Genomic DNA, 113853 nt, shown 5'->3' with positions numbered 1-113853 from the left:
GACATTGTCGCCGAAGCGGGCGCGGAGCTGGTAGCGCGTCGAACCGTTCGGCAAGGGGCCTGCGAACAGGCCGGCGTCATGGATCTTGGCCAGCGGCGCCGTCTCGCCATGCTCGCCGATCGCCTCGACATTGCTGGCGTCAGGCAGGAAGGCGCGCACGACGTTGCGACCCCCCTCGGCGTGGAGGCCGAGATAGTGGAACGGATCGGAATGGCGGCCCTCGATGATGGCGTAGGCCTCGGCGGGCAGTTTGGTCATACAACCTCGTGCGGCTGTTGGGCCAGGAGTCTCAACAGGCCAGTCAGTGGGACGCGGAGCCAATCCGGCCGGTTGGCCAGCTCATACTCGATCTCGTAGAAGGCTTTCTCAAGCAGGAAAAAGTTGAGCAGGCGGTCGGCCGCCCTGGCCTCAGTGGGCCACAGCCGCTGGCCGGCCACGGTCTCGCGATAGGCCGCCAGCAGGGTATCAGCGGCCTGGTCGCGCCATTCCGCCAAAGCGAGGCTCAGCCTGCCGCTCTCGTCGGGGGCGACCTTGAGCGCCCGTTCCAATGCGGCAGTCGCGGCATAGTCGATCGAGCGGATCAGGCCGGCGACGTCGCGGGCCGCCGGCGCCTTGCGCCGTCGCTCGGCGATGGTGCGGCCGGGCCCGCCGTCGAAATCGATGATGAAGACATCGTCCTTGACCACCAGCAACTGGCCGAGATGCAAGTCGCCGTGATGGCGGATGCTGAGCCCGTCGGTCTCGCGCGGCAGCAGCGCCTTGAGCCGCTCCGGCAGCAGGTCGTGCTGAGCCTGCAACTGATCGGCCAGCAGCCGGTCGGCCTCTTTCAGGGAGCCGCGCCGCTGCCTCAGCGTATCGAACACGCGTTCGGCGCGCGCCATGATCTCGTCGCTCCAGCGCTGCAGGTCCTCGGGCCTGGTCGGTTCCGGTGCGAAGTCCGGCAGGTCCCGGTTGCTGGCGAGCGCGATGTGCAGCTCGGCGAGACGCTTTCCGCTGTGCGACAGGTGGCGCAGATAGGTGGCGTGATCGCCGTTCTCCTCCGGGTGTTCGCTCGCCGCCAGCAGGCGCTGCCGCTCGACGAGGCGGTCGAGGTGCGAGGCGCCGACATTCCAGAGGTCGCCCTGGTTGACCACCATGGCGTGCAGCACTGCGATCGCGCTGCGATTGTCGCCCTCCACCAGTTCCGATGTGCCGAGCAATGCCGGTGTGTTGGCGAAATTGACCACTTCGGTGAGGAAGCGGCCCATCTCGATCTCCGGATTGATGCCGACCTCCAGCTTCCGGTAGATCTTGGTGACATACTCGTTGTCGACCAGCGCGGTCGAATGCGGCTGATCGTTCTCGAAGACACGGATCCGCTCCGGCTGCCGCACCGGGCGGTCGGAGAAGCGGCTGGTCGGCCGGAATTCGAGCTTCAGGCCCTGCTCGCCCTCGTCGACGGTGAGGTTCTCCCGCAAGTTTCGCAGGAACAGGCCGGTGAAGATCTGGTCGGTGGAGACATCGAGCAGCGTGCCCTCGCGCGCGCCCTGGCGGACCGCGGCAAAGGCGCGCGGGTTGTAACGCTCGCGATCGAAGCGCACCCATTCGATCTGCATCGGCAGCACGTAGCGGCTGGTGTTGCCGCGCTCCGTGGTTTCGAAGAAGATCAACCACGGTCGGTTGTCGCCGATGTCGCAGAACGGGATCGCGGACACCAGCGTCGGCTGGATCGCCTTCGCGGAATGCTCCGGGTACCAGCGCGTGCGGGCGAGATGGCCGGGCAGCACGTCGTGCTCGAACACGCCGCGCTCCCGCGCCAGCGACGTCCAGGTCGAACCGAGCGGCACCACCAGCGTCTCGAACTCCGGCACCGCCCGCGGCTTCACCGGCTCGGACTTGTCGCGCTCCTGCAGCTGGAACCAGTAGAAGCCGTAAGGCGCCAGCGTGATCATGTAGGGCAGCTCGCCGATCGCCGGGAAGCGCGTGCGTCCGAGCATCTCGAGCGGAATGCGGTCCTTGAAGGCGGAGAGGTCGAGCTCGGTTGCCTGCGCCGAGCGCGACAGATTGGCGACGCACAGGATCGCCTCGCCCTGGTACTGCCTGACATAGGCGAGCACCGAGCGGTTCTCCGGGCGGATGAAGGTCATGGTGCCGCGCCCGAAGGCAAGCGTCGACTTGCGCACCGCGATCAGCCGCTTGGTCGCCGACAGCAGCGACGACAGGCTGCGCGACTGCGCCTCGACATTGACGGATTCGTAGCCGTAGACCGGATCCATGATCATCGGCGCGTAGAGCCGTGCGGGGTCGGCGCGCGAGAAGCCGCCGTTGCGGTCCGGCGACCACTGCATCGGCGTCCGCACGCCGTTGCGGTCGCCGAGATAGATGTTGTCGCCCATGCCGATCTCGTCGCCGTAATAGATGATCGGCGTACCGGGGAACGACAGCAACAGCGAATTCATCAGCTCGATCTTGCGCCGATCATTGTCCATCAGCGGCGCAAGGCGGCGGCGGATGCCGACATTGATGCGGGCGCGCGGGTCGTTGGCGTAGGTCGACCACAGATAGTCGCGCTCGACGTCGGTGACCATCTCAAGCGTCAGCTCGTCGTGGTTGCGCAGGAACAGCGCCCACTGGGCGGCTGCCGGAATGTCGGGCGTCTGCCTGAGGATGTCAGTGATCGGAAAGCGGTCTTCCTGCGCGATCGCCATGTAGATGCGCGGCATCAGCGGGAAGTGATAGGCCATGTGACATTCGTCGCCATGGCCGAAATATGCCTGCACGTCCTCCGGCCATTGATTGGCCTCGGCCAGCAGGATCTTGCCCTTGGCATAGGCGTCGAGCTCCTGGCGCAGCCGCTTGATGATGGCATGCGTCTCCGGCAGGTTCTCGTTGTTGGTGCCGTCGCGCTCGCACAGATAGGGAATGGCGTCGAGCCGGAAGCCGTCGACGCCGGTGTCGAGCCAGCGCTTCATCACCTGCACGATGGCGCGCACCACGCGCGGATTGTCGAAATTCAGGTCCGGCTGGTGCGAGAAGAAGCGGTGCCAGTAGAACTGGCCGGCTTCCGGATCCCAGGTCCAGTTCGACTTTTCCGTATCGGTGAAGATGATGCGGGTATCGAGGTATTTCTGGTCGGTGTCGCTCCAGACATACCAGCTGCGCGCGCTCGAATTCGGCGGGCTGCGGCGCGCGCGCTTGAACCAGGCATGCTGGTCCGAGGTGTGGTTGACGACGAGCTCGGTGATAACGCGCAGGCCGCGCCGCTTGGCCTCCTGGATGAAGCGCTTGAAGTCCTTCATCGTCCCGAAATCGGGATTGATGTCGCCATAATCGCCGATGTCGTAGCCGTCGTCGCGGCCCGGCGAGGGATAGAACGGCAGCAGCCATAGCGCGGTGACGCCGAGCTCCTGCAGATAGCCCAGCTTCTCCGTCAGGCCTGTGAAGTCGCCGATGCCGTCATTGTTGCTGTCGGCGAACGCCTTGACGTGCAGCTGGTAGATGATCGCGTCCTTGTACCACAGCTGGTCCGCGGTCTCGGTCGCGACCTTCTCCTGGGTACTGACGGAGGAGAATACGTTCATAGCGGCTCCTTCAGGCGACACAGCGCAACAGCAACGCGGGATCGCGCGCAGGATCCAGACGCAGGCGGATGCCGCCCCATTCGAGCGCATGACGCGCGCCGGTGACAAGGTCTTCCACGGCCGTGACGGGGCGGCGGGCATCGCCGCGGCCGACCACGACGTCGCCGAGCGGAAGCCAGACGTCGCGCGGCTCGGCCGACAGCGCAACCGCGGCCGCGATCACATTGCCCTGATCGGCCGCCTCCTTGACGAAGCCGATCACGCCGCCGTCATCGATATTGATAAAGCGCAGATCGGCGAATTGTTGCAGGGCCGGATTGCCGCGCCTGATCTGGTTGAGGACCGCGACATAGGGCTTGATGTTCCCGGCCTGATCCCAGTCGCGAACCCTGATCTCGTATTTCTCGGCGTTGAGATATTCCTCGCGGCCGGGCACCGGCATGTGCTCGAGCAGTTCGAATCCGCTATAGATGCCGTAGCTGCTTGAAAGCGTCGCGGCCAGCGCGAGACGCGACTTGAACATCCAGGATTCGCCGCTTTGCAGGTGGAAGGGCAGGATGTCAGGTGTGTTGACGAAGAAATTCGGCCGAAAGAAGTCGCGATCGGGATAGGATATCAACTCGCCGAGATACGCTTCGAGCTCGGAGCGCTGCGTGCGCCAGGTGAAGTAGGTATAGGACTGCGTGAAGCCGAGCTTGGCGAGGCCCTTCATCAGCTTCGGCCGCGCGAAGGCTTCCGAGAGGAACAGCACGTCCGGATCGCGGTCCTGCACCTCGCGGATCAGCCATTCCCAGAATGCCAGCGGTTTGGTGTGCGGATTGTCGACCCGGAAGATCTTGACGCCCTGTTCGACCCAGAACAGCACGACGTTGCGCAGCGCGCGCCACAGCGCGGCGGCGTCCTCCGATCCGAAATCCGGATTGACCACATCGTCCCAGCGCTGTGGCGGATGTTCGGCCGCGTGCATCGATCCGTCCGGGCGTCGCTTGAACCACTCCGGATGCTCGGTCAGCCACGGATGATCGGGCGAGCATTGCACGGCGAAATCGAGCGCGACCTCGAGGCCTTGGGCCTGGCATGCTGCCACGAGCGCGCGGAAGTCGTCGAGCGTGCCGAGCTCCGGATGCACGGCGTCGTGACCGCCCTCGGCCGCGCCGATCGCATAGGGGCTGCCGGGATCGCCTGGCTGCGCGATGGCGGCATTGTTGCGGCCCTTGCGGTGGGTCCGCCCGATCGGATGGATCGGCGCCAGCAGCACGACGTCGAAGCCCATCGCCGCGATATCGGGCAGCCTCGCGATGCAGTCGTCGAAGGTCGCGTGCACGCCCGGCGTCTTGCCCTGGCTGCGCGGAAACAACTGATACCAGGCGCCGCTGCGCGCCAGCGGTCGGTCCGCGGTGAGCGGATAGAGCTGCGATCGCACCAGGTCGCGGCGAAACTGGCTGCCGGCCATTGCCTCACGCAATTCGGGTGCGAGCAGCGCGCCCGGCTCGCCGGTCTGCAGAAAGATCTCGCACTGCCTGATGATAATCGCGGCTGCGGCAGGTCCCCCGGCTTGCGCCCGGGTCAGCATGCCCGCGCCTTCGACGGCATCGAGCGTGTGGTCGCCGCCGTCGCGCTGCTTCTGCTCGAAGCGATGCCGCCAGCTGGCGAACTCGTCGGTCCAGGCCTCGATCGCGAAGCTGTAGCGGCCGGGCCGGTCAGGCACGAAGGTGCCGCCCCAGCGGTCGTCGCTGTGCAGCGTCATCGGCGCGTGCTGCCATTCGCCGTCGCCCTCATGCCGCCACACCAATGCCGCTGCGATCACATCATGTCCGTCACGGTAGATATCGGCCCATACCTCGACAGGTTCGCCTGCGATGCGCTTGACCGCAAAGCGGCCGCCATCAACCGACGGATAGACATCGGTAATATGAAAAGTGCCGTTGGCACTCTCGACAGGTCGGGCGGTTTTGTTCACGGTGATGCCGCCATTGAATAGGCAAATGAAGTCCCGGCGCCGGGAAGGAGGCACGCCAGACCCATATAGAAAGCCGCTCGCCGGGCAATGGTTCCCGGTGGGAACGCCGGATAGGGTAGAGCGTTGAACATCAACTATCCCTTTCCCGTATCTGTACAATTTAGCAACGATCCCAATACCGTTGCGAGCAGGCAGCGTGCCGAATGGACCTTTACGCCAAAGCCCAGACCCTGGGAATCCAGACCGAGTATATCGATGGGAGCGGTCACCGCCGTGTGACAACCCCGGAGGCGCTGACGGCGATCCTCGCGGCGCTGCCACCCCAGACGCCGCGGCGGATCGTCGCCGATCCCGTGGTCGTCAGAGGCGGCCAGGGCGCGCGAGGTGGCGGCCAGACGCAGCTCGCCGAGGCGGCCCAGCTTCCGGTGCAGTGGAAGCTCACCAGCGGCACCATGGTGCTCGCGCAGGGCGAGGCGCATGAGCGGAGTATAACGTGGCCGTCCGGCCTGCCCGAGGGCGTGCACCGGTTGCAGCTCAAGGACGCATCGGGCAGCGAGGAGCTGCCGTTTCTGGTGGCGCCGGACGGTGCATTCGGCGGCGCGTTCGAGCGCTGCTGGGTGATCGCGGTCCAGCTCTATGGCGTGCGGTCCGCGCGCAACTGGGGCATCGGCGACTTCACCGATCTGCAGGGCCTGCTCGAATTCGCCCACCGGCTCGGCGCCGACGGCATCGGGCTCAATCCGCTGCACGCGCTGTTCGACGATCGGCCCGGCGATTGCAGTCCATACTCGCCGAACAGCCGGCTGTTCCTCAATGCGCTCTATATCGACGTCGCGAAGATTCCCGAATTCCACGTCGATGCCGAGACGCAGGCCGCGCTGGCGCAGCTGCGCAGCCGCGACATGGTCGACTATGTCGGTGCCGCGGCGCTGAAATGGCCGGCGCTGCGTGCCGCCTTCGCGGCCTTCAAGGCCAATCCCGGCCTCGGCCGCTGGCAGGAATTCGAAGCCTATCGCAAGGAGCAGGGCGTGCTGCTGTCGCGCTTCGCCTGCTTCGAGGTGATGCGGCACAAACTCAACACGCCGTGGTGGGAATGGCCGGACGAGTGGCGGCAGCCCAATGATGCGGCGTGCACGAAATTGCGCCGGGCGCGCGACACGGCCGCCGAGGTCGAGTTCGTCGAATTCGTGCAATGGACCGCGGACCGGCAGCTCGGCGCCTGCCAGGCGCTCGCGCACAAGCTTGGCATGCGGGTCGGGCTTTATCTCGACGTTGCCGTCGGCGTGCAATCGGATGGCTTCGACGCCTGGAATGAGCAGACCGCGATCTCGCGTCACCTCGGCGTCGGTGCGCCGCCGGACCCGCTCAACACCGCGGGTCAGGACTGGGGGCTCGCCGGCTTCAACGCCGCGGGCCTCGAGCAGCGTTCGTTCGAGCCGTTCCGGCAGATGCTGCGCGCCTCGATGCATCATGCCGGCGCGATCAGGCTCGATCACGCCTTCGGGCTGAAGCGGCTCTATCTGGTGCCGCGCGGCTTCGGCCCGGCCAACGGGGCCTACGTGCTGATGCCGTTCGAGGCATTGCTGGCGGCGACCGCGCAGGAGAGCACAGCGAACCGTTGCGTCGTGATCGGCGAGGATCTCGGCACCGTGCCTCCGGGATTCCGCGAGCAGATGAACGGCTGGGGCATCTGGTCGTATCTGGTGATGATGTTCGAGACCGATGATCAGGGCGTGTTCCGCAACGCCGACTACTATCTGCCGGACGCGCTGGTGACGTTCAACACCCACGACCTGTCGACCTATGCCGGCTGGCGTTCGTTCAGCGACCTCAAGACCAAGCGCGCGCTCGGGATCGATCCCGGCGAGACCGACCAGGGGCGCTGGGATGCGCTCGGCCATCTCGACGACGTGCTGCGCCGTCACGACATCCACCACAATGATTTCTATTCGGTGGTGAGCTTCATGGCACGGACGCGGTCGCGGATGATGGCGGTCTCGATGGAGGATTTGCTCGGTATTGTCGAGCAGCCGAACATCCCCGGCACCGTCTACGAGCATCCGAACTGGAAACGGCGGCTGCCGGTCTCGATCGAGCATCTCGCATCGGCGATCGACATCGACGCGCTCAAGCGTGCAACCCGCGAGCGGTCGCCCGCCTGACAACGCGGAGCATGGCGCGTGGCCTCTCGCATCGAAGACTATGGACTGATCGGGGACTGCGAGACCGCAGCATTGGTCGGCCGCGACGGCTCGATCGACTGGCTGTGCTGGCCGGCGTTCGATTCCGACGCCTGCTTCGCGGCGCTGCTCGGCACGTCGCAGAATGGCCGCTGGCTGCTGGCGCCCATCGGTGAGATCAGGCAGACCTCCCGCCGCTACTGGGACGACACGCTGATCCTGGAGACGCGGTTCGAGGCCGAAGGCGGCGTGGTCGCGTTGATCGACTTCATGCCGCCGCGCGGCAACGCCTCCGACGTGGTCCGCCTGGTTCGCGGCATCAGCGGCCGCGTCAAGATGCACATGGAGCTGGTGATCCGCTTCGGCTTCGGGGCCGATGTCCCCTGGGTGAAGAAGAACCCGGACGGCGAGGGGCTGCTGGCGATCTGCGGCCAGGACATGACCGTGCTGCGCACGCCGGTCAAGACATCGGGCAAGGACCTGACCACGATCGCCGATTTCGAGATCGGCGAGGGCGACACCGTGCCGTTCGTCCTGACCTACGGTGCGTCGTATCAGCCGGTGCCGCAGCCGATCGATCCCGAGACCGCGCTGAAGGATACCGAGCAATACTGGAAAGAGTGGTGCAGCCGTTCGACCTATGACGGCAGCTATCAGCGTGGCCTCGTGATGCGCTCGCTGATCACGCTGAAGGCGCTGACCTTCAGGCCGACCGGCGGCATCGTCGCGGCACCGACCACGTCATTGCCGGAAAAGCTCGGCGGCGCGCGCAACTGGGACTACCGGTTCTGCTGGCTGCGCGACGCCGCCTTCACGCTGCTGGCGCTGATGAATTCGGGCTATACCGAGGAGGCGGCCGCCTGGCACAACTGGCTGCTGCGGGCCGCGGCCGGCGCGCCGGCGAACATGCAGATCATGTACGGCATCCTGGGGCAGCGGCGCCTGTTGGAATGGGAGGCCGGCTGGCTGTCCGGCTATGAAGGGGCGCAGCCGGTTCGTCTCGGCAATGCCGCGCATGCGCAGCTGCAGCTCGACGTCTATGGCGAGCTGATCGACGCCTTCCACCAGTCCCGCATGGCCAGGCTGAAACTCGATGACGAGAGCTGGTCGCTCGAATGCACCGTCGTCAGTCATCTCGCCGATGTCTGGGACCAGCCCGATCACGGCATCTGGGAGCGCCGCGGCACGCCCAGACACTACGTGTTCTCCAAGGTGATGTGCTGGGTCGCCTTCGACCGGGCCATCAAGAGCGCAGAGCGGTTTGGCTTCAAGGGGCCGCTGGTCAAATGGCGGGTGCTGCGCGAGGCGATCCATCGCGACGTCTGCCGGCAGGGCTTCGATCCTGGTCTCAACAGCTTCGTCGAGAGCTACGGGTCAAAGCTGCTCGACGCCAGCCTGCTGCTATTGCCGTCGGTCGGCTTCCTGCCGCCGTCCGATCCGCGCATCCGCGGCACGATCGCGGCGGTCGAGCGGCACATGATGCGCGACGGATTCGTGCTGCGGCACGATCCGCGCGAGGTGTCCGACGAAATCCAGCCGATCGAGGGCGCGTTTTTGGCCTGCAGCCTGTGGCTCGCCGACGCGCATGTGCTGGCAGGAGATCTCGACAAGGCGCAAACCATGTTCGACCGCGTCGTCGCGGTCGCCAACGATCTCGGGCTGCTGGCGGAGGAGTTCGATTCCGGTGCCGGCCGGCAGACCGGCAACTTTCCGCAGGCGCTGACCCACATCGCGCTGATCAACACCGCGCACAATCTCAGCGCCGCCAGGGCCGACGCCGAGAAGCCGGCGGTGCAGCGGTCGACCTGACCGCGGCCTAGCGGCCCATCGTCAGCACGACATCCATCGCGCGCGCGAAACCGTCGTGTTCGTTGGTTTCGGTGACATGCGTGGCGCGCGCCTTCACATCATCGCTGGCATTGCCCATCGCGAACGAGACGCCGCTTCGGGCGAACATCGGCAGATCGTTCTGCATGTCGCCGATCGTGGCGACATTCTCGAGCGGCACGCCGAGGCGCTTTGCGATGCCGTCGACGAAGGTGCCCTTGTCGTGGCCGGGCGGCGTGACGTCGAGATAGTAGGTCTGCGAGCGCACCGCGGTCGCGTCATGACCGACCATCTGCTGCATCTCCGCCTCGCAGCGCTGCAGCAGGGGCGCATCCGAGCTCGCACCGACGATCTTGCAGGCCTGGTCGAGATAGGGCGTGAAATCGTCGACGATGGTCGGGTCATGCTTGATCGCGCGCTTTTCATGCGCGTTGTACTCGCCGTCGGGATTGCGGGTCAGCCAGCGGTCGTTGGTGAACAGCCAGATATCGATGCTGCGCTCGCGGAGCAGGTCGATGCAGCGCTTGGCCACAGCCGAGGGGATCAAATGCTGCTCGAGCGGCGTCAATTGCGGATCGACGATCGAAGAGCCGTTGAAGGCGCCGATCGGCAGCGTGATCTCGAGCGGCGCGACCAGGAAGCCCATTCCGATGGTCGGCCGGCTGGAGACGATGGTGAAGCCGATGCCGGCCTCGTGCAGCCTGCGCACCGCCGTCAGGGCGCCGTCGGTCAAGGTCTTGTCCTTGGTGAGCAGCGTGCCGTCGACATCGGATATGACAAGGGCGATGCGGGTCATGGGTGGTCCAGCTTCAGTTGATTGACGATGTCTTCGACGATGGTGTCGATCGAACGGTCGATCGCAACCGTGATCGGGCGTTCGTCGGGCGTCGGCGGCTCCAGCGTCCTGAACTGGCTGGCGAGCAGCCCCGGCGGCATGAAATGATCCTTGCGTGCGGCCAGCCGCATCGCGATCAACTCCTGCGTGCCGTCGAGGAAGACGATGCGGATGTCGTCGCGGCCGTGCACCAGGATGTCGCGATAGGCGCGCTTCAGCGCGGAGCAGGCGATGACGGCGCGTTGGCGAACGCCGCAGGTGCGGTCGATCTCATTAGCGATCGCGCGCAGCCAGGGCCAGCGATCCTCGTCGGTGAGCGGCTGGCCGGAATGCATCTTCGCGACATTGCTCGGCGGGTGAAAACTGTCGCCGTCCTCGAAGCGCCAGCCGATCCTGATCGCGAGGCGGTCGGCGATGGTGCTCTTGCCAGAGCCGGAGACGCCCATCACGACCAGTGCGCAGGGGTTTTGCCCGTCACCCAAGAAAGTCACCCAAAAAGATCATCCAGGAAAGTCCTCCGGCAAAGCAGCCTGATCGATCAGCCAGACGGTTTCGCCTAGCGATCGCGCGCGGTTTGCCGGCAGGTTCTCGCCTGCGAACAGGCGCGTCAAGATCGCGCGCTTGCTTTCGCCCGCGACCTCGAACAGCATCTCGTGGCAGGAGGCGAGGGCTGGCAGGGTCAGGGAGACTCGCGGCACGAACGGCTCGACATTCGCCTTGGGCACCCCGACCACCCAGCGCCGGGTTTCTTCGACCGCGGGATAGCCCGGAAACAGCGAGGCGGTGTGGCCATCGGGCCCGATGCCCATCAGCACGAGGTCGAACAGCGGCCGCTTCGGATCGAGCTGTTCGGCGCCGTAGAAGGCCATCAGCTCGTTCTCGTACAGCGCCGCGCTGACGTCGGGATCCCTGAGATCGGCGGTGTCGGTTGCGATCGGGTGGACATTCGCAGCCGGGGCGCAGCGGTCGAGGAAGGCCTGGCGCGCCATGCTCATATTGTGCAGCTTGTCCTTGCGCGGTACCAGGCGCTCGTCGCCGATGAACCAGTCGATGCGGTCCCACGGAATTCTTCGGCGATAGTCCGGCGTCGCCAGCAGCTGGTAGAGCGCCTTGGGGCTGGAGCCCCCGGTGAGGCAGACCGCGATCCGGCCGCTGTTCTGGTCGAACCTTGCGATCACCCGCTCGGCAGCCGTCTGCGCCAGTGCCACCGGATCGGCAACGGTGATGATCTTGCGCGCGCCGCTCGCGGTCATGGTCAGCCCAGCTTCCGCCAGCTGCGGCCATCGCGCGTCAGCAGCGCATTGGCAGCCTCCGGGCCTTCGCTGCCGGCCTTGTAGGGTTGCAGGCCGCGCCCGCCGGCAGTCTTCCAGGCGTCGAGGAAGGGCTGCACCGCCTGCCATCCGGCCTCGACGCTGTCGGCGCGCTGGAACAGCAGATTGTCGCCGATCATGCAGTCATAGATCAGCGTCTCGTAGCCGGTCGACGGCTCGGCCTTGAAGTAGTCCTTGTAGCGGAACTTCATCTCGACGCCGTCGATGTTGATGGCCGGGCCAGGCACCTTGGTGTTGAATTGCAGCTCGATGCCTTCGGTCGGCTCGGTGGAGATGACCAGGTAGTTCTGCGACAGGCGGTCGACCGCGGTATCGCGGAACATCGCGAACGGCGCCTGCTTGAACTTGATCGCGATCTCGGTACGTTTGCTGGTCAGCGCCTTGCCGGTGCGCAGGTAGAACGGCACGCCGGCCCAGCGCCAATTGTCGATGGTCAGCTTCAGCGCAGCATAGGTCTCGGTCGAGCTGTCGGGCCTGACATCGGGCGTCTTCAGATAGTCCTCGACCGCGGTGTCGCCGATCCGGCCGCCGCGATACTGGCCGCGCACCGAGTTGGACAGCGCCTCCTGCTCGCTCTGGATCTGGATCGCACTCAGCACCTCGGCCTTCTCCGAGCGCACCGCATGGGCGTCGAACCGCGCCGGCGGCTCCATCGTCACCAGCGACAGCAGCTGGAACAGATGGTTCGGCACCATGTCGCGCAGCGCGCCGGTGGCATCGTAGAAGCTGCCGCGATGGCCGACGCCGAGCTTCTCGTCGACGGTGATCTGGATGTGGTCGATGTGATTGCGATTCCAGATCGGTTCGAACATGCCGTTGGCAAAGCGCAGCACCAGGATGTTCTGGACCGTTTCCTTGCCGAGATAATGATCGATCCGGTAGATCTGGTGCTCATCCATCAGCTTCAGCAGCGCGGCATTCAGCGCCCTGGCCGACGCCAGATCGGTGCCGAACGGCTTTTCGATGATCAGCCGCCGCCAGGCGCCGTTCTCCTCCAGCATGCCGGTGCGACCGAGCTGCTCGCTGATCGGCAGGAAGGCGCTCGGCGGGGTCGCCAGATAGAACAGCCGGTTGCCGCCGGTGCCGCGCGCCGTCTCGAGCTTGTCGAGCCGTTCGTTCATGGCATCGAACGAAGCGGGATCGCGCGGATCGGCCTCGATCGCGGTGACGCATTCGAACAGCCGCTTCGCGATCGCCTCGTCGACGGGGCGGGTGGCGTACTTGCGCAGCCCCTGCAACAGGCTGTCGGTCAGCTGCTCGCTCGACATGCCCTTGCGGACGATGCCGACGACGCAGAATTTCTCCGGCAGCAGGTTGCCGGCAGCGAGATTGTAGAGCGCCGGGACCACCAGGCGGTGCGTCAGATCACCGGTGGCGCCGAAGATTATGAAGGAGCAAGGATCGGGTTTCTTCTGCACGTGACCTTCCGCGGTTATCTTCTGGACGCGTTTTCTTCACGCGAACCGGTGCCCACTTCGCTCGAAAACGCTTTGAGTCAAGCCTTCTTCGGCGGCTCCTTGTGGCCGCCGAAGCCTGCGCGCATCGCCGACAGGATCTTCTCGGCGAAGGTGTGATCCTTGCGCGAGCGGAAGCGGGTGTAGAGGGCGGCGGTCAGCACCTCGGCCGGCACCGCCTCGTCGACCGCGGCATTGACGGTCCAGCGGCCTTCGCCGGAATCCTCGACAAAGCCGGAGTAGTTGTCGAGCGTATGGTTCTGCGCCAGCGCCGAGGCGGTGAGGTCGAGCAGCCAGGACGGGATCACGCTGCCGCGCCGCCAGACTTCCGCGATGTCGGCGATGTCGAGATCGAAGCGATGCTCCGCCGGGAGCGCCTCGATATTGGCGTTCTTCAGGATGTCGAAGCCTTCGGCATAGGCCTGCATCAGGCCGTATTCGATGCCGTTGTGGATCATCTTAACGAAATGCCCGGCGCCAACAGGACCGGCATGGATGTAGCCCTGCTCGATGCGGGGATCTCGGCCGTCGCGGCCGGAGGTGCGCGGGATGTCGCCGATGCCGGGCGCCAGCGTCTTGAAGATCGGATCGAGCCGGTCGACGACGGGCTTGTCGCCGCCGATCATCATGCAGTAGCCGCGCTCGATGCCCCAGATGCCGCCGCTGGTGCCGACATCGACATAATGCAGCCCGCGCTCCCGGAGCGCCTTGCCGCGGCGGACGTCGTCCTGCCAGAAGGTGTTGCCGCCGTCGATGATGACGTCGCCGGGCTGCATCAGCTTCGACAGCGCCTCGATGGTGGCTTCGGTGATTTTGCCGGCCGGCAGCATCACCCAGGCGGTGCGCGGCGCCTCCAGCTTGAGGACGAAATCCTCCAGCGACGAGGAGCCGGTGGCGTTGTCGGCGACGAGTGCCGCGACAGCCTTCGGATCCTTGTCATAGACCACGGTGGTGTGGCCGTTGCTCATCAGGCGGCGGACGATGTTGCCGCCCATCCGCCCGAGGCCGATCATGCCGAGTTGCATCCCTCGCCTCCGTCAGTTCAGTGCAGCCGAGATCGCCGCATCGAGTGCCGCAAGCCCGGAGGTGAGATCGCCCTTGAGATGCACGCGCAGCGCCCGTCGGCCGCGCTCGGTGAGCACGTCGAAATCGCCGCGCGCCTGCGCCGCCTTGATCACCCCGAAGCTCGCCTTCTGGCCGGGCACCGCCAGGTCCTTGCTGTCGTCGGTCGTGACTTGCAGGAACACGCCGCTGTCGGGCCCGCCCTTGTAGGCCTGTCCGGTCGAATGCAGGAAGCGCGGGCCGAATTCGGCACAGGTCGCAAGGTGTTTCGCGTCCCGCACCTTCAGCCGCATCGCCTGCATGGCGTCGATGGTGTCGCCGTCGCGCTCGATATAGGCGAGCAGGGCGACATAGTCGCCGCGGCCGGAGCGCGAGAGATGCGCCTTGATCCAGGAATTAAGATCGCCATTGGCGCCGGCCTTGTGCAGCTCCTCGGCGTTCTGCGCGTCGGTGTAGAGCTCGACTCCATCCGCCGACACCACCGGCTGCTCGGCCGGCAGCGATCCGGTCTTCTCGAACGCCGCCGTCAGCTCGCGCGTCTTGATCTTGGCGGCCTCGACGTCGGGCTGGTTGAACGGGTTGATGCCGAGGATCGAGCCTGCCACCGCGGTCGCAATCTCGAAGCGGAAGAACTCCTGGCCGATATGGTCGATCGATTTCATCACGATCCGAACCACGGGATGGCCGGCGGCCTCGAGCGCGGCGAGCTTGGCCTCATGCGCGGCGTCGTGCTCACCCTCGGTGCGCAGGTCGATGAAGAAGCGGTCGCTGCCGTAGACCGCGGCGTCGCCGATCGTCTCGCCCTCGATCGGGATCAGGCCCTTGCCGTCCTTGCCGGTCGATTCCGCGATCAGCTGCTCGGCCCAGGCGCCGAAATCGGCGATCTCGGGCGAGGCGAAGATCGTCACCTTGTCGCGGCCTTCGAGCCCGGCGATGCCCATCGCCAGCCCGAGTCGGACGCCCGGGTTTTCTTGCGGCGGCACGTCGGCGCCGCAGGAGCGCACCATGGCGAGCGTATGGCCGAGCAGGCTGCGGATGTCGATGCCCGCGGCCGCGGCCGGAACCAGGCCGAACGGCGACAGCACGGAATAGCGGCCGCCGATCGCGGGGTCGCCGTAGAAGATGCGGGCAAAGCCCTGCTTGATCGCGACCTTCTGCAGCGACGAGCCGGGATCGGTCACCGCGATGAAGCGGTGGCCGGCCTTGTCCTTGCCGATCGCCTTGGCGACCCGGTCGAAGAAATAGTCCTTCATCACGTTCGGCTCGGTGGTGCCGCCGGATTTGGAGGAGACGATGAACAGCGTCCTGGCGATGTCGACATACTCCTCCATCGCGCGCACCTGCGCCGGATCGGTGGAATCGAGCACGTGCAGCCGCGGGAAGCCGGACTTGTGCGGGAAGGTCTGCGCCAGCACCTCTGGCCCGAGGCTCGAGCCGCCCATGCCGAGCACGACGGCGTCGGTGAAGTTCTGGTCCTTTACGCGCGCTGCGAAGTCCTCGTAGTCGCCGACGTCGGTGGAGGCGGCGCTGGTCAGCCAGCCCAGCCATTTGTCCTCGTCGTCGCCGGTCCAGACCGACTTGTCCTTGTGCCAGAGCCTGCGGATCCTGGCCGAGGCGCGCCAGTCCTCGGTGCTCTTCTCGACTGCCTTCTCGATGCCGGCGCCGAGTGCCAGCTCCTGATGGTCGATGCCGCCGCCGAGCGAAGTCGCACGCTTGTGGGCGACCGCGCCGTACAGCTTGTCGGCCGCGTCGGCGAACAGCTTGACGCCGTCCTTGACCAGCTCCTCGGTGATCGCATCGAGCGAGATGCCGGACTTCTCCAGCTCCTCCAGCACGTGGCGGGCGTCCTCGACATTCTCCTCGAGGCTGTCGCGGACCTTGCCGTGGTCGCGGAAGGCGTCGAGCGTCGCCGGCGGCACGGTGTTGACGGTGTCGGGGCCGATCAGCTCCTCGACATAGAGCACGTCGCTGTAGTCCTTGTTCTTGGTGCCGGTCGAGGCCCACAGCAGCCGCTGCGGCTTTGCGCCCTTGGCCGTGAGCTTGTCCCAGCGCGGACCGGAGAACAGCCGCTTGTAGTCCTGGTAGGCGAGCTTTGCATTGGCGATCGCGACCTTGCCCTTCAGGGCGGCGAGCCGCTCCTTCTCGGACGGGTCGTTGGCGCGCGCGATCTTCTCGTCGAGCTGCTTATCGACGGCCGAGTCGATACGGCTGACGAAGAAGCTGGCGACGCTTGCGACGTGGGAGGGATCGCCGCCCTTGGCGACGTATTTCTCGAGGCCCTTGAGATAGGCTTCGGCGACCTGGCGATAGACCTTCTGCGAGAACAGCAGCGTGATGTTGATGCTGATGCCTTCGCCGATCAGGTACTCGATCGCCGGCAGGCCCTCCGGCGTCGCCGGCACCTTGACCATCAGGTTCTTGCGATGGACGTCCTTCCAGAGCCGCTCGGCCTCCACGATCGTGCCCTTGGTGTCCATCGCCAGATAGGGCGACACTTCGAGGCTCACGAAGCCGTCGCCGCCATGGCTCTGGTCGTAGACCGGGCGCAGCACGTCGGCGGCATGTTGGATATCCACGACGGCAAGATGTTCGAACAGGTCGGCGACCGAGCGGTCGCCCTTCTTGAGGGCCTGGCCGATCGCCCCGTCATACTCGTCCGAGCTCCCGATCGCCTTCTCGAAGATCGAGGGGTTGGACGTCACGCCTTTGACGCCGTCGGTCTCGATCAGCCGCTGCAGGTCGCCTTTGGCGACGAAGCCGCGGGCAAGGAAGTCCAGCCAGACGGCCTGGCGGTGATTTTCGAGTGCTTTGACGGGGTTCATGGGTGCCTGTTCTCGTTCGATCGAGGGTCGATTTTTGGGTTCCCGGGCAGCTTTCGGGGGTGGAGGGGGATTGTCAACATGGCTGGGGGCCCGGGGCGGACTATCAGCATTCCAAAGGGATAACGCCATTCACAACAGTTCGATCCCCTCGGACGCGGGTACGAGCAGACCCCGATCTCGGCACATTTTTATGACGCGTTGCGGAGCGCGGCCGCGCGGTCAGGGCCGCAGGTAGAGGTAGCCCTGGGATTGCAACTCGGCGAGCCGGACCACGCCACCGCGCTCGGCGGCGACGAAGCCGGGGAGCAGGTCGGCGAGGGTGATGTTCTGCGATTTCATGGTGTTGCCGCAGGCGGCGAGCTCGATGCCAGCCTTGCCGAACTGCCCGACATGCTTTGACAGGTCGGGATTGGCGGCCGCCGAATGAAACGCCTTCAGCGCCTGGCCGTGCACCACGAGCGCGATCGTCACGTTGCCGGGGCCGCCGACGCCGTCGAGATGGTTCTGGATGTTGCCGACTACGAAATTGACCTTGTCGAGATCGGTAAGGTGATAGGCCACCTTCAGCTTGCGAGGCGATGCCTCGGTGGCGGCGTTCGCCCGTGACGCTGTCAAGGCGGCGCCGATCGCCGAGAGCGTGCCCCACAGGATGCGGCGTCGGTGCATGGCGTCCCTCGCGTATTCGTTCTCGACCGGAGCGAGCCTATCACTTGTGGCGGAGCGCAGCGAGTTCCTTGCGGTCGGTCACGAGTTCGGCGCATTCGCTTGGCTCCGCCCGATCGACGCGGAAGATCTTGTCGTCGGCGCCGGCAAGCAGCTCTTCGCTCGCCTCAACGTCGGGCTTGTTGCGATTCCACATCCTGATGCTGGCGAGGCGTGCGATCGCGGACTTATCGTCCTTCGACAACGCCACGCTGATACCGCCGCCCTCGCAGTCTACGCCGCATTCGAAGCGGATTTCGTTCCCGGATTGGGTCGCGATCGCGTGGTTGCAGTAGCCGCTGGAGTCGAAATTGCCGGGGCGGTGGCGGTAGGTGACGCCGAGCCGGAACGAGTAGTTGGTGGTCTTGTCCTCCGGCGCATCCTCGGCGGCGACGAGCAGCTTCATCGCGCCGACCTTCTGCTTCGGATGCTGCGCCAGATGATTTGCATCGTATCGCCGCACGAAGCAGGCATAGGCCTTCGCGCCGGGCGGGCCCGCGAACATCCTGTTGTCGAAGGCGGCCGCCTTGGCCTTGTCGACGTCCTCCTGCGCCTGAACGGTTAACGACGCGTCGGCGCAGGCTGCGGCGGCGAGTGCGACAACGAGAAACGTCTGCTTCATGACCGCCTCGGGAATAGCCCGCGCCTTCAAGGTGTCATCTTTACAGCGCGGCAAATGGTGCCGCGTGGAACTGCGCGGGCTCGTTGCCTTAGTCGCGGCGACAAGGAGGCACGTTCAACCTCGTCTGACAGTTTGTTCATGCGAGTCTGTGACGTGCGCATCTTGACGCCAAGGCAGGACGGTCACACCTTTTCAGGGAGTCCAACGTTCATCGCCGGACGGGGAAGTTGCCCCGGTCGGATGTCCGCTTCGGAGGCCTGGGCCCCGGTAAACCACGGATGTGGCGAGGGGGTTACAGGCACCAAAAACAAGGGGATATTGATGAACCATTAAGCTTCCTGCCTGTTGATAAGGCAGAGGCTGCACGCGCCGTGCATTGCCGAAGTGAGTCGGTCGAGTGTCCAATGGACCCAGCGTGCCGACGCTGATTCGATCCTAGGACGCTCTGGTTACGACTCGTGTCAGTCGTGCGGCGATACATATCGTGGAGAGAGGGATCATGTACAACGATTCTTTGTTCAACGCCTTCGCAAGGTCGTTTGAAGCGCGAAGCCAGACCGACATGTCGATGGCCGAGTATTTGGAGTCGTGTCGAAGTGATCCGATGCGATACGCCAATGCGGCCGAGCGGTTATTAGCGGCAATCGGTGAGCCCCAGATGATCGACACGGCCAAGGACCCACGCCTTGGCCGTATCTTTTTGAACCGTACGATCAGGTCGTATCCGGCCTTCGCCGGCTTCTTCGGCATGGAGGACACGATCGAGCGCCTGGTCGGCTTCTTCCGCCACGCCGCGCAGGGCCTCGAGGAGCGCAAGCAGATCCTCTACCTGCTCGGACCGGTCGGCGGCGGCAAGTCGTCGCTCGCCGAGCGCATCAAGGCGCTGATGGAAATCCATCCGATCTACGTGCTGAAGGCAGGTGACGAGCTGTCGCCGGTGTTCGAGAGCCCGCTCGGGCTGTTCGACCCCGAGCAGCTCGGACCGATGATCGAGGAGAAGTACGGCATTCCGCGCCGCCGGCTGAGCGGGCTGATGTCGCCCTGGGCCTACAAGCGGCTCGAGGCCTTCGGCGGCGACATCTCGCAATTCCGCGTCGCGCGTATCCAGCCCTCCCGGCTGCGCCAGATCGCGGTCGCCAAGACCGAGCCCGGTGACGAGAACAACCAGGACATCTCCTCGCTGGTCGGCAAGGTCGACATCCGCAAACTCGAGACCTACGCCCAGAACGACCCCGACGCCTACAGCTATTCCGGCGGCCTCAACCGCGCCAACCAGGGCGTGCTCGAGTTCGTCGAAATGTTCAAGGCGCCGATCAAGATGCTGCACCCGCTGCTGACGGCGACGCAGGAGGGCAACTACATCGGCACCGAGAACATCGGTGCGATCCCGTTCACCGGCATCATCCTCGCGCACTCCAATGAGGCCGAGTGGCAGAGCTTCAAGACCAACAAGAACAACGAGGCCTTCATCGACCGCATCTGCGTCATCAAGGTGCCGTACTGCCTGCGGGTCACCGAGGAGCAGAAGATCTACGAGAAGCTGATCCAGACCTCCGAGCTTGCCGCCGCGCCGTGCGCGCCGGCTACGCTGGAAACTCTGGCCCGTTTCTCGGTGATGTCGCGGCTGCGCAAGCACGAGAACTCGACGCTGTTCGGCAAGATGCGGGTCTATGACGGCGAGAGCCTGAAGGAATCCGATCCCAAGGCGCGCAGCGTGCAGGAGTACAAGGACGCAGCCGGCGTCGACGAAGGCATGGACGGCGTCTCCACCCGCTTCGCCTTCAAGGTGCTGGCCTCGACCTTCAATCACGACACCACCGAGGTCGGTGCCGATGCGGTGCATCTGATGTATGTGCTGGAGATGGCGATCCGCCGCGAGCAGCTGCCTGACGAGACCGAGAAGCGCTATCTCGAATTCATCAAGGCCGACCTCGCGCCACGCTATGCCGAGTTCATCGGCAACGAGATCCAGAAGGCCTATCTGGAATCCTATTCCGACTACGGCCAGAACCTGTTCGACCGCTATGTCGACTATGCCGACGCCTGGATCGAAGATCAGGACTTCAAGGATCCCGACACCGGCCAGCTGATGAATCGTGAGCTGCTGAACCAGGAGCTCACAAAGATCGAGAAGCCGGCCGGCATTGCCAACCCGAAGGATTTCCGCAACGAGGTCGTCAAGTTCTCGTTGCGTTCGCGGGCGCACAATAACGGCAAGAACCCGAGCTGGACCTCATACGAAAAGGTTCGCGACGTGATCGAGAAGCGGATATTCTCGCAGGTCGAGGATCTGCTTCCGGTCATCTCGTTCGGCTCCAAGAAGGACGGCGAGACCGAGAAGAAGCACGGCGAGTTCGTCGAGCGGATGGTGGAGCGCGGTTACACCGAGCGCCAGGTCCGCCGGCTCGTCGAGTGGTACATGCGGGTGAAGCAGGCCGGCTAGTGCACGATCCGGAAAGCCGGCAGCGGCTTTCCGTCTCGTCTCGTTCCGTCCAATAAGAATGCGATGCGACTGTCATGATCGCATCCGGTGTGAGGCAGATGCAACGTGGTCATGCATATCGTCGATCGGCGGCTGAATCCAGGTAGCAAGAGCCTGGAGAACCGCCAGCGCTTCCTGCGGCGCGCCAAGGCGCTGGTGCAGGGGGCCGTCAAGAAGTCGTCACAGGACCGGGACATCAAGGATGTCCTGGAGGGCGGCGAGGTGACCATCCCGCTGGACGGCATGGATGAGCCGCGGTTCCGGCGCGAGGGCGGCACGCGTGACATGGTGCTGCCGGGCAACAAGAAATTCGTCGAAGGCGATTGGCTGCAGCGCCCGAACCAGAGCGGTGCCAAGGGCTCCGGCGCGGGCGAAGGCGACAGCGAGGATGCCTTCCGCTTCGTGCTGAGTCGCGAGGAGTTCGTCGACCTCTTCCTCGACGACCTCGAATTGCCTGATCTTGCCAAGCGCAAGCTCGCGGAAACCGAGAGCGAGGGCATCCGGCGCGCGGGGTATGCGACCTCCGGCTCGCCCGCCAATATCTCGGTCAGCCGCACGGTGAGCCGGGCGCTGGCGCGACGTGTGGCGCTGCGCCGGCCGCGCAAGGACGAAATCGAGGCGCTGGAAGCGGAGCTTGCAGAGTGTGATGACGAGACGCGCCGCCGCGAACTGCTCACGCTGCTCGAAGCGTTGAAGGCCAAGGTCAAGCGGATCCCGTTCATCGATCCGATCGACATCCGCTATCGCCGCTTTGAGACGGTGCCGAAGCCGGTGGCGCAGGCCGTGATGTTCTGCCTGATGGACGTCTCGGGCTCGATGTCCGAGCACATGAAGGATCTGGCGAAGCGGTTCTACATGCTGCTCTACGTCTTCCTGAAGCGGCGCTACAAGCATGTCGAGATCGTGTTCATCCGGCACACCGACCGCGCCGAGGAGGTGGACGAGGATACGTTCTTCCATGGGCCGGCGTCCGGCGGCACGCTGGTGTCGAGCGCGCTGGTTGCGATGCACGACATCGTTCGAACCCGCTTCCGTCCCGCCGACTGGAACATCTACGCCGCGCAGGCCTCGGACGGCGACAACATGACCTCCGACAGCGGGGTAACCGGGCATCTCCTGACCGACAAGATACTGCCGGTCTGCCAGTTCTTCGCTTATCTCGAGGTTGGCGAGGCCGCCAACTACACCTTCGACATGCCGGACTCCTCGCTCTGGACGCTCTATGAGCGGCTGCGCAACGAGGGCCAGCCGCTGTCGATGCGCAAGGTGAGCGAGCGCGGCGAGATCTTCCCGGTGTTCCAGGACCTGTTCAAGCGCCGCACCAGTCAGGAAAGGGTATAGTTTAATGGGGTCTTCCGGCGAACTGCTGTTCGATGGCGCCGACTGGGATTTCCCGACGCTGCAGCGAATTCACGACGCCTGCGAGCAGATCGCGCGCAAGGAGCTCGGGCTCGACGTCTATCCCAACCAGATCGAGGTGATCACCGCCGAGCAGATGCTCGACGCTTATTCGTCGGTCGGGATGCCGCTGTTCTACAAGCACTGGTCGTTCGGCAAGCAGTTCGCCTTCCAGGAAGCGTCCTATCGCAAGGGCCTTATGGGCCTCGCCTATGAGATCGTGATCAACTCTTCGCCGTGCATCTCCTATTTGATGGAGGAGAACACCGCGACGATGCAGACGCTGGTGATCGCGCATGCGGCGTTCGGGCACAATCACTTCTTCAAGAACAACTATCTGTTCAAGCAGTGGACCGATGCCGACGGCATCCTCGACTACCTGGAATTCGCCAAGGGCTACATCGCGGTCTGTGAGGATCGCCACGGCCGCGAGACGGTGGAGCGGACGCTCGATGCCGCGCATGCACTGATGTCACACGGCGTCGACCGCTATCCCGGCAAGAAGACGCTCGACCTGCGTGCCGAGGAAAAGCGCGCCGGCGAGCGCCGGCAGCACGAGGAGTCCGTGTTCAACGATCTGTGGCGAACGGTGCCGAACACCAAGGCCAAGAGCAAGGCGACGCTCTCCGCCGAGCGGCGCCGCGCGCTGCTCGGACTGCCGCAGGAGAATATCCTCTATTTCCTCGAGAAGACCGCGCCACGCCTGGCGGGCTGGCAGCGCGAACTCATTCGCATCGTGCGTCACATCGCGCAGTACTTCTACCCGCAGGGCCAGACCAAGGTGATGAACGAGGGCACCGCGACCTACGTCCATTACCGCATCATGAGCCGGCTGCATCAGCAGGGACGGATCACCGACGGCAATTTCCTCGAATTCCTGCAGTCGCACACCAATGTGGTGTTTCAGCCCGAGTTCGACGATCGCCGCTATTCGGGCTTCAATCCATACGCGCTCGGCTTTGCCATGATGCAGGACATCGAGCGGATCGTGAAGACTCCGGAGGACGAGGACCGCGACTGGTTCCCCGACATTGCCGGCAAGGGCGACGTCGAGGGCGTGCTGCGCGACATCTGGAGCAACTACCGCGACGAGAGCTTCATCAACCAGTTCCTCTCCCCGGCGCTGATCCGGCGCTTCCGCATGTTCCATCTGCACGACGATCCTGCCGAAAGCCAGGGCATCAAGGTCGATGCGATCCATGACGAGCGCGGCTACCGCCGGGTGCGCCGCGAGCTGGCCCGGCAATACGACGTCGGTTTCGTCGACGCCAATATCGAGGTCATGGATGTCGATCTCGACGGCGATCGCCGCCTGATGCTGCGGCACACCACCGTGAAGGGTGCGCAGCTCAACGAGACCGATACGCGGCGCGTGCTGCAGCATCTCGCCGATCTGTGGTCTTACGACGTGGCCCTCACCGAACTCGACGGTACCGACAAGGTGCTGAAGGAATACGTCGTCAGCCCGCGCGCGGCTGCGGTCGCTGCCTGAGGATAACGTTCTCGCTGACATCAGCGCGGCGTACCCGCCGCGCGGAAGGCGAGTCTTGCATGATGAACCTTCGTGTCCATCGAAGGCCCGCATCGCGAACATCCCGGCAACATTCCAGATTTTGAATCGCATCATGTTCCACGCGCGAACGTGATTGCCGGCGTGCGGAAATCTCATTGATGTCCTCTTGGTGATTGCCTGCGCGGGCGCGATTGATAAGGTGCGCCGCGTCAAGAAAACCAAGAAAAGGATACGCTCTTGTCAACTCGCTCTCGTCTCGCGGGCTTTCTCGCCCTTACCACCCTGACGGCATCATCGATTCCGCCGTCCATCGCAGCAGATTCCGCAATCAAGATCGGAAACACCGCGCCCTATAGCGGCCCGGCGTCCGCCTACGGCACGATCGCGCGCGCCGAGGCCGCGTATTTCCAGATGCTCAACGACCAGGGCGGCATCACTGGCCGCAAGATCGAGTTCGAGAGTCTCGACGACGCCTATTCGCCATCGAAGACCGTCGAGCAGACCCGCAAGCTGGTCGAGCAGGACGAGGTGCTGGCGATCTTCAGCGCGGTCGGCACGGCGCCCAACATCTCCGTGCAGAAATATCTGAACATCAAGCACGTGCCGCAGCTGTTCGTATCGTCCGGCGCGACGCGCTGGAACGATCCGAAGCAGTTCCCATGGACGGTCGGTTTCAACCCCACCTACGAGCTCGAGGGCCGGCTCTATGCAAAGTACATCCTGAAGACCAAGCCGGACGCGAAGATCGCCGTCATCACGCCGAACGAAGACGCCGGCAAGGACTATCTCAGGGGCTTCAAGGACGGGCTCGGCGAGCATGTCGGCCAGATCGTCGCGGAGACCACGTACCTGACATCAGATCCGACCATCGATTCCCAGATGGTGACGATGCGGGAGTCCGGTGCCGACGTGTTCTTCGCCGAAGCGACGCCGAAATTCGCGGCGCAAGCGCTGCGCAAGGCGGCGAGCATGGGCTGGAAGCCGCTCACCATCCTGCCGACCGTCTCCAATTCGGTCTCTGCGGTGCTCGAGCCGGCCGGGCTCGAGAACGTCATCGGCGTGGTGACCGGGCTCTATCTGAAGGATCCGACCGACCCGCGCTGGGCCGACGATCCGGCGCAGAAGGAGTTTTCGGCCTGGATGAAGAAGTATCAGCCCAATGCGAGCCCGGGCGATCTCTTCAACGTGCAGGGCTACACGGTCGCGCAGGTGATGGCGGCGGTGCTGAAGAACTGCAACGGCGACTACAGCCGCGACAACATCATCAAGCAGGCGACCAACCTGAAAGCGCTGGAACTGCCGATGTTGCTGCCGGGCATCAAGGTGCAGACCGAGCCCGACAATGTGACGCCGATCCGCCAGATCCAGATGGCGCGGTTCGACGGCAAGTCCTGGGCGCTGTTCGGCGACGTCCTGAGCGACAAGTAGCCGGATGAACGCAAACCGGGCCTTCCGGCTGACTTCGGAAGGCCCGGTCCGAGACCATGCGTCAGTTCAACGCAAAGGTTTCGACTGGGCACATTTCGAGCCGTTGCCGAAATGCGATCTTAACGTGTGGCGGGTAAGTGTCGACAACCGGAGCCTTTGGTTGTCGAGAACGCGGTCCGAACATGCGGCCCGGCCAAGACCTTCCTGACGTCGAAATCGGCATTTCCTATTGGAAAACGCTCGGCCTGCTGGTCGCCAGTGCCGCGCTCTGGCTGATGACCTCAGCCGCCTTGTTCGGTTGGTTGCCATTCGAGGCGCCTGCGAACGCCTCCGCTGCTGCAGGCTATTGCGGCTTCATGCTCTTCGGGCTTTGCACCTGCATGTTTACCTCGCAGTTGCTGTCGCCCAACAGGACCGTCCTTGTCATCAGCCGCTACGGCATCCGCGACCTGCGAGCGACGTCGTTCAATCTCATCGCCTGGCAATCCGTTGAAGCCATCGATACCTGGCGGTCTCGCAGCTCGACGTACTTGGTGCTGAAACTGACACCGGCGGCGAAGGATCGGTTCGCTGCGGCAAGCTTGTTGCAGGCGGCGATGGCCGCGAACAAAATACTCGGACTGGACGGAATCCCGATCCGCGCGAGCATGCTCACGGTCAGCCCCGGCGAGTTGCTTGATATCTGCAAGACTTATCTCGCTGCGGCCCGCGGCAGCGAGATAGGACCGGCCGGGTTTCCGTCAGCGCAGGCTGGCGTTGATCTTGTCGAGCACGGCTGAGCCGGGGCAGAGCGCCTTCTCGTCCATCGTGTTGAGTGGCGTCTCCACGGTGTCGAGATGGGTGTGCAGGTCCTCGGCGTCGGGATCGACGTAAAGCAGCCCGGTGACGATCTGGCCCTTGGCGGCGTGCTTTTGCAGGAAGGTCTGGGCTCCGAGCCGATCGTGCGGATCGTAATCGGCGTCGAGCTTGCGCAGCGCGAGCCGCGTGCCGTCATGCTGCTCGACCACCTGCACAGTGCCGGGCGCATAGTCGACGCTGATCGGCTCGCGGCCGACCAGCACGTCGAGCCGGTTCACCGCGTCATTGTGCTCGCGGACATAGTCGAAGCTCTTGGTCGAGCCGGCGTGGTTGTTGAAGGCGATGCAGGGGCTGATCACGTCGATGAACGACGCGCCCTTGTGGCGGATCGCAGCGGCAATCAAGGGAACCAATTGCGTCTTGTCGCCGGAGAAGCTGCGCGCCACGAAGGTGGCCCCTAGCTGCAGCGCGATCGCGACCAGGTCGATCGCATTGTCGGTGTTGGTGACGCCCTTCTTGGACTTCGAGCCGCGGTCGGCGGTGGCCGAGAACTGGCCCTTGGTCAGACCGTACACGCCGTTGTTCTCGACGATGTAGGTCATGTTGACGGCGCGCCGGATCGAATGCGCGAACTGACCGAAGCCGATCGAGGCGCTGTCGCCGTCGCCGGAGACGCCGAGATAGATCAGGTCGCGGTTGGCGAGGTTGGCGCCGGTCAGCACCGACGGCATGCGGCCGTGCACGGAGTTGAAGCCGTGCGAATTGCCGAGGAAATAGTCCGGCGTCTTCGACGAGCAGCCGATGCCGGAAATCTTCGCCACCCGGTGCGGCTCGATCGAGAGCTCGTAGCAGGCTTCGATGATCGAGGCGGTGATCGAATCGTGGCCGCAGCCGGCGCACAGGGTCGAGATCTTCCCCTCGTAGTCGCGATGAGTATAGCCCAGCTCGTTCTTCTTCAGGCCGGGATGATGAAACTTCGGCTTTGCAATGTAGGTCATGTCACGGCCTTGCGGAGTGGGGTCACCTTGAGATGATCCTGGTGGTCGGCGATCGCGTTGGCGATGAAGCGCGCGGTGATCGGCGTGCCGTCATAGTGCAGGATCGGCACCAGCCGCACCGGGTCGATACCGTTCTCGTTGACGATCAGCTGACGGAGCTGCGCGTCGCGGTTCTGCTCGACCACGTAGACGAAGTCGTGATCGGCGATGAAGCTCGCCACGCTGGAGTGGAACGGGAAGGCGCGGATGCGCATGCGGTCGAGCTGATGGCCGCGCGCCTCGAGGATTCCGATCGCCTCGTCCATCGCGGGCGAGGTCGAGCCGAAATACAGCACGCCGTATTTGGTCGGCTTCGCCGCGTTGGCCTGCAGCGGCCGCGGCACCATGTCCTGCGCGGTCTCGAACTTGCGCACCAGGCGCTGCATGTTGTCGGCGTAAACGGCGCCTTCCTCGGAATAACGCGCGTAGCGGTCGCGCGAGGTGCCGCGGGTGAAGTAGGAGCCCTTGGTCGGATGCGTGCCGGGATAGGTGCGATAGGGGATGCCGTCGCCGTCGACGTCGAGATATCGGCCGAAGTCGCGGCCTTCCTCGAGCATCTCCGCCGTCATCACCTTGCCGCGGTCGTATTGCTTGGCATCGTCCCACTTCAGTGGACGGCACAGCCGGTGGTTCATCCCGATGTCGAGATCGAGCATCAGGAAGATCGTGGTCTGCAGCCGCTCGGCGAGATCGAAGGCGGCGGCGGCGAACTCGAACGCTTCCGCGGGATCTTCCGGGAACAGCAGCACGTGCTTGGTGTCGCCGTGCGAGGCATAGGCGCAGGCGATCACGTCGCATTGCTGGGTGCGGGTCGGCATGCCGGTCGAGGGACCGGCGCGCTGGATGTTCATGATCACGGCCGGGATCTCGGCGAAGTAGGACAGGCCGATGAACTCGGTCATCAGCGAGATGCCCGGACCCGAAGTCGCGGTGAAGGCCCGCGCGCCGTTCCAGGACGCGCCGATCACGATGCCGATCGAGGCGAGCTCGTCCTCGCCCTGCACGATGGCGTATTTCGCCTTGCCGGTCTCGGGATCGTGACGGTACTTCTTGCAGTGGCTGGTGAAGGCTTCCGCCACCGACGATGACGGCGTGATCGGATACCAGGCGCACACGGTGGCGCCGCCATAGACGGCGCCGAGCGCAGCGGCGCTGTTGCCTTCCACGAAGATGCGGTCGCCGACCTTGTCGGACTTCTTCACCCGGAGCCCGATCGGGCATTTCAGGTTCTGCAGCGCCCAGTCGCGGCCGAGATGCAGCGCATGGACGTTGGAGGAGAGCAGCTTCTCCTTGCCCTTGTATTGCTCGCCGATCAGCTGTTCGACGACCTTGGGATCGAGATCGAGCAGCGCGCAGAGCGCGCCGAGATAGATGATGTTCTTGAACAGCTGGCGCTGCCTGGGATCGGTGTAGGTCGAGTTGGTGATCGCGGTCAGCGGCACGCCGATCACCGTGATGTCCTCGCGGAATTTCGACGTCGGCATCGGCTTGGTCGAATCGTAGAACAGGTAGCCGCCGGGCTCGATCGAGGCGACGTCCTTGTCCCAGGTCTGCGGGTTCATCGCCACCATCATGTCGACGCCGCCGCGGGCGCCGAGATGGCCGTCCTCGGTGACGCGCACCTCATACCAGGTGGGCAGGCCCTGGATGTTGGAGGGGAAGATGTTGCGTGGCGACACCGGCACGCCGTGACGCAGGATCGAACGCGCGAACAGTTCGTTGGCGGAGGCCGAGCCCGAACCGTTGACGTTGGCGAAGCGGACGACGAAGTCGTTTACGCTGCTGATCGGGCTTTGGACTGACATGTTGATCCCGCTTGAACCATATCGATAAGGTACTTCTGCATGTCCCAGGCGCCGGTCGGGCAGCGCTCGGCACACAGGCCGCAATGCAGGCAGACGTCTTCGTCCTTCACCATGACGCGACCGGTCTTCAGGTCGCCGGAGACGTAGAGCGCCTGGTCGTGATGCGGCGAGGGCGCCTTCAGGCGCTGCCGTACGTCATCCTCTTCACCGTTCTCGGTGAAGGTGATGCAGTCCATCGGACAGATGTCGACGCAAGCGTCGCATTCGATGCAGAGCGGCGCGGAGAACACCGTCTGCACGTCGCAGTTCAGGCAGCGCTCCGCCTCGCCGAGCGCGAGCTTGAGGTCGTAGCCGAGCTCGACCTCGGCGCGGATGTCCTTCAGCGCGATCACCTTGTCGCGATGCGGTACCTTGAAGCGCTTGTCGGTGGAGATGTCGTTGTCGTAGCTCCACTCGTGGATGCCCATCTTCTGCGAGGAGACGTGCACCTCGGGCAGCGGACGCTCGTTGATGTCCTCGCCTGACAGCATCCGGTGGATGGACAGCGCGGCATCATGGCCGTGAGCCACCGCCCAGATGATGTTCTTCGGCCCGAACGCCGCGTCGCCGCCGAAGAACACCTTCGGATTGGTCGAGACGAACGTCTTGGGGTCGACCTTCGGCATGTGCCACTTGTCGAATTCGATGCCGCAATCGGCCTCGATCCACGGGAACGCATTCTCCTGGCCGACCGCAACGAGCACATCGTCGCAGGACACGGTCTCGTCAGGCTCGCCCGAGGGCACCAGATTACGCCGGCCCTTGGCATCGTACTCGGCCTTCACCTTCTGGAAGGTGACGCCGATCAGCTTGCCGGCCACATGCTTGAATGCCACCGGCACCATGTAGTTGAGGATCGGGATGTCCTCATGCAGGGCGTCTTCCTTCTCCCACGGCGAGGCCTTCATTTCCTCGAAGCCGGAGCGGACGATCACCTTGACGCTCTCGCCGCCGAGGCGGCGCGCGGTACGGCAGCAATCCATCGCGGTGTTGCCGCCGCCGAGCACGATGACGCGGCGGCCGATCTTTTCGACATGGCCGAACGACACGTTGGACAGCCACTCGATACCGATATGGATGTTGGCGGCGGCCTCCTTGCGGCCGGGAATGTCGAGCTCGCGGCCGCGCGGCGCGCCGCTTCCGACAAAGATCGCGTCATAGTTCTCGGAGAGCAGCTGCTTCAGGCTGTCGATGCGCTGGCCGCCTTTGAACTCGACGCCGAGGTTGAGGACGTAGTCGGTCTCCTCGTCGATCACGCTGTCGGGCAGGCGGAATTTTGGAATCTGGCTGCGCATCATGCCGCCGGCCTTGGGATCGCCGTCGAACACGGTGCAATGATAGCCGAGCGGCGCGAGATCGCGCGCCACCGCCAGCGAAGCGGGGCCGCCGCCGACCAGCGCGATGCGCTTGCCGTTCTTCGGGCCGGGTTTCGGCAGGCGGTGCTTGATGTCGTCCTTGAAGTCGGCGGCGACGCGCTTCAGGCGGCAGATCGCGACCGGCGTTTCCTCGACCCGGCCGCGGCGGCATGCTGGCTCGCAGGGTCGGTCACAGGTGCGCCCGAGAATCCCGGGGAACACGTTGGACTTCCAATTGATCATGTAGGCGTCGCTGTAACGCCCCTCAGCAATCAACCGGATGTACTCGGGAACGGGGGTGTGTGCGGGGCAAGCCCATTGGCAATCGACTACTTTATGAAAGTAATCCGGCGCCGAGATATCAGTCGGTTTCATTCCTACCTTTGACCCGCGCGAAAATGCCTACCCGCGCGGCCTTATCGTTGACGACGAACGCTCACGTGGCGTTGTTCTGGTTTTTGAATTGGATCATAGGCTTATCTTATTAGAGCCGTTCCAGAGAAGGCAAAGGCTAAATTGTCCGATCATCAGCTTTCGCGCGGCTGATGCGCGTGTAGCGTTAATCTCGATTGCGTTATGTGGCGGTGCAGCATTATCCGCACCGCATACCGCTCGTGTTTGAGCATGATCTCCGCGCAAGCACTGCGCGCGATCGCTTCATCCGCGCGGAAGATCGCTCTTCGTAACATCCCACAACAGCCGGTAGACGCCGCTGGTGACCACCAGCGGCTTCAAGGCTGCGTTGCCGGTGATGCTTGCCGCGGCTGCAGGCACCGCGCCGATATCGGTGGCGTCGATCAGGACGAACCAGTCGCCGGCACCAGGATCGGCTTTCCCGGCGTCCGGCGTCAGCGGCTTCGACAGCACAGGGTCATTCTCGAGCAGATGCATCGAAATGATGCCGTCGCGCGCGGCTGGATCAAGCTGCTCCCGCAATGCAGCGCGGAGTTTGTCCGCGCCGTCGGCCGGCGGGCGCAGGCGGATGATGCCGAGCGCTGCGCCGCGGCCGACGCCGCGGCTGATGGTGATGCGCGCGACCCCGCGGATCATGTTCTGGAAGCGCGCGATGTTGGCCTTCGACCAGTCGGTCTGGTTGGCGAGCGCCTTGCGGTAGACGGGGCTTTCGAGCACGTCGAAGGTCGCGGTCGAGTAGAGGCTGAGATATTTCGGCTTGCCGTCATGGGCGACGTAGCGGCGGGCCTCCAGGAAGCCGTCGATCGCGACTCGTTCCTCGAGATGCTCGCGATCGTACCAGCGGTTGAATTCAGCTTCGTGTAAGCTGTCGATATCCATCGAGGTCAGCAGCATGCCTTGTCCGGCGATCGGCATCGAGTGTTCCTTTTTTGCCTGTTTTATCTGCGTAATATCGCCTGATCGCGCGCGCCCGGGAAGCCGCTTCCGGGGTGCCCGCGACCGTGCAGACCAAGGATTGCCACAATTGCCGCAATCCTGTTCAGCGCGCATTCACGGAAGTAGCCTTTCCATCCGTAACGCCAACTCCTGAGAAGAAAAGGGACGACCACTATGACGCGCATTCTGTGGGCATTGATCGTCGGTCTGGTGTCGCTCTCGTCGCTTCCCGTCCATGCGCAGGATCAGGAAAAACGCCTCGCGCTAGTGGTCGGCAACGGCGCCTATCAGGCCGGTGCGTTGCAGACCGCCGCAAACGATGCCGGCCTGATCGCGCAGACATTGCAGGCCGCCGGCTTCGATGTGGTCGGGGCGCGCGATCTCGACGGCGAGACGCTGCGCAAATCGTTCCGCGATTTCATCCAGAAGGTGCAGGATGCGGGGCCCAATGCGGTGGCCTTCGTCTATCTTGCCGGCTACGGCGTGCAGCTGACCGGCGAGAACTACTTCGTGCCGGTCGACGCCAAGATCGCCCGCGACACCGACATCCCGGTCGAGGCGATTCGCCTCTCCGACTACAGCCATCAGCTCTCGGCATTGCCGATCAAGGCCGGCGTCATCGTGCTCGATGCGGCGCGCAGCAATCCCTTCGCCAAGGACGGCCAGCCGCTGGCCGGCGGCCTTGCGCTGGTCGATCCCGACCCCAAGATGCTGATCGCCTTCAATTCGGCGCCCGGCACCGTCGCCCCTGACGGTGCGCCGCCTTACGGGCCCTATGCGCAGGCGCTGGCGGAAATGATTCGCGCCGGCGGCCTGACCCTGCCGGAGGTGTTCGACCGCGTTCGCCTGCGCGTCAACGAGATGACCAAGGGCGCCGAGATCCCGTGGAATGCCCAGAAGGTCGACGCGCCCTTCATGTTCTTCGAGCGCAAGCCGGACGCGCCGCCGCAGCAGGTCGATGCCGGACTGCGCACCAAGCCGATCCGCGATTTCCCGGCGCAGGACGCCTATGCCGCGGCGCTGGAGCGCGACACGCTGCAAGGCTACGAGGATTATCTGCAGGCCTATCCGACCGATCCGCTGGCCAAGCGCGTGCGCGCGATCGTGGCGGCACGGCGCGAGGCCATCACCTGGCGGCGCACCTACAACGCCGACACGCCTGATGCGTATTGGTCGTATCTGCGGCGTTATCCGCGCGGGCCGCATGCCTACGACGCCCGGCGCCGGCTGGCCTATCTGTCGGCCGCGCTGGAGCCGCCGCCGCAATTCGCAGCGATCGACTACGACGTGCCGCCGCCGCCGCCCGACGAGATCGTCTATGTCGATCGTCCGGTGCTGTACTACAGCGATCCGGTGTTCGCCTTCGCACCGCCTCCGCCGCCGCCGATCTTCTTCCTGCCGCCGCCGCCGCCGGACTTCGTCGTGCTGCCGCCGCCGCCGCCGCCGATCGGCCTGTTCGTGCTGCCGACGCCGTTCTTCGTGGCGATGCCGGCCTATGTCGCCGCACCGGCCTACGTCGTGCCGCCGCAGAACAACATCGTGTTCAACAACATCCACAACACGACGGTCATCAACACGGTGATCAACAATCCCAACCCGACGCCGGCGCAGCTCCATGCAGCCGGGGTCACGGCGGCAATGGGCGGCGCACCGGTCACGGCGGCACCGCAGCTGCCGGCCGCGGCGATGCAGCGCGCCAATCTGACGCCGGCCGGCGTCACGCCGGCACAAGGCGCGGCCATGGGAGCGCCCGGCGCTGCGCCGAACGCGGCCGCCGCGCCGAACGCGATGGGTGCGCACACTCTGCCGGGCGCCAAGAATGGACCGCCGCTGCCGCAGTCGGCGACCGCGCCGGCCAATCCCGCGCAGCAGCACGGTGCCGTGCAGCCGGGCACCGTGCAACCGGGCGCCGCGCAGCCGGGTGCAAAGCCGAACGCGGTGACGCCAGGCAAGCCGGCGACAGCCATGGCGCCTGCCAACGCGCAGCCGGCTCCGCCGACCAAGCCCGGCGCCGCCCCCACGACCAACGCGCCGGCCGCGCCCGGGACCGCCGGCAAGCCGGGCGCGCAACCGCTCTCGCATGCCGCGACCGCGCCGACCACGAACGTGAAGCCCGCGGCGGCGCCGTCGCCCGGGAGCCGCACGCCGCCGGCACGGCAGACGCCGGCTATGCGTTCGGCACCCGCGCATGCCGCGGTGTCGCCTCCGCCGGTCTCGCGGCCCGCGCCGGCGCGGGTCGCAGCTCCGCCCCGCCCGGCTCCGCCGCCCCGCGCCGCCGCCGTTGCGCCGCATCCGGCGCCGGCTCCGCGCGCCGCCCCGCCGCCGCCACCACGGCCGGCCGTGCAGGCGCAACGCGCAGCACCGCCGCCGCGAATGGCCGCGCCGCCGCCGAGACCCGCCGCAGCAGCACCCCGCGCCGCCGCGCCGGCATGTCCTCCCGGCAAGTGCAAACACTGAGGGCATGACACCATGAACCGGGCAGGTCAGCCTTCATGAGCATCACGGCCACACTCGGATCGCGGACAGTGGCGAAACTGATGATCGGCACGATCGCGGGGCTGGTGATTTTCCACCAGCCGGCGCGGGCGGCCGAACTGGCGGCGCAGGACATCGCGCTGCTCGACCGCCTGACCTGGGGTGTCAGCGCCTCGAGCGCAGCGCATCTGCGCGAGGTCGGCACCGAACGCTGGCTGCAGGAGCAACTGCATCCGGCCAACGCCGCATTGCCGGCCGCCGTGCAGAAGCAGATCGAGGCGATGCCGGACGTGCATCGCTTCCCGTTCGACATCGCCGCCTCGTTCGACCAGCAGGGCAAATCCGCCAACCAGGTCGCCGATCCGGAGCAGAAGAAGGCGGCGCAACAGGTCTATCAGCAAGCTATGAACGACCGCGCCAGGCAGGCCGCGGCCCGCACCATCCTGCACGCGCTCTATGCGCCGGATCAATTGCGCGAACGCCTGACCTGGTTCTGGTTCAACCACTTCAATGTCCACCAGTACAAGGCCAACATCCGCGTGCTGGTCGGCGACTACGAGGATCGCGCGATCCGCGCCAACGCGCTCGGCAAATTCCGCAACCTGCTGTCGGCGACGCTGCATCATCCCGTGATGTTGCGTTACCTCGACAATGCCGACAACGCCGCCGGCCACCTCAACGAGAACTACGCCCGCGAGATCATGGAGCTGCACACCATGGGCGTCGGCTCCGGCTACACCCAGGCCGATGTCGAGGCGCTGGCGCGGATCCTCACCGGCGTCGGCATCGACTTCAAGCCGGAGGATCCGAAGCTGAAGCCCGAGCAGCAATCCCAGCTGGTCCGCGAGGGCGCCTTCGAGTTCAATCCGGCGCGCCACGATTTCGGCGACAAGACCTTCCTCGGCCATCAGATCAAGGGCCGCGGCCTCGCCGAGGTCGACGAGGCTCTCGACATCCTGTGCCGTCATCCCGCGACCGCTACGCACATCGCAAAGCAGCTTGCGACCTATTTCGTGTCCGACAATCCGCCGGCCGCACTGGTGCAGCAGATGGCGCAGACCTTCCAGAAGACCGACGGCGATATCGCGGCCGTGATGTCGACGCTGGTTCATGCGCCGGAATTCGCCGCCAGCCTGAAGGGCGGCGCCAAGTTCAAGGACCCGATGCTCTACGTGATGTCGTCGGTGCGGCTCGCCTATGACAGCAAGGTCGTCCTCAACACGCTGCCGATCCAGGGCTGGCTCAACCGCCTGTCCGAGGGCCTGTTCAATCACGAGACGCCCGACGGCTATTCGATGCTTTCGGCGGCCTGGAACGGTCCCGGGCAGATGATGCTGCGTTTCGAGATCGCGCGCGCGATCGGCTCGGGATCGGCCGGGCTGTTCAAGCCGAACGAGCCCAACGCGGTCGACCAGCCGGCGTTTCCGCTGGTCATGAATGGACTCTATTTTAGCAACATCCGGCAGACGCTGAGCCCGACCACGCTCGCCGCGCTCGACCAGGCCGTCTCGCCGCAGGACTGGAACACGCTGTTTCTGTCGTCCCCCGAGTTCATGCACTGAAAGGGAGGTTCGCCAATGGACCGCCGCGAACTGATCAAGGCCTTCGCCGCTTCCGCCTCGCTCACCCTTGCCGGCCGGGTCTGGGCGGCGCCCGCGACCGACGCGCGCCTGCTCGTGGTGTTCTTGCGCGGCGCCTACGACGCCGCCAATGTGGTGGTGCCGGTCGGCAGCGAGTTCTATTACGCCTCGCGCCCGACGCTCGCGGTCGCGCGGCCCGACGCCGGCAATCCGAATGCGGCGCTGGCGCTCGACGCCGGATGGGGGCTGCATCCGGCGCTGCGCGATTCGATCTATCCGTTGTGGGCCAAGCGCGAGATCGCGTTCGTCCCGTTTGCCGGCACCAGCGACGATCTCTCGCGCAGCCATTTCGAAACCCAGGACACGATCGAACTCGGGCAGGCGGTCGGCGGCAGCCGCGACTACCGCTCCGGCTTCATGAGCCGGCTGGCGACCGAATTGACGCGGGTGAAGCCGATCTCCTTCACCGATCAATTGCCGCTGATCTTCCGCGGCCAGAACCAGATCCCGAACATCGGCATCGCCAGCGTCAGCAAGCCCGGCGTCGACGACCGGCAGGCCCGGCTGATCCGGGAGATGTACGCGAAGGGCGATCTCGCCAATTCGGTGTCGGAAGGCTTTCGGGTCCGCGACGACGTCTACAAATCGGTCTCCGAGGAGATGATGGCGGCCAATCGCGGTGCCGTGTCGCCGCGCGGCTTTGAATTATCGGCGCGGCGGATCGGCCGCCTGATGCGCGAGCAGTTCAACCTCGGCTTCGTCGACGTCGGCGGCTGGGACACCCACGTCAACCAGGGCGCGGCGACCGGCTATCTCGCCGACCGGCTCGGCGAACTCGGCAGGGGCCTCGCCGGCTTCTCCGAAGAGATCGGCCCGGCGATGTGGCGCGACACCGTCGTGGTCGTGATCTCCGAATTCGGCCGCACCTTCCGCGAGAACGGCGACCGCGGCACCGATCATGGCCACGGCAGCGTCTACTGGGTGATGGGTGGCGGCATCAACGGCGGCCGCATGGCCGGCGAGCAGGTCCAGGTCGCGCAGGCGACGCTGTTCCAGAACCGCGATTTCCCTGTTCTGACCGACTACAAGGCGTTCTTCGCCGGCCTGATCCAGCACGTCTACGGCCTGCAGCAGGCGAGCCTCGAGCGCATCTTCACCGGCATCAAGCCGAAGGACCTGAACCTGGTTTGAAGGCGCACTGCCAAAATATCGAAAACAACCCCATGCAAAGTAGCCGTCAGTTGCCGATGTTCGACCCGGCAACTTGACACGTCGGGCAACTCAGCGGTATTTTTCCATTATTCCGAAAATCGTGCAATGGCAGGCCGCCTGACCGGCGAGCAAATCCAGATCGCGCCAGAACCGCGACTATTCGGTGCTGACCGATTGCCCGGCGTTCTTCGCCGTCAGCACGTCTTCTCGAACAGCGGTCGCTGGGAGTATCCGTCCCCAACTTCAATTCATCGTCCCTGCGCCGATCCTCGACCGGGACGCGTTACGATGATACACAATGGCACAACCGCAGGCCGCAATCCGATGCCTGCACATTTGACGGTTCAGTGAATTTGCTGAAGGCAGGAAAGATTTTTCTCTTGGTGTCAGGTTGGATCGCGACGCTATTCGTCGGGGTTCTCGACCTGCCTCAAAAAATACATTCGTTCTTCGAGGCATTTCCGAATGCCAAGGAAGATGTTGCAACTTGGTGGAATCTCAATACCGAATTTACCGGCTCATGGACAAACGAGGGCGATATAACCTCAACAGGCGATGTGATGCCAGTTGCGCTGAGAATGCGCGTTTACGGTGGCAGAGTGGACGGCGAGATATGGTCCAACGGTTTGAGTGACGCAATTCATCCCGTCATTCTCTTAGGCGGCGACCTCCGTCAGGGCAGACTCGACGCTTACGCTTTCGACTTCATAGGTGGGAAGGAGGTTGTTTATGCGACGTTCAAGATCGAGAAAAAGGGCGACAATCTGTTTCTGAAAACACTCGAACAGCCGGTCCAGCTGTTTCCGACGGAAGCTGAGCTTTTTGCTAACCCAGATGCTTTGAAGGAGAAGCCACTCACCAATTTCGACTTGATTCAGAAGATGCTCAAATCGCCGAAGAAAAATTGATGCATGCCGCTCGTCGTGGAGAGGATCATGGGTGCAAAGCTGGGCGGAGCCGGGCGGCCACGGGAGCTGGCGAGACTGTTCGAGGTGTGACGGCGGGCGTTCGATGCTCACGACGCGGCGGCAAACGATAGCGCCCGAAGGGCGATAGATGCGCTAGTCGCAGGTCGGGAGCCGCCGATTTCGGGAGTGCAATTCATTTCTCCTCGGCGCCGTGATCGACGATAAATCGTGCTCGCTGCAGCAGCTCGTCGAACGTTACGATCTCGGGACGCCATGTATTCCGACGATAAAGCTCAAAAGATCGAAACTTGGGTACGTTCACCCCGTTGTTTGTCTGAAACTCTCCGAGCGAGCCGACTACGAGGCATGATCGGGGCTCAATATTGAACAAGACCTCGCCGGTCGGGTCGCCCATATCATCGCGCGGTAGCAGTCGCTGACCAATAGACTCGACAGCAGCGTGAACAGTCGCCTGTATCTGGGACACGCCGCTCGCAAGCTCTGTCGATGGTGGCCAAGCGTCTGGTCGATATGAGCTCGGACCCAACAGGGCGGTATCGTGCCTCTTAATTTCGACAAAGCACAATGAATTGACGATCCCTCGCGTCTTCATAAGCGCATCGGACCGCTTACCAGCTCCGGTAAGGTCGCGGCCACGCACGATCTGCTCCAGCTTTCCTTCATCCAATTTTGACAAGAATTGGTACGAAAGCCCGTACCCAAATATCCAAGTGTTCGCCTCGAAGAACTTTTGCCAAACGTCTTCTGGTTTGCATTGGAGTCGGCTCCTCTCACTGGCGAAGAAGTCCGGGACATTTAGCAAGTTCTCGAAATAGCGCAGTTGTTTCCGGCGATAGCCAACTGCGATGAGATCGCGGGTTACCTCCTCTTGCTGCGCCAGCTCCAAGAATAACTCCGAATTCTCTTTGAAAATGCGTCGAGCCTGGCCTTGATCGAGGATAATCTCTCGCAACACTTCATCCGGAAGGTGGATCTTGGCCGCATCATCGAGCGGCACCGTCTTTACGCCTGCGATGAAATTGATAAGCGTCTCGATCTCATTACCTACGAATGAAAAATACTGTCTGTCTTGCGGTCCTGTCTTTAGGTATCGCTGGATGGTGAGAGTTCGAATAGATCGATCATCCTCCAGAAAAGTGGCCTTAATCTCGTAGCGGCCACCCGGCGTCCGTCGAAGTGTCACCTCGTCCTTGATGCGCGCGAACGTTAACCCCGGCTGACCATCTATGATATGCGATGCGATGCGCATCTTCTCGCCGGTGAATCCTCCGGTGAAGCGTCGACCTATGATGGTCTTGTCTGTTCTTCGTTGGAAGAACATCTCTCTGTCATCGTAATCGTCGGCCACAATGCGCCACCCAATGCAAAGGAGGTATTAGCCGGTTGAAAATGCGAGGCAGCAAATTATGCCGCAGCCGCCTTTACGGCAGCGGCCGCAGCACCTGCAGATACGCGTGAAGCGAAATCCTTTCGAGCGTCTGATATGGCTTGCAGAAGCGGTTCAAATCCAGCGAAATTTATCTTAGCACGTTCCGGTTTCACGATTTGCGTCGCGAAATCAAATTTCGAGTACCACTTGCTGAGATCCTTCTGTTTCCCGGTTCTATCGAACGCCCTGCCGTTGATAGTTCTTGTAAGAAGGACGGCCTCGAAGAGATCCTCGATCGCAGCTGCCACCCCGGCCTTCGGTATTGGCACAACGTAGAGGTTGTCAAATACGTGGTAAAATGGGTCCATCCCGCCCACTGGCTTTCCGAGTATACCCGCCAAGTGTCTGAATAACCCGTTTGATCCCGAGTCGTTGTCGACCACCATGAATACAGGCTGCGTCGGGCCGTGCTTGAAGGATGACGCTCGCGCTCGATAGGAGCCCAACAGCTTGTTGAGCTCTCCGGTGCCTCCGGATAAATCCTGAAACGTCGCCGACGTGTCGGTGTAGTAGAAAAAGTCGATGTTCAGTCCCGCCTTTGGGTCAGGATGGATGAACTGAGGAAACTTCGCGCTCAGCGCGCCGATGGCGCATCGGAGATAAATATTATCCGTTTTACCTTCGCAAATTATTCGCGGACGCGTCAGCCCATAGAAGGCTCTGTAGTCCAGAAACTGTCGATACAATTGGTAGAAGCTTTTCTGCTCTAGCTTCCAGTCAACGGTCTTGAGACGGCGGATGTGGTATATAAAGCTCATTGTACCTTCCAAGGCCGCATCCGACAGCGCCGTCTTGTCGTGATCCGAATAGCAAAAGCCATGTTGAAACAGGTGGTGACATTTTGCTCGGGCAGCCTTGTAGTATTCGTTTCGAACGTTGACCTTCTTGTTAACAATCAACCCAGTTGCATCTTGGCGGGAATCTCTCCGCTGCATCCGTGTCTTGTCATGATTGAGCTTAAAGCCAGATCGATACACGTATCGGATGAGGCTATCTCCCGGCACCCAAGCGCTGGTGTTGCCTGATACGAGCCGCGCGATCGAAGGCGGGAACTCCTTCTCATTTGTAGAGAATGTCAGGTCGTCGACGTAGCGGGTGTACGTGCAGTTTGCATTGCGCGCGATCCTGTTCAGATGAATGTCAAGGACGTGTGCGATCAGATTTGAAATGACCGGCGAGCACGGACTGCCTTGCGGTAGCTGATTATTGTGGCAGGCTATTTGCGCAATTATGGTAGCCACCTTGGGCTCGAGCGCGAAGTTTCGATCTCTCGTGAGAAATCCCAACACTCTTCCAAAATTGATGGAAGGAAAAAAGTCCTTTAGGTCGGCATTGAAGACGTAACGCTTGTTGCGGTGCGCGGCAGCATTCGTCACGATCGAATACCCACGCTTGAACCCATGCGAGAGCCTGCACTGACTCTTCGAACGACTGCCTTCGAGCTCGATGTGAATATCCAAAAGTAACTTGGCGAGCTTGGTCTGGATCACTTTCAGATAGTTCTTCGGAGCCGTGATAATTCTGCGTCCGCCGCCTCTCTTGGGAATTGTGAAGCTTTCGTACTTCTGATCTTCCGTCAGCCAATAAAGAGCGTAAGAAAGACCATGGGGTTGGACACCTATGACGCGCGCCAGTTGCGGCAGCGTCTTGGCGCCTCTCAGTTGCGAGAGCTTCGTCATGAGAGAATAGCCGGCCTGCGGATACTCGTACGCCAGATGTGTCGTCCGATCATAGCGATCTGCAAGGAGCGCGCATTACCCGTGGCATTCATATCAACTGTCGCGAAGCACAACAGAAAAATCTATCCGCAAGCCGTAGTTGCAGTTGACCAAGGGCCTCGCGTGTAAGCAAGTTCAAGAGTCAGTTATCAACAGGAGCAGAAAGTATACCTGCGGCCAATAGTCATAACCGGTTCATAGCGACGACGTTCAACAGCGAGCTATTGCCAGGCGCGGCCTGATTCATCCTAGCAAGGAGTGCAGCCCAACGCCTGCTACATAGAACACCGCCGCCTGAACGGTATTGATGATGGAAATTCGAACAAGGTAAGCTAGGGGGCCGCCGGTTGCGACTTGCATTGGGCGCGTTCCGAAATACATCAAATTCCAGATTGCCAATGCGCCGCCAATGAGGACCACTGTGTACAGTGGCCATCCTTTATAACCGCCGTAGGCAGCAAACCCGACTACAATAACCAACAACTTTTGCACGTGTAGCTTCCGGTCAAAAATATCCAGCGTGCACACCTGCACGCCAGGCCGCCCACGAGAGCACGCCAATCATTATTGCCTTGGTTATCACGAGGCTCTTTATTCCAGAGTTGAAGAAGTCGACTGGGAGGTTCGCCTCGATGCGTTTGCGCAGATACCAATCGGGATCGATAATGGCTCTCAAAGCTCCCCCCGCGTGATTGATGATTCCAATTGCACTGATCCAAAAGGAGAGCTTGTACTCGCCGATCACCGAGAAGAATCCAGCAGCTCCCAAGAAAAAATAATCGGTTACGTGGGTCATTCGAGCTCTCGGAGTTCAGGATGAGGGTGGTGAGCTCCTCACCCAAACATCGCCCGTAAAGAACGAGACGAGGGTACGCAGTCCCGGCGCGGTGACTGATGGCCTTTACTACGCCTTCGCCGCCAAATCGGCGATCGCCTTCATCACGGCGTTGCGGATGCCGGGATCGTAGAGGATGTGGCCGGCGCCATCGATGATGCGGACCTCGCTGTCCGGCCAGCGCGCGGCGAGCGCGTGCGATGTGGCGGGCGGGCACAAGAGATCGTAGCGGCCTTGCACGACGATGCCGGGAATGCCTTTGAGCCTGCCGGCCTCGTCCATCAGCTGGTGCGGACGCATGAAGCAATCGTTGGCGAAGTAGTGCGCCTCCATGAACGGCGTCGAGGGCAGGGCGCCTGATGCCTTGAGATCGAGCCGGGTCTGCTTCGGCGTGTGCTCCGACAACGTACGCTCGGTGTCGTGCCAGGCGCGCGCGGCCGGCGCGTGCACGGCGGCATCGGGATCGAGGATGCGGCGGTAGTAGGCCGCAAGCGGGGCTGCGCGCTCGTTCTCGGGCAGGAAGCTGAGAAAATCCTCGGAGAGGCCGGGATAGAAGCGCGGCAGGACACGCAGGAACACGTCTTCCAGCTCCTCGGCGGTGCCGAGAAACGTCGCGCGCAGCACCAGCCCGCTGACCCTGTCAGGATGGGCTTGCGCATAGGCCAGCGCCAGCGTCGCGCCCCAGGAGCCGCCGACCACCATCCACCGCGCGAAGCCGAAGCGTTCGCGGATCTTCTCCAGGTCGGCGATCAGATGCTGCGTCGTGTTGTGGTTGCGGCTGCCCTTCGGCCGGCTGCGGCCGCAACCGCGCTGGTCGAACAGCACGGCGTGAAAGCGCTCGGGATCGAACAGCCGGCGATGGTCGGGCTGGCAGCCGCTGCCGGGGCCGCCATGCAGATAAACCGCGGGGATGCCACCCTCGCACCCGACGCTCTCGACATGGAGCTCGTGGCCATCGCCGACATCGAGCCATTCCGATGTCAGCGGAGCAAACGGATCGGCGCGCCGCGCGGCCTTGCCGGCATCGGCATCAGGCGCCATGAGGTTTGTCCTGGTGTCCGTCCGCCTCCAGCGTGCCGCCGGCGAAGTTGCGGTAGAGGAAGCGGTTCTGCGTGCCGGCGGATTCCTGCTCGGCCTGCTTGAAGATCTCCTCATGCCGCGGCGATAGCGCGCAGGCCGGGTCGGTGTTGCCGGCATCGCCGGTCAGCGCAAAGGCCTGGCAGCGGCAGCCGCCGAAATCGTCTTCGCGGAATTCGCAGCTCTTGCACGGCTCCGGCATCCAGCCGGTGCCGCGATAGCGGTTGAAGGCCTCCGAGTTCTGCCAGATCCAGGCGATCGAGCGGTTTGAGCGCACCGACTCGAATTCCAGCCCGGTGATACTCTCGGCGGCGTGGCACGGCAGCACCTTGCCGGCCGGCGAGATGTTGAAGAACTGGCGGCCCCAACCGCCCATGCACTTCTTCGGCCGCAGCGCGTAGTAGTCCGGCACCACATAGTCGATCGCGAGCGTGCCCTTCAGGCGCACCTGGGCTTCCTCGACGATCCGGCTGGTCTCCTCGATCTGCTCGATGGTCGGCATCAGCGCGGCGCGGTTCTTCAGCGCCCAGCCGTAATACTGCACATTGGCGACTTCGAGCCGGTCGGCGTCGAGGTCGACCGCCATCTGGATGATGTCGGACAGCTGATGCAGGTTCTGCCGGTGCATCACCGCATTCACCGTGAGCGGCATGTCGAGCTCGCGGGTCCATTTCGCGACTTCGAGCTTCTTGCGATGCGCATCCTTCAGGCCGGCAACGCGATCGGCAACCATGGGCTCGTTGCCCTGGAAGCTGATCTGCACATGGCTGAGGCCGGCATCGGCCAGTGCCGACAGTCTGTCCCTGGTCAGCAGCACCGCCGAGGTGATCAGGTTGGAATACAGCCCGACATCGCTCGCGTGCTGCACCAGCTCGACGATGTCCTTGCGCGCGGTCGGCTCGCCGCCGGAGAAATGAACCTGCAGCACGCCGAGCTCGGCAAGCTCGCTCAGCACCCTCTTCCATTCCTCTGTCGTGAGCTCGGTCGAGCCGCGGTCGAGCTCGACCGGGTTCGAGCAATACGGACATTGCAGCGGACAGCGGTGGGTGATCTCGAGCAGCACCGCGAGCGGAATGCCGTAGGTCTCGGCCGCCGAGCGCGTCTGCTCGAGCACCGCGAGCCCGTCGGTCGGGCCTGCCGTCGTCGTCTTGTTGCCGGCGAGCGTGTCACTCATGCTGTGCTCTCGCGCGCTTCGGTGAGAAAGCCCTTGTCGGCCAGGTCCTGCAGCATTGCGATCACGTCGGTCGCGATCGCCTCGCGTGGTGCGGCGTATTTTTCGGCGAGCTGGTCCACCATCTGGGCGACGCTGCGCGCGCCGTCGCAGAGCTGCAGCACCTCGACCGCGATCTCATCCGGCGCCAGCACGCGCTCCGGCGCCAGGATCACCCAGACCTGCCGCGTCTCGTCGAATTTCAGCTTGGTGTGCCGCGGCAGTTTCGGCCGGCTGGTCTCGCTGACGCTGATGTTGCGGCTGGCCATTGCAGTTCTCTAGCTGGTCTTCGGCACGAAGGCGCCGGGCGGAATGTGGCCTTCGACATAGGCGTGATAAAGCGCGTCGAGCTGGACCCACAGCACGTTGGTCTTGAAGATCAGTGCGTTGCAGACCGCCTCGCGCTCGGCGGGCGTCTTGGCGTGCTGCTTGACGTAGTCGAGCGCGAAGCCGGCGTCGCGCGGCGCCTGGGTCAGGCGGCGGCTGAAATAACTCATGATGTCGGGATTGACGAAGTCGTAGTGCTTCAGCATCCCCGAGATGCGCTCCTCGTGCAGGTTCGGCGCGAACAATTCGGTGAGCGAGGAGGCGATCGCCTCCAGCGGCGTGCGGTCGCGGCAGAAATGCACATAGGCTTCCACGGCAAAGCGCGTCGCCGGCAGGATGCCTTCGGTGGACTCGACATAGGCGGAGTCGAGGCCGAGGCCTTCGGTCAGCTTCAGCCAGCGCTCGATGCCGCCCTCATTGCCGAGATCGCCGTCATGGTCCTCGATGCGATGGCGCCACTCGACCCGCGTCATGCGATCGCGGAAGCGTGTCATCACCATCGCGTCCTTCAGCGGGATCGTGCTCTGGTAGTAATAGCGGTTCAGCGCCCAGGCCTGGACCTGGCCCTTGTTGAGCTTGCCGCCATGCAGCAGGCGGTGGAACGGGTGCAGGCTGTGATAGCGCGTTGCGCCGATCGTGCGCAGCGTCGCCTCCATCGCCTCGGCGCTGTCGAGCGTGATGCCCTTGCCGATCGAGAGCGCGGTCATTCCAGAGGTAGGCACGACATTCACAGCACGATCTCCGTTCCGTCGGCGGGAATCTGCCAACCCGCCTGTTCGGCCGCCTTGCGTTCGGCCGAAGTCCCAAGCAGCGCCGGGTTGGAGTTGTTGATATGCAAAAACACTTTTCGTCCGATGTCGAGCCCGGCGAGGCTTTCGATCGCGCCCTGATCGCCCGACATCGCGATATGTCCCATGCCCTGGCCGGTCTTGTTGCCAAGACCCGCCGCGATCAGCTCGTCGTCGCGCCACACCGTGCCGTCGAAGAACACCAGGGGCGCGCCCTTGAGCCGTGATTTCAAATCGTCGGTCACCCGGGCGCAGGCGGCCAGGAAGTAGAAGTATTTGCCGCTGCGCTTGTCCGCAATACGCAGGCCGAGCGTATCGCCGACGCCGTCGGCGCCCGCCGGATGCGCCTTGCCCTCGAGATACCAGGCGCCCTTGCCGGGAACCTCGAACGGCAGCACCTCGAGCCCCGACGGCGATCCGTCGGGCAGGGCCGGCTCGAACGCCTCGTCGACCGCGATCGGCCGGCGGGCGACGTTCTTTTCGCTGAGCACGTTGAAGATGCTGTTCGCGCGCAGGATCGCCAGCACCCGCTCATGCGCGTAGATCGCAAACGGCGAGCCCTCGCGCATCGACAGCAGCCCGGCGACGGCATCGATCTCGCCATTGGTGAGGATGACGCCGGCGATCGGGCTATGACGCAAGGCGCCGTGCTTCGGATGCAGCTGCGGCGTCGCGATCAGCTGCTGACGCAGATCCGGCGAGGCGTTGACCAGGAACCAGTGCGCGCCATCGCCGCTGACGGCGATCGAGGCTTGCGTGCTCTGCAATTCGGGATGGTCGCTTCGCGCCGTCCTGCAGACGGCACAGCCGCAGTTCCACTGCGGAACGCCGCCACCCGCCGCGGCACCCAGGACGACGACACGAAGCATGATCCGTCCCCTGGAGACGTTAACTCGGACCCATCAACTCGGCCCAACAACTGGACCCAGAAACGTTACGAGGTGGACCCCGGCTTAGAACACACCCCCATGCTCGGGAGCGCGTTACGCCCGGATGTCCACCTGCGCTAAAACGCTAAACGTGTATAGGGCGCTGCCGCTTACTTGCGGGTGGCGCACATATACATGTTGATTTCCATGCCGACCGACACTTCGACGATCTTCGGTGCTTTCCAGGCCATTAGGCTCTCCTTGTTGCAACCGGACGAACTTTCCGCCCTGCAGTTAAACTACTGCGGTTCGAAAAGTTCGCCACTTAAATTTTTGGCAAGCTCCCCTGCGGAGGCGCATGCTGCACTGCGGAAAGCAAATCCGACCCACTCACAAATTTGTGCGCGCATTTCCCGTCAAAACCCGGTGCGATCAGACCTTTTTCCTGTTGTCCGCCACACGGTGAATGGTGATCTTGGACTAAGAGACAGGGGCCACGCGGTCCTCCAAAGGTCCTGATGACGATTCTGTGCTTCCCGGTGACGGGAGCGACTAACCGAGCCGAGTTCTGCCGATGCCACGCTATTTCTTCAATACCCGTATCGGCGACGAGCTGATCTCCGACCCCGATGGTGAGATCCTGCGGGATCCGGATCGTGCGTGGGAGATGGCGCGGGCGATGATTCGCGAACTTCTCAAGACCGAGGGCGCCGACGGCGCGCTGCTCAGCGCGGTCATCGAGGTGACCGACGACGAGGGCGAGATCGTGCTGGAGTTTCCATTCACCGAGGCGATTCTCGATCGCCCGGACCACTCGTTGACGAGGCACTGAGAGAGACAGGCACAGAGACACGCCGGCGCGTGGCCACAACCATGCGTTGGCCGATGTCAGCATGTTTCCGATTGCAATTGTCCGGACAAATTCGCAAGACTATGAACGGAAAGCCTGATAGCGCCGGTCGACCTCAATGGCGCAATGAACAAACGGCTTCCACCCAGGGGAGATCATCATGAAAAAACACTCGTTCGCACCGCGCAGCCTGCTGCTCGCGGGGGCCATGCTGGGAGCGTTGACGCTCTCCGCTGCGGCGCAACAGCCGGCGGCGGCGCCGGCTGCAGGTGCTGCACCGGCCGCCCAGCCGCTGCCGCCGGGCTCGCCCATGATCGGGCGTCCGGACAATGAAGCCGCTGCCAAACTCGCGCCGGTGGCACCGCCGCCGCTGCCGTCCGCGCCGGACAAGCTGCCGCTCGCCAAGCTCAAGGTGCCGGCCGGCTTCAATGTCGAGGTCTATGCCGCCGGCATGGCCAATGCGCGCTCGCTGGCGCTCGGCGACAAGGGCACCGTGTTCGTCGGCAGCCGGCTCGTCGACAAGGTCTATGCGATCGTCAACAAGGACGGCAAACGTTCGGTCAAGGTGATCGCCTCCGGCCTCTACCGTCCGAACGGCGTCGCCTTCAAGGACGGCACGCTCTACATCGCCGAGCTGTCGAAGGTCTCCAAGATCGACAAGATCGAGGACAATCTGGACAATCCGCCGAAGCCGACCGTCATCTACGACAAGCTGCCGAAGGACGAGGCGCATGGCTGGAAGTTCATCGCCATCGGCCCCGACAACAAGCTCTATGTTCCGGTCGGCCAACCCGGCAACAACGTGCTGCATGACGCCGATCACGGCCAGATCCGCCGCATGAATCTCGACGGCTCCGGCGCCGAGGTCTACGCGCTCGGCGTGCGCAACTCGGTCGGCTTCGACTGGAATCCCGAGACCAAGCAGATGTACTTCACCGACAACGGCCGCGACTGGCTGTCGGAGACGGTGCCGGAAGATGAACTCAACCGCGTCACCAAGGCGGGCGAGGATTTCGGCGCGCCGTTCTGCTACCAGGGCAACATCATCGACCAGGAGCTCGGCTGGGGCAAGAACTGCAAGGACTACACCGCGCCGGTCGGCCTGATGGGGCCGCATACCGCCTCGCTCGGCATGCGCTTCTACACCGGCAGCATGTTCCCGAAGACCTACAAGAACGCGATCTTCGTCGCGCGTCACGGCTCCTGGAACAAGTCGCAGAAGCAGGGCGGTGACGTCGTCGTCGTCAAGCTGAACAAGGACGGCACCGTGAAGTCGGTCGAGCCGTTCATGACCGGCTTCCTCGAGGACAACAAGTATGTCGGCCGCCCGGTCGACGTGATGCTGCTGAAGGATGGCTCGCTGCTGGTCTCCGACGACTGGAACGGCGCGGTCTATCGCATCAGCTACGGCAAGCCGAAGGTCGCCAACCAGTAAGCTGAAACCAGGGATCGGGGGCAGCGCGTGCTGCCCCCGATTTTCTTTTTGAACTGCATGCAAGGATGGACCGATGCGTAGGCTCGCAATCGCCGCGGCGCTGGCCGCTCTCAGCTTCTCCGCCAACGCCGAGACCATCCAGGAACGCACGGTCGCGTGCTTTGCCTGCCATGGCGAGCACGGCACGTCGGAAACCGAGAACACGCCGTCGCTCGGCGGCCAGCAGGCGCCCTATGCGCTGATCCAGCTCTTCATGTTTCGCGAGAAGCTTAGGGTATTCGACCCGATGAACGAGATGGCGAAGTCGATGACCGACGACGATCTGCGCACTTTCTCGGACTTCATCGCCACCTTGCCGAAGCCTGCGCCGCCCACGGAGGCCGGCGATCCGGCGCGGATGGCGCGCGGCCAGGCGCTGGTGCAGCAGAACCGCTGCAACACCTGCCACAACACCGATTTTTCCGGCAAGGACAACGTCCCCCGCATCGCCAACCAGCGCGAGGACTATCTCGCCAAGACGCTGGCCGAATACAAGGACAACAGCCGCCACGGCTACGACGCCACCATGGCCGACGTGATGCAGACGGTCACCAAGGAGCAGATCGGCGACCTTGCCTATTACATCGCGCATGTCCGCTGAAACATCGGGCGGCGGACGTCTGGTCTTGGCCTTCGTGCGGCGCTAAAACGCCTGCGTCATACGGAGTGTCTCATGCAGGATCTTTGGCGTCTGTCGGCGGCTGAACTCGCCTCCCTCATCAAAACCAAGAAGGTATCGGCGAAGGAGGCGGCCGAGGCCGGGCTCGCCCGGCTCGACGCGGTCAACCCCAAGATCAACGCGGTGGTCGATCACCGGCCGGACGACGTGCTGGCACAGGCAGCGTCGATCGATGCGGCCATTGCACGCGGTGGGGCGGTCGGGCCGCTGGCCGGCGTGCCAATCACCATCAAGGTCAATGTCGACCAGGAGGGCTACGCCACCACCAACGGGCTGAAGGCGCAGCGCGACCTCATCGCCAGGGTGGACAACCCGGTCGTCGCCAATCTGCGTAAGGCCGGCGCGGTGCTGCTCGGCCGCACCAATTGTCCGGCGGTGTCCTATCGCTGGTTCACCACCAACCTCATTCACGGCGACACCAAGAACCCGCGCGATCCCGGCATCACGCCGGGCGGCTCGTCGGGCGGCGCGGGCTCCGCGGTCGCCGCCGGCATCGGCCACATCGCGCATGGCACCGATATCGCGGGCTCGGTCCGTTATCCGGCCTATGCCTGCGGCGTGCACGGCCTGCGGCCGAGCATGGGCCGCATCCCCGCCTTCAACGCGGCGTTGCCGGAGCGTCCGATCGGCCCGCAGATCAGCGCGGTGTCGGGCCCGCTGGCGCGCACCGTCAACGATCTGCGCATCTCGCTCGCGGCAATGTCGGCGCCGGACTATCGCGATCCCTGGTACGCGCCGGTGCCGCTCGAGGGGCCGCCGCGCGAGAAGCGCGTTGCGATGTGCCTCAATCCCGATGGCCTCAATCCGGTGCCGGAAGTGGTCGCCGCGGTGGCCGACGCCGGCAGGCGCTTGCGCGACGCCGGCTGGATCGTCGAGGAGATCGCCGATACGCCGTCCCTGCGCGAGGCGGCGGAGATCCAGACCCGGCTCTGGCTCGGCGACGGCTATGAAGCCCAGCTTGCGTTCGCGGAACGCGAGGGCGATCCCGGCGCATTGGCCTGCCTGCGCGGCGTTCGCTCAAAAGTGCATCCGTTCGACCTGTCGCAGGCGCTGACCCGCCGCGCGACCCTGACGCGCGAATGGTTCGCCTTCCTCGACAAATATCCGGTGCTGCTGATGCCGGTGTCCGGCGAGCTGCCGTTCCCCGATCATCTCGACCGCAAGGACGAGGCCTCGTTCGCGCGGGTCTGGCACGCGCAGCTGCCGCAGATCGCGATCCCGTTCATGGGTCTTCCCGGGCTGGTCGTCTCCACGGGGCTCGTCGGGCGGATTCCGGTCGGCGTGCAACTGGTGGCTGCGCGTTACCGTGAAGATCTCTGTCTTGCCGCGGGTGAGGCGGTCGAGGCCGGCGGCACGCCGTCGGCTGCGATCGATCCGGTGAGCTGAAGATGCCGACGGTCTACGATTTCACCGCCAAATCGCTCGCCGGCGAGGACATGCCGCTGCGGGAGTTCGAGGGGCAGGTGCTGCTGATCGTGAACACCGCGAGCGCCTGCGGTTTCACGCCGCAATACAAGGGCCTGCAGGAGCTGCACGCCGGATTGTCGCCGCGCGGCTTTGCCGTGCTCGGCTTTCCCTGCAACCAGTTCGGCGCGCAGGAGCCGGGCGATGCGAAGCAGATCGCCGCGTTCTGCGAGACCAACTACGCCGTGACGTTTCCGATGTTCGCCAAGATCGACGTCAATGGCTCAGCTGCGCATCCATTGTACGAACACCTGAAACGTGAGAAGTCGGGCCTGCTCGGGCCGGCGATCAAATGGAACTTCACCAAGTTTCTGGTCGATCGCGCCGGCAAGGTCGTGGCGCGGCATGCGCCGACCGCCCGGCCCGAAGGATTGAAGAAGGAAATCGAGGCGCTGCTATGAGCGACGACACCAACGACCAATTTCCCGACCGCCTTTCGGTCGATCCGAACAGCCCGTACTACAACGCGGAGATTCTTTCGCGCGACGTCGGCATCCGCTTCAAGGGCGCCGAGAAGACCAATGTCGAGGAGTACTGCATCAGCGAGGGCTGGGTGCGGGTCACCGCGGGGAATGCCAAGGACCGTTACGGCAATCCGCTGACCATCAAGGTGCACGGGCCGGTCGAGCCGTATTTCCGGGATAAGAAGTAACCACCGTCATTCCGGGGCACGCGAAGCGTGAACCCGCAATCTCGAGATTCCGGGTTCGATGCTTTGCATCGCCCCGGAATGACGCGCCTAGCAACTCTGAAAGCAGCACCATGTCCGTCCGCATCGTCGACGTCCGCGAGGTGACGAAGCCGATCTCCTCGCCGATCCGCAACGCCTATATCGACTTCACCAAGATGACCACGAGCCTGGTTGCCGTGGTCACCGATGTGGTGCGCGACGGCCGACGGGTGGTCGGCTACGGCTTCAATTCCAACGGCCGTTACGGGCAGGGCGGTCTGATCCGCGAGCGCTTTGCGCCGCGGCTGCTCGAGGCCGATCCGAAATCGCTGCTCGACGCTGATGGCGCCAACCTCGATCCGGACAAGGTCTGGTCGACGCTGATGTCGAACGAGAAGCCGGGCGGCCATGGCGAGCGTTCGGTTGCGGTCGGCACCATCGACATGGCGGTGTGGGACGCGGTGGCCAAGATCGCCGGCAAGCCGCTGTTCCGGCTGCTTGCCGAGCGCCATCGTTTGACCGCCAATCCGCGCGTGTTCGTCTACGCCGCCGGCGGCTACTACTATCCGGGCAAGGACCTCGGCGCATTGCGCAAGGAGATGCGCGGCTATCTCGACCGCGGCTACAACGTCGTGAAGATGAAGATCGGCGGCGCGCCGCTCACTGAGGACCGCGAGCGCATCGAGGCGGTGCTGAAGGAAATCGGCAGCAGCGCGCAGCTTGCGGTCGACGCCAACGGCCGCTTCGATCTGGAGACCGCGATCGCCTATGCCAAGATGCTGCGGGAGTATCCGCTGTTCTGGTACGAGGAGGCCGGCGATCCGCTCGATTATGCGTTGCAGGCCGCGCTGGCCGAGTTCTATCCCGGCGCGATGGCGACCGGCGAGAACCTGTTCAGCCACCAGGATGCACGCAACCTGATCCGCTACGGCGGCATGCGGCCGGACCGCGACTGGCTGCAATTCGACTGCGCGCTGTCCTACGGGCTCTGCGAATATCAGCGCACGCTCGCGGTGCTGAAGACCCATGGCTGGTCGCCGAGCCGCTGCATCCCGCATGGCGGCCACCAGATGTCGCTCAACATCGCGGCCGGCCTCGGCCTCGGCGGCAATGAGAGCTATCCCGACCTGTTCCAGCCCTATGGCGGCTTCCCGGACGGCGTGCGCGTCGAGGGCGGCCATATCGTGATGCCCGACCTTCCCGGCATCGGCTTCGAGGGCAAGTCCGACCTCTATGCGGAAATGAAGGCGCTGGCGGCGTAGGCGGTGCCATCCGGCAGGCTCGCGTTCGCCTGCGAAATAACTTGAGCGTCGCTCAAAATAATATTGAACGTTGCTCACGTTCCGATATACTCATACGGGAGAGGCGCCTTCCGCGGATCCCCGGGGAGGCGCCCGAACCGGCAATGAGGATCACCGCATGCCATATTCAGCGAAGAATCTCCGGGACGCCGCCGATGCCGGGGTGATCAGCGCCGCTGATCTGGACCGGCTGCTGGCCTTCCTGGCAAGCCATGACGGGCCGGGCGCGGCCGGTGATGCAGGCCCGGCGGCCAGGTTCGATGCCGCCCATGTGCTCTGGTACGCCGGCGCGCTGATCGTGATCGGCGCCATGGGCCTGTTCTCGACCCTGGCGTTCACCCAGATGGGCGGACGGGCGCTGACGGCTTGCGCGGTCGCCTACGCCACCGCGTTCGCCGTCGCCGGTCACCATCTCTGGTACGGCAAGGATCTGCGGGTTCCCGGCGGCTTGCTGATTGCGATCGCGGTCTCGATGGCGCCGCTTGCGGTCTATGGCATCCAGGACGAGCTTGGCTGGTGGGGCAAGTTCGGCAAGCCCGGAACCGTGCAGGACTTCTACGTCTGGGTGAAGGGCAGCTGGATCTTCATGGAGATCGCGACCGTCGTCGCCGGAATCGTCGCGCTGCGCTATTTCCGCTTCGCCTTCATCGTCGCGATCATCGCGTTCGCGCTGTGGTTCATGTCGATGGATCTGGCGCCGTGGTTCAGCGGCACGAACTACGCCGACTTCGAGACGCGGCGCCGGGTGTCGGTGTGGTTCGGATTGGCCGTGCTCGCGGTGGCCTGGATCGTCGACTATCGCAGCCGCAATGGTGACTTTGCGTTCTGGCTGCACCTGTTCGGCCTGATGGCGTTCTGGGGCGGCATCACCGCGTCCGAAGGGTCCACCGAACTCTCGAAGGCGGTCTATTGCCTGCTCAACGTCGGTCTGGTCGCGATTGCGGTGATCCTGATGCGGCGCGCCTATGCGGTGTTCGGGGCGTTCGGCATCTGCATCTATCTCGGACATCTCGCCGACGTCGTCTTCAAGGACTCGCTGTGGTTTCCGTTCTCGCTGTCGCTGATCGGAATTGCCGTGATCGCCGCAGGCCTCGTCTACCATCGCAACGAGCCTGCGATCTCCGCCTGGCTCGAGGCGCATCTGCCGGCGGGGCTGCGGCCGCGGTCCGCCACCGCGTGACGCGGCTGCGCATCGAGAGGTCGCTTTAGAACCGGTACAATCTGGAATTCCTACAAGAAGCGCGGCGCGCGAGCGCCGCTCTTCGTTTCCCGGCGCAAATCCGGAAGCCGACAGAAACCATTTGCATCCTTGACTTTTCCAACCTGGCGCGCGCTTCGCGCAACGCCTGCGCGCTTTCGTCGCGACTTTATTCCGGCCTCACGGAAAAATTTTCTCAAGTCCGTCGTCTGGACGCACCGCGCCTCACCTCTCTAGAGGACAGCGCATCGCCTTCACGCAAGGCGACAGTTGTTTGGGGACGACGTCATGACATCAGGATCACAGGCCCGCGGCCGCGCTGTTTTGATTGCGAAGCTGTCGCTGCTCACGGCGAGTTATCTCGCACTGAGCGTTCCGCTCGTGTCTTCCGCCGCGCAGGCACAATCGACGCCCTCGCAAGCCGGCGCCTCGACGCTGCCGCCGGTGACCATCACCCCGCCGGCCGCGCAACGCCGCCGCAGCGCGCCATCGACATCGCGCAGCACGACGGCCGCGCGCGGCCGCCGCACCCAGACGGCGCGGCGGATCGAGCCTGCGGCCGCGGCAACACCGTTCACGGAATCGCAGGATGCCCGCACCGGTACATCGGGCTATTTCGCCAACAGCACATCGGTTGCGACCAGGACCAACACCGCCATCGTCAACATCCCGCAATCGCTCAACGTCGTGACGCGGGAGCAGATCCGCGACCAGAACTACCAGGGCGTCACCGACGTCACCCGCTACGTTCCCGGCGTTGCCGTGCACCAGGGCGAGGGCAATCGCGATGAGCTCGTGATCCGCGGCGTCGATTCCAGCGCCAATTTCTTCGTCAACGGCTTCCGCGACGACGTGCAGTATTTCCGCGACACGTACAATGCCCAGAGCATCGAGGTGCTGAAGGGCCCGAGCGCGCTGACCTTCGGCCGCGGCGCCGGCGGCGGGCTGCTCAACCGCACACTCAAGGAGGCCGACGGCAACCGCGTCTACGAGGCGACGGCGCAGACCGGGTCATGGGGCGATCGCCGCGTCACCCTCGATGCCGGACAGGCCATCAACGAGAACGTCGCAGCAAGGCTCAACGTGTTCTACGAGGGCGCCGACGCCTTCCGCGATTTCAATCACCTTCAGCGCTACGGCATCAACCCGACGGTGACGCTGAAGCCCGACGACAACACCAAGATCAAGCTAAGCTACGAGTACTTCCACGACGAACGTACCGCCGACCGCGGCAATCCCTCGCAGGGCGTGCCGGGCGGCGCAACCCGCTTCAACCCGACCGCGCCGTTCGCGCCGAACGGCGACTTCTCGACCTTCTTCGACAGCCCGCGCCTGAATACCGCGCAGGCGACGGTGCAGACCGGCATGGCCATCATCGAGCACGATTTCGAGAACGGGCTGACGGTGCGCAACGGCACCATCGCCGCCGACTACCAGAAGTTCTACCAGAACATCTATCCGACCGGCGGCGCGCTCGCGGGCGCGGTCAACCCGGCGGACACCGCGGTCAATCTCGGCGCCTATCAGCACACGACCAACCGCGACAACGTCTTCAACCAGACCGATTTCACCTACAAGACCTGGACCGGTCCGTTGTTCCACACCGTCGGCTTCGGCACCGAATTCGGCCGCCAGAGCGGCGTCGACATCCGCAACACCGGCGTGTTCCCGAACGGCACCAACACCATCGTGCAGAACCCGTTCGCGCCGACCTATTTCGGTGCGGTGACGTTCCTTCACCATTTCACCGGCACCAATACCGACGGCGTCACCACGCCGGACTCGAACAGCCGCTACGCGCTGAACATCCAGTCCGGCTATGTCAGGGACACTATCGAAATTTCGCGCGCGGTGCAGATCATCGCCGGCGCGCGGTTCGACCGCTTCGACATGTCGGCGACCGACATGAACACCAACACCAATCGCGGCCGCGTCGACAATCTGGTGTCGCCGCAGGCCGCCCTGATCATCAAGCCGATCGAGCAGATGTCGGTCTACACCGCCTACAGCATCTCCTATCTGCCGGCCTCCGGCGACCAGTTCAGCTCGCTGACCGACGGCACGCTGATCCTGCAGCCGCAGCGCTTCGAGAATGTCGAGCTCGGCATGAAGTGGAATGTCAATCCGAAGCTGTTGTTCTCGACCGCCGTCTACAATCTGAACCGCACCAACCAGCCGATCCCCGACGGCAACAATCCCGGCTTCTTCTTCCCCTCGGGCAGCACATTGACCCGCGGCGTCGAGGCGAGCCTGACCGGCCATGTCACCGAGCAGTGGCAGTCGTCGCTGGCCTATGCTTATACGGATGCGAAGATCACCGGCGCCACTTCGCCGACCGTGGTGCCCGGCAACCGGGTCCAGCTCGTGCCGTACAATCAGTTTGCCTGGTGGAACAAGTATCAGTTCACGCCGATGTGGGCGGCCGCGCTCGGCGTGATCTATTTCGGCGATTCCTTCGCCTCGTCCGACGACACCGTGCGGCTGCCGAGCTTCGTCCGCTTCGATGCGGCGGTCTATGCCAAGATCGACGAGACCTGGACCGCCCAGCTCAATGTCGAGAACATCTTCGACAAGGGCTATTGGGCCTCCGCCGACGGCAACAACAACATCTCACCGGGGCAGGGGCGGACGGTAAGGCTGACGGCGCGGGCGAGGTTTTAGGCGCCGGCCATGATGAATGCGGGGATGACGGCGTGAGAATTGTAGCGAGCAGCTTCCCCACGCCGTCGTCCTGGCGAAAGCCAGGACCCATAACCACCGAATTCGATTGAGAGTGAAATAGTGGCCCCAGCGTCGCACAACAACATGCAGTCGGGGTAATGGGTCCTGGCTTTCGCCAGGACGACGCTGAATACATTCACATTCTCTCAGGATGACGGTGTTGGAACGCGCTCCCTGTCGTCGTTGCAATGACGCGGAGAGAGTGTCGGCCCGTCACCCCAGCCGCATATCCAGCAGCCGGCGGCCTTCGCCCTTCAGCAGCTTCTTCACCGCGCTCGAGGCGATTACCTCGCCGGTGTTGGCATAGGCCTCATGGTTCTTCTCGATGTCGTCGAGGCGGTAGAGGTAGTTGACCATCACGCCGGCGGATTCGCGCAGGCCCTTGGGCGAGAGATCGCCGAGCCAGTTGATCCGCTCCAGCCGCGCGCCGTTGCCGAGATGGAAGCGCGCAACCGAATCGATCTGCCGTCCCTTCGGCGTGCGTGCCTTCAGGAAGTAGTACGCGGCGAGCGGCTCCAGCACGGCGCGCAGCTGCGCGGCAAGTTCGGCGTTCTCGAACCAGTCGGGCTTGCCGAGGCTTTCCAGGAGCTGACGGTCCTCTTCGGTGAGCGGCACGTCATCGGCCTGCTTGATCCACTGCATGAAGCCCGGCACCGGCGACAGCGTCACGAAATTGTCGAGCTTGGGCAATTCGCGGCGCAGTTCCTCGACCACCTGCTTGATCAGGAAGCTGCCGAACGAGATGCCGCCGAGCCCGCGCTGGGTATTCGAGATCGAATAAAACACCGCGGTGCGGGCCTTCTCGACCGGCACCGGCTCGCGCTCTTCGGCGAGCAGCGGAGCGATCGCGCCCGGAATGGCTTCGGTCAGCGCGACCTCGACGAAGATCAGCGGCTCGTCGGCCAGCGCCGGATGGAAGAACGCGTAGCAGCGGCGATCCACCGGATCGATGCGGCGGCGCAGATCGTCCCAGTCGCGGATCTCGTGCACGGCCTCATAGCGGATGATCTTCTCCAGAATATTGGCCGGCGACGACCAGTCTATCCTGCGCAGCACGAGGAATCCCCTGTTGAACCAGGATGAGAGCAGATGCACCACGTCGCGATCGAGCGCGGCGAGGTCCTTGTTGCCCTTCATCAATGAAAGCAGATCCGAGCGGATCGACACCAGCTCGCCGGTGCCGCCCGGCGCGCGATTGAGCCGGCGGATCAATTCCTGGCGGCGCGGCTCGGAGGCGAAATGCAGGTCGCTGGCGTCGTCGCCATTGGCTTTGGCGCGCCAGCTCTCGATCGCCTGCGCCAGCCTGGCGTGATCGGGGCCGAAATCGCGGGCCAGCGTCTGGAAGAACGACAGGCGGCCGGCGGCATCGAGGTGATGGTAGCGGTCGAGCACTTCGCGCGCCATCGCGGTGCCGGAGGCCTCGCCGCGGCCGGACAGCAGCGCCTCGCACAATTCCAGCAGTTCGGACGCATCCTGCTTGTCGTCGGCCGGGCTGGCGCGGCCGAGCAGGACGCGGCCGCGTTCGGAAATTGTCGAAAGCAGATCGGAGAAGAAGGCGTTGGCCATGGGCAGTTCGTATCCAGCGGGTCGTATTCAGTGAAGCCGGACCTTATACGGGATTTAAGGTCGGGAGGACTGCAGTCAAGCGGATGGATCGTACGGAAATATGTCGCAGGGCGACAGCGGTATAATTCGTCGCCGATGACCAATCGGGTTCACGTTTTCTCCGCGAACGCGGTCGGTGTCTTGCCGGTGACCTGGCGGAACGCATGGGAAAATGCCGGCACGCTGGCATAACCGAGGTCGGAGGCGACCTGTTTGACCGAAACGTTGGCGCTGGTCGACAGGCGTTCGATCGCGGCCGCGATGCGGGCGCGCTGGCACCAGCTCTTGAAGGACAGTTGCGTCTCCGCCGAGAACAGGCGCGAGAGTGTCCGCGCCGAGGTGCCGACCGTGCGCGCCAGCGCATCGATTTCGTGGTCCTTGGTCGGATCGGCCAGCACGATGTCGGCGGCGCGGCGGCAGCGCGGCTCCTGCGGCAGCGGGATGAAGGTCGCGGAGTCCTCGGCCTGGTGCAGTTCCAGCATCACGAGCCTGATCAGCAACTCGGTGCGCTCGCGTCCGCATGCGGCGTCGAACAGCGCAAGGATCGCCTGGTGCACCAGCGGCGACACCCGCACCACGAATTCATGGTCGAGGCTGTCGCTGCGCTTCTCGCGTGCGAGCCAGGCCCGGTCGAAATACAGCGTGCGCATCTCGATATCGGCAAGCACGTCGATCGCGTGCGGCAGCAGGGCAGGGACCCACACCGCGCGGTCCGGCGGCACCAGCCAGCGGCCCTTCGGCGTCGTCACCTGCATGGTGCCGCTCGCGGCATAGACCAGTTGCGCCTCGCGGTGCATGTGCGGGTCGAGGCGGACGCCCTTTTGGTAGCTGCGCGCGACCATGTGCACGCCATCGCCGGTGACGCGCCGGTCCTTGTGGAGGGCTCTTATTGGCGGCTCAGCGATAGTCATTGGCGACATCCCGTCAGGACAAGCACCTATAACCTATTTTCGAGCAATTGAAGAATCGCGCGAGAGACGTGCCTCATGAGCAGCCCAACGAATAGCCCAAGGAACAATCCAAGCCGGGTGATCAGCTTCGTCAACGCCGGCCATTTCATCGACCACTATGCGATGCTGATTTTCGCCGCCGCCGTCATCATCATGGGCCCGGCGCTCGGCATGGCCTATTCGGAGCTGCTGCCCTATGCGACGCCGGGCTTCATCGCCTTCGGCGCCGGCTCGCTGGTCACGGGCTGGCTCGGCGATCGCTGGAGCCGCCGCCACATGATGGTGATCTTCTTCGTCGGCATCGGCCTGTCGATGATCTCGGTCGGTTTCGTGCAGACGCCGCTGCAGCTTGGCGCGGCGCTGCTGGCGATCGGTATCTTCGCCTCGATCTACCATCCGGTCGGCACCGCGATGATCGTGTCCTATGCCGAGAAGCTCGGCGCCCAGATGGGGATCAACGGCGTCTGGGGCAATCTCGGGGTTGCCTCGTCGGCGCTGGTCACCGGCGTGATCGGCCAGTATCTCGGCTGGCGCTGGGCCTTCATCGTGCCGGGCACGGTCACCGTGCTGGTCGGCATCGCCTTTGCGATGACGGTGGTGCATGAGGACCGCAAGGGCTCGAGGCAGGCCGCGGCGCAGGTGCGCGTCGCCAAGGAAGACATGTGGCGGGTGGTGCTGTCGCTCTTGATCGTGGTGATCGCGATCTCGACCACGTTCAACGCGGTGACGGTGGCGCTGCCGAAGCTGTTCGCGGAGCGGCTCGCCGATCTGACCAGGAGCCCGGCGCTGCTCGGCGTGATCGCGGCGGGGGTCTATGTGTTCGGCGCAATGACGCAGTACACAATCGGCAAGTTGCTCGACCGATATTCGCTGAAGACGGTGGCGCTGCCGCTGTCGTTCCTGCTGGCGCCGTTCCTTTATCTGGCGGCGAGCCTGTCCGACCTGCCGCTGATCGTGGTCTCGATCGGCATCGTGATGGGTGCGTTCGGCCAGGTCACGGTGAACGATGCAATGGTCGGCAAGTACACGACAGAGGAATGGCGCTCGCGTGCCTATGCGGTCCGCTACTTCGTCGGCTTCACGGCGGCGGGCGCCTCCGTCGGCCTGGTGGCCTGGCTGTACGACCAGGGCGGCTTCTCGATGATGCTGCGCGCGTTCGCGGCACTGTGCCTCCTGGCGATTGCGGCCGCGATCATCCTGCCCCGCGAGATCCGGACGCCCGCCGCGCAGGTGAACTGACGCGGTCGGTTTGCCGCGGCATTTCCGCCTGAAATGAGCCCCAAGCGCCCGACCGGATGGGCGCTTTTCGCGCATCGCACAATTGTATCCCCAAACTTTGTCCGGACCCGGCGGTGTGATACGCTCCACGAGGGCCTTCGGGCCGAAGGCGCCGGTTGCGCCGATCACTGCCATTTGTGGTTTGTGGAGCAGCCGAAGCCATGGGCGAAATTCGCGACTTCAGATCCGGCAAGCCGGGCAAGCCACCGCCCGGCGAAGCGATGCCGCGCCGCCTTGCCGCGATCGTTGCGGGCGATATCGCCGGCTATAGCCGGCTGATGCAGCTCGATGAAGAGGGCACCCACAACCGCGTCAAGCGGCTCGAGCGCGATCTGGTCGAGCCCACCATTGCCGAGCACCACGGCAAGCTGGTCAAGACCACCGGCGACGGCTTCATCGCGATGTTCGACAGTCCGGTCGAGGCCGTCCGTTGCAGCATCGTGATTCAGCAAAACATGATCGGCCGCAATGCGGCGATCGCGAGAGACCGCTGGATAGAGTACCGGATCGGCGTCAATCTCGGCGACGTCATCATCGAGGCCGACGATATCTTTGGCGACGGCGTCAATGTGGCCTCGCGTCTGGAAGGGATAGCAGCGCCCGGTGAAGTCTTCATCTCCGGCGGCATCTACGAGCAGATCAAGCACAAGATGGTCTGCGGATACGAATCGCTCGGCGACAAGAAGGTCAAGAACATCACCGATCCGGTCCGGGTTTATCGCGTGCTGCCGGACGCCGCTGCGTACCAGAGGACGCGCCGGCGCCGTGAGTCCATCCTGCTTACGCTGCTCGGATTGGCGATCGCGATCATCGCCGCCGGTGCGCTTTGGTACATGCTCGCGCAGCCGCGCGGCAAGCTGTCCGAGGTGGCGCGGGCGCCTTCGGCTCCCCCGGCGGCTCAGCAGCCGGCACCGAGCCCGGCACCAGCGCAAACCGCAAGTCCGGCCCCAAGCATAGCGCCGACACAGCAGACGTCACCACAGGCTGCACCGTCAACAAGTCCTGCGGCGTCCGTGCCGGAGCCCGAAACGATTGCGCTTCAAGGCGGCAGCTTCTCGATGGGGAGCAATGACGACCCTTCGGAACGGCCGATCCGCAGGGTGACGGTCAAGTCCTTCGCCATGGGCAAATATCCGGTCACCGTGCGGGAATGGAATGCCTGCGCGGCGGCCAAGGCGTGCGGTTTCACCGCCACCGGCAAGGACGACGTTCCGGTCACCAATGTGAGCTGGAGCGACGCGAAACAGTATGTGGCATGGCTGGCCGAGCGCACCGGCAAGGCCTACCGACTGCCCAACGAAGCCGAATGGGAATATGCGGCGCGCGGCGGCACGCAATCGAAATACTGGTGGGGTGACCAGATGCAACCGGGCAACGCCGGCTGCAAGGACTGCGGCGGCGACAGCGCAGCCGAACAGCCGGTAAAGGTCGGCAGCTTCAAGGCCAATCCGTTCGGCCTTTACGACATGGGCGGCGGGGTCGATCAGTGGGTCGAGGATTGCTGGCACAGGAACTATCAGGGCGCCCCCGCCGACGGTGCGGTGTGGTCCGGCGGCGACTGCACCTCCCATGTCATTCGTTCCGGCTCCTGGAAGAATGACGCGCGCTATGTCCGTCCGGCCAACCGCGACAACTACGACACCAATGTCCGCTACCCGACCCACGGTTTCCGGGTCGCGCTGTCTCCCTGAGCAGTCGCCAGGTTTGGAGGGACTATGAAAAGTGCAGGCTTGATCATCCTCGCTGCGGCACTAGCGCTCGCGGTCCCGGCCAACGCGCAAAACAAACCGGCGGGGAAAGACACCAAGCTGTATTTCATCTGGCCGCACGACGGAGCCAGGCTCAAGAGCCCGTTCGCGTGCCGCTTCGGGCTGCGCAACATGGGCGTCACCCATGCCGGCGACGAATTTCCGAACAGTGGCCATCACCATCTGCTGATCGATGTGGACGAGCCGCTCAATCCGAATGAGCCGATTCCGTCGGACAAGTCTCACCAGCACTTCGGTGCGGGCCAGACCGAGACGCAGCTCGATCTGGCGCCCGGCAAGCATACCTTGCAGCTGGTGCTGGGCGACGCCAAGCACTATCCATTCAATCCGCCGGTCGTCTCCGAGAAGATCACCATCCGGGTCAAATAGGCCGATACGGATAGCTCCCTTGCGCGAACCGCCGCTTGCGCAACGCGGCCTCGTGCGGTTTGTTGCGCGCCGCCGGGCGCAAGACCCGGCGTGGAGGGCGTCTGATGTTGTCTCGACTGCTGCGTCTGGCCGGCCTCGTTCTGGGAGTGATTGTCATGGCCGTATCCGCCAACGCCGACGCCTTGAAGGATCAGATCGCGCCGACCGGAAAGCTCCGGGTCGCGATTGCGATCAGCCCGGCGGGCGGCGCATTCTGGTCGACCAAAACCGCGAACGGCTATGCCGGCGTTCCCGTCGATCTCGGCCGCGAGATGGCGGCGCAGCTCGGCGTTCCCGTCGAATACGTCGTGCACCAGAATTCCGGGCAGATCACCGACGCTGCGGCGAAAAACACCTGGGATGTCACCTTCCTGCCGAGGGATCCCGAGCGCGAAACGAAGATGACGTTCGGGCCGATCTACGAGGTCGCCGACGCCACCTACATCGTGAGACCAGGCTCGAAGATCACGAATTTCGCCAGCCTCGACCAGGATGGCGTCAAGGTCGCCGCCGTCAACAACACCACGACCATGCGTGGCGCGATCGCGCATCTCAAGCATGCCAAGGTCACGGGTTATCAGACCTATGACGAGATCTTTCATCTCCTGGAGAACGGCGAGGTGGACGCCTTCGCACTGTCGCGCGACCAGCTCATGGCGATGGCGAAGAAGATTCCGGGCACGTGCGTGCTGGACGAGACCTTCAAGCAGACCGTGACTGCGGTCGCGGTGCCGCTCGATCATGCGCTCGCGGCTGCCTTCGTCACCAAATTCATGACGGAGGCGATCGCCAACGGCACGCTGCGCAAGGCTTACGACAATAACGGCCTGAAGGACGCGCCGGTCCGTACCGAGGTAAAGTAGACCGCACCGGCCGCGCGGCGACGTTCGCTCCGCGGCCCCTGCCGGCCACGCGTCGGCCTGGGCGACATCTGTGCAAGCTGCATAAATCGGCGCCACCACACCGGCCGGTTCCGGCGGCGGTCATCTAAGTAATTGTATTAAAATGATTTTCTTTCCCGACGCCAACGTCTCCAGTTGGCATATCCATTGCTTTTGATTGCATCAGTCAACGACGACTGCCGTCCTCCGGATCGCCGAAGCCAATGCAGGCCGAGGTGAGGGGATCAAGGCGCCCCGCTCGGGCGCCGCGAGCAATCGTTGCACCCCCTAACTCCCCCGGACGGACGAGCAATTCAATCAACCCGCGTCGCTTCCGGCAGGCAGCCGGCGCGGCCGAATTGCGCAAGGGGAATTTACGAATGGCTTATCTCGCACCGTCCGAATTCGTCACCAAGATGGTGGACGCCGGCGAATCCAAGATCTTCATGTCGACGCGCGATACCGTGATCCGCGCCTACATGGCCGGTGCGATCCTGGCGCTGGCGGCCTGGTTTGCCGTGACGATCAACGTCAACACGGGCCAGCCGCTCGTCGGCGCCTTGCTGTTTCCGGTCGGCTTCGTGATGCTCTATCTGCTGGGCTTCGACCTGCTGACGGGCGTGTTCGTGCTGTCGCCGCTGGCGCTGCTCGACAAGCGCCCCGGCGTCACGCTCGGCGGCGTGCTGCGCAACTGGGGCCTCGTCTTCATCGGCAACTTCGCGGGCGCGCTGACGGTGGCGTTCATGATGGCATTCGTGACGACCTTCGGCTTCACGCAGGAGCCCGACAAGGTCGGCATGACCATCGGAAACGTCGGCGAGGCGCGAACGCTGGGCTACGCGGCGCACGGCGCGGCCGGCATGGCCACGCTCTTCATCCGCGGCATGCTCTGCAACTGGATGGTTTCAACCGGCGTCGTCGGTGCCATGATCTCGACGACGGTGCCCGGAAAGGTCATCGCGATGTGGATGCCGATCCTGGTGTTCTTCTACATGGTGTTCGAGCATTCGGTCGTGAACATGTTCCTGTTCCCGTCGGGACTGATGCTGCATGCCAAGTTCTCGATCATGGATTACCTGATCTGGAACGAGATCCCGACCGTGCTGGGCAACCTCGCCGGCGGCCTCGCCTTCACCGGGCTCACGCTCTACACGACGCATGTGAAGACGGCGCCGAAGCGCCAGCGCCTCGCGGCTTGATCCTGGCCTGCTTATGGGGCTCTCCTGTCACGGAGGGCCCCATTCGCATTGGGACGGTCGATGCCGCGCGCGCTGACAATATCGGTCGGGCAATTCTCTGATCAGGGCCGCAAGGACACCAATCAGGATTTCCACGGCGTCTTGATCCCCGACGAGCCGCTGCTCGGCCTGAAGGGCATCGCCGTGGTGCTTGCCGACGGCATCTCCTCGAGCAGCGTCAGCCGGATCGCGGCGGAGTCCGCGGTCAAGAGCTTCCTGACCGACTACTACTGCACCTCGGAATCCTGGTCGGTGAAGACCTCGGCGCAGCGGGTGCTGGAGGCGACCAATTCCTGGCTGCATGCGCAGACGCGGCGCAGCCAGAACCCCTACGACAAGGACAAGGGTTACGTCTGCACGCTGAGCGCGCTGGTGATCCGCTCGACCACGGCGCATCTGTTCCATGTCGGCGACTCCAGGATCTACCGCGTCGCGGGCAACAGCCTCGAGCAGTTGACCAACGACCATCGCGTCGTGCTGTCGTCGCAGCAGAGCTATCTCGGCCGCGCGCTCGGCGTGAACCCGCAGCTCGAGATCGACTACCAGAATCTCCGGCTGGAGCGCGGCGACACTTTCCTGCTGGTGACCGACGGCATCTACGAGCACGTCCCCGCGCGACAGCTGGCGAAGACGATCAGGGATGGCGGTGCCGATCTCGATGCCGCCGCGAAGTCGATCGTCGCACAGGCCTATGAGAATGGCAGCCCGGACAATCTCACCGCGCAGATCATCCGGATCGACGAATTGCCCGACGGCGACGCCAGCGAGGTGTTCGGTCAGCCCACCGAGCTGCCGCTGCCGCCGCTGCTCGATGCACGGATGCTGTTCGACGGCTACCGCATCGTCCGCGAGCTGCATGCCTCGCACCGCAGCCACATCTATCTCGCGGTCGACGAGGAGAGCGGCACCACGGTCACGATCAAGATCCCCTCGATCGACCTGCGCGACGATGGGGCCTATCTGAAACGCTTCATGCTGGAGGAGTGGGTCGCCCGGCGGATCGACAGCCCGCATGTGCTGAAGCCGTTTCTGCCGCAGCGCAAGCGCAACTTCCTCTATGTCGCGATGGAGTATATCGACGGCCAGACCCTGACGCAGTTGATGATCGACAATCCCGCGCCGTCGCTCGAGACGGTGCGCGACATCACCGAGCAGATCGCAAAGGGGCTGCGCGCGTTCCACCGCAAGGAGATGCTGCACCAGGACGTCAGGCCCGACAACATCATGATCGACCGGACCGGCACGGTGAAGATCATCGACTTCGGCTCGACGCGAATCTCCGGCGTCGCCGAGGCGATGCCGGCGGGCGTCGAGGATATCCTTGGCACCCAGCAATACACCGCGCCGGAGTATTTCCTGGGCGAGGGCGGCACCGCGCGCTCGGACCTGTTCTCGCTCGGCGTCGTCACCTATCAGATGCTGACGGGACGCTTGCCCTTTGGTGCGCAGATCGCGCGCGCCCGCACCCGATCCGACTTCAACCGGCTGGTCTATCGTCCGGCGGCGCATGGCGGCCGCGACATCCCGAGCTGGGTCGACGGTACGCTGGAGCGCGCCGTGCACGTCAATCCGCTGAAGCGCTACGACAGCTTCTCCGAGTTCCTGTTCGACCTGCGCAATCCCAACGCAAGATATCTGACGACGTCATCGACGCCGCTGATCGAGCGCAACCCGGTGCTGTTCTGGAAGTCGACCACGCTGCTGCTGGCGCTGGTCGTGGTGCTGCTGCTCGCCTACGGCGCGCATCACCTTCGCTAGCGGCGCCAAATCCGCCAACCTTTCCCTGTCATTCTGACGTAAAGGCTTCGCCTTTGTCGCTGGAGGTGCGAGCGGCGCCACGTACTCCACGGTCGTCCCGGCGAAGGCCGGAACCCATACGCCGCGGCGGATGTCGTAGGCAAGACTCGTCGTTCCATCGGCGCGCAGCAATCGCCATCGGTGGTTATGGGTCCCGGCCTTCGCCGGGACGACTTGAGGAGAGGGAGGTGGCCGCACCTAATGCGTCGCGCCGGCGGCAATCGGATCCAGCCCGCTCTTGACCAGCGCGTCGTGCGCATCCGGCGAGGCGAGGAAGCTGATCAGCGCCTTGCCAGCCTCGGGCTCCTTCGAGACGGTTGCGATGCCGGCGGAGAACACCGTGATCTTCTGCAACGGCTCCGGCAGCGGGCCGACGATGTCGATGCCGGCAACCGGCTTCAGCTCCGAGATCTGCTGCAGGCCGATCTCGGCCTCGCCTTTGGCGACGATCTCGCCGACCGGGGTCGCCGGGATCATCCGCGCCTTGTCCTTCATCTGGTCGGCGATGCCGAGCTTGCCGAACATCTCGGTCGAGACATAGACGCCGCTGGCGCTGTCGGAATAGGCGACCGATTTTGCTGCCAGCAGCGCCTGCTTGACGGTGTCGGCCGAGCCGATGTCCGGCTTTGGCGCGCCTGATTTCACCGCAATGCCGATCGGCGACTTCACGAGGTCGACGCGGCTGTCCGCCACCACCTTGCCCTGCTTGATCAGGTCGCCGAGCGCATAGCCGACCATGATCAGCACGTCGGCCGGCTCGCCGCGCGCCAGCCGCACCGGAATGGCGTTGGTCGTGGTGCCCATCGACGGCCCGAAGGCGGTCACCACCTTGTGCCCGGTCTTGCGCTCGAACTCCGGCACCAGCGCCTTGTAGGCCGCGGTCAGCCCGCCCGAGATCATGACGTGGACTTCGGCGGCGGATGCGGCTGACGTGAGGGCGAGGGCGCCGATGACGGCGAGCGTGAGGGTGCGGAAGGGGGCGCGCATGGAGTTTCTCCCTGGACGATTCTTGGGAAACAGGTCGTCGTGGCCGGGAGACTACTGCGCGAGGGGAGGCGTGGCTAGGGTTGCGCTGCCGTCATTGCGAGCGGAGCGAAGCAATCCATTGCTCCACATACGCGGAACGATGGATTGCTTCGTCGCTTGGCTCCTCGCAATGACGAAGGAGGAGCGTCCTCACGAATTCACATGCACGAAGTCGCGCAGCAGCGGGTAGATCTCGTTGTTCCAGCGCTTGCCGGAGAACACGCCGTAGTGGCCGACGCCGGCCTGCATGTGGTGCACCTTGCGATAGGTGCGCACGCCGGTGCAGAGGTCCTGGGCGGCAAGCGTCTGCCCGATTGAGCAGATGTCGTCCTTCTCGCCCTCCACCGTCATCAGGCCCATGCGCCGGATCGCCGCCGGATTCACCGGGCGGCCGCGATGCATCAGCATGCCCTGCGGCAGCAGATGCTCCTGAAACACATCGCGCACCGTCTCGATGTAGAATTCCGCCGGCAGATCCATCACGGCGAAATACTCGTCGTAGAAGGTCTTGATCAACTCGGCCTTGGCGGTCTCGCCCTTGGCGAGATGGTCGGCGAGGTCGATGTGCTGCTTGATGTGACGCTCCAGGTTCATCGAGACGAACGCCGTCAGCTGCACGAAGCCGGGATAGACCTGACGCAGCGCGCCCTTGCACTGCATCGGCACGTAGTTGATCAGATTGTCCTCGAACCATTTGATCGGCTTGCTCTTGGCGAACTCGTTCACCTTGGTCGGCTGGATCCGCGTGTCGATCGGTCCGGCCATCAGGGTCAGCGACGCCGGCCGTGCCGGATGATTGTCTTCGGACATGATCGCGGCGGCCGCCAGCGCCGACACCGAAGGCTGGCAGATCGCCACCATATGCGCGCGCGGGCCGAGCTGGCCGAGGAAGTCGATCAGATGGTCGGTGTAATCCTCGAGCCCGAACCGGCCCTCCTTGCGCGGGATGTCGCGCGGATTGTGCCAGTCGGTGATGTAGACGTCGTGGTCCTGCAGCAGCGTCTTCACGGTGCCGCGCAGCAGCGTGGCGAAATGTCCGGACATCGGCGCCACCAGCAGGAGCCGCGGCTGCTCCGGGCCGTCCACCTTCCTGAAATGCAGCAGCGAGCCGAACGGCGTCGCATAGGCGACCTCCTCGGTCACCTGGTATTCCCTGTTGCCGGAGGACACGCTGCCGATGGCGTAGTCGGGACGGGCGTAGGTCAGGGTGGAGCGCGAGATCAGCTCGAGCGCCGCCGCGAGCCGGCCGTACACCCGGTCGGTGGCGCCCTGCGGCACCAGATTGAGGTATTTCAGCGCCGCTGCAGCCCCGGCCCGCCATGGCGCCGTGAGGTCCATGTGGTTCTGATAGGCCTGGTACATCATTGACATCATACGCATCCGCCCCTGGCCCCGATGGCTATGCAATATCGACGCCAGAGAGGGGGCGGGCTGCCCGGCAAATTGGCACGTGGCTTGCTGCAAAAATGAACGGCCCCGGGGCGCGGCGGCTTGGACCGGCGCGCCGCCCGGGAGTAAGGACGCGTTCAGGGCGTGAGGAGCGGGCATGGCGAAAGCGACACTCACCATCAGCAGCAAGAATTATTCGTCCTGGTCGCTGCGCGGCTGGCTGCTGGCGAAATTCGCCGGGCTGGAATTCGAGGAGGTGGTCACCGCGCCCGATGACCCCACGGCGCGGGCCGAGCTGCTGCTGCTGTCGTCGTCGATCCTGGTGCCCTGCCTGCGCCACGAGGGCGCGACCGTCTGGGATACGCTGGCGATCGGCGAGTATCTCAACGAGATCATGCCGCATGCCGGGCTGCTGCCGGCGGACCGGATCCAGCGCGCGCATTGCCGCTCGATCTCGGGCGAGATCCATTCCGGCTTCACCACGCTGCGCTCGTCGCTGCCGGTCAACCTCAAGGGGCATTTTCCCGGCTTCAAGATCTGGTCGCGGGCGCAGGCCGATATCGACCGTGTCTGCACCATCTGGCGCGATTGCCTCGGCCTGTCAGGCGGCCCGTTCCTGTTCGGCGAACGCCGCACCATGGCGGACGCGATGTATGCCCCCGTCGTGACCCGCTTCATGACCTATGACGTGAAGCTCGACCCCGTGCTCGCGGCGTATGCCAGCACCATCATGGCGATGCCGGAAATGCAGGAATGGATCGAGGCCGCGAAGGCCGAGCCTGCCGACGTCGAGGAGCTCGAGGTCGAATATTAGGCAGTGTGCGCCGGGGCCTGCCGGCGTCGGCGGCTCAAGCTCCAGGCAAGCCTTGCTCAATGGACGTGCCGTCGCCGCCTAGCATCGGCGCCGCGCGGCGATCGGGCGCAGCCCGCGCCGAACACAAATTCACGCCTTGCTCCAGATGCTTCCGGTGCGATGGCTGTGTCCGGCGAGGCCGATCGCCGCAGCACAATCGGGCTGGCAAGGATTTCGCATAGCAACAAGCGAGCTGTGACCGCGACGATGCGACGCTGCCGAAAATTTGGACGCTGAGCCCGCGCCGCGATCTCGCGAACACGAGAACCGTGGAGGCTTGAAATGAACCAGCACGCCATCGTCAGCAAATTCTCCCACGTCAAACCCGGTGACACCGAGTTCAAGGGCGGAGGTCTGCGCGACTTCTTCCTGTATCGCGATCTCGGCATCGCCGATGCCACCGGCGGGCAGGTGATCTGCCATCTGGTCAAGGCCAATCCCGACCTGCCGCCGGAAGAGGGCACCGGCTGGCACAAGCATCTGTGCGATTTTCAGATCGTCATCATGACCAAGGGTTGGGCGCGCTTCATGTACGAGGACACGGAGACGCTGGTCGAGGCCGGCGACGTGATCCATCAGCGGCCCGGCATCACCCACTATCTGTTCGATTACTCGAAGGACATGGAATACCTCGAGATCGTCAGCCCCGCCGATTTCAAGACCGTGGATGTGCCGCCGGCAACCGAGACCGTGCCGCCGGTGACGCCGTGGAAATGATCACGAGGAGGGACCGCAAATGTCGTCCGCCGAGGAATTAACCTTTGTCGTCGGCCGCTGGCTGCGGCCGATCGTCATGCTTCTGTATGTGGTGCACCGGATCGGGCTGATGACCACATCTAGCCGTGAACAACGGAGTACGTCGCTCGATCAGTGATTCGGACGCGGTTCGTTCCATCCGCGTTCCAAATCTTAAAACGCCCCGCATGCGCGTCGCGTTTTGAAACAGCGCGCGCCAATGCGCGCCTCAGGCCATGCCCGCCTGCTTCACGCGCGGCATGCGCCAGGCAATGACATTGACCTCCAGCGGGCCACCGGTCGTGTCGTTGCGCCACTGGCCGTCGATGAAGCGGCAGGCGAACGGTAGCTGATACGTTCCGCTGTGATCCTCACAAAGCACTTCCACGCGTTGTTCCGGCGAAGGTTCGCCATTGCCGTCGAATTGCGCCAGCCGTTTTTCGCGCGTAGCCATACGATCTGTCTCCACTGCCCAAGGTCGAGCCAAAAGGGGTCGAACCAAACAAGTTCCGAAGGCCCCCGTCCCCACGAGTAGTCCCCGTAATGGGTGAAGCACACCGCTCGAATGCGGTTTCAGTGTGGTATGTCTGCCCCGCTTTCAGCGTCGCGAGCACAAATCTGTGAATGACGCATGTGATTGGGGGATGCCGATGATCGCGCGTTTCGTTGTTGCCTTGCTGGTGCCGCTTGCACTCGGCGTCGTCGGAACCGCGCATGCGCAGGACGTTCCCGGTATCGAGATCTGCACCGTTGAAAAGACGATGGAGCGGCGCACCAGCTGCCTGCAGAGCAACGTCGATTTCCTGCAGAAGACGATCGGCAAGCTCACGTCGGATCATCAGCAGAAGCTCGACGCCGCCAACCGGCAGATCGAAAGCCTGAAGGTTTCAGTTACGGGCTTGCAGAAGCTCGTCACCGATTTGCAGGCGGCGCAGGTCAAGCTGGCCGAAGACCTGAAGAAGAAAGCCGACGCGCCGCCGGCGAAGGATGCGACGCCGGCTGCGAAGGACGGGACGAAGTAGAAGAATTCTATCCGCGACCTCGCTTCACCTCTCCCGCGAGCGGGAGAGGGCGCGCACCATTGTCGTGGCTCGCAGCGTACATCTCACGCCACCCGGTACCTCTCCATCACATCGCGATCCGGCTCGTAGCCGAGTCCGGGGCCCTGAGGCACGGCGACATGGCCACGGGCGTCGACGGCGATGCGGTCGCCCCACAGGCAGGCGGGGCGCTTCATGAAGAACACTTCGATCAGGCCTTCGTCGCGGATCGCCATCAGATGCAGCGTGGCGAGGAAGCCCGGCCCGAAATACGGCGAGTGCGGAATCACCTGGACGCCGAACTCGTCGGCGAGCACGGCGCAGCGCAAAAATTCCGTGACGCCACCGACCTTGATCACCGACGGCTGCGCGTGACTGACCGCGCCAGCCGTCATCATCTGGCGGAATTGATGCACGGTGCAGGCGTTCTCGCCGGCCGCGATATCGAGCCGGCCTTCTCTGCGCACTTCCGCGAGCGTTGCAAAATCCTCCGGCGGCCAGATCGGCTCCTCCAGGAACATCGGCGCGGCCTGCTTGCAGTCGCGGGCGAACTGGATCGCCGCCGGGCCATCCAGCGGGCAGTTCATGTCGACCATCAGCGGCACGCCGGGGCCGATCGCTTCGCGCGCCGCAGTGACGGCGGGCACGGTGGTCTCGTGCAGCTTGATCGCGGCGTAACCGAGCTTGATCGCCTTCTTGCATTCGGCGGCGATGTGCGCGGGATTGCCGATCCGCATCAGGCTGGCATAGGCCGGAATCGTGCTGCGCTTGGCGCCGCCGATCAATTGATGCAGCGGCACGCCCTTCACCTTGCCGGCGAGATCCCACAGCGCGATGTCGAGCGCCGAAATCGCAAACATCGTGATGCCGTAGCGGCCGAACAGATGCAGATTGCGCTGGATCTGCTCCATCGCGGCGGGAATGCTGGCCGCATCCGGCACCTCGAGCCCGCGCGCCTGCGGCGCGATCATCTCGGCCACCGCCGCACAACTCGTCTTCGGGCAGACATAGGCGAAGGCATCGCCCCAGCCGGTCAGGCCTGCGTCGGTCGAAACCTCGACCAGCACCATGTCGAGCGCCGAGATCGCGGACGCGCCCTGGCGGAAGCTCGCAGGGCCGGCATCATAGGGAATGCGGATGTGGTGGGCGCGGACGTCGGTGATCTTCATTGTTGTTGTCCTTCCGATCGCAGGATGCAGCTGGAGCTCGTGGTCGGACACTCTAACGCAAGTACGGCGAGCTTGCGTGCGGCTTCGCTTCGGCTCGCCTGGTTCCGGCCGTTCCCAGTCTTGCTTGTAAGAATTTTGTGCGTGAATCGTGTCGAAGACGTGGATGCCCGGCGCAGGCCGGGCATCGTGAAGCCCAAAGTTGTGGAGGAAACCTCTAGCTGCTCTTCTCGCCGCTCATGACGGGGCCGAACCGCTCCCAGCTCTCGCCCTTGAAGCGCATCATCTGCAACTGCTCGATCGGTGCATAGTCGTCCGGCCCGGTCTTGATCTTGGTGCCGGGCAGATAGATACCGATCTCGAAGTTGAGGCTGGCCGCCTGCTTCATCAGGTTCTCGCGGGTGAGATTGTCGCCGCATTGCCGCAACACCTGCTCCAGCCCCTTGGCGACGCCGTAACCGAACACGGTCGAGGCATCGTTCTGGTCGCCCTCGGGATACCACTTGGTCATGAAGGCGCGCCACTCGTTCATGGCCGGATCGTTCTTCCACTCGTGATCCGCGGGATCCTTCAGATACTGGGTCGACAGGATGTCCTGGCTCGCCTCATAGCCGGCCGGCTTCATCACGCCGCCGATCGAGACCGAGACGTTGGTCAGGAACTGGACCGGATGCCAATCCAGCTCAGCGGCCTTCTTGATCGCCTGCGCCGCGAACTTCGGGGTTGCGATGTTGACGAAGATGTCGGGGTTGGCGCCCTTGATCTGTACGATCTGCGAATCCACCGTCGGTGACGTGGTCTCGTAGGAGGATTCAACGACGATCAGCTTCTTGGCCGCATCGCCGAGCCCCTCGTGCAGGCCGATCAGATAGTCCTTGCCGAAATCGTCGTTCTGGTAGAGCACGCCGATGGTCTTGCCGGGATATTTCTGCAGGATGTACTTGGCATAGATGCGCGCCTCGACCTGGTAGCTCGGCTGCCAGCCCATGGTCCATGGAAAATTCTTCGGATCGTTCCACTTGGCGGCGCCGGTGGAGACGAACAGCTGCGGCACCTTCTTCGCGTTCATGTATTTCTGGATCGCGGTGTTGCCCGGCGTACCCAGTGGATTGAAGATCAACAGCACCTCGTCGCTCTCGACCAGCTTGCGAGCCTGCTCGACCATCTTCGGCGGGCTGTAGCCGTCGTCGTAGGAGACGAAGTTGACCTTGCGGCCGTTGATGCCACCCTCGCTGTTGAGCTTGTTGAAATAGGCCGCTTCCGTCTTGCCGATCGTGGCGTAGGCGGATGCCGGGCCCGAATAGGGCATGATGTTGCCGACCTTGATCTCGGTGTCGGTCGCACCCGGATCGTATTTCTTCTGGGCGTTGGCGGCGCCGGCGACGGCGATCGTCAAAAGCCCCGCAAGCGCCGCAGACTTGACGCAGTTGACATAGCTCAGGCGGTGGTGATGCATCATTGTCCTCCCTGACATGCTGGCCGCGGCTCGTGCAGTCTTGATTTTCGGGCAGCTTGGTGAGCCGTCGGATCGATGCAACTGCGAGTATGCACGATTGCAGCGCTGTTGCCAGCGACGGCTTTGCGGTAAAATTTCGCAGAGCGGAACCACGGTTTCGCCGCCACGCAGCAAGGACTGTCAAACGCCGCGCGCCGCAGCCATGCATGATGCCCGAGCTTTGCAAGGAAGGCCGTCGTCCATGAATCCAGCCCAGAAGGCGCTCTGGTACATCGAAAGCCACCTGCGCACGTCGCTGACGCTGGATGATATTGCTGTTGTCGCCGGGGTCTCGCGCTTCCATCTGGTGCGCGCGTTCGCGGAGGCGACCGGGTTTTCGGTGATGCGCTACGTGCGGGCCCGGCGGTTGAGCGAGGCTGCGCGCGAACTCGCGGCCGGTGCGCCTGACATTCTCACGCTGGCGCTCGATGCGGATTACGGCTCCCACGAGGCATTCACCCGTGCGTTCCGCGACCATTTCGGCGTCACGCCGGAGACGGTGCGCGCGACGACGTGCCTGACCAAGCTCAAGCTCCAGGAGCCGATCACCATGATCTCGACCGCTCTCGATCACATCGATCCGCCGCGTATCGCGACCGGCAAGGCCTTTCTGGTCGCCGGGGTCGGCGAGCGCTACAACCACGCCAATGACAGCACGGCCGGTATTCCGAACCAGTGGCACGGCTTCCACCAGCAATGCGCGCATATTCCCCGCCAGGTCGGTGACGTTGCCTATGGCGTCTGCTGCAATGGCGACGATGCCGGCAATTTCGACTACATCGCAGGTGTCGAGGTCGCCGATTTCTCCGACCTGCCGCGCGAGTTCGCGCGGGTCCGGATCCCGGCGCAGAAATACGTGGTGTTCACCCACGCCGACCACATCTCGACCATCCGCCGCACCGTCAACACGATCTGGAACAGGTGGCTGCCGCAATCGGGCATGAAGGTCGCCGACGCGCCGAACTTCGAGCGCTACGACGACAAGTTCGACAAGAACAGCGGTCACGGCGGGCTCGAGATCTGGGTGCCGGTCGAGGAGTAGCGGCCGGTGTGGTGGTTGCGCGGGAGGCGAGACTTGCGGGAGATCTTTCAGATGAACGTCGACAGATACGAAAAGCCGGTTGCCATGAGCGATCCGGGGCGTCACGCCGCTCTATTCGATGGTTTGCCGCGCGGCGCCGGCGCGCTTGCGACGACGGTGCAGGGTCTGCTGATCCATCAGCACATCGCCCCGGCCTATGGGGTCACGCTCGGCGGCGACCGGCAAGCGCAATCGCAGGTCCGAGCCGTCGAGACGATGCTGGATGAAATCGTGACGCGCGATGCGCGGCCGCTTGCGGTGGCGCGGGCGGTCAACGAACGGCAGGTCGGCGTCTGCAGGCACTTCACGCTGCTTCACGTGGCGATGTTGCGCACCCAGGGCATTCCGGCGCGTGCCCGCTGCGGGTTCGGCGCCTATTTCGAAGCCGGAAGATACCTCGACCATTGGGTGACGGAGTACTGGAACGAAGACAGGCAATGTTGGGTATTGTTCGATTCCCAGATCGACGATCGGCAGCGCGAGCTGTTCGGGATCGGGTTCGATGCGGCGGATGTGCCGCGAGATCAGTTCCTGGTCGCCGGCGATGCCTGGTCGCTCTGCCGCGCCGGGCGCCGCGATCCCGGCGCCTTCGGCATCCTCGACATGCACGGACTTTGGTTCATCGCAGGCAATCTTGTCCGCGACATCTGCGCGCTGAACAATCGCGAGATGCTGCCATGGGACGTTTGGGGTGCCATGCGCATGCAGGACAGCGAACTCGATCTGTCGTTCTTCGACCGGCTGGCAAGCGTCAGTTGTGAGCCTGATGCTCACGTCGATGAACTCGATGCACTCGATCGAGATGAGCGGGTACGAATTCCGAAAGCCGTGTTCAACGCGGTGCTCGACTGCGTGCAGGACGTGAAGTTGAAGGTCGCGGGTGTGGCGAACGTTTGATCGCTACCAATATTTGATTGCAAACGGCGTCACAAACTCGCTGTCGTCCCGGCGAAGGCCGGGACCCAACCACGAACGCCAATTGGTTTGCAAAGCTGGGGCCACTGCGCGCTTCAACAACGCAGCCCTGTGGTTATGGGTCCCGGCCTTCGCCGGGACGACAGTTGTGGGTGAGGCGCGACCTAATGCGAACGTGCGAGGCAGAACGCGACGACCTGTTCCAGCGCCGTCTTCATCGGCGAGGACGGGAATAGCGCCAGCGCGTCGACTGCCATTGCGCCGTAGTGCTGGGCGCGGCTGATGGTGTCCTCCAGCGCGCGGTGCTTGGTCATCAGCCCGATCGCGTGATCGAGATCGGCTGATCCGATCTCGCCGCGCTCCAGTGCGCGGATCCAGAACTGGCGCTCGGTGTCGTTGCCGCGGCGGAAGGCGAGCACCACCGGAAGCGTGATCTTGCCCTCGCGGAAATCGTCGCCGACATTCTTGCCGAGTTTTGCGGATTTGCCGCCATAGTCGAGCACGTCGTCGACGAGCTGGAAGGCGATGCCGAGATTCATGCCGACCGAGCGGCACGCGGTCTGCTCGGCCTTGGGCCGGTTGGCGATCACAGGGCCGACCTCGCAGGCCGCAGCGAACAGCTCCGCCGTCTTGCCGCGGATCACGGCGAGATACTCGTCCTCGGTGGTCGCGGTGTTCTTGGCGGCGGCAAGCTGCATCACCTCGCCCTCGGCGATGGTGGCGGCGGCCGCGGAGAGGATGTCGAGCGCGCGCAGCGAGCCGACCTCGACCATCATCCGGAATGCCTGGCCGAGCAGGAAGTCGCCGACCAGCACGCTGGCCTCGTTGCCCCACAGCATCCGCGCGGACAATTTGCCGCGGCGCAGCTCGCTCTCGTCGACCACGTCGTCATGCAGCAGGGTCGCGGTGTGCATGAACTCGACCGCGGCGGCGAGCTTGATATGGCCGTCGCCGGAATAGTCGGCGAGCTGGGCCATCGCCAGGGTCAGCATCGGGCGCAGCCGCTTGCCGCCGGAGGAGATCAAATGATTGGCGACCTCGGGGATCATGGTGACCTCGGAGCCGGTCCGCGAAAGGATGGTCGCGTTGACGCGCTCCATGTCGGCGGCGACAAGTCCCACCAGCCCGTCGATCGAAGCATTGGACGGGCTTTCGAAGGGTACAATAACCGCCACGCTGGTCTCCAATTTTGCCGAATTCGCACTAGCTCAGCTATAACAATAGAAACTGCGAAGGTGTGCGGCAAGGCCTCGAAGTTGTTGACATGTGACGCATTGGCCGCACAGCCGGGCGGAGAGGAGAGTGGGTTTTGCGGGAATTGGTACGGACCAATGACGTGGTGCTGGTCTCCGCCGTCGGCGCGCTGCTCGACAGCGCTAACATCCATCATCTGGTGCTGGACCAGAACATGAGCATCATCGAGGGCTCGCTCGGCGTGCTGCCGCGGCGGATCCTGGTGCACGAGGACGACAACCACGAGGCCCGCCAGCTCCTGACCGATGCCGGCCTGGGCCACGAATTGCGGGCCGAATGACCAGGGCGTTTTCAAGCGAAGTGGGCCCCGGTTCGCGTCAAGAAAGCGCGTCAAAAAACCAGTCTTCCGCGGCCGAGATCACCGAAGACGGATTCCTCGGCGGGCAATTGCGGCTGCGGCAGCCGCGCAGCGGCCACCGCGCCGGCCATGACGCGATCCTGCTGGCAGCATCAACGCCGGCGCGATCAGGCGACCGGGTCGTCGATCTCGGCTCCGGCGTCGGCGCCGCCGGACTGGCGGTGGCAAGGCGGGTGGGGGGGATCGATCTGGTTCTGGTCGAAATCGACCCTGCATTGGCCGAGCTTGCCCGGAATAACGCCGGCGCCAACGCGATCAAGGCCGAGGTAATCGTGCTCGATATCGAGGCCGGCGCTTCAGCGTTCGACGACGCGGGCCTTGGACCCGACAGTGCCGACGTCGTGCTGATGAACCCGCCGTTCAACGATTCCACCAGGCATCGCGCCTCGCCGGACGGCGTGCGGCAGCGCGCCCATGTCGCGACTGCGACCACGCTGGCTAGCTGGGTTCACGTCGCGCGGCGGATTTTGAGGTCGAACGGAAGGCTTGCAATGATCTGGCGGGCCGACGGGATCGCCGAGGTGCTGGCCGCGCTGGACCGCGGCTTCGGCAGCCTCGAGATCCTGCCGGTTCATGGCGAGGCAGCCTCGCCGGCGATCCGAATCCTGGTACGGGCCACCAAGGGGGGCCGGGCGCCGACGCGGCTGCATGCCGCGCTGTTGCTCAATGAAGAGTCAGGTGTGCCCAATAAATGGGTGCAGGAGATCTTGGCTGGGAAGGGAGAATTGCCGCTGGCGCGGCGTTAGCGGGCAGTCGCTCTGCCCGCATCGTCACTGGCACAAAGTTACTGCGGGGCCGTTTCCGACTGGCGATCCGGCCTGGATGTGAAGTGGATCGCCGTGAGGAGCGTCCCGATCAGCAAAATCAGCAGGTAGATCTTCATGGGTCCCTCTCCGCCCGCGCATTGCAGCCCCAATGACAAAATGCAAAACGCGTTCCACGAAATCCAATGACACTGGCGTGATAAGAAGTGGTTAATCCGAGGTAACGGCATGAGTGAACAATTAAGTGATCGCCAAGGACATTCTGGAGGACGTTCGGGATGGCTCGAACGCGTGCAGGGAATGTTGCCGGCACGTTTCCGGCGCGGCATGTCCGTCGTGCCGGTGGTGCGGCTGTCGGGCGTGATCGGCGCGGTGACGCCGCTGCGGCCCGGCATGTCGCTCGCCGGCGTCGCCAAGGTGCTGGAGCGCGCCTTTGGCACCCGGAATGCCAAGGCAGTGGCGCTGGTGATCAATTCGCCGGGCGGCTCGCCGGTGCAGTCGCGGCAGATCTATCTGCGGATCCGGCAACTAGCTGCCGAGAAGAAGCTGCCGGTGCTGGTGTTCATCGAGGACGTTGCGGCCTCCGGCGGTTACATGATCGCCTGCGCGGGCGACGAGATCTATTGCGACCCGTCCTCGATCCTGGGTTCGATCGGCGTGGTCGGCGGCAGCTTCGGCCTCGAGGGGCTGATCAAGAAGATCGGGGTCGAGCGGCGGCTCTATACGGCGGGCGCGCACAAGGCGATGCTCGATCCGTTTCTTCCCGAAAACCCCGACGACGTCGCCCGGCTGAAGTCGATCCAACGCGAGATCCATGCGATCTTCATTGCGCTGGTGAAACAGAGCCGCGGCAGCCGCCTGAAGGGACCCGACGACGAGTTGTTCACCGGCGAGTACTGGGCCGGCGAGACCGCGATCGGGCTCGGGCTTGCCGACGGCATCGGCGACCTGCGCGCGACGCTGCGGGCCCGCTATGGCGAGAAGGTGCTGACCCCGGTCATCGCGCCCGCGAGCGGCATGCTGTCCGGCCTGCTCGGCCGGCGGGCGCCCGGCGCGGGCTCGATGGCGGCGCTGGACGGGCTGGCAAGCCTGCCGGACGATTTGATCTCGGCGGTTGAAACAAGGGCGATTTGGGCCAGATTCGGGCTGTGAACACGGGGATTTGAGCGCGCCATTTAGCCCCAAAAGCGCGATTGCGGCGCAGGCCGGCTTGCGCAAGAATACCGTCCATTGGGGGCCTGACAGACGTGAACGACAAGGATCGACCGATGCCGCCGCTGATTGCATTCGCAGGCGTCCTGGGTGGCCTGGCCGTGGTCCGCTGGGCATACAAGACAGCCGTCCGGATCAACCAGGAACTGGAAGAGGCGCGATTGTCCCGCGTGGCCGAGGCGTCGCGTGCGAGCGAAATCAAGACCCTGCGCCGCGACCCCGTGACCGGGGCCTATCGCCCGGGCTAGATATCACCCGTCATTCCGGGACTATGCGAAGCATAGAACCCGGAATCTCGAGATTCCGGGTCTGGTCCTTCGGACCATCCCGGAATGACGCCCAGCACTCCCATCGCCTTGATTCCATTGGCTGCCGCCGATACGGTCCCGCGCGCTTCAAACCCCCTCGCGAGACCTGTACTGACGATGGACGCCCTGCCTGACCACATGCGCCCGGAACGTTCGTTCCAGGGCTTCATCCTGGCTCTCCAGCGATTCTGGGCCGAGCAGGGTTGCGTCATCCTGCAGCCCTACGACATGGAAATGGGCGCCGGCACCTTCCATCCCGCGACCACGTTGCGCGCCCTGGGGCCAAAGCCGTGGAACGCGGCCTATGTGCAGCCCTCGCGGCGGCCCAAGGACGGTCGCTACGGCGAAAATCCCAACCGCCTGCAGCACTACTACCAGTTCCAGGTGATCATGAAGCCGTCGCCGCCGAACCTTCAGGACCTGTACCTGAAGTCGCTGGCCGCGATCGGCATCGACGCCGCCGTCCATGACATCCGCTTCGTCGAGGACGACTGGGAGAGCCCGACCTTGGGCGCCTGGGGTTTGGGTTGGGAATGCTGGTGCGACGGCATGGAGGTGTCGCAGTTCACCTACTTCCAGCAGGTCGCCGGCGTCGAATGCGCGCCGGTCGCGGGCGAACTCACCTACGGGCTCGAGCGGCTCGCGATGTATGTGCAGGGCGTCGACCGCGTCTACGACCTCAACTTCAACGGCCGCGAGGGCGCCGAGAAGGTCACCTATGGCGACGTCTTCCTGCAGGCCGAGCAGGAATATTCGCGGCACAATTTCGAGTACGCCGACACCGCGATGCTGTTCGAGCAGTTCAGGATGGCGGAAGAGGCCTGCCGCAAATATCTCGCCGCCGGCTGGCGTGAGGGAGGCAATCAAAAGGAACATCTGATGGCCTTGCCGGCCTACGACCAATGCATCAAGGCGAGCCACGTGTTCAACCTGCTGGACGCCCGCGGCGTCATCTCGGTGACGGAGCGGCAGAGCTATATCGGCCGCGTGCGCGATCTGGCGAAGGCCTGCGGCGAGGCTTGGATCCACACTGAAACGGGCAGGGCGGTCTGATGCCCGATCTTCTCCTCGAGCTGTTCTCCGAAGAAATCCCCGCCCGCATGCAGGCCAAGGCGGCGGACGATCTGCGCCGCATGGTGACGGACAAGCTCGTCGCCGACGGCCTCGTCTATGAAGGCGCCAAGGCGTTCGCGACCCCGCGCCGCCTCGCGCTGACCGTGCACGGCATTCCCGCGCGCCAGCCCGATTTGAAGAGCGAGCGTCGCGGCCCGAAGATCGGCGCCCCGGATGCGGCGGTGCAGGGCTTTCTGAAAGCGACCGGTCTCAAGTCGCTGGACGAAGCCAAGATCCAGAAAGATGCGAAGGGCGATTTCTACATCGCGCTGATCGAAAAACCCGGCCGCGCCGCGATCGACGTGATCGCGGAGATGATCCCGGTGATCATCCGCACCTTCCCCTGGCCGAAATCGATGCGCTGGGGCGCGCGTTCGGCGAAATCAGGCTCGCTCACCTGGGTGCGCCCGCTGCACGCCATCACCGCGACTTTTGGGCTCGAGACCGAAGAGCCTGATGTCGTGAAATTCTCGGTCGACGGCATCGAGGCCGGGCAGACCACCTACGGCCACCGCTTCATGGCACCTGGTGCGATCAGCGTGCGCCGCTTCGAGGACTACGAGGCCAAGTTGAAGGCCGCCAAGGTGATCCTCGATCCGCAGGCGCGCAAGGACATCATCCTCGAGGACGCCAAGGAACTGGCGTTCGCGCAGGGCCTCGAGTTGGTCGAGGATCAGGTGCTGCTCGACGAGGTTTCAGGACTCGTCGAATGGCCGGTCGTGATGATGGGATCGTTCGAGAAGGAATTCTTGTCGATCCCGGATGAAGTGATTCGCGCCACCATCCGCAACAACCAGAAGTGCTTCGTGGTCAAGGATCCCAAGACGGGGAAATTGACCAACAAGTTCGTGCTGACCGCCAACATCGAGGCCCCCGACGGCGGCAAGACCATCGTCGCCGGCAACGAGCGCGTGATCCGCCCGCGGCTGTCGGACGCGAAGTTCTTCTACGAGACCGATCTTAAGACCAGACTGGAAGACCGGCTGTCGAAGTTCGAGCAGATCGTGTTCCACGAGAAGCTCGGCACGCAGGCTGCGCGCATCAAGCGGATCGAACGCCTCGCCGCCGAGATCGCGCCGCTGGTCGGCGCCGATGTCGAGAAGACCAAACGCGCCGCGCGGCTGGCGAAGGCGGATTTGCTGACCGAAGTTGTCGGCGAATTCCCCGAATTGCAGGGCCTGATGGGCAAGTACTACGCGCTGGCGCAGGGCGAGGATGCCTCGGTTGCTGCCGCGAGCGAGGAGCACTGGAAGCCGCAGGGGCCGACCGATCGCGTGCCGACCGACCCGGTGAGCGTCGCGGTGGCGCTGGCGGACAAGCTCGACACGCTGGTTGGATTCTGGGCGATTGATGAGAAGCCCACCGGATCGAAGGACCCGTACGCGTTGCGACGCGCGGCATTAGGTGTGATTCGAATCTTGATCGCGAATGAGCATCGCGTTCATCTGGCTGAGGTCTTAGGCCACGCAGTTGCCGGCTATATCGAGCAAGGCAACTCACACGTACGCTCGGGCGTCGAAGCGTGGGCTAAGCCGGCCGAAACGATCCGGGGCACGCTTGAATCAGCGTTTGATGCATGGAGCGCTGGTGGTGTCAGCTCTTTCATCTCGGATCGTCTGAAGGTCCAGCTTCGCGACCAGGGCGCGCGTCACGATCTCGTCGACGCCGTGTTCTCGCTCGGCGGCCAGGACGATCTGCTGCTCGTGGTGCGCCGCGTCGAGGCGCTCGGCAAATTCCTCGACAGCGATGACGGCAAGAACCTGCTCGCGGGCACCAAGCGCGCCAGCAACATCCTCGCCATCGAGGAGAAGAAGGACAAGCGTACCTTCGACGGCGCGCCCGACGCCGCGCTCTACAAGCTCGACGAAGAGAAAACCTTGGCGAAGGCGATTGACCAGGTGAAGGCCGAGGCCTCCGCCGCCGTCGCCAAGGAGGACTTCGCCGGCGCGATGAGCGCGATGGCGAAGCTGCGTCCGGCGGTGGATGCGTTCTTCGATAAGGTCAAGGTCAACGACGATGACCCGAAGGTGCGCGAAAACCGCCTGAAGCTGCTCAACGAGATCCGTGCCGCGACGCGTGCGGTGGCAGATTTCTCCCGGATCGAGGGCTGACCAATGGACCGTGCAACGCTCGCCGCTTACGACAAGGAGGCGGCGGCGTTTGCGCAGGACTGGCACGAGCAGCCGGCACCTCGCGATCTGCAGGAGATCGTCGGGCAATTCTTCATCAAGGGCGGCGCGACCGCCGATATCGGCTGCGGCAGCGGCCGCGAGGTGGCCTGGTTGAATGCCAATGGCTTCCCGGCCGACGGCTTTGATGCCTCCGAGGGCCTGCTCGCGGAAGCGCGCACCCGCTACCCGGCGCTGCGCTTCATCCACGCCGAACTGCCCGAGCTGTCCGGCATCGCCGCCGACAGTTTCGACAATGTGCTGTGCGAGACCGTGATCATGCATCTCGATCACGTTGCTGTAGCGCCGTCGGTGCGCCGCATGTTCGACATCGTGAAGCCCGGCGGCATCTTCTATCTGAGCTGGCGCGTCACCAGAGGTGACGACGCGCGCGATGGGCATGGCCGGCTCTACGCGGCGTTCGATACCGCGCTGGTGCGGGCTGAGTTGGCGGCGGCCGAATTGCTGCTCGATGCTGAGGTCGTCAGCGCCTCGTCCGGCAAGGTCATTCACCGGCTGGTCGCACGCAAGGGCAGGCGATGATGGCGCGGCTCGCGACATGCGCCTGCGGACAGCTCCGCATCACCTGTCGGGGCGAGCCTGTCATGGTATCACTGTGTCATTGCCTGGAGTGCCAGAAGCGGACCGGCAGCACCTACGGCGTCGCGGCCTTCTTTCCGCGCGCCGATGTCGCTCCGCAGGGCGAGGCGCGTGACTACAGCCGCATCGGCGGCAGCGGCTCTCCGGTGGTGTTTCATTTCTGCCCGAATTGCGGATCGTCGGTCTATTGGGAGCCCGCTCGCGCGCCGGATCTGATCGGCGTTGCGGTCGGCGCCTTCGCCGACCCCGATTTTCCCGCGCCGTCGCAGTCGGTCTTCACCCAGCGGCGCCACGCCTGGGTCGTCGACCGGTAACTGGCTGCCTCCGCGAGATGTGTCGCGTTAGAAATACTTTGAAACAATTTGCAATTTATTAACCATGCCCTGCGAGGGTCCTGGCGAGTCAACGATTTCTTAAGAAATCGCCCCTCGCGCCAATGCAGGGACCTCCCCGATGACCTCGATCGGCACCACGCCCAATCCCTACGCCCAATATGGCTCGGCCTATGCGCGGGCCGCCGCGACGCCCTCGCTGGCGTCGACATTGTCAGGCGACGGCACGGCCGGCGACCTGTCGGCGCCCGCGACACCTGGCGCTGCAACCAACCTCACGCTGTCGGATGCCGCCCGTGCGCAGCTTGCCAAGATACCGGCCAAGGCGCCGCTGCCGGATTTCGCGACCGTCACCCATGACGCGCGCGTCACGCTCGACCGGCTCTACACGGCCGCGGGGGTGACGAAGCCGATCGTCGACGGCAAGACCACGATCGATCTCTCGACCCTGGATCGCCGCTCGCTGTTTGCGATCTCGACCAATAATGGCGGCAAATTCACCCCGGACGAGCAGGCGGTCGCCGCCACCGAGCTGAAGCAGCGCTTCGACAAGGCCTTGGCGCCGTCGCTTGCGACCACCCGCCTGACCGGCGACTACAGCGTCAGCTACAAGTCGGCGCTCGACTATCTCGACGGCGCCAGCGACGAGGAAAAGGCAACCGCGACCTGGGCCAATCAGCGCGCCGCGGTGCTGAACGGGGTTCAGGCGACGCAGCAGGATCCGAACAAGGCGCCGACGGGAATTTCAGGCGACCCGATCGCGGCCGCGCTGGCGGGGACGACGTCGCCCACGACGGGTAAGCCACGCGATTTCGGCAGCGTGGCGAGCGATGCGCGCGCCTTCCTCGATCGGCAGAAGAGCGAGGCGGCGAAGAACGGCAAGGAACTGGTGTACGATTCCAGACGCAAGACCGGACAGCTCGCTGATCTGTCCTCGCTCGACAACCGCTCGCTGTCGTCGATCTCGCTGAACCAGGACAAGAAGTTTTCGGGCGAGGAGATCTTCGCCGCCAAGCAGGAACTCAATACGCGGACCCGTCTTGCCGTGCTCGATGCGCTGAAGCAGAGCCAGTCCGCCGGCGATCCGCGCCAATTCAGCCTCGGCATCCTCAAGCAATATTCCTCGATGAGTGCAGAGGAACGCCAGGCGGCCAACTGGACACAGGATTTCCAGGACGCTGCGATCAAGAACTACAAGTCGACCTCGACGCTGCTCTCGATCCTGAAATCGTAGGTCGCGACGACACTAGAACACGATGAGATTAGATCGAATAGCACCGCGAAGGCGGTTCGCCCCCTCTCCCGCTTGCGGGGGAGGGTTGGGGTGGGGGCTCTCTCCGCGAGTCACATCGCGGAGAGAGCCCCCACCCGCATCGCATCTTCGATACGATGCGACCTAAGAGCGAGCTTCGCTCGTCTCGACCCCGCAAGCGGGAGAGGTGAGCCAGTCCGCCGCAAGACCGATCCAGCACGACACCATCTTGCTTTACAACAGAAGAACCCCGCCCGGTGGGGAGGCCGGGCGGGGCTTTCTGGTCCGGTCGATCTGCGCGCACATCCGCTTGCGCGGCGCCCGGACTGTTCGTTCAGGCGATCATGCTAACGCTGAGCTACTCGACCACCTGAACGATCCGTCGCGAACGCGGCTCGACCAGAACGGTCTCGCCATTCACGACGGTGTAGCGATAGGGCGTCGCGCCGAATCGTTGCGGTACGTCGTAATAAGTTACGCCGGCATCCGGCAGCACGGTGCCGACCACGACGCGATCCGGAACGGTGTAGTTCGGCACGCGCTCGCGCACGATGTATTCGCGGAATGCCGGGCGCTGCTCGATCGCAATGCCCTCGTCATCCTCGACTGCAACCGGCGGGCCACCGCGGACAACGCCGACGGTCTGGGCCTGTGCGGCAACAGCCGGCACCGTGATCGCAGCAGCAACCGCTGCAACGGCAAGTATTCTGTTTCGCATGGCTCGCTCCATTCCTTATACGCGCGCGCCGGCCTTGGCCGATGCGCACGGCGAGCCAATGCATCTGCGGCGGTGATGTTCCGGAAAAACTGCCGCCACAAACGCGGCAATTTGGAGCAATTTTCGTGGGTTGCGGGAACCTGTTGCGGCGCCATGCGTCTTGATGTGGGAACCCCCGCAGCGGATAAACTGCCGCTCGATTCGCTCCTCCAAAAAACTGCCGGAGAACACTTCAATGACCATCACCGCTGGGCATCTGCCTGCCATCGTTGCCCTGGCTGCAGGCGTCCTGATCCTGATCATGCCGCGGCTGCTCAACTACATCGTCGCGATCTACCTGATCTTCGTCGGGCTCGTGGGGATGGGCCTGCTGCGCTGGCTGCACCTGTAGCGGGAAAGCGGGGTTTCGCGGCTTGCGCGGAACCCCCCAAAATGGTGTAAGGCGCGCATCTTCGACCCCTCTTTTCGGATTGTTGTCTGACATGGCCAAAGCCGTCGCGAAGTCCAAGAAAACTGCCGAGAAAACTGCAGCGAAATCAAAGTCCTCGGCACCGGCCCGGAAGGCCGCTCCGGCGCGCAAGGCGCTGAAGAAGAGCGCCCCGAAGCCGGCGCCGAAACCCGCCGCCAAATCGACTGCGAAGCCGGCTGCAAAGCCCGCCAGCAAGGCGCCGGCAAAGGCCGTTACCGCCGCGAAAAAGGCGACTCCGCCGGCGATCAAGGCCGGCAAGTGGGTCTATACATTCGGCGACGGCAAGGCCGAGGGCCAGGCGACCCTGCGCGATCTGCTCGGCGGCAAGGGCGCCAACTTGGCGGAAATGGCCAATCTCGGCCTTCCGGTGCCTCCCGGCTTCACCATCCCGACCTCGGTCTGCACCTATTTCTACGACCACGACAAGACCTATCCGAAGGAACTGAAATCACAGGTTGAGAAGGCGCTCGACTATGTCGGCAAGCTGACCGGCAAGACCTTCGGCGATGCCAAGAATCCGCTGCTGGTCTCGGTCCGCTCGGGCGCGCGCGCCTCGATGCCGGGCATGATGGACACCGTGCTCAATCTCGGCCTCAACGACCGCACGGTCGAAGCGCTCGCTGAGCTCTCCGGTGACCGCCGCTTCGCCTATGACAGCTATCGCCGCTTCATCACGATGTATTCGGACGTGGTGCTCGGCTTCGAGCATCATCATTTCGAGGACATCCTCGACACCTTCAAGGACGGCCAGGGCTATTCGCTCGACACCGACCTCACCGGCGACGACTGGGTCGAGCTGGTCGGCAAGTACAAGGAAGCGGTCGCCAAGGAGACCGGCCACGAATTCCCGCAGGATCCGCACGACCAGCTGTGGGGCGCGATCGGCGCGGTGTTCTCATCCTGGATGAACGCGCGCGCGGTGACCTACCGCAAGCTGCACGACATCCCGGAATCCTGGGGCACCGCCGTCAACGTGCAGGCGATGGTGTTCGGCAACATGGGCGAGACGTCGGCGACCGGTGTTGCCTTCACCCGCAACCCCTCGACCGGCGAGAGCAAGCTGTACGGCGAGTTCCTGATCAACGCGCAGGGCGAGGACGTCGTCGCCGGCATCCGCACCCCGCAGGACATCACCGAGGAGGCGCGCCAGGAATCCGGCTCCGACAAGCTGTCGATGGAAGCCGCGATGCCGGTCGCCTTCAAGGAGCTGACGCGGATCTACACGCAGCTCGAGAAGCACTACCGCGATATGCAGGACATGGAGTTCACGGTCGAGCAGGGCAAGCTGTGGATGCTGCAGACCCGCGGCGGCAAGCGCACCGCGAAGGCGGCGCTGCGCATCGCGGTCGAGCTCGCCAATGAAGGCCTGATCTCGCGCAAGGACGCGGTGACGCGGATTGATCCGGCTTCGCTGGACCAGCTGCTGCACCCGACCATCGATCCCGCCGCCAAGCGCGACGTGATCGCGACCGGCCTGCCGGCATCGCCCGGTGCTGCCTCCGGCGAGATCGTGTTCTCGTCGGACGAAGCGGCCAAGCTGCAGGCCGACGGCCGCAAGGTGATCCTGGTCCGCATCGAGACCAGCCCGGAAGACATCCACGGTATGCATGCCGCGGAAGGCATCCTGACCACCCGCGGCGGCATGACGTCGCATGCTGCGGTGGTCGCGCGCGGCATGGGCAAGCCCTGCGTCTCCGGCTGCGGCACCATCCGTGTCGACTACGGCCGCGGCACCATGAGCGTGGGCTCGCGCACCTACAAGACCGGCGACGTCATCACCATCGACGGCTCGGTCGGGCAGGTGCTGGCCGGCCGCATGCCGATGATCGAGCCGGAACTGTCCGGCGAGTTCGGCACGCTGATGGGCTGGGCCGACGAGGTCCGCAAGCTCGGCGTCCGCGTCAACGGCGACACGCCCGACGACGCGCGCACCGCGGTGAAGTTCGGCGCCGAAGGCATCGGCCTGTGCCGCACCGAGCACATGTTCTTCGAGGAGACCCGCATCCGCACCGTGCGCGAGATGATCCTCTCCGAGGACGAGCAGTCGCGCCGCGCCGCGCTGTCGAAGCTGTTGCCGATGCAGCGCGCCGACTTCGTCGAGCTGTTCGAGATCATGAAGGGCCTGCCCGTCACGATCCGCTTGCTCGATCCGCCGCTGCATGAGTTCCTGCCGCACACCCAGGCCGAGATCGAGGAAGTGGCGCGCGCCATGAACACCGATCCGCGCAAGCTCGCCGACCGCGCCCGCGAACTGTCCGAGTTCAACCCGATGCTCGGCTTCCGCGGCTGCCGTCTCGCGATCGCCTATCCTGAAATCGCCGAGATGCAGGCGCGCGCGATCTTCGAGGCGGCGGTCGAAGCCGGCAAGCGCACCGGCAAGCCGGTCGGTCTCGAGGTGATGGTGCCGCTGATCGCGACCAAGGCCGAGTTCGATCTGGTCAAGGCGCGGATCGATGCCATGGCCAAGGCGGTGATGAAGGAAACCGGCGCCAAGCTCAGTTACCAGGTCGGCACCATGATCGAGCTGCCGCGCGCCTGCCTGATGGCTGGCGAGGTGGCGGAGACCGCGGAGTTCTTCTCCTTCGGCACCAACGATCTGACGCAGACCACCTACGGCATCAGCCGCGACGACGCCGCTAGCTTCCTCGGCACCTATGTCGCCAAGGGCATTCTCGAGATCGATCCGTTCATCTCGGTCGATCGCGACGGTGTCGGCGAGCTGGTCAGGATCGGCGTGACGCGCGGCCGCAAGACGCGGCCGAGCCTCAAGGTCGGCATCTGCGGCGAGCACGGCGGCGATCCCGCGTCGGTGGCGTTCTGCCACGAGGTCGGCCTCGATTACGTCTCGTGCTCGCCCTATCGCGTGCCGATCGCGCGTCTCGCCGCGGCCCAGGCCGCGCTCGGCAAGGAGATCGCCAGCCAGGCGTGAGCGATCGAACAAATCGGTGACGACAATGGCCGGGACGAAGTCCCGGCCATTTTTGTTTGTTGAGGCCGTTGCCGATGCGCCGTCATTGCGAGCGAAGCGAAGCAATCGATCTCACCGCGCATGCGGGTCGATGGATTGCTTGGTCGCTGGCGCTCCTCGCAATGACGGTGGAGGCTTGCAATACTTTATTCACCATCCTCGTTGATCCGGTGTTTACGACTTTCATGCGCCGCGCATTCACCAAGCCGTGTGATGCAAGGCGCGACACCACTGCGATCGCTTGAGTGTAGCGCGCGGGCAACGCCGATTAACTCCGCGGCAACCTAAACAAGTTAGCAACGGGAAAGGTCGAATTGCGCGGATGTACCGCGTTCGATTGCACTCAGTAAGCGTTGCGTGAGCGTACGATGTTTGTGTCGCGTAACCAGCCGAAGGGCGCACGTCTTGCGCTCTTCGGTCTCGGTCTCAGCATCTTCGCCTTGATGCCGACCGAGCTCGGATATCAGGATATTGCCTCGCTTTTGGCCCGGCAGCCCGGCGTCGCCGAGCGTTGGCAGAAGCGCGTCTTCGCCTCCGCGGTCGGCTCCATCCAGGTCGCGACCTACAGCTTCGGCCGTCCGATCGGAACTTCGGCGCCGCAGGATCCGCAAATCCTGCTCGCGCGGCTCGACAGTTCGAGCGTCGACGTCACCGGCACGGTGACGCACAATCCGATCACAGCGCCGCCGCCGCGCTACCAGGCATCCGATTTCCCCAAGGTCGATCGCACCCTGAAGGGCGATCGTCTCGTCGTCGGGCGGCCGGACCAGGCCGATCCGGCACAGCCCGCGAACCCGGCTCCGGCGAACGAGGATCCCGCGACATCGAATGCGTCGGTCAAGGGCATGAAGACCGCGACCGCGCCGGCCGACAACGCGCCGCTCGATCCCGAATTGCAGGAGGCGCTGCGTGCGCCGCCACTGCCGCAATATGCCACGCCGTCGCCGCAGCAATACGACGTGTCGATGTCGCTCGAGGCCAGTCCGCTCGATGATCTGAAGCCGGCGCCCGCCAAGCCAGCCGCCGCGCCGCCTGCCGATGCAGCGCACACGCGCGACCCGTTCGCATTCAAGACCGCCAGCCTGTTCTTCGGCTCATCGCTCGGCACGCCCGAGAATCTCGAGCGCTGGCAGCCCGGCGAGGCGCCGGTCGTCGTGGCGCCCGCAGCGCAGCCTGATCCCGACCTGAAGGTTATGGCGTCACTGCCGGTCGATGCCGACGGCCCGGTCAAGGCCGGCGAGATGGGCGAGAGCATCGCGCCGAAGGGCGAGGTCAACGCCGACGACCAGCACACCAAGACGCCGGCGGAACGGCTCGGCCTGTTCGACGCGAAGTCGCGCGCCAAGTCGGAGAAGTGCCTTGCCGAGGCGGTTTATTTCGAAGCGCGTGGCGAAGCGGTGCGCGGCCAGATCGCGGTCGCCCAGGTGGTGCTGAACCGAGCCTTCTCCGGCAAATATCCGGAGACGGTGTGCGGCGTGGTCTACCAGAACAAGAACCGCCACTATGCCTGCCAGTTCACCTTCGCCTGCGACAACATTCCCGACGTGGTCCGCGAGCCCGACATGTGGGACCGCGCCAAGAAGATCTCGAAGGCGATCCTCGACGGCAAATTGTGGCTGCCGGAAGTCGATCGCTCGACCCACTACCACGCCTATTGGGTGCGGCCGTCCTGGGTCAGCGAAATGAAGAAGATGTACAAGTTCGGCGTCCACACCTTCTATCGCCCGCGCGCCTGGGGCGACGGCAGCGATGCGCCGAGCTGGGGCAACCCGGCCGAGACCGCCAAGATCTCGGCGCAACTCGCCGAAGCCGCCCAGAGCTCGGCCGAGCAGGCCAGCGCCAAGCGATAGCGCCTCCGGCCTTCGGTTCCAGGTTCGGCATGCCCCGGAATGACGCTCGTCATCCTCTCGGATTCTGCAGAGCTGCCTTGCGGGCGAATATTTTTCTACGGTCGCTCTTGGGCTTTTCATGCAGGTGCATTAACTCCCGGTAACGTTCGCGGGGCGGTTCCCCCGCAGCGTTTGCGGGGGAAGACAACATGGCCGTTACCACCGGGGATCTTCGACCGACGTCCGGCAGCTGGCGCACGCCGCTCGTCATCATCGTTTGCGGCTGTGCGATCGCGCTATTGAGTTTCGGCCCGCGCTCCAGCCTCGGCTTCTTCGTGCAGCCGATGGGCCGTGAGTTCGCCTGGGGCCGCGACGTGTTCGGCCTTGCCATCGCGCTGCAGAACCTGTTGTGGGGGCTCGGCCAGCCGATCGCAGGCGCCATTGCCGACCGCTTCGGCCTGCTGCGTGTCATGATCGTCGGCGCCTTGCTGTATGCCGCCGGCCTGCTGCTGATGCGCTACTCGACCACCTCATTGTCGCTCGACATCAGCGCCGGCGTGCTGATCGGCTTCGGCCTGTCGGGCTCCTCGTTCAATCTGGTGCTGGCGGCGTTCAGCAAGCTGTTGCCGCCGGAGAAGCGCGGTATCGCGCTCGGCGCCGGCACCGCCGCCGGTTCGTTCGGCCAGTTCCTGTTCGCGCCGTTCGGCGTTGCGATGATCGACAATTTCGGCTGGCAGACCGCGCTCGTCGTGTTCAGCGCGCTGATGCTGCTGATCGTGCCGCTCTCGCTCGCGCTTGCGACGCCGCCCGCCGCGACCGGTAACGTGCCGGCCGCCGACCAGCAGTCGTTCAAGACCGCGCTCGCCGAGGCCTTCGGCCATCGCTCCTATGTGCTGCTGGTGCTCGGCTTCTTCACCTGCGGCTTCCAGCTTGCCTTCATTACCATCCATCTGCCGGCCTATCTGGCCGACCGCGGCATTGCGGCGACCACCGGCGGCTGGGTGGTTGCGGCGATCGGCCTGTTCAACATCGTCGGCTCGCTCAGCGTCGGCTGGCTGCAGAATTTCTTCCCGAAGCGCTACCTCCTCTCGGTGATCTACTTCTCGCGCGCGCTGGCGACCGTCGCCTTCATCTCGTTCCCGGTGACGCCGTTCTCGGCGATTGCGTTCGGCGCGGTCTCGGGGCTGCTGTGGCTGTCGAGCGTGCCGCCGACCTCGGCGCTGGTCGCGCTGATGTTCGGCACCCGCTGGTTCTCCACGCTCTATGGCTTCGCCTTCGTCAGCCATCAGGTGGGTGGCTTCCTCGGGGTCTGGCTCGGCGGCATCGTGTTCGAACAGTATGGCTCCTACGCGCCGATCTGGTGGCTGTCGGTGCTGTTCGGCGTGCTGTCGGCGCTGATCAACCTGCCGATCGTTGAAAAGCCTGTGGTGCGCCCGGTTGCGCAGCCTGCCTGATGGGTTAAACACTCCCCCGAAACCAGAATTACGGGGAGTGCTCATCGTGGCAACGTTCAAGGCAATCAGGATCGACAAGGCGGACAAGGGTACCACCGCCGCACTGACCCAATTCGACGACGCGGAATTGATGGACGGCGACGTCACCGTCCGCGTCGAATGGTCGACGCTGAACTACAAGGACGGCTTGGCGCTGACCGGCAAGGCGCCGGTGGTGCGCCGATTCCCGATGATCGCCGGCATCGATTTCGCGGGCACCGTCGAGCACTCCAGCCATCCCGACTGGAAGGCGGGCGACAAGGTCGTCTGCAACGGCTGGGGCATGGGCGAGACCCATCTCGGCGCCTATGCGGAGAAGGCCCGCGTCAAGGGTGACTGGCTGGTGCGGCTGCCCGACGGCATTTCCGCCCGTGACGCGATGGCGGTCGGTACCGCCGGCTATACCGCGATGCTCTCGGTGCTGGCGCTGGAGAAGCACGGTCTCACGCCGAAGAGCGGTCCGGTCGTGGTGACGGGTGCGGCCGGCGGCGTCGGCTCGGTCGCGATCGCCGTGCTGTCCAAGCTCGGCTACCACGTCATCGCCTCGACGGGGCGGATGTCGGAGGCCGACTATCTCAAGGGGCTCGGCGCCACCGAGGTGATCGACCGCGCCGAACTGTCAGGTGCCCCGAAGCCGCTTGCCAAGGAGCGCTGGGCAGGCGGCGTCGACAGCGTCGGATCGACCACGCTCGCCAACCTGCTGTCGATGACCAAATACGGCGGTGCCATCGCGGCCTGCGGCCTGGCGGCCGGAATGGACCTGCCGTCGTCGGTCGCGCCCTTCATTTTGCGGGGTGTGTGCCTTCTCGGCATCGATTCCGTGATGTGCCCGATCGAGCTCCGCAGGACTGCCTGGCGGCGCCTCGCCAGCGATCTGGATAAGGTAAAACTGGCTGATATCACTCATGAAATCGCCTTGGACGATGTCATGGGATATGGCGCGAAAATCCTCGAGGGCCAGGTCCGCGGCCGCATCGTGGTAAAAATAGTCTGAGGACGTTCAGACTTTACCAACCAAGCTGCTCCAATGTTGCCACGGTTGGTATGGTAAGCAGCGGGTAAAGAGACTTGCGGCATGATCCCGGGGGGCCGGGTGTCTTCGCGCAGACGTTCGAGTAGCGTCGGTCGCGGGGATCATGCTCAACAAGGAGCGGGTGCCCGCGCTCGTAAGTGGAGTAGCTCATGCTTGCGCGTTTGGTGTTGGGGGCCGTCACGGCCGGAGCAATGGTCGTGCCGGCATTCGCAGGCAGCATGAATGCCGACGAGGCCCGCAAATTCGTCGCGGGCAAGGTATTCGCCTTCACCTGTTTCGACGGCACCCGGGGTGCCGGCCGTATCCTCGACGATCTGGGCGCCACAGGCTCGATCCAGTTCTCCGGCTCCGGACCCATCCGTCACGTGCGGCTACCCGGCAATACGCTGCAAATCCGCGGTCAGAGCGTGTGCGCCTCGCTGAAGGGCATTCCTTTCGAACCGTGCTTCAATCTCGACAAGCAGGACGACCGCACGTTCCGCGGCTCCGTCTCCGGCATGGGCTTCGCCTACTGCGATTTCCATCACCAGGGCGGCCAGCAGATGCTGATGGCACGCGCGGTGGCGCGTCCGCGCTCGCTGCACCCGCGCACCCGATCCGCCGATGCCTCGCCGACCGAGGTGTCGCGCGTCGAGACACCGCAGGTCGAAAGGACGAAGCTCGAGCCGGTCAAGGCCGAGCCCGCCAAGGTCGAGAGCGCGCCGGAATTGCGCCGCTCCACCGACTAGAGCCTATCCGTTCCATTGAATGGAAACGGGGCTCTAGATTCTTGTTTTGACGCGTTTTCTTCACGCGAACGGGTATCCATCCCGCATCAAGCGCGGGACAGGCTTCGCCCGAAAACGCTCCAACGTCCCATCTGCGCGCCAGCGGGAATAGCTGCCGAGCCGTAGTCATACGGATGGCGGTCGCCACGCGTTGATAGCTACTCAATATCCTTAGCGTTCGCCGGCAGGCGGGATGACGGGGACACCGATTTGAGTAGTCATATGGCGCAATATTTTTTCCGTATCAGTGATGGCAATTACGCTGGTGCGTCCGACCACGCGACGGAGTTTGAGAGCCGTGACGTGGCATGGGCCGAGATGACCAAGGTCTGCGGTAATTTCCTTGGCAGCATTTCGCGCAACATGAAGCAAGACAGCGAATGGCACATGGAGCTGCTCGACGAGAGCCGCAAGCCCGTGTTCAGGATTCGGCTGGTTGCCGAATCCGTCGACTGAGGCTTTTCGCCGTTCAGGACCACAAGCTTCAAGCCTCAGCCTGCGGCGCAGGCGGAGCGGCCCGCCTGCGGAACAGGATCCGCTGATACAGCCAGCCGATCGCGACCAGCACGATGCCCAGACACATGAACGACAGCGCTCGGTAGACACCAGACAGTGTCGACATGTCGACCAGGAATGCCTTCAGGATCGTCAGCCCGATCACCGCAGCGGAGGCGAGCCGCGCTCGCTGCGAGTTGACGACGATGCCGATGCCGAGCAGCGCGACGCCGAACATCAGCCAGGCGATCGAATAGGTGTATTGCTCGGCGCCCGTGGTCTCGCCGCGCGTCAGCACCGGTCCATGATAGAGCCTGCGGATTTCGAACGTGACGTAAGCGAGCGCAAGCACCAGCGCGCCGGCGGCGATCGTGTTGGCGTAGCTTGCGGGACGATGCCCCGCCACCGCGTAGGACAACAGCAGCGCCAGCGCGGCCGGCAATGCATAGCCGAGCAGCAAGAGATTGATGAAGCTGCCGCCGACGTCCTGCCACCACAGCATCGGGTTCTCCAGCCCCAGCAATCCGAACAGGCTGGCAAGCCCGGCGAACGCGGTCAGCAGCACCGCGCCGACATTGTGGACGATGCTGCCGCTGCGTAGCCGCAGCCGCTCCAGCCCGATCGCCATCGCCAGCGTCACGCCGACCTGCAACGCCACCTCGGCCAGCCCAGCGCTGGCGTAATAGACATCGCCGGCATTGACCGCGTGGCGGATCTCCATGAAGGCCAGCAGCACCGTGAACAGGATCGCGGCGGATTCGACCATGCGCAGCGGGACGTCGTCGCCGTTGCGGCGCAGGAATTGGCTTCCCGCCCAGAACGACAGCGCCGGAACGCCATAGCCCCACAGCAGCCAGTTGAAGATCGGCGTTGTGCCGACAGCATCGCCCGCGATGCGCGGCTCGTAGCCGATGCGCAGGACGACGATGCCGGCGAGGATCGCGGCGAGCCAGCGCAGGAACGGGATCGGCCGCTGCACCGACAGCCAAGCCGTGCCCATCGACACCAGCGCCAGCGCGATGGTGAGCCAGCCCTTGTCGAGCGCGAAGGTTAGCGCCAGCGCCAGCGAGGCGAGGGCGCCGGTTGCCGACAGCGCGATCGAGGGCGATTGTTCCGGCCGCTCGCCGCGCCGGGTCAGCGCTTCGGTCGCGGCCGCGTAGGCGGCTGCGAGCAGCACGGCAAGGACCGCGAACGGGATCGAGCGATCGAGATGCGCGATGCGCGCATAGAGTGCGACCAGCAGCGCGACTGGCGTGAACACGGCGGCGGCGGCCCAGGTCACCGTGATCTTGGTGGTGGCAAAGCGCAGTTGCGCGAGGAAGCCGGCGATGCCGAAGGCGGCCGCGAACAGCGCGGCGGTGACGAGATGCAGCGAGACCGAGCCGTCGGTCGCGGACGGGCCGATGCCCGGGATCGCACCACCAGGCAGCACCAGCATGTCGACATTGCGGCGCACGGCCCACTCACCGAACACGATGAAGACGAAGGCCGACGCGGCGGCGATCGCGCCGGCAGCGGCCGGCGCGCGCCAGGCGACGAAAAGGCTTCCCGCTGTCAGCAGCGCAAAGCCGATCATCGCGCTGTCGGCATGCGCGCTGTTGAGCACGATCAGCATCGCGCCGAACAGATAGGCCGCGAGCGAGCCGGATGAGATCGGTTCGATCTCCTCGCCATCGCCGTCGGGGCCGAACATGAAACCGCAGACCACCAGTAGCGCCGCCAGCACGAAGCCCGCGATGACGTGGAAGACGTGCGGCGCGATCATCTCCGGTCCGCATTGCAGGCAGGGGAAGGTCCACAGCAACGCGAACGCGATCGTCGTGACGGCGAGCCAGCGCCACAGCCGGATGCGCGCGAGCCCGAACGCCGCCGCGGTGACGATGGCAAGATAGATGTAGAGCGACCAGAAGTCCGGCTTGTCGGAGGAGACCAGGATCGGCGTGACGAAGGCGCCGACGATGCCGAGGCCGGCCAGCGCCGGCCCGTGCAGCAGCGCGGCCGCTAGCGTGCCGAGCGCGACCATGCCGAGCAGGATGAAGGCGGTCGCCGGCGCGAGGAAGTCGTACAGCGCATAGGCGGCGTAGACCGTGGCAAACGCCACCGCAGTGCCGGCCGCGGTGAGGATTGCCGGGATGTTGGCGATCGGCAGTGCGGCGATGTTGGAGATGCTTTCCTTGCGCCGCGTCCACTCGCCGGCGCCGAGCAAGGCGAGCGCAAACAATCCACCGAGCAGCGTGCGCACGCCGGGGCCGAGCAGCCCGGCCTCGATCGAATAGCGCACCATGAAGAAGCCGCCGAGCGCGAGCGTCAGGCCGCCGATCCACACCACCCAGCGCGTGCCGAGCGTTTCCTCGAAGCCGGGCGCCGGGGGCGGCGGGGCGGGCGGTTCTGGCAGCGGCGGCGGGGCGGCGCTTGCTGCGTCCGTGGCTGCCTCTGCCTGCGCAGTCGGCTCGCTCACGACCGCCTCGGGGAGCGGCGGCGGCGCGATGGGAGGCGCCACCGGAAGCGTCTGCTCGAACGCCTCGAGCGGCGCCAGCGGTGGCGGCACGGCCGTCCGCGCGGCGGATACGCCTGCGGCCTCGATCGCATCCAACCGGCGCCGCAGCACCGCAATCTGGCCCAGCGCCTTGCGTGCAAAGATGATCGCGACAATGGCGATGACGAGCGTGAGGAAATCGAACGGCGAATCGAACATTGGGCCTCCGGCTGGACGCGCCGGACCATCGGCCAGCCGGCCGCCCGTCGCAACCTAAAGCATGATCCGGAAAAGTGTGTGCGGTTTTCCGAAAAGATCATGCTCAAATCAAAGAACTAGAGCGGGATGACGATTCGAAGAAAGTCATCCCGCTCTAGTAGTGCGGTTGAGCGGACTGGAAGTTCAAGCGATCGGGCGTGGCGGGCCGCGCTAGTCCAGGTCGATGTGGAAGGGCCGGCCTTCGACGCTCATGCTGCCGGGGCCCATCGCATCGAGCGCGCGCAGCATCCGGCCCTCGCGCCCCAGCGCCTTGTCGGCGAGGCTGACGATCAGCCGGTTGGGCGCTGCGATCGGCGAGGCCGCGCGGATCAGCCGGGCGATGGACATTTCGTCGCGGTGCGGATTGAGCGCGCAGACCGTGGCAAATGCGCTCGCGGTCGAGCGGCTGATGCCGGCGTAGCAATGCACCACCATGGGCGCGCGGCGATCCCAGCCGCGCACGAAGGTCAGCACCCGCTCGATATGCGTCTCGTTGGGTGCAACGAACCCGTCCATCTGTTCGACGATGTCGTCCATCGACACCTTCAGATGGTTGGCCGGAAGCACGGAGGGCGGCCGCTGCACCTGGTCGACATTGGCCATCACGGTCAGCACGTGGCTGGCGCCGGTGGCACGAACCGTGTCGGAGAGCGCGGCAAGCGAGCAGACGTGAAGCATGATGGTCCTTGGCTATCGGTGAGCCCGACTATAACGGCTGCTCCCGGGCGGGCAAAGCCGGGTGGCGCGATGCCCGCGCTGCGTTTTGCGGCGCAACCGGCAGCCGTTTTCGCGGTACCGCGCTTACGACGCGTGTAACGCCTTGAAGCGTTCGAGGAACTGCTTTTCAGCCCTCGCGGCGGTCCATGGCGTCAGATAGTCGCGCTCGGTTGCTTCCGGCAATTCCGGATCGCGGCCGAACAGCCGCCTGGCTTCGGCTTGCGAAAACCCCGCCAGATGCGTCGCCTCGAGATAGGCGGCGCCGCGATCGGCAGCCTTGATCTGCTGGGTGATCTCGTCCGCCAGCACAGCCGGCAGGCCGAAGCGGATATGGATCGCCGACAGCAGCCGCTTCTCCACCGCCTTGTATTCGCCAGCGAGCACCGCCTTGAACGGCGAGATCATGTCGCCGATGACATACTCCGGCGCGTCATGCAGCAATGCAGCGAGACGATGGCTGATATCGACGCGAGGCGTCTGCTGGCGCATCACGGCCTCGACCAGCAGCGTGTGCTGGGCCACCGAGAAGATGTGCGCGCCGGAGGTCTGGCCGTTCCAGCGCGCGACCCGCGCCAGTCCATGCGCGATGTCGACGATCTCGATATCGAGCGGCGACGGGTCGAGCAGATCCAGCCGGCGTCCCGACAACATCCGCTGCCAGGCGCGGGTGGTCTCGGTCGATCGACGCGCAGTCATTTCTTCTTGAGCCGCGGTGTGCGGAGCTTGCCGCTGCAGGCCTCGTGGCAGAAGCAGGTGACGAGATGATCGTTGACCATGCCGGTCGCCTGCATGAAGGCGTAGACGATGGTGGGCCCGACGAACTTGAAGCCGCGGGCGCCGAGCTCCTTGGAGACCTTGATCGAGACCGGTGTCGAGGCCGGCACGCTCGCGGTGGTCTTGAACTGATTGACCTTCGGCTTGCCGTCGACGAAGTCCCACAGGAATTTCGAGAAGCCGGGGCCCTTCTCCATGATCTCCAGATAGCCCTTCGCGCTCGCGATCGTGCCCTCGATCTTGGCGCGGTTGCGGACGATGCCGGCATCGTTCATCAGTGCGTGCACCTTCTTGTCGGTGTAGCGCACGATCTTCTCAGGCTGGAAATCGTCGAAGGCTTTGCGGAAGTTGTCGCGCTTGCGCAGGATCGTGATCCAGGACAATCCGGCCTGGAAGCCGTCGAGGATCAGCTTTTCATAGAGCGCGCGGTCGTCATACTCCGGCACGCCCCATTCATTGTCGTGATAGGCGACGTAGAACGCATCCTCGCCCGGCCACGGGCAGCGCGTCTTGCCGTCGGGATGCAGTTGTGCAGTACGGCTCATGCAACGGTCTGTTTGGGTGTGATGCGGAGAGCATCAGGATCGGCGAGATGAAGCGCGAGCCCGCCCGCGGTCAGCGCCAGGCCGGCGTCGAGCGCATCGGCGACGCGGTCGATGCGCACCAGCGCGAGGCCTTTCTCGCCGGCGGTCGAGCCCATGGTGCCGACCTGCTTGTCGCCGGCCTGGATTGTCGCGCCGGTCTCGGGGGCGGGGCCGTCGAGAATGATCTTCACCGTCCGCGTGCGCGCCGTGCCGCGATGCTGCATGCGCGACACTACCTCCTGGCCGACATAGCAGCCCTTGTCGAAATCGACGCCGTTGAGGCGGTCCATATTGGTCTCGTGCGGGAAGGCGTCGCCGTAGATGAAGTCGAGCCCGCCGCGCGGCACGCCGGTCGCGATGCGATGCGCCTCATAGGCGCTGCTATCGACGAGATCGGCCCCGATCAGCTCGGAGAGTTTCTGCTTCAGATCTTCCGGGATCAGGATACGCCAGCCGAGCGCCGCGTTGCGCGGATCGGCGAAAGCAAGATCGGGTGTCGCCGCCGGCTCGCCATCCCAGGCGGCCAGCACGCCGAGGCTGTCGGAGAGGTTCTCGACCACGACCTTGGCGCGCAGCTTGTAGAAGCCGAGCTTGTCGGCAAGCCCCTTGGCGAGCGCGCGCGGCGCATCGATCAGGAAGCCGCCGCCATGACCTGTGGGTATCTCGGTGATCAGGAAATCGACGATGATCTTGCCCTGCGGCGTCAGCAGCGCGCCGAACCGGGCCTGTCCCGGGGCCAGCTGCTCGACATCGGTCGTGATGAGGCCGTTGAGGAAGTTGCGGGCGTCCTCGCCGGAGACCTTGATCACGCCGCGATCTGGAAGAAACGCTGCTTTCATTCGCAAAATTGGCTCTTTTTCCAAGTTCCTTGGGAAACGCTGTCCGCGCGGATATCCCCAGCCAAGCTAAGGCGCTACAGTGCCCCGAACAAGGCCCGCGCGACACCCGAAAGCGGGCGCCGAGGACCGATGAATCAGCATTTTGACACCATTCTAAAATCCGGCACCGTGGTCAATCAGGACGGCGAGGGCGTGCGCGATATCGGCGTCATCAACGGCCGCATCGCCGCAATCGGCTCACTCAGCCAGGCCTCGGCCGGCGAGGTGATCGACTGCAAGGGCCTGCATATCCTGCCCGGCGTGATGGACACCCAGGTGCATTTCCGCGAGCCCGGGTTGACGCAGAAGGAAGATCTCGAGACCGGCTCACGGAGCGCCGTGATGGGTGGCGTCACCGCCGTGTTCGAGATGCCGAACACCAACCCGCTGACGGTCACCGAAGAGGCGTTCACCGACAAGATCAAGCGCGGCCACCATCGCATGCATTGCGACTTCGCGTTCTTCATCGGCGGCACCCGCGAGAACGTGCAGGACCTGCCGGAGCTGGAGCGCGCGCCGGGCTGCGCCGGCGTCAAGGTGTTCATCGGCTCCTCCACCGGCGCGCTGCTGGTCGAGGACGACGAGAGTCTGCGGCGAATATTCCAGGTGATCCGGCGTCGCGCCGCGTTCCATGCCGAGGACGAATACCGCCTCAACGAGCGCAAGCCGCTGCGGATCGAGGGTGATCCGCGCTCGCATCCGGTGTGGCGCGACGAGACCGCGGCGCTGATGGCGACCGAGCGTCTGGTCAACCTCGCGCGCGAGACCGGCAAGCGCATCCATGTGCTGCACATCTCGACCAAGGAAGAGCTCCTGTATCTGCGCGACCACAAGGATGTCGCGTCCTGTGAGGCGACGCCGCACCACCTCACCATGGCCGCGCCGGAGTGCTATGAGCGGCTCGGCACGCTGGCGCAGATGAACCCACCGGTGCGCTCGGCCGATCACCGCGCCTGCATCTGGTACGGCATCGAGCAGGGCATCATCGACGTGCTCGGATCCGACCACGCGCCGCATACGCTGGAGGAGAAGGCCAAGACCTATCCGGCCTCGCCGTCGGGCATGACCGGCGTGCAGACGCTGGTGCCCTTGATGCTCGATCACGTCAACGCCGGGCGACTGTCGCTGGCGCGCTTCGTCGATCTCACCAGCGCGGGACCGGCGCGGCTGTTCAACATCGCCTGCAAGGGCCGCATCGCGGCGGGCTATGATGCCGACTTCACCGTGGTCGACCTGAAGCGCAGCGAGACCATCACCAACAAATGGATCGCCTCGCGGGCGGCCTGGACGCCTTATGACGGCGTGCGGGTGCAGGGCTGGCCGGTCGGCACCTTCGTGCGCGGCAAGCGGGTGATGTGGCAGGGCGAAGTCACGACGCCATCAACCGGCGAACCGGTCCGGTTCCTCGAGACGCTCAAGCCTTAGCGGCTTGGATTACTGCCGGGCCAATGCCAGCGAGAACTCGCCGTTGCGGACGCGCGCGGCGAGGCCCTCGGCGAACTTCGCCACCGCGTCCTCGCCATAGGTGCCGACGAGCTCGGCGAGCGCCGCAAACAGGCTCGCCTGCGCCAGGCAGTCGCCGTCGACGCCGTCGTGACGCGCTTCCGCCCAGGCCTCGTTCAGGTAGCCCAGCGCGGCCTGCTTCTGTTCGTGATCGGGACGAGGGTCTTGGTGATGGGGGGAAGACGCTGGATGGCGCATGAAACTCTGCAAAATGAATGCGCGCGGTCCGAGGAGCGAACCACTGCGACGCGCGAGATGTATCACGCATGCGGGTACCGCCTAGCCCACATCTTTCGAAAAGGTTAACGCCCGGGACGGCATTTAAAGGGGAATTCTGGACGTCGCCGCCGCGATCAGCCAAATGAGCTGTGGATATGGTCCAGCACCGCGCGCGGCGAGGCGCACAAATGGCTGGCGCCGGCCCCGATCAGCTCCTCCGGGGTGCCGTAGCCATAGGTGACGCCGATCGCGCGGACGCCGTTGCTGACAGCTCCGACAACGTCGTGACTGCGGTCGCCGATCATCACGGCATGGGACGGATCGGCCCCGGTCTGCGTCAGCGCATGGGCCAGCAGGTCGACCTTGTTGACCCGCCTTCCGTCGAGCTCGGAGCCGAACACGTGGTCGAAATAGCCGCTGAGGCCGAAATGCGCGACGATCCGCGTCGCGAACACGTGCGGCTTCGAGGTCGCCACGAAGATGCGCCCCGGCGCCTGCCGCAGTTCCGCCAGCACATCAGCGATATCGGGATAGACGCTGTTCTCGAACAGCCCGACATCGCCGAATCGCTCGCGGTAGAGCTCGACCGCGCGATCGGCGAGCTCCTCGCCGCCGAGCAGCATGGCAAAGCTCGCGCGCAGCGGCGGCCCGATGCACCAGGTCAGCTCGTCCTGCGAGGGAACCGGGCGGCCGAGCTTTGCCAGCGCATACTGGATCGAGCCGGTGATGCCGGGCTTCGGGTCGGTCAGGGTGCCGTCGAGGTCAAAGAAGATCGCGCGGTCAGTTGGCATAGCGGGCCGTCAGGTCGCGGGAGATCTTCGAGCCTTCCTCGATGTAGCGGCGGATCGCGACGGAAGCTGCCGGCGTGCAGGTCCGGTAGGTCTGCTGGAAGCCGTTGTAGCCGCGGTTGAAGCCCGCGACCATGCGGGCGCGGCGGTCGCCGGAGGGAGTCTCGGCGTCGATCAGCGCCTGCATCTCGTTGCGCCATTTGGCGCCTTCGTTGGAGCCGCAGATGCCGCGCAGGTAGTGCAGGGCACCGAGGATCTCGGCCAGCCGCTGCAGGTCGCCGTCGAACGGCGCAGCCGCGTCCTGCGCCCGGGCGGGCGTCGCGAGGCATGCAGACATCAGGATCACAACGGCGAGAAAGGCTCTGATCATCAGGGGTTCCGGAATCGCCGTGGTATGCCCCCTCAATGCGCCCGAGGCAAGGCGGCAAGGCTCGAATACCGCCCCCAACAGGCCTCAGACGAGCCGCCGGGCGGCCGCAATGACCTCGTGCAGCCCGCCGGTGACCTTGAGGTCGCCGATCTCCTCCGGCGCCAGCCATTTGAAATCGTCGTGCTCGTCGTTCAGGTGAGGCTCGCGGGAGGCCCAGCGCGCCGCAAACGTCATGATCATATAATGCCCGGTGCCGGGGCCGGTCGGCAGCACCTCGCGCCAGCCGGCCAACCCCAGGATCTCGACCCTGAGGCCCGTCTCCTCGTCGATCTCCCGGTGCAGGGCGGTGTGCAGCGTTTCGCCGAACTCGACCCGGCCGCCGGGCAACGAATAGAAGCCCTTGCCCGGCGAGCGGGCGCGGCGCACCAGCAGCACCTTGCCGTCGCGGAAAATCACGCCGGAGACGGCGAGCTGCGGGCGGATCGGAGGTTCGGGAGGGATCACGGTCATCGTTCGCGGGCCATCATGCCCGATAAATCAGGCGCCCGCCATGATGCGGTCGACATCGGCCTCTGCGGCGCCGTTGATGACGCCGGCAGTTTGCATCACCAGGGGCTTGACCCAGACGATCGCCTGCTCCGCGAGCGCGACCCGGCTCTTGTCCTGGTGCAATTGCCGCATCGCGGCCCCGACCTCGGTCAGGATCCTGGTCATGCTGTCGGTGAGCTGATCGAATTCGGCCCGAATACCGGCGTTCGCCATCTCATAGGCCTCGATCGCGAGGTCGCGTGCCTTGAAATTGGACGCCGTGAAATGCTCGGCATAGGACAGCGGCTGCCATTCCAGGAAATCGTCGGCGCATTCCGGCAGGTCCGGCACCATCTCCAGCAACATGATGGCTTCGTTGAAGTGATTGAGGTAGTCGGTCGCAAGCCCGGTGCGGGGATTGATGTTGGCGGCGCGCAACTGCGCGGCCCGCGCCTCGTCGGGGTACGTCGGTCGCGGGGAAGAGCCCGCTATGGCGGCCGTTGAGGTCATTGGTCGCAGTCTTTAACGGTCCAAGTTAAGGCGGAATAAACGGATACCACCCGGGACAGGATATGTGCGGACGCTTTGTCATTACCTCGCCGCCGGCGGCCTTGCGAGAGATGTTCGGCTACATCGAGCAGCCGAATTTTCCGCCGCGGTATAATGTTGCGCCAACCCAGCCGATCCCGGTCGTGCTGCTGCAGAATGGCGGCCGGCATTTTCAACTGATGCGCTGGGGGCTGATCCCGTCCTGGGTCAAGGATCCCCGCACGTTCTCGCTGCTGATCAACGCCCGCTCCGAGACGGTGCGGGAGAAGCCGGCGTTCAAGAACGCGATCAAGCGGCGCCGCGCGCTGATCCCGGCCGACGGCTATTACGAATGGCACGATGCCGGCGGCCGCAAGCGGCCGTTCTTCATCCATCGCCGCGACGGACACCCTGTGGCTTTCGCAGCGCTCGCCGAGACCTGGATGGGACCGAACGGCGAGGAGCAGGACACGGTCGCGATCGTCACCGCGCCCGCGAGCGCGGACCTCGCGCAACTGCATCACCGCGTGCCCGTCACGATCCGGCCTGAGCAATTCGCGCGCTGGCTCGACTGCCTGCCCAATGATGTCGACGACGTGATGCCGATGCTGAAGGGCCCCGACGTCGGCGAGTTCGCCTGGCACCAGGTGACGATGCGCGTCAATGCCGTCGCCAACGATGATGCGCAATTGCTGCTGCCGATGACCGCGGAAGAGATCGCCGCGGAGGACGCGCCGGCGCCGAAGAAGACAGCAGCGCGCAAGGCGCCGGTGCGCGAGGATGACGGGCAGGGGTCGTTGTTTTAGGGCTGACCGAAGAAGCGTTGCGATCAGGATATTGGCCCGCGTCTCTCCACATCGTCGTCCTGGCGAAAGCCAGGACCCATAACCACCGAATTCGCTTGTGAACGGGAGCGCGGCCCCAGCGTCGCGCAACAATCGGGATTTGGGGGAATGGGTCCTGGCTTTCGCCAGGACGACGACACCGAATGTGTTGCGCGGCATGCATCGACGATCGTCGCCCTGCCAACGCAGGGACGACACTGGCCTGTGAAAGCGAGCCGTCAGGAGGGAATCATCACCCCTTCACGGACGCCACGCCCTCGATCTCGATCAGCATCTTCGGATTGGGCAGCGCCACCACGACGCAGGTGGTGCGCGCGGGGTAGGGCGCAGGGCCGAATGCGCCGGCATAGAGCGCGTTCATCGTGGCGACGTCGCTGGCGCGGGTCAGCAGCACGTTGACCTTGACGAGATCGCGCATCGTCGCACCGGCTTCATTCAGCACGCGCTTGAAATTGGTGACGACGTTGGCGAACTGCGCCTCGAAGCCATCGGGCAGCTCGCGGTTGGCGTCGAAGCCGGGAATGCCCGAGATGAACAGGAGATCGCCGACGCGGGCGCCGAACGAGAGTGGCGGCGCCTGGATGCCGGGCGGAGGAGGAAAGTGCTTGATCGTTGTCATGAGATCACCCGTCTGCGCGAGATGGTAGTGGAGAAGTTTCGATGGTATGCGCGGCCGCCGTGCGCCGGCGCCAGAGCGTCTTGCCGAGCAGATCCTGGCCGATCATGCCGGCCAGCATCGCGATGACGAACACCACGATCGGCAGCGAGAGCCCGGCGAGATTGACCAATGCGGGGCCGGGGCAGATGCCGGCAAGGCCCCAGCCGATGCCGAACAGGATTGCGCCCCCGACCAGCGGCGCATCGATGTCGTTGCGGTCAGGCCAGAGGAAGCGCGCCGAGAAGGTGGGCGCGGTGCGCCGCCGCGCGATCGCAAAGCCGGTTGCGGCGACCGCGACCGCTCCCGCCATCACGAAGGCGAGCGTCGCATCCCAGGCGCCGAACAGATCGAGGAAGCCGAGCACCTTCTGCGGATCGGTCATGCCCGAGATCAGAAGGCCCGCGCCGAAGATCAGGCCGCACACGAAGCTTGCAAGAACCGGCATGGCTAGCCTCCGATCCCGTGCCTGACGATGGCAACCGTCGCAATCGCCGCCGTCATGAAGATGAACGTCGCCACGATCGAGCGGCCGGACAGCCGTGCGAAGCCGCAGACGCCGTGGCCCGAGGTACAGCCGTTGCCCATCCTTGTGCCGAATCCGACCAGAAGGCCCGCGATCGCGATCACCACGAGGCTCGCATTCATCGCCGGCCGCGGCAGCGGCGCGCCGAATAGCGCCGCAATCAGGGGCGCCGCGATCAGTCCCGCGATGAACGCGATGCTCCAGGAACGATCGGCGCTGCGGTCGGTGGTATCGGGCTGGAGCAGGCCGCCGACGATGCCGGTGACGCCGGCTATCCGCCCCGTCAGCAGCATCAGCAGCGCCGCGGCGAGGCCGATCAGCGCGCCGCCGAGAAGGCCGGAAACTGGGGTGAAATCGTGCATCGGTGCGGATCCCTGTTGCGCAAACTCCTCAGCGATCGCGCAAAGCGGTGGCCGCGCATGCGCCAATGGTCGCGTGGCTGCATGGGCGATGATAGACTCCGCAATAACAGGAACAAGCGCAATCCCGCGTGTTTTGCCGGCATTTTGAACGTGCCGTCGCTCGGTTGGATTGCCGCGATTCGCTTCACTTCGTCCGGAGAACCCCCATGAGATTGTCATCCGCCGCCCGCGCCGTGCTGTTCGCGCTGGCGCTGCTCACCGGATCGTCCGCCGCGCTGGCCGACGAGGGCGCGGTGACGCTCGTCATCTTCAAGGGCGGCTGGATCTTCGGCGGCTCCGCCGGCAAGGGCGTGCTGACCTTCCACGGCCAGACCTATGGGCTCACGGCGGGCGGACTGGATTACGGCCTCGTGTTCGGCGGCTCCCAGACCACGTTGCAGGGGCGGGTGCGCAACATCCGCCGCGCCCAGGATATCGCCGGCGTCTACGCCGCAGCGGGCATGGGCGTTGCGCTCGGCGCCGGCGTGCGCGGCATCCTCTTGACCAATCAGAATGGCGCGGTGCTCGAACTGAGCGGCAAGCAGATCGGGCTGATGGCCAATGTCGATCTCAGCGGGCTTGCGATCACGTTGAAGGAGTAACGGGCGCGGTGCGTAGGGTGGGTTAGCCGAAGGCGTAACCCACCGGACTCGTCTCCGCGATTGAAGATGGCGGGTTACGCTGCGCTACCCGGCCTACGATTGTGCGATCCACTGCGCCAGCTCACGCCACGGCTGCAACGTCCAGTGCCCGGACGCCGCACCCGACGGCGACGGCAATACGAATACATCGGGAAAGCCGCTCATGTGTGGCTGCCGGCCGAGCGCAAGCACGCTGGTCGGCTTGCCGTAAAACAGGCTCGCCGCCTTCCTGCTGGTGAAGGCGATGGTCTTTGGTCGATATGTCTCGATCTTCGTCCTGAAGCCCGCGACATCGAACGAGCCCCGCGCGATCTCATGATCCATCCCGGCGCCGGTCTTGGAGAGATCGGTGAAGCCGATGCCGAGTTCGAGCAATGCCGCGAACTCGTCGGGCCGATAGCGTCGCGGCGTGATGCCGGCCTCATGCAGCGCGCGCCAGAACCGGTTGCCGGGATGCGCGTAGTAATGCCCGACCGCGGCCGAGCGCGTGCTGGCCGCGGTGCCGACGAACACCAGGCGCAGATCGGCGCGGAGCTGGTCGGGGAGGCGGTGAGTGTCGCTGTCGGGCATTTGCGAGATCGTGGAAGGCCGCCGGTGTGACGGACCCGACCGCTACCATTTCCGCCGCGCCCGTCATATACCTCGGCGATGACCCGCGAAGAATTGGTTGCCGCCTACACGGCGCCCGGCCGCCTCTATCACAACCTCGCGCATATCGAGGACTGCCTCGCGGCGCTCGCGCGCGTCGACGGTCTCACGGTGGCCGAGCGCGAGATCCTGTCGGAAGCGATCTGGTGGCACGATGTCGTCTACGATCCGACCCGGCCGGACAATGAGGAGCGCAGCGCGCAGCTCGCCGAGCAAAATGTGCGTGCCGATGTCCGCCACGAGGTCGGCCGCCTGATCCGCCTGACGAAGACGCACGACGTTGAGGCCAGTGATCGCCTCGGCGCGATCCTGATCTCGATCGACCTCAGCATCCTCGGCGCCGAGCCCGCGCGCTACGATGCCTATGCCGCGGCGATCCGGCAGGAGTTCATCCATGTCGCCGATGCCGACTATCGCGCCGGCCGCGCCAAGGTGCTTCGCCACTTCGCCGCGCGCGAGGTGATCTTCCCCGATGCTGCCTTCGCCGCGAGCTATGACCGCCGCGCCCGCGACAATCTCGCGCGCGAGATCGCGGCGCTGGGCTGAGCGCCGCATATGGCTCCCCGCAGGGGCGCATTGCCAAAATATCGAAAACAACCCCATGCACAGTAGCCGGCGGCGCGCCGGCATCCGACACGGCCACTTGACATGTCGGGCAAATCAGCGGCATAATTCTATTATTCCGAAGTGCGATTGCCCTGCCGCAAGCGGGCGAGGTCGCGGCTCGAGTCCCCCCTGATCTCATCAGGCGCTAGCGCACCGGCTGCTTGATCTCGTCTTCGGTCGTCGCCGCCTGCGCCGGCCCCGTCGCCCGCACCATCAGGAACCGTCCCGAGAAGGCCGTGCCGCGGATGCTCCAGCGGCCGTCGATCTCGGTCGCGTCGGAATTGACCGCGCCTTCGTAGTGGACGGTGTCATAGCCGTAGCCCGATGGCTCGTAGCGCTTGACGAACGTCACCGCGCTGCCTGATCGGTGTCCGGAGAGCGAAGCATTGTGGGTGCCGATCGGGCAGCCGGGCGCGACGCAGGGTTCGGTCACGCTGCCGCCGAGCGCGCCGCCGGCGTCGATCAATGTCGCCAGGAACGTGACCATGCCGCTCGGCTGCAGGTAGCTGCCGTCCCAGACGCCGGTGAGATTGTCGTCCATGTCGCTGGCCCGGATTTCTGCGCGTTGAAATGCTGGGATCGATGTGGTGTAGACAGCGCCTCAACGCAAGTCGCGCGCGCCGCGGCGCGGTTGCCTGAACCGGCAAAACGGTCTGTAATCCGGCCCAACAGATCAAGAAGAATTTCGGGAGCTAGGAATGACGGGAGAGCCGAAAACCCATTTCGAGGTGATCGTGGTCGGCGCCGGCGTCGCCGGCATCTACCAGATCAAGCGGCTCGCCGATCTCGGCGTTGAGGCCACCGTGCTGGAAGCCGCGCCCGATCTCGGCGGCACCTGGTACTGGAACCGCTATCCCGGCTGCCGTTTCGACTCGGAGAGTTACACCTACGGCTTCTCGTTCTCGCGCGAGCTGCTCGACGAGTGGCACTGGAAGGAGCGCTTCTCCGGCCAGCCGGAAAATTTGCGCTACCTCAACTACGTCGCCGACAAGTTCGACCTGCGCAAGTACATGCAATTCAATTGCAAGGTCGAGGCCATGCGCTTCGACGAAGCGCGCGACCTCTGGCAATTGAAGCTCGGTGACGGCCGCGAGCTGACCTGTCGCTTCGTGGTGCTTGGGATTGGCCTGCTCTCGGCACCGACCATGCCGCGCGTGCCCGGCATTGAGGACTTCAAGGGACTTTCTTTCCACACTTACTATTGGCCGCACGAGCCGGTCGACCTCAAGGGCAAGAAGGTCGCCGTGATCGGCACCGGCGCGACAGGCATCCAGGTGATCGGCGAGATCGCCGACAAGGTCGGCGAGCTCACCGTGTTCCAGCGCCGGCCGAACTGGAGCGCGCCGCTCAACAACAGCGCGATCTCGGAAGCAGAGATGGCCGACATCCGCGCGCGCTATGACGAGATCTTCGCCGCCTGCGCGCTGACGCCGGGCAGCTTTGTCCATGGCCCCGACAAGCGCGGCTTCTACGAGGTGAGCCGCGAGGAGCGGCTTGCGCTGTGGGACAAGCTCTACGACGAGCCCGGCTTCGGCATCTGGCTCGCGAACTTCCGCGAGATCTTCATGGATGAAGCCGCCAATGCGGAGCTGTCGGAATACATCGCCGATCGCATCCGCCGCCGCGTCAATGATCCCAAGGTCGCCGAGAAGCTGATCCCGAAAGACCACGGCTTCGGCGTGCAGCGCCTGCCGCTGGAGACGAGGTATTTCGAAGCCTACAATCGCGACAATGTGCATCTCGTCGACCTCAGCGAGACGCCGCTGGTGCGTGTCACCGAGACCGGCCTGCGCACCACGGCGCGCGACTACGAGTTCGACATCATCGTCTACGCCACCGGCTTCGACGCCATCACCGGCGCCTACGATTTGATCGACATCACCGGTCTCGGCGGCGAAAAGCTCGCCGACAAATGGAAGCTGGCGCCGTCCACCTTCCTCGGCATGATGGTCCACGGCTTCCCGAACCTCTTGATGCCTACGGGTCCGCAAAGCGCGTCAGCCTCGACCAACTTTCCGCGCGGCATCGAGAACGGCGTCAACTGGTGCACCAATCTGCTGCAATACATGTGGGACCGCGGACTGACCCGCGCCGACGCCACCTTGGAAGCACAGGAGCGCTGGACCGCGCACGTCGCGAAAATGTACGAGATCATGCTGATGCGCAAAGCCAAGGGCTGGTTCACCGGCTACAACTCCAACGTCCCCGGCCACGAGGAGGGCACTGTGCGCTACTTCGTCTACAACGGCGGCACGCCGAAGTTCCTGGGCATCATCAACGGGGTTGCGGCGGAAGGGTATCGGGAGATCGAGTTTGGGGCGGCGGCGGGCGGTGAAGCGCAAGTGGCTGTAGGTGCCTCGGTGTAGACGCTTACCGGAGACGGCCCTGCTCCAATGTCGCTTCGCTGGTCCACTGCTCGAACTTACGGCCGTGCGAGCTAGCGAATTCGACCGTCCTCGAAGCTACGCACGATGTCTTCATACACTTCATCAGTAAACTGCATAAAATCAAAGAGCATGAACATTGGTTCTAGAATCTTTCGCACGTCATCGACCCTCGATTTATGAAGATTAGCCAGCACGCCGACGAATTCTGACGACGAAAGATTTTCGGTCGAGGGGCGTGGAAACACACTCCGGTTGGGCGACGCACTCGTGAGTGTTCGGCCGCCAAGGCCCCCATGAGTTACTCTGAATGCGATCCGTGTTTCGGGGGGTGCTCCTAGTTTAGTGTAAAGGCGTTCAGCAAACATGAGGCTCTCGGTTATTCTCACGATCCTAGTGTCAAAAAAGATCTCCCCCGCTCGCCGACTATCTTCAAAGAGACTCTGTAGAAGGTAAAAGTCTCCATTCGAGCGGAGGGCCCAGTAGTCATATGATTGTCTACCGCTCGATCCGTCCTCAACGGATATTTCGGCCCGTATTCCGTCTCCGTACGGACGAGGTCTATATTCATCTCGATTCTCGAGCGTAATTCCGATCGGCCAACCGAAGGTCCTAATTTCGGATTGCTTCACGCCATTAAGAAGTTCGATTTGAGATTTCGAGACAGGATTCAGGAGGCCAAATCGAAGCTCCATGTGCCCGGTGAGTTGAATCTTTGCAATGCCATGCAGAGCTTTCGAACTTTCCTGAGCAAACCATTCATTGTCCAAGAAGCTGCTGTCGCGAGTCGCGCCAGCATGAGTGGCGGGAACACTCACAGGCGTTCCTGAAAATGGGCTTACCCCGAGAGGAGGTTTAGTTAGGGCTGGAGCCCTGTGTATTTCTCTTACCAACTCCTCCAGCCGTGCCTTGTATTCGACGTCGATGCGGAAATCCAAGTAGAGCCGCGGACCGAGAAAAGTGGGCGTTACATTTCTCGTCTTCGTGCTGTTGCGGATGATCGGAACGAATTTGATTGTATCGATCGATTGAACGACCTCTGAAGTTACAATCAATCGCTCGTAACCTACGCCGCCAGAGCCCCCGTCCGCCTTTTCAACGTATTTCTCCGAACAGATCAGTAGGACACGGTCAGCGTTCGTGATCCCTCTTTGCATAAACAGACTGACGTCTTGGCCGGGAGCCAAATCCCACTGGTCGAGAACAACATCAATGCCATTGGCGCGTAAGTCGCTTGCGAGCTGCAAAACCCATGCCTTGTGAGCGTCTGAGTCATGCGAATATGAGATGAATGCCTTCGGGGCGCTCATTCTTGGATCTCTGCTTGGATATGTTGTTTGTTACAATTCGCTATTCATAGTTGGGGCCATCATCCTGAGCCCGCTTGAAGCGAGGAAATCGGCGGAGATAGTCTTGCACTTCGGGATTCGAGAAGTCGAGCGAAACGCTATTGAGACCGCGTAGGTCGATAAAATAGATATGAGCAAGACCTTCGGTAGCAGAAAACGTGTTCGGCTCATTCCGTAGATTCTTCAGGCCGAAAATCAATTTCTGCCGGCGGCCGCCAATCTCACCATACTTCGGGTCCAGCTTACCTGCCGTCAGACCAAAGCCACTCTCGATCAGAGCTGAGCTTGGCAGGAAATGGCCGACAATTCCATCCGGCAACTTTATGAATTCCTCAACTTCAACGATTGCATACTCGCTCGGTTGAAAAATGTACTTGTCGTTCGATTCGAAGTCGTGCTTCGGCTGTAGCTCTCGCTTCCCTTTCGCATTCACCGCGCCTGCCCACAAGATTCCCGCTGCGCTCAGTGCGTAGTGCGCTAGCTTCAACCTCTCCTCGCGAAATGGGGAAATCGTTAGTTCGTTGTCGTCTCTCAATTTTCTGATCTGAGCATTGTTGATTATGTTCCCAAACATTGATTCTATCCAAAAAGATGAAATACAACCATATGTTGTATGATTGGGTGAAGAAATGCAAGCGGGATCTGGCGCTATCGGGATTACAGTTTGTATGCAGGCTGCTCGCGTCCAACGAGGCGCCGTCCGTGATTCGTTACAGGCCTTGCACGCCCAAAACCAACGGGGCGTCTGGGACCTGCAGCAGGCGCCAGCGCACATTGGGCGAACGTTAAAAATGAGGCCGGGCTTTCGCCCGGCCTTTGCGCTTTCGATGGATGCCCGGGTCAAGCCCGGACATGACTTGCGGTGAGGGCGAGCCCTCACAACACCCGATTGCTCTCCTTCACCTTGTCCGCATCGAGATACAGGTTCTCGCCCATCTCCTTGAACTTGGCGCTCATCGTCGCCATGCCGTCTTCGATGGTGCCTGACATCGACGCCCCGACGCCGGTCGGATCGTTGAGCGTCGCGGCGTAGTCGCGGACGTCCTGGGT

The 113853-nt window shown here is 64.2% G+C and carries 104 protein-coding genes (1 of these 104 only partly in view); 53 read left to right on the top strand and 51 right to left on the bottom strand.

What is annotated here, in order from left to right:
• The 3 genes in view from glgB to CO675_RS29395 are tightly spaced (at most 10 nt apart) and all read right to left on the bottom strand, a layout consistent with a single transcriptional unit that may run on beyond the window.
• A protein-coding gene (gene glgB / locus CO675_RS29405; protein ID WP_097675276.1) for a 1,4-alpha-glucan branching protein GlgB crosses the window boundary here: on the bottom strand, window positions 1–258 show its start. Its footprint begins 1890 nt before the window's first position; only the first 258 of its 2148 coding nucleotides appear in the window; the start codon lies at window positions 256–258; its stop codon lies off the left edge, out of view.
• On the bottom strand, window positions 255–3560 hold the full coding sequence (gene treS / locus CO675_RS29400; RefSeq protein ID WP_097675275.1) for a maltose alpha-D-glucosyltransferase: 3306 nt from the start codon (window positions 3558–3560) through the stop codon (window positions 255–257). The genes glgB and treS overlap by 4 nt, the downstream gene beginning before the upstream one ends.
• A 10-nt stretch (window positions 3561–3570) precedes the next feature.
• Window positions 3571–5520 carry an alpha-1,4-glucan--maltose-1-phosphate maltosyltransferase gene (locus CO675_RS29395; RefSeq protein WP_097675274.1) on the bottom strand — a complete coding sequence of 650 codons (1950 nt, stop codon included), beginning with the start codon at window positions 5518–5520 and terminating at the stop codon, window positions 3571–3573.
• 203 nt (window positions 5521–5723) lie between these two features.
• Here CO675_RS29395 and malQ point away from each other — a divergent pair, with 203 nt between their 5' ends.
• Window positions 5724–7682 carry a 4-alpha-glucanotransferase gene (gene malQ / locus CO675_RS29390; protein WP_097675273.1) on the top strand — a complete coding sequence of 653 codons (1959 nt, stop codon included), beginning with the start codon at window positions 5724–5726 and terminating at the stop codon, window positions 7680–7682.
• 18 nt (window positions 7683–7700) lie between these two features.
• Window positions 7701–9509: a glycoside hydrolase family 15 protein gene (locus CO675_RS29385; RefSeq protein ID WP_097675272.1), complete on the top strand. Its 1809-nt coding sequence runs from the start codon at window positions 7701–7703 to the stop codon at window positions 9507–9509.
• 7 nt (window positions 9510–9516) lie between these two features.
• Here the strand turns inward: CO675_RS29385 and CO675_RS29380 are convergent, their stop codons facing one another.
• The 8 genes from CO675_RS29380 to CO675_RS29345 all read right to left on the bottom strand — a co-directional run bounded on the left by CO675_RS29380 (window position 9517) and on the right by CO675_RS29345 (window position 18355).
• Window positions 9517–10323: an HAD family hydrolase gene (locus CO675_RS29380; protein WP_097675271.1), complete on the bottom strand. Its 807-nt coding sequence runs from the start codon at window positions 10321–10323 to the stop codon at window positions 9517–9519.
• Window positions 10320–10808 carry a gluconokinase gene (locus CO675_RS29375; RefSeq protein ID WP_097675270.1) on the bottom strand — a complete coding sequence of 163 codons (489 nt, stop codon included), beginning with the start codon at window positions 10806–10808 and terminating at the stop codon, window positions 10320–10322. Before CO675_RS29375 ends, CO675_RS29380 begins: the two co-directional genes overlap by 4 nt.
• 54 nt (window positions 10809–10862) lie before the next feature.
• Window positions 10863–11615: a 6-phosphogluconolactonase gene (gene pgl, locus CO675_RS29370; protein WP_097675269.1), complete on the bottom strand. Its 753-nt coding sequence runs from the start codon at window positions 11613–11615 to the stop codon at window positions 10863–10865.
• A gap of 2 nt (window positions 11616–11617) precedes the next feature.
• The gene (gene zwf / locus CO675_RS29365) at window positions 11618–13111 is read right to left on the bottom strand and encodes a glucose-6-phosphate dehydrogenase (protein ID WP_198964786.1); all 1494 of its coding nucleotides are present in this window, start codon (window positions 13109–13111) and stop codon (window positions 11618–11620) included.
• A gap of 77 nt (window positions 13112–13188) precedes the next feature.
• On the bottom strand, window positions 13189–14172 hold the full coding sequence (gene gnd, locus CO675_RS29360; RefSeq protein ID WP_097675267.1) for a phosphogluconate dehydrogenase (NAD(+)-dependent, decarboxylating): 984 nt from the start codon (window positions 14170–14172) through the stop codon (window positions 13189–13191).
• Between the two features lie 12 nt (window positions 14173–14184).
• Window positions 14185–17031: a bifunctional transaldolase/phosoglucose isomerase gene (locus CO675_RS29355; protein WP_097675266.1), complete on the bottom strand. Its 2847-nt coding sequence runs from the start codon at window positions 17029–17031 to the stop codon at window positions 14185–14187.
• Between the two features lie 219 nt (window positions 17032–17250).
• Window positions 17251–17697: a DsrE family protein gene (locus tag CO675_RS29350; protein WP_097675265.1), complete on the bottom strand. Its 447-nt coding sequence runs from the start codon at window positions 17695–17697 to the stop codon at window positions 17251–17253.
• Window positions 17698–17737: 40 nt separating this feature from the next.
• Window positions 17738–18355 carry a hypothetical protein gene (locus CO675_RS29345; protein WP_198964785.1) on the bottom strand — a complete coding sequence of 206 codons (618 nt, stop codon included), beginning with the start codon at window positions 18353–18355 and terminating at the stop codon, window positions 17738–17740.
• A gap of 499 nt (window positions 18356–18854) precedes the next feature.
• On the opposite strand from CO675_RS29345, the gene CO675_RS29340 reads away from it, so the two are divergent.
• The 5 genes from CO675_RS29340 (at window position 18855) to CO675_RS29320 (ending at window position 25955) form a co-directional block, all read left to right on the top strand.
• Window positions 18855–20798, top strand: coding sequence for a PrkA family serine protein kinase (locus CO675_RS29340; RefSeq protein ID WP_092116153.1), 1944 nt, complete (start codon window positions 18855–18857; stop codon window positions 20796–20798).
• Between the two features lie 111 nt (window positions 20799–20909).
• Window positions 20910–22178 (top strand): YeaH/YhbH family protein, encoded by a 1269-nt coding sequence (locus CO675_RS29335; RefSeq protein ID WP_198964790.1) that lies wholly within the window; start codon window positions 20910–20912, stop codon window positions 22176–22178.
• A gap of 4 nt (window positions 22179–22182) precedes the next feature.
• Window positions 22183–23727, top strand: a complete 1545-nt coding sequence (locus tag CO675_RS29330) for a SpoVR family protein (protein ID WP_097675262.1) — start codon at window positions 22183–22185, stop codon at window positions 23725–23727.
• Between the two features lie 258 nt (window positions 23728–23985).
• The gene (locus tag CO675_RS29325; protein WP_097675261.1) at window positions 23986–25176 is read left to right on the top strand and encodes an ABC transporter substrate-binding protein; all 1191 of its coding nucleotides are present in this window, start codon (window positions 23986–23988) and stop codon (window positions 25174–25176) included.
• Window positions 25177–25313: 137 nt separating this feature from the next.
• Window positions 25314–25955, top strand: coding sequence for an STM3941 family protein (locus CO675_RS29320; RefSeq protein ID WP_143279166.1), 642 nt, complete (start codon window positions 25314–25316; stop codon window positions 25953–25955).
• On the opposite strand, the gene CO675_RS29315 is transcribed toward CO675_RS29320, so the two are convergent.
• The 4 genes from CO675_RS29315 to CO675_RS29300 all read right to left on the bottom strand — a co-directional run bounded on the left by CO675_RS29315 (window position 25917) and on the right by CO675_RS29300 (window position 31539).
• Window positions 25917–26972 carry a 2-oxoacid:ferredoxin oxidoreductase subunit beta gene (locus CO675_RS29315; protein ID WP_097675259.1) on the bottom strand — a complete coding sequence of 352 codons (1056 nt, stop codon included), beginning with the start codon at window positions 26970–26972 and terminating at the stop codon, window positions 25917–25919. The two genes, CO675_RS29320 and CO675_RS29315, sit on opposite strands and share 39 nt — an antisense overlap.
• Window positions 26969–28816, bottom strand: coding sequence for a 2-oxoacid:acceptor oxidoreductase subunit alpha (locus CO675_RS29310; RefSeq protein WP_198964784.1), 1848 nt, complete (start codon window positions 28814–28816; stop codon window positions 26969–26971). The genes CO675_RS29315 and CO675_RS29310 overlap by 4 nt, the downstream gene beginning before the upstream one ends.
• Window positions 28786–30585 carry an FAD-dependent oxidoreductase gene (locus CO675_RS29305; protein ID WP_097675257.1) on the bottom strand — a complete coding sequence of 600 codons (1800 nt, stop codon included), beginning with the start codon at window positions 30583–30585 and terminating at the stop codon, window positions 28786–28788. Before CO675_RS29305 ends, CO675_RS29310 begins: the two co-directional genes overlap by 31 nt.
• 282 nt (window positions 30586–30867) lie before the next feature.
• Entirely contained in the window at window positions 30868–31539 is a 672-nt protein-coding gene (locus CO675_RS29300) for a DUF4286 family protein (protein WP_097675256.1), read from the bottom strand.
• Between the two features lie 195 nt (window positions 31540–31734).
• Between CO675_RS29300 and CO675_RS29295 the strand changes: the two genes are divergently transcribed.
• From CO675_RS29295 to CO675_RS29280, 4 genes are all read left to right on the top strand, one after another.
• Window positions 31735–34017 (top strand): caspase family protein, encoded by a 2283-nt coding sequence (locus CO675_RS29295; protein ID WP_097675255.1) that lies wholly within the window; start codon window positions 31735–31737, stop codon window positions 34015–34017.
• 35 nt (window positions 34018–34052) lie between these two features.
• Entirely contained in the window at window positions 34053–35597 is a 1545-nt protein-coding gene (locus tag CO675_RS29290) for a DUF1800 domain-containing protein (protein ID WP_502693418.1), read from the top strand.
• Between the two features lie 15 nt (window positions 35598–35612).
• Complete coding sequence (locus tag CO675_RS29285) at window positions 35613–36806, top strand: DUF1501 domain-containing protein (RefSeq protein WP_097675253.1); 1194 nt, start codon at window positions 35613–35615, stop codon at window positions 36804–36806.
• A 368-nt stretch (window positions 36807–37174) separates the two neighbouring features.
• Window positions 37175–37735, top strand: a complete 561-nt coding sequence (locus tag CO675_RS29280; RefSeq protein WP_143279165.1) for a hypothetical protein — start codon at window positions 37175–37177, stop codon at window positions 37733–37735.
• A gap of 193 nt (window positions 37736–37928) precedes the next feature.
• On the opposite strand, the gene CO675_RS29275 is transcribed toward CO675_RS29280, so the two are convergent.
• From CO675_RS29275 to pqqA, 10 genes are all read right to left on the bottom strand, one after another.
• Window positions 37929–39104, bottom strand: coding sequence for a Shedu immune nuclease family protein (locus CO675_RS29275; protein ID WP_245452975.1), 1176 nt, complete (start codon window positions 39102–39104; stop codon window positions 37929–37931).
• A 56-nt stretch (window positions 39105–39160) separates the two neighbouring features.
• Window positions 39161–40864: a retron Ec67 family RNA-directed DNA polymerase/endonuclease gene (locus CO675_RS29270; protein WP_097675251.1), complete on the bottom strand. Its 1704-nt coding sequence runs from the start codon at window positions 40862–40864 to the stop codon at window positions 39161–39163.
• Window positions 40865–41146: 282 nt separating this feature from the next.
• Window positions 41147–41395, bottom strand: coding sequence for a hypothetical protein (locus tag CO675_RS40200; protein WP_143279164.1), 249 nt, complete (start codon window positions 41393–41395; stop codon window positions 41147–41149).
• Between the two features lie 13 nt (window positions 41396–41408).
• Complete coding sequence (locus tag CO675_RS29265; RefSeq protein ID WP_097675250.1) at window positions 41409–41699, bottom strand: hypothetical protein; 291 nt, start codon at window positions 41697–41699, stop codon at window positions 41409–41411.
• A 108-nt stretch (window positions 41700–41807) separates the two neighbouring features.
• Entirely contained in the window at window positions 41808–42779 is a 972-nt protein-coding gene (gene pip / locus CO675_RS29260; protein ID WP_097675249.1) for a prolyl aminopeptidase, read from the bottom strand.
• Window positions 42769–43989 (bottom strand): pyrroloquinoline quinone biosynthesis protein PqqE, encoded by a 1221-nt coding sequence (pqqE, locus tag CO675_RS29255; protein WP_097675248.1) that lies wholly within the window; start codon window positions 43987–43989, stop codon window positions 42769–42771. The genes pip and pqqE overlap by 11 nt, the downstream gene beginning before the upstream one ends.
• Complete coding sequence (gene pqqD, locus CO675_RS29250) at window positions 43986–44294, bottom strand: pyrroloquinoline quinone biosynthesis peptide chaperone PqqD (RefSeq protein ID WP_097675247.1); 309 nt, start codon at window positions 44292–44294, stop codon at window positions 43986–43988. Before pqqD ends, pqqE begins: the two co-directional genes overlap by 4 nt.
• A 9-nt stretch (window positions 44295–44303) precedes the next feature.
• Window positions 44304–45059, bottom strand: a complete 756-nt coding sequence (gene pqqC / locus CO675_RS29245) for a pyrroloquinoline-quinone synthase PqqC (RefSeq protein WP_097675246.1) — start codon at window positions 45057–45059, stop codon at window positions 44304–44306.
• A gap of 20 nt (window positions 45060–45079) precedes the next feature.
• A complete protein-coding gene (gene pqqB / locus CO675_RS29240; RefSeq protein ID WP_097675245.1) occupies window positions 45080–46009 on the bottom strand; it encodes a pyrroloquinoline quinone biosynthesis protein PqqB in 930 nt (309 codons plus the stop codon).
• A gap of 170 nt (window positions 46010–46179) precedes the next feature.
• The gene (gene pqqA, locus CO675_RS29235; RefSeq protein ID WP_035635412.1) at window positions 46180–46260 is read right to left on the bottom strand and encodes a pyrroloquinoline quinone precursor peptide PqqA; all 81 of its coding nucleotides are present in this window, start codon (window positions 46258–46260) and stop codon (window positions 46180–46182) included.
• Window positions 46261–46583: 323 nt separating this feature from the next.
• Between pqqA and CO675_RS29230 the strand changes: the two genes are divergently transcribed.
• The 9 genes from CO675_RS29230 to CO675_RS29190 all read left to right on the top strand — a co-directional run bounded on the left by CO675_RS29230 (window position 46584) and on the right by CO675_RS29190 (window position 56306).
• On the top strand, window positions 46584–46841 hold the full coding sequence (locus CO675_RS29230) for a DUF6894 family protein (protein ID WP_097675244.1): 258 nt from the start codon (window positions 46584–46586) through the stop codon (window positions 46839–46841).
• A gap of 178 nt (window positions 46842–47019) precedes the next feature.
• Window positions 47020–48294 (top strand): PQQ-dependent sugar dehydrogenase, encoded by a 1275-nt coding sequence (locus tag CO675_RS29225; protein ID WP_097675243.1) that lies wholly within the window; start codon window positions 47020–47022, stop codon window positions 48292–48294.
• Between the two features lie 73 nt (window positions 48295–48367).
• Complete coding sequence (locus CO675_RS29220; protein ID WP_097675242.1) at window positions 48368–48934, top strand: c-type cytochrome; 567 nt, start codon at window positions 48368–48370, stop codon at window positions 48932–48934.
• A 72-nt stretch (window positions 48935–49006) separates the two neighbouring features.
• Window positions 49007–50398: an amidase family protein gene (locus CO675_RS29215; RefSeq protein ID WP_097675241.1), complete on the top strand. Its 1392-nt coding sequence runs from the start codon at window positions 49007–49009 to the stop codon at window positions 50396–50398.
• 2 nt (window positions 50399–50400) lie between these two features.
• Entirely contained in the window at window positions 50401–50877 is a 477-nt protein-coding gene (locus CO675_RS29210; RefSeq protein WP_097675240.1) for a glutathione peroxidase, read from the top strand.
• Window positions 50874–51128: a DUF3297 family protein gene (locus CO675_RS29205; protein ID WP_097675239.1), complete on the top strand. Its 255-nt coding sequence runs from the start codon at window positions 50874–50876 to the stop codon at window positions 51126–51128. Before CO675_RS29210 ends, CO675_RS29205 begins: the two co-directional genes overlap by 4 nt.
• A 110-nt stretch (window positions 51129–51238) precedes the next feature.
• A complete protein-coding gene (locus CO675_RS29200; RefSeq protein WP_097675238.1) occupies window positions 51239–52408 on the top strand; it encodes a mandelate racemase/muconate lactonizing enzyme family protein in 1170 nt (389 codons plus the stop codon).
• 157 nt (window positions 52409–52565) lie between these two features.
• Window positions 52566–53627 (top strand): V-type ATP synthase subunit I domain-containing protein, encoded by a 1062-nt coding sequence (locus tag CO675_RS29195; protein WP_097675237.1) that lies wholly within the window; start codon window positions 52566–52568, stop codon window positions 53625–53627.
• A gap of 306 nt (window positions 53628–53933) precedes the next feature.
• Window positions 53934–56306, top strand: coding sequence for a TonB-dependent receptor (locus CO675_RS29190; protein WP_245452974.1), 2373 nt, complete (start codon window positions 53934–53936; stop codon window positions 56304–56306).
• 273 nt (window positions 56307–56579) lie between these two features.
• On the opposite strand, the gene CO675_RS29185 is transcribed toward CO675_RS29190, so the two are convergent.
• The gene (locus CO675_RS29185; RefSeq protein WP_097675235.1) at window positions 56580–57932 is read right to left on the bottom strand and encodes a malonyl-CoA decarboxylase; all 1353 of its coding nucleotides are present in this window, start codon (window positions 57930–57932) and stop codon (window positions 56580–56582) included.
• A gap of 149 nt (window positions 57933–58081) precedes the next feature.
• Window positions 58082–58882, bottom strand: coding sequence for an AraC family transcriptional regulator (locus tag CO675_RS29180; RefSeq protein WP_198964783.1), 801 nt, complete (start codon window positions 58880–58882; stop codon window positions 58082–58084).
• Between the two features lie 75 nt (window positions 58883–58957).
• Between CO675_RS29180 and CO675_RS29175 the strand changes: the two genes are divergently transcribed.
• The 6 genes from CO675_RS29175 to CO675_RS29150 all read left to right on the top strand — a co-directional run bounded on the left by CO675_RS29175 (window position 58958) and on the right by CO675_RS29150 (window position 66253).
• Window positions 58958–60160, top strand: coding sequence for an MFS transporter (locus CO675_RS29175; RefSeq protein WP_097675233.1), 1203 nt, complete (start codon window positions 58958–58960; stop codon window positions 60158–60160).
• 200 nt (window positions 60161–60360) lie between these two features.
• Window positions 60361–61890, top strand: a complete 1530-nt coding sequence (locus tag CO675_RS29170; RefSeq protein ID WP_097675232.1) for an SUMF1/EgtB/PvdO family nonheme iron enzyme — start codon at window positions 60361–60363, stop codon at window positions 61888–61890.
• A gap of 24 nt (window positions 61891–61914) precedes the next feature.
• A complete protein-coding gene (locus CO675_RS29165) occupies window positions 61915–62337 on the top strand; it encodes a DUF4399 domain-containing protein (RefSeq protein ID WP_097675231.1) in 423 nt (140 codons plus the stop codon).
• Between the two features lie 155 nt (window positions 62338–62492).
• The gene (locus CO675_RS29160) at window positions 62493–63239 is read left to right on the top strand and encodes a transporter substrate-binding domain-containing protein (RefSeq protein ID WP_097675230.1); all 747 of its coding nucleotides are present in this window, start codon (window positions 62493–62495) and stop codon (window positions 63237–63239) included.
• A gap of 398 nt (window positions 63240–63637) precedes the next feature.
• Window positions 63638–64456: a formate/nitrite transporter family protein gene (locus tag CO675_RS29155; protein ID WP_050403146.1), complete on the top strand. Its 819-nt coding sequence runs from the start codon at window positions 63638–63640 to the stop codon at window positions 64454–64456.
• Window positions 64457–64516: 60 nt separating this feature from the next.
• On the top strand, window positions 64517–66253 hold the full coding sequence (locus tag CO675_RS29150; RefSeq protein WP_097675229.1) for a bifunctional protein-serine/threonine kinase/phosphatase: 1737 nt from the start codon (window positions 64517–64519) through the stop codon (window positions 66251–66253).
• A gap of 237 nt (window positions 66254–66490) precedes the next feature.
• On the opposite strand, the gene CO675_RS29145 is transcribed toward CO675_RS29150, so the two are convergent.
• Entirely contained in the window at window positions 66491–67279 is a 789-nt protein-coding gene (locus CO675_RS29145) for a substrate-binding domain-containing protein (RefSeq protein WP_097675228.1), read from the bottom strand.
• Between the two features lie 189 nt (window positions 67280–67468).
• Window positions 67469–68692, bottom strand: coding sequence for a polyhydroxyalkanoate depolymerase (locus CO675_RS29140; RefSeq protein WP_097675227.1), 1224 nt, complete (start codon window positions 68690–68692; stop codon window positions 67469–67471).
• Between the two features lie 172 nt (window positions 68693–68864).
• Between CO675_RS29140 and CO675_RS29135 the strand changes: the two genes are divergently transcribed.
• The 3 genes from CO675_RS29135 (at window position 68865) to CO675_RS41145 (ending at window position 70434) form a co-directional block, all read left to right on the top strand.
• Window positions 68865–69521: a glutathione S-transferase gene (locus tag CO675_RS29135; protein ID WP_097675226.1), complete on the top strand. Its 657-nt coding sequence runs from the start codon at window positions 68865–68867 to the stop codon at window positions 69519–69521.
• 321 nt (window positions 69522–69842) lie between these two features.
• A complete protein-coding gene (locus tag CO675_RS29130; protein WP_097675225.1) occupies window positions 69843–70277 on the top strand; it encodes a cupin domain-containing protein in 435 nt (144 codons plus the stop codon).
• Window positions 70278–70296: 19 nt separating this feature from the next.
• Entirely contained in the window at window positions 70297–70434 is a 138-nt protein-coding gene (locus CO675_RS41145; RefSeq protein ID WP_198964782.1) for a hypothetical protein, read from the top strand.
• A gap of 90 nt (window positions 70435–70524) precedes the next feature.
• On the opposite strand, the gene CO675_RS29125 is transcribed toward CO675_RS41145, so the two are convergent.
• Window positions 70525–70749 (bottom strand): hypothetical protein, encoded by a 225-nt coding sequence (locus tag CO675_RS29125; RefSeq protein ID WP_097675224.1) that lies wholly within the window; start codon window positions 70747–70749, stop codon window positions 70525–70527.
• A gap of 196 nt (window positions 70750–70945) precedes the next feature.
• Here CO675_RS29125 and CO675_RS29120 point away from each other — a divergent pair, with 196 nt between their 5' ends.
• Entirely contained in the window at window positions 70946–71317 is a 372-nt protein-coding gene (locus CO675_RS29120) for a hypothetical protein (protein WP_097675304.1), read from the top strand.
• A gap of 83 nt (window positions 71318–71400) precedes the next feature.
• Here the strand turns inward: CO675_RS29120 and CO675_RS29115 are convergent, their stop codons facing one another.
• On the bottom strand, window positions 71401–72504 hold the full coding sequence (locus CO675_RS29115) for a mandelate racemase/muconate lactonizing enzyme family protein (protein ID WP_097675223.1): 1104 nt from the start codon (window positions 72502–72504) through the stop codon (window positions 71401–71403).
• Window positions 72505–72718: 214 nt separating this feature from the next.
• Window positions 72719–73960, bottom strand: a complete 1242-nt coding sequence (locus CO675_RS29110) for an ABC transporter substrate-binding protein (RefSeq protein WP_097675222.1) — start codon at window positions 73958–73960, stop codon at window positions 72719–72721.
• A 238-nt stretch (window positions 73961–74198) separates the two neighbouring features.
• Between CO675_RS29110 and CO675_RS29105 the strand changes: the two genes are divergently transcribed.
• Together CO675_RS29105 and CO675_RS29100 are read left to right on the top strand one after the other, a co-directional pair.
• Complete coding sequence (locus CO675_RS29105) at window positions 74199–75038, top strand: AraC family transcriptional regulator (protein ID WP_097675221.1); 840 nt, start codon at window positions 74199–74201, stop codon at window positions 75036–75038.
• Window positions 75039–75089: 51 nt separating this feature from the next.
• Window positions 75090–75974, top strand: a complete 885-nt coding sequence (locus CO675_RS29100) for a transglutaminase-like domain-containing protein (RefSeq protein ID WP_097675220.1) — start codon at window positions 75090–75092, stop codon at window positions 75972–75974.
• A gap of 182 nt (window positions 75975–76156) precedes the next feature.
• Here CO675_RS29100 and CO675_RS29095 read toward each other — a convergent pair whose 3' ends face one another.
• Window positions 76157–77167 (bottom strand): polyprenyl synthetase family protein, encoded by a 1011-nt coding sequence (locus CO675_RS29095; RefSeq protein ID WP_097675303.1) that lies wholly within the window; start codon window positions 77165–77167, stop codon window positions 76157–76159.
• Between the two features lie 134 nt (window positions 77168–77301).
• Here CO675_RS29095 and CO675_RS29090 point away from each other — a divergent pair, with 134 nt between their 5' ends.
• The 9 genes from CO675_RS29090 (at window position 77302) to CO675_RS29050 (ending at window position 85335) form a co-directional block, all read left to right on the top strand.
• Complete coding sequence (locus CO675_RS29090; protein ID WP_097675219.1) at window positions 77302–77526, top strand: putative signal transducing protein; 225 nt, start codon at window positions 77302–77304, stop codon at window positions 77524–77526.
• On the top strand, window positions 77523–78350 hold the full coding sequence (locus tag CO675_RS29085) for a tRNA1(Val) (adenine(37)-N6)-methyltransferase (RefSeq protein WP_097675218.1): 828 nt from the start codon (window positions 77523–77525) through the stop codon (window positions 78348–78350). The genes CO675_RS29090 and CO675_RS29085 overlap by 4 nt, the downstream gene beginning before the upstream one ends.
• Before the next feature lie 246 nt (window positions 78351–78596).
• Complete coding sequence (locus CO675_RS29080) at window positions 78597–79520, top strand: S49 family peptidase (protein ID WP_097675217.1); 924 nt, start codon at window positions 78597–78599, stop codon at window positions 79518–79520.
• 116 nt (window positions 79521–79636) lie between these two features.
• Window positions 79637–79828 carry a hypothetical protein gene (locus CO675_RS29075; protein WP_021080015.1) on the top strand — a complete coding sequence of 64 codons (192 nt, stop codon included), beginning with the start codon at window positions 79637–79639 and terminating at the stop codon, window positions 79826–79828.
• A gap of 177 nt (window positions 79829–80005) precedes the next feature.
• A complete protein-coding gene (locus CO675_RS29070) occupies window positions 80006–80941 on the top strand; it encodes a glycine--tRNA ligase subunit alpha (protein WP_097675216.1) in 936 nt (311 codons plus the stop codon).
• A complete protein-coding gene (glyS, locus tag CO675_RS29065; protein ID WP_097675215.1) occupies window positions 80941–83112 on the top strand; it encodes a glycine--tRNA ligase subunit beta in 2172 nt (723 codons plus the stop codon). The genes CO675_RS29070 and glyS overlap by 1 nt, the downstream gene beginning before the upstream one ends.
• 3 nt (window positions 83113–83115) lie before the next feature.
• Window positions 83116–83712: a class I SAM-dependent methyltransferase gene (locus CO675_RS29060; RefSeq protein ID WP_097675214.1), complete on the top strand. Its 597-nt coding sequence runs from the start codon at window positions 83116–83118 to the stop codon at window positions 83710–83712.
• A gap of 62 nt (window positions 83713–83774) precedes the next feature.
• The gene (locus CO675_RS29055) at window positions 83775–84083 is read left to right on the top strand and encodes a GFA family protein (RefSeq protein WP_349644040.1); all 309 of its coding nucleotides are present in this window, start codon (window positions 83775–83777) and stop codon (window positions 84081–84083) included.
• 139 nt (window positions 84084–84222) lie between these two features.
• Window positions 84223–85335 (top strand): hypothetical protein, encoded by a 1113-nt coding sequence (locus CO675_RS29050; protein WP_097675212.1) that lies wholly within the window; start codon window positions 84223–84225, stop codon window positions 85333–85335.
• Between the two features lie 376 nt (window positions 85336–85711).
• Here CO675_RS29050 and CO675_RS29045 read toward each other — a convergent pair whose 3' ends face one another.
• Complete coding sequence (locus CO675_RS29045; protein WP_097675302.1) at window positions 85712–86071, bottom strand: DUF1236 domain-containing protein; 360 nt, start codon at window positions 86069–86071, stop codon at window positions 85712–85714.
• A gap of 235 nt (window positions 86072–86306) precedes the next feature.
• Between CO675_RS29045 and CO675_RS29040 the strand changes: the two genes are divergently transcribed.
• From CO675_RS29040 to CO675_RS29010, 7 genes are all read left to right on the top strand, one after another.
• Window positions 86307–86462 (top strand): DUF3096 domain-containing protein, encoded by a 156-nt coding sequence (locus CO675_RS29040; protein ID WP_021080009.1) that lies wholly within the window; start codon window positions 86307–86309, stop codon window positions 86460–86462.
• A gap of 91 nt (window positions 86463–86553) precedes the next feature.
• On the top strand, window positions 86554–89469 hold the full coding sequence (gene ppdK / locus CO675_RS29035; RefSeq protein WP_198964781.1) for a pyruvate, phosphate dikinase: 2916 nt from the start codon (window positions 86554–86556) through the stop codon (window positions 89467–89469).
• A 407-nt stretch (window positions 89470–89876) separates the two neighbouring features.
• Window positions 89877–91358 carry a cell wall hydrolase gene (locus CO675_RS29030; RefSeq protein ID WP_097675210.1) on the top strand — a complete coding sequence of 494 codons (1482 nt, stop codon included), beginning with the start codon at window positions 89877–89879 and terminating at the stop codon, window positions 91356–91358.
• 188 nt (window positions 91359–91546) lie between these two features.
• A complete protein-coding gene (locus CO675_RS29025; RefSeq protein ID WP_097675209.1) occupies window positions 91547–92791 on the top strand; it encodes an MFS transporter in 1245 nt (414 codons plus the stop codon).
• Between the two features lie 46 nt (window positions 92792–92837).
• Complete coding sequence (gene acuI / locus CO675_RS29020; protein ID WP_097675301.1) at window positions 92838–93824, top strand: acrylyl-CoA reductase (NADPH); 987 nt, start codon at window positions 92838–92840, stop codon at window positions 93822–93824.
• 188 nt (window positions 93825–94012) lie between these two features.
• On the top strand, window positions 94013–94591 hold the full coding sequence (locus CO675_RS29015; protein ID WP_097675208.1) for a hypothetical protein: 579 nt from the start codon (window positions 94013–94015) through the stop codon (window positions 94589–94591).
• A gap of 261 nt (window positions 94592–94852) precedes the next feature.
• Window positions 94853–95086: a DUF6894 family protein gene (locus tag CO675_RS29010; RefSeq protein ID WP_097675207.1), complete on the top strand. Its 234-nt coding sequence runs from the start codon at window positions 94853–94855 to the stop codon at window positions 95084–95086.
• Window positions 95087–95114: 28 nt separating this feature from the next.
• Here CO675_RS29010 and CO675_RS29005 read toward each other — a convergent pair whose 3' ends face one another.
• From CO675_RS29005 to ygfZ, 5 genes are all read right to left on the bottom strand, one after another.
• Entirely contained in the window at window positions 95115–97820 is a 2706-nt protein-coding gene (locus CO675_RS29005; RefSeq protein ID WP_097675206.1) for a DUF2339 domain-containing protein, read from the bottom strand.
• Between the two features lie 210 nt (window positions 97821–98030).
• Window positions 98031–98537, bottom strand: a complete 507-nt coding sequence (locus CO675_RS29000; protein WP_097675205.1) for a tyrosine phosphatase family protein — start codon at window positions 98535–98537, stop codon at window positions 98031–98033.
• 123 nt (window positions 98538–98660) lie between these two features.
• The gene (locus tag CO675_RS28995) at window positions 98661–99272 is read right to left on the bottom strand and encodes a YfbR-like 5'-deoxynucleotidase (RefSeq protein ID WP_097675204.1); all 612 of its coding nucleotides are present in this window, start codon (window positions 99270–99272) and stop codon (window positions 98661–98663) included.
• Window positions 99269–99895 (bottom strand): DNA-3-methyladenine glycosylase I, encoded by a 627-nt coding sequence (locus CO675_RS28990; protein WP_097675203.1) that lies wholly within the window; start codon window positions 99893–99895, stop codon window positions 99269–99271. Before CO675_RS28990 ends, CO675_RS28995 begins: the two co-directional genes overlap by 4 nt.
• A complete protein-coding gene (gene ygfZ / locus CO675_RS28985) occupies window positions 99892–100773 on the bottom strand; it encodes a CAF17-like 4Fe-4S cluster assembly/insertion protein YgfZ (protein WP_097675202.1) in 882 nt (293 codons plus the stop codon). The genes CO675_RS28990 and ygfZ overlap by 4 nt, the downstream gene beginning before the upstream one ends.
• Window positions 100774–100902: 129 nt before the next feature.
• Between ygfZ and CO675_RS28980 the strand changes: the two genes are divergently transcribed.
• Window positions 100903–102237: a dihydroorotase gene (locus CO675_RS28980; protein ID WP_097675201.1), complete on the top strand. Its 1335-nt coding sequence runs from the start codon at window positions 100903–100905 to the stop codon at window positions 102235–102237.
• Window positions 102238–102246: 9 nt separating this feature from the next.
• On the opposite strand, the gene CO675_RS28975 is transcribed toward CO675_RS28980, so the two are convergent.
• The 5 genes from CO675_RS28975 to CO675_RS28955 form a co-directional block, all read right to left on the bottom strand.
• A complete protein-coding gene (locus tag CO675_RS28975) occupies window positions 102247–102513 on the bottom strand; it encodes a hypothetical protein (protein ID WP_097675200.1) in 267 nt (88 codons plus the stop codon).
• A 155-nt stretch (window positions 102514–102668) separates the two neighbouring features.
• The gene (locus CO675_RS28970) at window positions 102669–103325 is read right to left on the bottom strand and encodes an HAD family hydrolase (protein WP_097675199.1); all 657 of its coding nucleotides are present in this window, start codon (window positions 103323–103325) and stop codon (window positions 102669–102671) included.
• Window positions 103315–103692, bottom strand: coding sequence for a TIGR02301 family protein (locus CO675_RS28965; RefSeq protein WP_050424352.1), 378 nt, complete (start codon window positions 103690–103692; stop codon window positions 103315–103317). Before CO675_RS28965 ends, CO675_RS28970 begins: the two co-directional genes overlap by 11 nt.
• An 84-nt stretch (window positions 103693–103776) precedes the next feature.
• A complete protein-coding gene (locus CO675_RS28960; protein ID WP_198964780.1) occupies window positions 103777–104202 on the bottom strand; it encodes an NUDIX hydrolase in 426 nt (141 codons plus the stop codon).
• 27 nt (window positions 104203–104229) lie between these two features.
• Window positions 104230–104730, bottom strand: a complete 501-nt coding sequence (locus CO675_RS28955; RefSeq protein WP_097675198.1) for a hypothetical protein — start codon at window positions 104728–104730, stop codon at window positions 104230–104232.
• A gap of 62 nt (window positions 104731–104792) precedes the next feature.
• Between CO675_RS28955 and CO675_RS28950 the strand changes: the two genes are divergently transcribed.
• Entirely contained in the window at window positions 104793–105554 is a 762-nt protein-coding gene (locus CO675_RS28950) for an SOS response-associated peptidase (protein WP_097675197.1), read from the top strand.
• 271 nt (window positions 105555–105825) lie between these two features.
• Here the strand turns inward: CO675_RS28950 and CO675_RS28945 are convergent, their stop codons facing one another.
• The 3 genes from CO675_RS28945 to CO675_RS28935 are packed head-to-tail and all read right to left on the bottom strand — an operon-like array spanning window position 105826 to window position 107136.
• Window positions 105826–106212 carry a RidA family protein gene (locus CO675_RS28945; RefSeq protein ID WP_097675196.1) on the bottom strand — a complete coding sequence of 129 codons (387 nt, stop codon included), beginning with the start codon at window positions 106210–106212 and terminating at the stop codon, window positions 105826–105828.
• 4 nt (window positions 106213–106216) lie between these two features.
• A complete protein-coding gene (locus CO675_RS28940) occupies window positions 106217–106696 on the bottom strand; it encodes a DUF6691 family protein (RefSeq protein ID WP_097675195.1) in 480 nt (159 codons plus the stop codon).
• A gap of 2 nt (window positions 106697–106698) precedes the next feature.
• On the bottom strand, window positions 106699–107136 hold the full coding sequence (locus CO675_RS28935; protein ID WP_097675194.1) for a YeeE/YedE family protein: 438 nt from the start codon (window positions 107134–107136) through the stop codon (window positions 106699–106701).
• Window positions 107137–107342: 206 nt separating this feature from the next.
• Between CO675_RS28935 and CO675_RS28930 the strand changes: the two genes are divergently transcribed.
• On the top strand, window positions 107343–107777 hold the full coding sequence (locus CO675_RS28930; RefSeq protein WP_050403182.1) for a hypothetical protein: 435 nt from the start codon (window positions 107343–107345) through the stop codon (window positions 107775–107777).
• Window positions 107778–107870: 93 nt separating this feature from the next.
• Here CO675_RS28930 and CO675_RS28925 read toward each other — a convergent pair whose 3' ends face one another.
• The gene (locus tag CO675_RS28925; protein ID WP_097675193.1) at window positions 107871–108386 is read right to left on the bottom strand and encodes a mismatch-specific DNA-glycosylase; all 516 of its coding nucleotides are present in this window, start codon (window positions 108384–108386) and stop codon (window positions 107871–107873) included.
• A gap of 78 nt (window positions 108387–108464) precedes the next feature.
• On the opposite strand from CO675_RS28925, the gene CO675_RS28920 reads away from it, so the two are divergent.
• Window positions 108465–109010, top strand: a complete 546-nt coding sequence (locus CO675_RS28920; protein ID WP_097675192.1) for an HD domain-containing protein — start codon at window positions 108465–108467, stop codon at window positions 109008–109010.
• A 205-nt stretch (window positions 109011–109215) separates the two neighbouring features.
• Here the strand turns inward: CO675_RS28920 and CO675_RS28915 are convergent, their stop codons facing one another.
• On the bottom strand, window positions 109216–109611 hold the full coding sequence (locus CO675_RS28915; RefSeq protein ID WP_097675191.1) for a hypothetical protein: 396 nt from the start codon (window positions 109609–109611) through the stop codon (window positions 109216–109218).
• A gap of 157 nt (window positions 109612–109768) precedes the next feature.
• Between CO675_RS28915 and CO675_RS28910 the strand changes: the two genes are divergently transcribed.
• On the top strand, window positions 109769–111436 hold the full coding sequence (locus tag CO675_RS28910; protein WP_097675190.1) for a flavin-containing monooxygenase: 1668 nt from the start codon (window positions 109769–109771) through the stop codon (window positions 111434–111436).
• Window positions 111437–111507: 71 nt separating this feature from the next.
• Here the strand turns inward: CO675_RS28910 and CO675_RS28905 are convergent, their stop codons facing one another.
• Together CO675_RS28905 and CO675_RS28900 are read right to left on the bottom strand one after the other, a co-directional pair.
• Complete coding sequence (locus tag CO675_RS28905) at window positions 111508–112764, bottom strand: toll/interleukin-1 receptor domain-containing protein (protein WP_097675189.1); 1257 nt, start codon at window positions 112762–112764, stop codon at window positions 111508–111510.
• A gap of 40 nt (window positions 112765–112804) precedes the next feature.
• A complete protein-coding gene (locus CO675_RS28900) occupies window positions 112805–113377 on the bottom strand; it encodes a dCTP deaminase domain-containing protein (protein WP_097675188.1) in 573 nt (190 codons plus the stop codon).
• Window positions 113378–113853: the final 476 nt, after the last annotated feature.

The sequence above is a fragment of the Bradyrhizobium sp. C9 genome, assembly GCF_002532045.1.
Lineage (GTDB): Bacteria > Pseudomonadota > Alphaproteobacteria > Rhizobiales > Xanthobacteraceae > Bradyrhizobium.
This window is presented reverse-complemented; position numbering and strand designations above follow the sequence as displayed.

What these genes read in the sequence shown, in the direction of transcription:
- treS (WP_097675275.1), bottom strand. Translation starts at nt 3,560, where the DNA reads ATGAACGTATTCTCCTCCGTCAGTACCCAGGAGAAGGTCGCGACCGAG.
- malQ (WP_097675273.1), top strand. Translation starts at nt 5,724, where the DNA reads ATGGACCTTTACGCCAAAGCCCAGACCCTGGGAATCCAGACCGAGTAT.
- CO675_RS29380 (WP_097675271.1), bottom strand. Translation starts at nt 10,323, where the DNA reads ATGACCCGCATCGCCCTTGTCATATCCGATGTCGACGGCACGCTGCTC.
- CO675_RS29375 (WP_097675270.1), bottom strand. Translation starts at nt 10,808, where the DNA reads ATGGGCGTCTCCGGCTCTGGCAAGAGCACCATCGCCGACCGCCTCGCG.
- pgl (WP_097675269.1), bottom strand. Translation starts at nt 11,615, where the DNA reads ATGACCGCGAGCGGCGCGCGCAAGATCATCACCGTTGCCGATCCGGTG.
- gnd (WP_097675267.1), bottom strand. Translation starts at nt 14,172, where the DNA reads ATGCAACTCGGCATGATCGGCCTCGGGCGGATGGGCGGCAACATCGTC.
- CO675_RS29355 (WP_097675266.1), bottom strand. Translation starts at nt 17,031, where the DNA reads ATGAACCCCGTCAAAGCACTCGAAAATCACCGCCAGGCCGTCTGGCTG.
- CO675_RS29350 (WP_097675265.1), bottom strand. Translation starts at nt 17,697, where the DNA reads ATGCACCGACGCCGCATCCTGTGGGGCACGCTCTCGGCGATCGGCGCC.
- CO675_RS29345 (WP_198964785.1), bottom strand. Translation starts at nt 18,355, where the DNA reads ATGAAGCAGACGTTTCTCGTTGTCGCACTCGCCGCCGCAGCCTGCGCC.
- CO675_RS29340 (WP_092116153.1), top strand. Translation starts at nt 18,855, where the DNA reads ATGTACAACGATTCTTTGTTCAACGCCTTCGCAAGGTCGTTTGAAGCG.
- CO675_RS29335 (WP_198964790.1), top strand. Translation starts at nt 20,910, where the DNA reads ATGCATATCGTCGATCGGCGGCTGAATCCAGGTAGCAAGAGCCTGGAG.
- CO675_RS29330 (WP_097675262.1), top strand. Translation starts at nt 22,183, where the DNA reads ATGGGGTCTTCCGGCGAACTGCTGTTCGATGGCGCCGACTGGGATTTC.
- CO675_RS29315 (WP_097675259.1), bottom strand. Translation starts at nt 26,972, where the DNA reads ATGACCTACATTGCAAAGCCGAAGTTTCATCATCCCGGCCTGAAGAAG.
- CO675_RS29310 (WP_198964784.1), bottom strand. Translation starts at nt 28,816, where the DNA reads ATGTCAGTCCAAAGCCCGATCAGCAGCGTAAACGACTTCGTCGTCCGC.
- CO675_RS29305 (WP_097675257.1), bottom strand. Translation starts at nt 30,585, where the DNA reads ATGAAACCGACTGATATCTCGGCGCCGGATTACTTTCATAAAGTAGTC.
- CO675_RS29300 (WP_097675256.1), bottom strand. Translation starts at nt 31,539, where the DNA reads ATGCCGATCGCCGGACAAGGCATGCTGCTGACCTCGATGGATATCGAC.
- CO675_RS29295 (WP_097675255.1), top strand. Translation starts at nt 31,735, where the DNA reads ATGACGCGCATTCTGTGGGCATTGATCGTCGGTCTGGTGTCGCTCTCG.
- CO675_RS29290 (WP_502693418.1), top strand. Translation starts at nt 34,053, where the DNA reads ATGAGCATCACGGCCACACTCGGATCGCGGACAGTGGCGAAACTGATG.
- CO675_RS29285 (WP_097675253.1), top strand. Translation starts at nt 35,613, where the DNA reads ATGGACCGCCGCGAACTGATCAAGGCCTTCGCCGCTTCCGCCTCGCTC.
- CO675_RS29270 (WP_097675251.1), bottom strand. Translation starts at nt 40,864, where the DNA reads ATGACGAAGCTCTCGCAACTGAGAGGCGCCAAGACGCTGCCGCAACTG.
- CO675_RS29265 (WP_097675250.1), bottom strand. Translation starts at nt 41,699, where the DNA reads ATGACCCACGTAACCGATTATTTTTTCTTGGGAGCTGCTGGATTCTTC.
- pip (WP_097675249.1), bottom strand. Translation starts at nt 42,779, where the DNA reads ATGGCGCCTGATGCCGATGCCGGCAAGGCCGCGCGGCGCGCCGATCCG.
- pqqE (WP_097675248.1), bottom strand. Translation starts at nt 43,989, where the DNA reads ATGAGTGACACGCTCGCCGGCAACAAGACGACGACGGCAGGCCCGACC.
- pqqD (WP_097675247.1), bottom strand. Translation starts at nt 44,294, where the DNA reads ATGGCCAGCCGCAACATCAGCGTCAGCGAGACCAGCCGGCCGAAACTG.
- pqqC (WP_097675246.1), bottom strand. Translation starts at nt 45,059, where the DNA reads ATGACCGCGCTCTCGATCGGCAAGGGCATCACGCTCGACAGCGCCGAG.
- pqqB (WP_097675245.1), bottom strand. Translation starts at nt 46,009, where the DNA reads ATGCTTCGTGTCGTCGTCCTGGGTGCCGCGGCGGGTGGCGGCGTTCCG.
- pqqA (WP_035635412.1), bottom strand. Translation starts at nt 46,260, where the DNA reads ATGGCCTGGAAAGCACCGAAGATCGTCGAAGTGTCGGTCGGCATGGAA.
- CO675_RS29230 (WP_097675244.1), top strand. Translation starts at nt 46,584, where the DNA reads ATGCCACGCTATTTCTTCAATACCCGTATCGGCGACGAGCTGATCTCC.
- CO675_RS29225 (WP_097675243.1), top strand. Translation starts at nt 47,020, where the DNA reads ATGAAAAAACACTCGTTCGCACCGCGCAGCCTGCTGCTCGCGGGGGCC.
- CO675_RS29220 (WP_097675242.1), top strand. Translation starts at nt 48,368, where the DNA reads ATGCGTAGGCTCGCAATCGCCGCGGCGCTGGCCGCTCTCAGCTTCTCC.
- CO675_RS29215 (WP_097675241.1), top strand. Translation starts at nt 49,007, where the DNA reads ATGCAGGATCTTTGGCGTCTGTCGGCGGCTGAACTCGCCTCCCTCATC.
- CO675_RS29210 (WP_097675240.1), top strand. Translation starts at nt 50,401, where the DNA reads ATGCCGACGGTCTACGATTTCACCGCCAAATCGCTCGCCGGCGAGGAC.
- CO675_RS29205 (WP_097675239.1), top strand. Translation starts at nt 50,874, where the DNA reads ATGAGCGACGACACCAACGACCAATTTCCCGACCGCCTTTCGGTCGAT.
- CO675_RS29200 (WP_097675238.1), top strand. Translation starts at nt 51,239, where the DNA reads ATGTCCGTCCGCATCGTCGACGTCCGCGAGGTGACGAAGCCGATCTCC.
- CO675_RS29195 (WP_097675237.1), top strand. Translation starts at nt 52,566, where the DNA reads ATGCCATATTCAGCGAAGAATCTCCGGGACGCCGCCGATGCCGGGGTG.
- CO675_RS29190 (WP_245452974.1), top strand. Translation starts at nt 53,934, where the DNA reads ATGACATCAGGATCACAGGCCCGCGGCCGCGCTGTTTTGATTGCGAAG.
- CO675_RS29185 (WP_097675235.1), bottom strand. Translation starts at nt 57,932, where the DNA reads ATGGCCAACGCCTTCTTCTCCGATCTGCTTTCGACAATTTCCGAACGC.
- CO675_RS29180 (WP_198964783.1), bottom strand. Translation starts at nt 58,882, where the DNA reads ATGACTATCGCTGAGCCGCCAATAAGAGCCCTCCACAAGGACCGGCGC.
- CO675_RS29175 (WP_097675233.1), top strand. Translation starts at nt 58,958, where the DNA reads ATGAGCAGCCCAACGAATAGCCCAAGGAACAATCCAAGCCGGGTGATC.
- CO675_RS29170 (WP_097675232.1), top strand. Translation starts at nt 60,361, where the DNA reads ATGGGCGAAATTCGCGACTTCAGATCCGGCAAGCCGGGCAAGCCACCG.
- CO675_RS29165 (WP_097675231.1), top strand. Translation starts at nt 61,915, where the DNA reads ATGAAAAGTGCAGGCTTGATCATCCTCGCTGCGGCACTAGCGCTCGCG.
- CO675_RS29160 (WP_097675230.1), top strand. Translation starts at nt 62,493, where the DNA reads ATGGCCGTATCCGCCAACGCCGACGCCTTGAAGGATCAGATCGCGCCG.
- CO675_RS29155 (WP_050403146.1), top strand. Translation starts at nt 63,638, where the DNA reads ATGGCTTATCTCGCACCGTCCGAATTCGTCACCAAGATGGTGGACGCC.
- CO675_RS29150 (WP_097675229.1), top strand. Translation starts at nt 64,517, where the DNA reads ATGCCGCGCGCGCTGACAATATCGGTCGGGCAATTCTCTGATCAGGGC.
- CO675_RS29145 (WP_097675228.1), bottom strand. Translation starts at nt 67,279, where the DNA reads ATGCGCGCCCCCTTCCGCACCCTCACGCTCGCCGTCATCGGCGCCCTC.
- CO675_RS29140 (WP_097675227.1), bottom strand. Translation starts at nt 68,692, where the DNA reads ATGATGTCAATGATGTACCAGGCCTATCAGAACCACATGGACCTCACG.
- CO675_RS29135 (WP_097675226.1), top strand. Translation starts at nt 68,865, where the DNA reads ATGGCGAAAGCGACACTCACCATCAGCAGCAAGAATTATTCGTCCTGG.
- CO675_RS29130 (WP_097675225.1), top strand. Translation starts at nt 69,843, where the DNA reads ATGAACCAGCACGCCATCGTCAGCAAATTCTCCCACGTCAAACCCGGT.
- CO675_RS41145 (WP_198964782.1), top strand. Translation starts at nt 70,297, where the DNA reads ATGTCGTCCGCCGAGGAATTAACCTTTGTCGTCGGCCGCTGGCTGCGG.
- CO675_RS29125 (WP_097675224.1), bottom strand. Translation starts at nt 70,749, where the DNA reads ATGGCTACGCGCGAAAAACGGCTGGCGCAATTCGACGGCAATGGCGAA.
- CO675_RS29120 (WP_097675304.1), top strand. Translation starts at nt 70,946, where the DNA reads ATGATCGCGCGTTTCGTTGTTGCCTTGCTGGTGCCGCTTGCACTCGGC.
- CO675_RS29115 (WP_097675223.1), bottom strand. Translation starts at nt 72,504, where the DNA reads ATGAAGATCACCGACGTCCGCGCCCACCACATCCGCATTCCCTATGAT.
- CO675_RS29110 (WP_097675222.1), bottom strand. Translation starts at nt 73,960, where the DNA reads ATGATGCATCACCACCGCCTGAGCTATGTCAACTGCGTCAAGTCTGCG.
- CO675_RS29105 (WP_097675221.1), top strand. Translation starts at nt 74,199, where the DNA reads ATGAATCCAGCCCAGAAGGCGCTCTGGTACATCGAAAGCCACCTGCGC.
- CO675_RS29100 (WP_097675220.1), top strand. Translation starts at nt 75,090, where the DNA reads ATGAACGTCGACAGATACGAAAAGCCGGTTGCCATGAGCGATCCGGGG.
- CO675_RS29085 (WP_097675218.1), top strand. Translation starts at nt 77,523, where the DNA reads ATGACCAGGGCGTTTTCAAGCGAAGTGGGCCCCGGTTCGCGTCAAGAA.
- CO675_RS29080 (WP_097675217.1), top strand. Translation starts at nt 78,597, where the DNA reads ATGAGTGAACAATTAAGTGATCGCCAAGGACATTCTGGAGGACGTTCG.
- CO675_RS29075 (WP_021080015.1), top strand. Translation starts at nt 79,637, where the DNA reads ATGCCGCCGCTGATTGCATTCGCAGGCGTCCTGGGTGGCCTGGCCGTG.
- CO675_RS29070 (WP_097675216.1), top strand. Translation starts at nt 80,006, where the DNA reads ATGGACGCCCTGCCTGACCACATGCGCCCGGAACGTTCGTTCCAGGGC.
- glyS (WP_097675215.1), top strand. Translation starts at nt 80,941, where the DNA reads ATGCCCGATCTTCTCCTCGAGCTGTTCTCCGAAGAAATCCCCGCCCGC.
- CO675_RS29060 (WP_097675214.1), top strand. Translation starts at nt 83,116, where the DNA reads ATGGACCGTGCAACGCTCGCCGCTTACGACAAGGAGGCGGCGGCGTTT.
- CO675_RS29055 (WP_349644040.1), top strand. Translation starts at nt 83,775, where the DNA reads ATGGTATCACTGTGTCATTGCCTGGAGTGCCAGAAGCGGACCGGCAGC.
- CO675_RS29050 (WP_097675212.1), top strand. Translation starts at nt 84,223, where the DNA reads ATGACCTCGATCGGCACCACGCCCAATCCCTACGCCCAATATGGCTCG.
- CO675_RS29045 (WP_097675302.1), bottom strand. Translation starts at nt 86,071, where the DNA reads ATGCGAAACAGAATACTTGCCGTTGCAGCGGTTGCTGCTGCGATCACG.
- CO675_RS29040 (WP_021080009.1), top strand. Translation starts at nt 86,307, where the DNA reads ATGACCATCACCGCTGGGCATCTGCCTGCCATCGTTGCCCTGGCTGCA.
- ppdK (WP_198964781.1), top strand. Translation starts at nt 86,554, where the DNA reads ATGGCCAAAGCCGTCGCGAAGTCCAAGAAAACTGCCGAGAAAACTGCA.
- CO675_RS29030 (WP_097675210.1), top strand. Translation starts at nt 89,877, where the DNA reads ATGTTTGTGTCGCGTAACCAGCCGAAGGGCGCACGTCTTGCGCTCTTC.
- CO675_RS29025 (WP_097675209.1), top strand. Translation starts at nt 91,547, where the DNA reads ATGGCCGTTACCACCGGGGATCTTCGACCGACGTCCGGCAGCTGGCGC.
- CO675_RS29015 (WP_097675208.1), top strand. Translation starts at nt 94,013, where the DNA reads ATGCTTGCGCGTTTGGTGTTGGGGGCCGTCACGGCCGGAGCAATGGTC.
- CO675_RS29010 (WP_097675207.1), top strand. Translation starts at nt 94,853, where the DNA reads ATGGCGCAATATTTTTTCCGTATCAGTGATGGCAATTACGCTGGTGCG.
- CO675_RS29005 (WP_097675206.1), bottom strand. Translation starts at nt 97,820, where the DNA reads ATGTTCGATTCGCCGTTCGATTTCCTCACGCTCGTCATCGCCATTGTC.
- CO675_RS29000 (WP_097675205.1), bottom strand. Translation starts at nt 98,537, where the DNA reads ATGCTTCACGTCTGCTCGCTTGCCGCGCTCTCCGACACGGTTCGTGCC.
- CO675_RS28995 (WP_097675204.1), bottom strand. Translation starts at nt 99,272, where the DNA reads ATGACTGCGCGTCGATCGACCGAGACCACCCGCGCCTGGCAGCGGATG.
- CO675_RS28990 (WP_097675203.1), bottom strand. Translation starts at nt 99,895, where the DNA reads ATGAGCCGTACTGCACAACTGCATCCCGACGGCAAGACGCGCTGCCCG.
- ygfZ (WP_097675202.1), bottom strand. Translation starts at nt 100,773, where the DNA reads ATGAAAGCAGCGTTTCTTCCAGATCGCGGCGTGATCAAGGTCTCCGGC.
- CO675_RS28980 (WP_097675201.1), top strand. Translation starts at nt 100,903, where the DNA reads ATGAATCAGCATTTTGACACCATTCTAAAATCCGGCACCGTGGTCAAT.
- CO675_RS28975 (WP_097675200.1), bottom strand. Translation starts at nt 102,513, where the DNA reads ATGCGCCATCCAGCGTCTTCCCCCCATCACCAAGACCCTCGTCCCGAT.
- CO675_RS28970 (WP_097675199.1), bottom strand. Translation starts at nt 103,325, where the DNA reads ATGCCAACTGACCGCGCGATCTTCTTTGACCTCGACGGCACCCTGACC.
- CO675_RS28965 (WP_050424352.1), bottom strand. Translation starts at nt 103,692, where the DNA reads ATGATCAGAGCCTTTCTCGCCGTTGTGATCCTGATGTCTGCATGCCTC.
- CO675_RS28960 (WP_198964780.1), bottom strand. Translation starts at nt 104,202, where the DNA reads ATGACCGTGATCCCTCCCGAACCTCCGATCCGCCCGCAGCTCGCCGTC.
- CO675_RS28955 (WP_097675198.1), bottom strand. Translation starts at nt 104,730, where the DNA reads ATGACCTCAACGGCCGCCATAGCGGGCTCTTCCCCGCGACCGACGTAC.
- CO675_RS28950 (WP_097675197.1), top strand. Translation starts at nt 104,793, where the DNA reads ATGTGCGGACGCTTTGTCATTACCTCGCCGCCGGCGGCCTTGCGAGAG.
- CO675_RS28945 (WP_097675196.1), bottom strand. Translation starts at nt 106,212, where the DNA reads ATGACAACGATCAAGCACTTTCCTCCTCCGCCCGGCATCCAGGCGCCG.
- CO675_RS28940 (WP_097675195.1), bottom strand. Translation starts at nt 106,696, where the DNA reads ATGCCGGTTCTTGCAAGCTTCGTGTGCGGCCTGATCTTCGGCGCGGGC.
- CO675_RS28935 (WP_097675194.1), bottom strand. Translation starts at nt 107,136, where the DNA reads ATGCACGATTTCACCCCAGTTTCCGGCCTTCTCGGCGGCGCGCTGATC.
- CO675_RS28930 (WP_050403182.1), top strand. Translation starts at nt 107,343, where the DNA reads ATGAGATTGTCATCCGCCGCCCGCGCCGTGCTGTTCGCGCTGGCGCTG.
- CO675_RS28925 (WP_097675193.1), bottom strand. Translation starts at nt 108,386, where the DNA reads ATGCCCGACAGCGACACTCACCGCCTCCCCGACCAGCTCCGCGCCGAT.
- CO675_RS28920 (WP_097675192.1), top strand. Translation starts at nt 108,465, where the DNA reads ATGACCCGCGAAGAATTGGTTGCCGCCTACACGGCGCCCGGCCGCCTC.
- CO675_RS28915 (WP_097675191.1), bottom strand. Translation starts at nt 109,611, where the DNA reads ATGGACGACAATCTCACCGGCGTCTGGGACGGCAGCTACCTGCAGCCG.
- CO675_RS28910 (WP_097675190.1), top strand. Translation starts at nt 109,769, where the DNA reads ATGACGGGAGAGCCGAAAACCCATTTCGAGGTGATCGTGGTCGGCGCC.
- CO675_RS28905 (WP_097675189.1), bottom strand. Translation starts at nt 112,764, where the DNA reads ATGAGCGCCCCGAAGGCATTCATCTCATATTCGCATGACTCAGACGCT.
- CO675_RS28900 (WP_097675188.1), bottom strand. Translation starts at nt 113,377, where the DNA reads ATGTTTGGGAACATAATCAACAATGCTCAGATCAGAAAATTGAGAGAC.